This window comes from Streptomyces smaragdinus (genome assembly GCF_009604385.1).
Lineage (GTDB): Bacteria > Actinomycetota > Actinomycetes > Streptomycetales > Streptomycetaceae > Streptomyces > Streptomyces smaragdinus.
In genome coordinates, this window is the sequence record NZ_WEGJ01000014.1 from 1 (window position 1) to 113,405 (window position 113,405).

At 71.5% G+C, this 113,405-nt stretch carries 101 protein-coding genes, 2 tRNA genes, 2 pseudogenes and 1 riboswitch (1 of these 106 running past the window's edge); of the genes and pseudogenes, 61 read left to right on the forward strand and 44 right to left on the reverse strand.

The genetic code is table 11. The features are described from left to right. Positions 1 to 53: 53 nt before the first annotated feature. From SRB5_RS18665 to SRB5_RS18675, 3 genes and pseudogenes are all read left to right on the forward strand, one after another. Positions 54 to 1,051: pseudogene (locus SRB5_RS18665) on the forward strand (AIM24 family protein); the annotation flags it as partial. An 11-nt stretch (positions 1,052 to 1,062) separates the two neighbouring features. Continuing rightward, positions 1,063 to 1,749 (forward strand): AIM24 family protein, encoded by a 687-nt coding sequence (locus SRB5_RS18670; RefSeq protein WP_323378130.1) that lies wholly within the window; start codon positions 1,063 to 1,065, stop codon positions 1,747 to 1,749. Between the two features lie 16 nt (positions 1,750 to 1,765). Next, positions 1,766 to 2,527 carry an AIM24 family protein gene (locus SRB5_RS18675; RefSeq protein WP_153453460.1) on the forward strand — a complete coding sequence of 254 codons (762 nt, stop codon included), beginning with the start codon at positions 1,766 to 1,768 and terminating at the stop codon, positions 2,525 to 2,527. Positions 2,528 to 2,582: 55 nt separating this feature from the next. Here the strand turns inward: SRB5_RS18675 and SRB5_RS18680 are convergent, their stop codons facing one another. Further along, complete coding sequence (locus tag SRB5_RS18680) at positions 2,583 to 3,110, reverse strand: NUDIX hydrolase (RefSeq protein WP_323378131.1); 528 nt, start codon at positions 3,108 to 3,110, stop codon at positions 2,583 to 2,585. Further along, on the reverse strand, positions 3,107 to 4,531 hold the full coding sequence (locus SRB5_RS18685; protein ID WP_323378132.1) for a zinc-dependent metalloprotease: 1,425 nt from the start codon (positions 4,529 to 4,531) through the stop codon (positions 3,107 to 3,109). Before SRB5_RS18685 ends, SRB5_RS18680 begins: the two co-directional genes overlap by 4 nt. Before the next feature lie 142 nt (positions 4,532 to 4,673). Between SRB5_RS18685 and SRB5_RS18690 the strand changes: the two genes are divergently transcribed. From SRB5_RS18690 to SRB5_RS18705, 4 genes are all read left to right on the forward strand, one after another. After that, positions 4,674 to 5,789, forward strand: coding sequence for an SDR family oxidoreductase (locus SRB5_RS18690; RefSeq protein WP_323378133.1), 1,116 nt, complete (start codon positions 4,674 to 4,676; stop codon positions 5,787 to 5,789). Between the two features lie 55 nt (positions 5,790 to 5,844). Next, complete coding sequence (locus SRB5_RS18695; RefSeq protein ID WP_153453463.1) at positions 5,845 to 6,306, forward strand: molybdenum cofactor biosynthesis protein MoaE; 462 nt, start codon at positions 5,845 to 5,847, stop codon at positions 6,304 to 6,306. A gap of 123 nt (positions 6,307 to 6,429) precedes the next feature. Further along, on the forward strand, positions 6,430 to 6,612 hold the full coding sequence (locus SRB5_RS18700; RefSeq protein ID WP_153453465.1) for a hypothetical protein: 183 nt from the start codon (positions 6,430 to 6,432) through the stop codon (positions 6,610 to 6,612). A gap of 21 nt (positions 6,613 to 6,633) precedes the next feature. Then, on the forward strand, positions 6,634 to 7,728 hold the full coding sequence (locus SRB5_RS18705; protein ID WP_153453467.1) for a YlbL family protein: 1,095 nt from the start codon (positions 6,634 to 6,636) through the stop codon (positions 7,726 to 7,728). Positions 7,729 to 7,776: 48 nt separating this feature from the next. Here SRB5_RS18705 and SRB5_RS18710 read toward each other — a convergent pair whose 3' ends face one another. Continuing rightward, positions 7,777 to 8,340, reverse strand: a complete 564-nt coding sequence (locus SRB5_RS18710) for a PPA1309 family protein (protein ID WP_153453469.1) — start codon at positions 8,338 to 8,340, stop codon at positions 7,777 to 7,779. 177 nt (positions 8,341 to 8,517) lie between these two features. On the opposite strand from SRB5_RS18710, the gene SRB5_RS18715 reads away from it, so the two are divergent. After that, positions 8,518 to 11,394 (forward strand): UPF0182 family membrane protein, encoded by a 2,877-nt coding sequence (locus SRB5_RS18715; protein WP_153453680.1) that lies wholly within the window; start codon positions 8,518 to 8,520, stop codon positions 11,392 to 11,394. 174 nt (positions 11,395 to 11,568) lie between these two features. On the opposite strand, the gene SRB5_RS18720 is transcribed toward SRB5_RS18715, so the two are convergent. Continuing rightward, positions 11,569 to 11,642: transfer RNA gene (locus tag SRB5_RS18720), tRNA-Met, on the reverse strand. A 277-nt stretch (positions 11,643 to 11,919) separates the two neighbouring features. Here SRB5_RS18720 and SRB5_RS18725 point away from each other — a divergent pair. Together SRB5_RS18725 and SRB5_RS18730 are read left to right on the forward strand one after the other, a co-directional pair. Further along, on the forward strand, positions 11,920 to 13,746 hold the full coding sequence (locus SRB5_RS18725) for a tetratricopeptide repeat protein (RefSeq protein ID WP_153453471.1): 1,827 nt from the start codon (positions 11,920 to 11,922) through the stop codon (positions 13,744 to 13,746). 94 nt (positions 13,747 to 13,840) lie between these two features. After that, positions 13,841 to 13,917 (forward strand) — tRNA-Met (locus SRB5_RS18730). A 104-nt stretch (positions 13,918 to 14,021) separates the two neighbouring features. Here the strand turns inward: SRB5_RS18730 and SRB5_RS18735 are convergent. Beyond that, the gene (locus SRB5_RS18735) at positions 14,022 to 14,432 is read right to left on the reverse strand and encodes a Fur family transcriptional regulator (RefSeq protein ID WP_153453473.1); all 411 of its coding nucleotides are present in this window, start codon (positions 14,430 to 14,432) and stop codon (positions 14,022 to 14,024) included. Positions 14,433 to 14,555: 123 nt separating this feature from the next. Here SRB5_RS18735 and SRB5_RS18740 point away from each other — a divergent pair, with 123 nt between their 5' ends. Then, positions 14,556 to 15,998: a catalase gene (locus tag SRB5_RS18740; protein WP_194292957.1), complete on the forward strand. Its 1,443-nt coding sequence runs from the start codon at positions 14,556 to 14,558 to the stop codon at positions 15,996 to 15,998. A gap of 64 nt (positions 15,999 to 16,062) precedes the next feature. Here the strand turns inward: SRB5_RS18740 and SRB5_RS18745 are convergent, their stop codons facing one another. Together SRB5_RS18745 and hisN are read right to left on the reverse strand one after the other, a co-directional pair. Continuing rightward, positions 16,063 to 16,461: a CBS domain-containing protein gene (locus SRB5_RS18745; protein ID WP_153453477.1), complete on the reverse strand. Its 399-nt coding sequence runs from the start codon at positions 16,459 to 16,461 to the stop codon at positions 16,063 to 16,065. Positions 16,462 to 16,623: 162 nt separating this feature from the next. Further along, positions 16,624 to 17,418 (reverse strand): histidinol-phosphatase, encoded by a 795-nt coding sequence (gene hisN, locus SRB5_RS18750; protein WP_153453479.1) that lies wholly within the window; start codon positions 17,416 to 17,418, stop codon positions 16,624 to 16,626. A gap of 140 nt (positions 17,419 to 17,558) precedes the next feature. Here hisN and SRB5_RS18755 point away from each other — a divergent pair, with 140 nt between their 5' ends. Beyond that, positions 17,559 to 18,212, forward strand: a complete 654-nt coding sequence (locus tag SRB5_RS18755) for a TetR/AcrR family transcriptional regulator (RefSeq protein ID WP_153453481.1) — start codon at positions 17,559 to 17,561, stop codon at positions 18,210 to 18,212. Here the strand turns inward: SRB5_RS18755 and SRB5_RS18760 are convergent. The 4 genes from SRB5_RS18760 to SRB5_RS18775 all read right to left on the reverse strand — a co-directional run bounded on the left by SRB5_RS18760 (position 18,156) and on the right by SRB5_RS18775 (position 21,751). Further along, positions 18,156 to 18,488, reverse strand: coding sequence for a DMT family transporter (locus SRB5_RS18760; RefSeq protein ID WP_153453483.1), 333 nt, complete (start codon positions 18,486 to 18,488; stop codon positions 18,156 to 18,158). The two genes, SRB5_RS18755 and SRB5_RS18760, sit on opposite strands and share 57 nt — an antisense overlap. A 209-nt stretch (positions 18,489 to 18,697) precedes the next feature. After that, positions 18,698 to 19,705: a ribosome small subunit-dependent GTPase A gene (rsgA, locus tag SRB5_RS18765; RefSeq protein ID WP_153453485.1), complete on the reverse strand. Its 1,008-nt coding sequence runs from the start codon at positions 19,703 to 19,705 to the stop codon at positions 18,698 to 18,700. Between the two features lie 8 nt (positions 19,706 to 19,713). Further along, positions 19,714 to 21,027, reverse strand: a complete 1,314-nt coding sequence (aroA, locus tag SRB5_RS18770) for a 3-phosphoshikimate 1-carboxyvinyltransferase (RefSeq protein WP_153453487.1) — start codon at positions 21,025 to 21,027, stop codon at positions 19,714 to 19,716. Between the two features lie 10 nt (positions 21,028 to 21,037). Then, positions 21,038 to 21,751, reverse strand: coding sequence for a M50 family metallopeptidase (locus SRB5_RS18775; protein ID WP_153453489.1), 714 nt, complete (start codon positions 21,749 to 21,751; stop codon positions 21,038 to 21,040). Between the two features lie 104 nt (positions 21,752 to 21,855). On the opposite strand from SRB5_RS18775, the gene SRB5_RS18780 reads away from it, so the two are divergent. From SRB5_RS18780 to SRB5_RS18825, 10 genes are all read left to right on the forward strand, one after another. Further along, entirely contained in the window at positions 21,856 to 22,677 is an 822-nt protein-coding gene (locus SRB5_RS18780) for an SOS response-associated peptidase (RefSeq protein ID WP_153453491.1), read from the forward strand. Positions 22,678 to 22,704: 27 nt separating this feature from the next. Then, positions 22,705 to 23,328 carry an alpha/beta hydrolase family protein gene (locus tag SRB5_RS18785; protein ID WP_323378134.1) on the forward strand — a complete coding sequence of 208 codons (624 nt, stop codon included), beginning with the start codon at positions 22,705 to 22,707 and terminating at the stop codon, positions 23,326 to 23,328. A 281-nt stretch (positions 23,329 to 23,609) separates the two neighbouring features. Next, positions 23,610 to 24,272: a sigma-70 family RNA polymerase sigma factor gene (locus SRB5_RS18790; protein ID WP_407703939.1), complete on the forward strand. Its 663-nt coding sequence runs from the start codon at positions 23,610 to 23,612 to the stop codon at positions 24,270 to 24,272. Continuing rightward, positions 24,269 to 24,574, forward strand: a complete 306-nt coding sequence (gene rsrA, locus SRB5_RS18795) for a mycothiol system anti-sigma-R factor (protein ID WP_153453496.1) — start codon at positions 24,269 to 24,271, stop codon at positions 24,572 to 24,574. Before SRB5_RS18790 ends, rsrA begins: the two co-directional genes overlap by 4 nt. Before the next feature lie 139 nt (positions 24,575 to 24,713). After that, positions 24,714 to 26,057: an HD-GYP domain-containing protein gene (locus tag SRB5_RS18800; RefSeq protein WP_153453682.1), complete on the forward strand. Its 1,344-nt coding sequence runs from the start codon at positions 24,714 to 24,716 to the stop codon at positions 26,055 to 26,057. Beyond that, entirely contained in the window at positions 26,054 to 27,388 is a 1,335-nt protein-coding gene (locus tag SRB5_RS18805) for an HD-GYP domain-containing protein (RefSeq protein ID WP_153453498.1), read from the forward strand. The genes SRB5_RS18800 and SRB5_RS18805 overlap by 4 nt, the downstream gene beginning before the upstream one ends. Positions 27,389 to 27,426: 38 nt before the next feature. Further along, complete coding sequence (locus tag SRB5_RS18810) at positions 27,427 to 28,437, forward strand: tetratricopeptide repeat protein (protein WP_323378135.1); 1,011 nt, start codon at positions 27,427 to 27,429, stop codon at positions 28,435 to 28,437. A gap of 75 nt (positions 28,438 to 28,512) precedes the next feature. Continuing rightward, positions 28,513 to 29,148: a peptide deformylase gene (def, locus tag SRB5_RS18815; protein WP_153453502.1), complete on the forward strand. Its 636-nt coding sequence runs from the start codon at positions 28,513 to 28,515 to the stop codon at positions 29,146 to 29,148. Between the two features lie 137 nt (positions 29,149 to 29,285). Continuing rightward, on the forward strand, positions 29,286 to 30,023 hold the full coding sequence (locus tag SRB5_RS18820; RefSeq protein ID WP_153453504.1) for a D-Ala-D-Ala carboxypeptidase family metallohydrolase: 738 nt from the start codon (positions 29,286 to 29,288) through the stop codon (positions 30,021 to 30,023). A 101-nt stretch (positions 30,024 to 30,124) separates the two neighbouring features. After that, complete coding sequence (locus SRB5_RS18825) at positions 30,125 to 31,096, forward strand: hypothetical protein (RefSeq protein ID WP_153453506.1); 972 nt, start codon at positions 30,125 to 30,127, stop codon at positions 31,094 to 31,096. An 11-nt stretch (positions 31,097 to 31,107) separates the two neighbouring features. On the opposite strand, the gene SRB5_RS18830 is transcribed toward SRB5_RS18825, so the two are convergent. From SRB5_RS18830 to SRB5_RS18855, 6 genes are all read right to left on the reverse strand, one after another. Further along, positions 31,108 to 32,064 carry a ribonucleotide-diphosphate reductase subunit beta gene (locus SRB5_RS18830; protein WP_228390198.1) on the reverse strand — a complete coding sequence of 319 codons (957 nt, stop codon included), beginning with the start codon at positions 32,062 to 32,064 and terminating at the stop codon, positions 31,108 to 31,110. Between the two features lie 59 nt (positions 32,065 to 32,123). Beyond that, positions 32,124 to 34,478 (reverse strand): ribonucleoside-diphosphate reductase subunit alpha, encoded by a 2,355-nt coding sequence (locus tag SRB5_RS18835; protein ID WP_153453510.1) that lies wholly within the window; start codon positions 34,476 to 34,478, stop codon positions 32,124 to 32,126. A gap of 128 nt (positions 34,479 to 34,606) precedes the next feature. Next, positions 34,607 to 34,768: riboswitch (cobalamin riboswitch) on the reverse strand. Positions 34,769 to 34,789: 21 nt separating this feature from the next. After that, on the reverse strand, positions 34,790 to 35,296 hold the full coding sequence (locus SRB5_RS18840; protein ID WP_153453512.1) for a GNAT family N-acetyltransferase: 507 nt from the start codon (positions 35,294 to 35,296) through the stop codon (positions 34,790 to 34,792). 137 nt (positions 35,297 to 35,433) lie between these two features. After that, positions 35,434 to 35,628, reverse strand: a complete 195-nt coding sequence (locus SRB5_RS18845) for a YbdD/YjiX family protein (RefSeq protein WP_153453514.1) — start codon at positions 35,626 to 35,628, stop codon at positions 35,434 to 35,436. Then, positions 35,625 to 37,838: a carbon starvation CstA family protein gene (locus tag SRB5_RS18850; protein WP_153453515.1), complete on the reverse strand. Its 2,214-nt coding sequence runs from the start codon at positions 37,836 to 37,838 to the stop codon at positions 35,625 to 35,627. The genes SRB5_RS18845 and SRB5_RS18850 overlap by 4 nt, the downstream gene beginning before the upstream one ends. A 142-nt stretch (positions 37,839 to 37,980) precedes the next feature. Continuing rightward, entirely contained in the window at positions 37,981 to 38,799 is an 819-nt protein-coding gene (locus SRB5_RS18855) for a GntR family transcriptional regulator (RefSeq protein WP_153453517.1), read from the reverse strand. Between the two features lie 338 nt (positions 38,800 to 39,137). On the opposite strand from SRB5_RS18855, the gene SRB5_RS18860 reads away from it, so the two are divergent. The 5 genes from SRB5_RS18860 to nagB all read left to right on the forward strand — a co-directional run bounded on the left by SRB5_RS18860 (position 39,138) and on the right by nagB (position 45,189). After that, positions 39,138 to 40,424, forward strand: a complete 1,287-nt coding sequence (locus SRB5_RS18860) for an extracellular solute-binding protein (RefSeq protein WP_323378136.1) — start codon at positions 39,138 to 39,140, stop codon at positions 40,422 to 40,424. A 228-nt stretch (positions 40,425 to 40,652) separates the two neighbouring features. Continuing rightward, complete coding sequence (locus SRB5_RS18865) at positions 40,653 to 41,663, forward strand: carbohydrate ABC transporter permease (protein ID WP_153453521.1); 1,011 nt, start codon at positions 40,653 to 40,655, stop codon at positions 41,661 to 41,663. Continuing rightward, positions 41,660 to 42,490 carry a carbohydrate ABC transporter permease gene (locus SRB5_RS18870; RefSeq protein WP_323378137.1) on the forward strand — a complete coding sequence of 277 codons (831 nt, stop codon included), beginning with the start codon at positions 41,660 to 41,662 and terminating at the stop codon, positions 42,488 to 42,490. The genes SRB5_RS18865 and SRB5_RS18870 overlap by 4 nt, the downstream gene beginning before the upstream one ends. A gap of 8 nt (positions 42,491 to 42,498) precedes the next feature. Continuing rightward, positions 42,499 to 44,022, forward strand: coding sequence for a glycoside hydrolase family 3 protein (locus SRB5_RS18875; protein WP_153453523.1), 1,524 nt, complete (start codon positions 42,499 to 42,501; stop codon positions 44,020 to 44,022). 381 nt (positions 44,023 to 44,403) lie between these two features. Next, on the forward strand, positions 44,404 to 45,189 hold the full coding sequence (gene nagB, locus SRB5_RS18880) for a glucosamine-6-phosphate deaminase (RefSeq protein ID WP_323378138.1): 786 nt from the start codon (positions 44,404 to 44,406) through the stop codon (positions 45,187 to 45,189). Between the two features lie 70 nt (positions 45,190 to 45,259). Here the strand turns inward: nagB and SRB5_RS18885 are convergent, their stop codons facing one another. Continuing rightward, positions 45,260 to 46,015, reverse strand: coding sequence for an SDR family oxidoreductase (locus tag SRB5_RS18885; protein WP_153453524.1), 756 nt, complete (start codon positions 46,013 to 46,015; stop codon positions 45,260 to 45,262). Between the two features lie 79 nt (positions 46,016 to 46,094). On the opposite strand from SRB5_RS18885, the gene SRB5_RS18890 reads away from it, so the two are divergent. Both SRB5_RS18890 and SRB5_RS18895 read left to right on the forward strand, forming a co-directional pair. After that, on the forward strand, positions 46,095 to 46,688 hold the full coding sequence (locus SRB5_RS18890) for a TetR/AcrR family transcriptional regulator (RefSeq protein WP_153453525.1): 594 nt from the start codon (positions 46,095 to 46,097) through the stop codon (positions 46,686 to 46,688). A gap of 286 nt (positions 46,689 to 46,974) precedes the next feature. Next, positions 46,975 to 48,459, forward strand: a complete 1,485-nt coding sequence (locus SRB5_RS18895) for a sensor histidine kinase (RefSeq protein ID WP_153453689.1) — start codon at positions 46,975 to 46,977, stop codon at positions 48,457 to 48,459. 199 nt (positions 48,460 to 48,658) lie between these two features. On the opposite strand, the gene SRB5_RS18900 is transcribed toward SRB5_RS18895, so the two are convergent. Together SRB5_RS18900 and SRB5_RS18905 are read right to left on the reverse strand one after the other, a co-directional pair. Then, positions 48,659 to 48,916 (reverse strand): WhiB family transcriptional regulator, encoded by a 258-nt coding sequence (locus tag SRB5_RS18900; RefSeq protein ID WP_153453527.1) that lies wholly within the window; start codon positions 48,914 to 48,916, stop codon positions 48,659 to 48,661. Between the two features lie 319 nt (positions 48,917 to 49,235). Beyond that, positions 49,236 to 50,201 (reverse strand): diacylglycerol/lipid kinase family protein, encoded by a 966-nt coding sequence (locus SRB5_RS18905; RefSeq protein ID WP_153453529.1) that lies wholly within the window; start codon positions 50,199 to 50,201, stop codon positions 49,236 to 49,238. A gap of 70 nt (positions 50,202 to 50,271) precedes the next feature. Between SRB5_RS18905 and SRB5_RS18910 the strand changes: the two genes are divergently transcribed. Then, complete coding sequence (locus tag SRB5_RS18910; protein ID WP_153453531.1) at positions 50,272 to 50,715, forward strand: hypothetical protein; 444 nt, start codon at positions 50,272 to 50,274, stop codon at positions 50,713 to 50,715. Positions 50,716 to 50,718: 3 nt separating this feature from the next. Here the strand turns inward: SRB5_RS18910 and SRB5_RS18915 are convergent, their stop codons facing one another. The 4 genes from SRB5_RS18915 to SRB5_RS18930 form a co-directional block, all read right to left on the reverse strand. Beyond that, the gene (locus SRB5_RS18915; RefSeq protein WP_228390192.1) at positions 50,719 to 51,738 is read right to left on the reverse strand and encodes an RNA polymerase sigma factor SigF; all 1,020 of its coding nucleotides are present in this window, start codon (positions 51,736 to 51,738) and stop codon (positions 50,719 to 50,721) included. A gap of 22 nt (positions 51,739 to 51,760) precedes the next feature. Continuing rightward, positions 51,761 to 52,195 (reverse strand): ATP-binding protein, encoded by a 435-nt coding sequence (locus SRB5_RS18920; protein ID WP_323378139.1) that lies wholly within the window; start codon positions 52,193 to 52,195, stop codon positions 51,761 to 51,763. Positions 52,196 to 52,456: 261 nt separating this feature from the next. After that, a complete protein-coding gene (locus tag SRB5_RS18925) occupies positions 52,457 to 52,948 on the reverse strand; it encodes a GNAT family N-acetyltransferase (RefSeq protein WP_153453533.1) in 492 nt (163 codons plus the stop codon). Between the two features lie 98 nt (positions 52,949 to 53,046). Next, on the reverse strand, positions 53,047 to 53,307 hold the full coding sequence (locus tag SRB5_RS18930; protein ID WP_153453535.1) for a UBP-type zinc finger domain-containing protein: 261 nt from the start codon (positions 53,305 to 53,307) through the stop codon (positions 53,047 to 53,049). A gap of 23 nt (positions 53,308 to 53,330) precedes the next feature. On the opposite strand from SRB5_RS18930, the gene SRB5_RS18935 reads away from it, so the two are divergent. Next, the gene (locus SRB5_RS18935) at positions 53,331 to 54,917 is read left to right on the forward strand and encodes a Na+/H+ antiporter (protein ID WP_153453537.1); all 1,587 of its coding nucleotides are present in this window, start codon (positions 53,331 to 53,333) and stop codon (positions 54,915 to 54,917) included. Position 54,918: 1 nt separating this feature from the next. On the opposite strand, the gene SRB5_RS18940 is transcribed toward SRB5_RS18935, so the two are convergent. From SRB5_RS18940 to SRB5_RS18960, 5 genes are all read right to left on the reverse strand, one after another. Continuing rightward, a complete protein-coding gene (locus SRB5_RS18940) occupies positions 54,919 to 55,800 on the reverse strand; it encodes a 1-aminocyclopropane-1-carboxylate deaminase/D-cysteine desulfhydrase (protein ID WP_153453539.1) in 882 nt (293 codons plus the stop codon). Between the two features lie 18 nt (positions 55,801 to 55,818). Next, on the reverse strand, positions 55,819 to 56,106 hold the full coding sequence (locus SRB5_RS18945) for a hypothetical protein (protein ID WP_153453541.1): 288 nt from the start codon (positions 56,104 to 56,106) through the stop codon (positions 55,819 to 55,821). A 95-nt stretch (positions 56,107 to 56,201) separates the two neighbouring features. Further along, a complete protein-coding gene (locus SRB5_RS18950; protein ID WP_153453543.1) occupies positions 56,202 to 57,296 on the reverse strand; it encodes a magnesium and cobalt transport protein CorA in 1,095 nt (364 codons plus the stop codon). Between the two features lie 43 nt (positions 57,297 to 57,339). Further along, on the reverse strand, positions 57,340 to 57,480 hold the full coding sequence (locus SRB5_RS18955; RefSeq protein ID WP_153453545.1) for a hypothetical protein: 141 nt from the start codon (positions 57,478 to 57,480) through the stop codon (positions 57,340 to 57,342). Between the two features lie 10 nt (positions 57,481 to 57,490). Beyond that, entirely contained in the window at positions 57,491 to 58,243 is a 753-nt protein-coding gene (locus tag SRB5_RS18960; RefSeq protein ID WP_153453547.1) for an SDR family oxidoreductase, read from the reverse strand. A gap of 119 nt (positions 58,244 to 58,362) precedes the next feature. Here SRB5_RS18960 and SRB5_RS18965 point away from each other — a divergent pair, with 119 nt between their 5' ends. Genes SRB5_RS18965 through SRB5_RS18975 form a run of 3 tightly spaced genes read left to right on the forward strand, consistent with a single transcriptional unit; the run spans position 58,363 to position 60,183 of the window. After that, complete coding sequence (locus tag SRB5_RS18965) at positions 58,363 to 59,187, forward strand: helix-turn-helix transcriptional regulator (RefSeq protein WP_153453549.1); 825 nt, start codon at positions 58,363 to 58,365, stop codon at positions 59,185 to 59,187. Between the two features lie 10 nt (positions 59,188 to 59,197). Continuing rightward, a complete protein-coding gene (locus SRB5_RS18970; protein ID WP_153453551.1) occupies positions 59,198 to 59,719 on the forward strand; it encodes a hypothetical protein in 522 nt (173 codons plus the stop codon). Next, positions 59,716 to 60,183 (forward strand): group II truncated hemoglobin, encoded by a 468-nt coding sequence (locus SRB5_RS18975; RefSeq protein ID WP_153453553.1) that lies wholly within the window; start codon positions 59,716 to 59,718, stop codon positions 60,181 to 60,183. The genes SRB5_RS18970 and SRB5_RS18975 overlap by 4 nt, the downstream gene beginning before the upstream one ends. Positions 60,184 to 60,186: 3 nt before the next feature. Here the strand turns inward: SRB5_RS18975 and SRB5_RS18980 are convergent, their stop codons facing one another. After that, positions 60,187 to 61,266: an NAD(P)/FAD-dependent oxidoreductase gene (locus SRB5_RS18980; RefSeq protein ID WP_153453555.1), complete on the reverse strand. Its 1,080-nt coding sequence runs from the start codon at positions 61,264 to 61,266 to the stop codon at positions 60,187 to 60,189. Between the two features lie 39 nt (positions 61,267 to 61,305). Next, positions 61,306 to 61,911 (reverse strand): DUF4291 domain-containing protein, encoded by a 606-nt coding sequence (locus tag SRB5_RS18985; RefSeq protein WP_153453557.1) that lies wholly within the window; start codon positions 61,909 to 61,911, stop codon positions 61,306 to 61,308. Positions 61,912 to 62,225: 314 nt separating this feature from the next. On the opposite strand from SRB5_RS18985, the gene SRB5_RS18990 reads away from it, so the two are divergent. Next, positions 62,226 to 63,512 carry a peptidoglycan recognition protein family protein gene (locus SRB5_RS18990; protein WP_153453559.1) on the forward strand — a complete coding sequence of 429 codons (1,287 nt, stop codon included), beginning with the start codon at positions 62,226 to 62,228 and terminating at the stop codon, positions 63,510 to 63,512. 25 nt (positions 63,513 to 63,537) lie between these two features. Here the strand turns inward: SRB5_RS18990 and SRB5_RS18995 are convergent, their stop codons facing one another. Then, positions 63,538 to 64,641: a winged helix DNA-binding domain-containing protein gene (locus SRB5_RS18995; protein ID WP_153453561.1), complete on the reverse strand. Its 1,104-nt coding sequence runs from the start codon at positions 64,639 to 64,641 to the stop codon at positions 63,538 to 63,540. Positions 64,642 to 64,764: 123 nt separating this feature from the next. Beyond that, positions 64,765 to 65,160: a superoxide dismutase, Ni gene (sodN, locus tag SRB5_RS19000; protein WP_153453563.1), complete on the reverse strand. Its 396-nt coding sequence runs from the start codon at positions 65,158 to 65,160 to the stop codon at positions 64,765 to 64,767. Between the two features lie 143 nt (positions 65,161 to 65,303). Here sodN and sodX point away from each other — a divergent pair, with 143 nt between their 5' ends. After that, positions 65,304 to 65,741: a nickel-type superoxide dismutase maturation protease gene (gene sodX, locus SRB5_RS19005; RefSeq protein WP_153453565.1), complete on the forward strand. Its 438-nt coding sequence runs from the start codon at positions 65,304 to 65,306 to the stop codon at positions 65,739 to 65,741. Here sodX and SRB5_RS19010 read toward each other — a convergent pair. Further along, positions 65,663 to 66,274: a CGNR zinc finger domain-containing protein gene (locus tag SRB5_RS19010; RefSeq protein WP_323378140.1), complete on the reverse strand. Its 612-nt coding sequence runs from the start codon at positions 66,272 to 66,274 to the stop codon at positions 65,663 to 65,665. The two genes, sodX and SRB5_RS19010, sit on opposite strands and share 79 nt — an antisense overlap. 178 nt (positions 66,275 to 66,452) lie before the next feature. On the opposite strand from SRB5_RS19010, the gene SRB5_RS19015 reads away from it, so the two are divergent. Continuing rightward, positions 66,453 to 67,220, forward strand: coding sequence for a class I SAM-dependent methyltransferase (locus tag SRB5_RS19015; protein WP_153453569.1), 768 nt, complete (start codon positions 66,453 to 66,455; stop codon positions 67,218 to 67,220). Positions 67,221 to 67,285: 65 nt separating this feature from the next. On the opposite strand, the gene SRB5_RS19020 is transcribed toward SRB5_RS19015, so the two are convergent. Next, on the reverse strand, positions 67,286 to 68,491 hold the full coding sequence (locus SRB5_RS19020) for an NAD(P)-dependent malic enzyme (protein ID WP_323378141.1): 1,206 nt from the start codon (positions 68,489 to 68,491) through the stop codon (positions 67,286 to 67,288). 562 nt (positions 68,492 to 69,053) lie between these two features. On the opposite strand from SRB5_RS19020, the gene SRB5_RS19025 reads away from it, so the two are divergent. The 3 genes from SRB5_RS19025 to SRB5_RS19035 are packed head-to-tail and all read left to right on the forward strand — an operon-like array spanning position 69,054 to position 71,731. Then, positions 69,054 to 69,977, forward strand: a complete 924-nt coding sequence (locus SRB5_RS19025) for an ABC transporter substrate-binding protein (protein ID WP_153453571.1) — start codon at positions 69,054 to 69,056, stop codon at positions 69,975 to 69,977. A 21-nt stretch (positions 69,978 to 69,998) separates the two neighbouring features. Then, the gene (locus SRB5_RS19030; protein ID WP_407703940.1) at positions 69,999 to 70,973 is read left to right on the forward strand and encodes an amino acid ABC transporter permease; all 975 of its coding nucleotides are present in this window, start codon (positions 69,999 to 70,001) and stop codon (positions 70,971 to 70,973) included. Beyond that, positions 70,970 to 71,731 (forward strand): amino acid ABC transporter ATP-binding protein, encoded by a 762-nt coding sequence (locus tag SRB5_RS19035; protein ID WP_153453573.1) that lies wholly within the window; start codon positions 70,970 to 70,972, stop codon positions 71,729 to 71,731. Before SRB5_RS19030 ends, SRB5_RS19035 begins: the two co-directional genes overlap by 4 nt. Before the next feature lie 6 nt (positions 71,732 to 71,737). Here the strand turns inward: SRB5_RS19035 and SRB5_RS19040 are convergent, their stop codons facing one another. After that, the gene (locus SRB5_RS19040; protein ID WP_194292958.1) at positions 71,738 to 72,223 is read right to left on the reverse strand and encodes a GtrA domain-containing protein; all 486 of its coding nucleotides are present in this window, start codon (positions 72,221 to 72,223) and stop codon (positions 71,738 to 71,740) included. Positions 72,224 to 72,429: 206 nt separating this feature from the next. Here SRB5_RS19040 and SRB5_RS19045 point away from each other — a divergent pair, with 206 nt between their 5' ends. From SRB5_RS19045 to SRB5_RS19055, 3 genes are all read left to right on the forward strand, one after another. Beyond that, positions 72,430 to 73,392, forward strand: a complete 963-nt coding sequence (locus SRB5_RS19045) for a zinc-binding dehydrogenase (protein WP_153453575.1) — start codon at positions 72,430 to 72,432, stop codon at positions 73,390 to 73,392. An 81-nt stretch (positions 73,393 to 73,473) separates the two neighbouring features. Then, a complete protein-coding gene (locus SRB5_RS19050) occupies positions 73,474 to 73,683 on the forward strand; it encodes a helix-turn-helix domain-containing protein (protein WP_153453577.1) in 210 nt (69 codons plus the stop codon). Further along, a complete protein-coding gene (locus SRB5_RS19055) occupies positions 73,683 to 74,201 on the forward strand; it encodes a Clp protease N-terminal domain-containing protein (RefSeq protein ID WP_153453579.1) in 519 nt (172 codons plus the stop codon). The genes SRB5_RS19050 and SRB5_RS19055 overlap by 1 nt, the downstream gene beginning before the upstream one ends. A 287-nt stretch (positions 74,202 to 74,488) precedes the next feature. Here the strand turns inward: SRB5_RS19055 and SRB5_RS19060 are convergent, their stop codons facing one another. The 3 genes from SRB5_RS19060 to SRB5_RS19070 form a co-directional block, all read right to left on the reverse strand. After that, positions 74,489 to 75,454, reverse strand: a complete 966-nt coding sequence (locus SRB5_RS19060; protein WP_153453581.1) for a helix-turn-helix transcriptional regulator — start codon at positions 75,452 to 75,454, stop codon at positions 74,489 to 74,491. A gap of 3 nt (positions 75,455 to 75,457) precedes the next feature. Continuing rightward, positions 75,458 to 76,312 (reverse strand): DUF4097 family beta strand repeat-containing protein, encoded by an 855-nt coding sequence (locus SRB5_RS19065; protein WP_153453583.1) that lies wholly within the window; start codon positions 76,310 to 76,312, stop codon positions 75,458 to 75,460. 125 nt (positions 76,313 to 76,437) lie between these two features. Then, complete coding sequence (locus tag SRB5_RS19070; RefSeq protein ID WP_153453585.1) at positions 76,438 to 76,620, reverse strand: DUF6104 family protein; 183 nt, start codon at positions 76,618 to 76,620, stop codon at positions 76,438 to 76,440. Between the two features lie 171 nt (positions 76,621 to 76,791). On the opposite strand from SRB5_RS19070, the gene SRB5_RS19075 reads away from it, so the two are divergent. The 15 genes from SRB5_RS19075 (at position 76,792) to fxsT (SRB5_RS19150) (ending at position 103,598) form a co-directional block, all read left to right on the forward strand. Further along, positions 76,792 to 77,259 carry a CU044_2847 family protein gene (locus tag SRB5_RS19075; RefSeq protein ID WP_194292959.1) on the forward strand — a complete coding sequence of 156 codons (468 nt, stop codon included), beginning with the start codon at positions 76,792 to 76,794 and terminating at the stop codon, positions 77,257 to 77,259. Beyond that, on the forward strand, positions 77,256 to 79,241 hold the full coding sequence (locus SRB5_RS19080; protein WP_153453587.1) for a VMAP-C domain-containing protein: 1,986 nt from the start codon (positions 77,256 to 77,258) through the stop codon (positions 79,239 to 79,241). Before SRB5_RS19075 ends, SRB5_RS19080 begins: the two co-directional genes overlap by 4 nt. A gap of 31 nt (positions 79,242 to 79,272) precedes the next feature. Then, positions 79,273 to 80,277 carry an AAA family ATPase gene (locus tag SRB5_RS19085; protein ID WP_323378154.1) on the forward strand — a complete coding sequence of 335 codons (1,005 nt, stop codon included), beginning with the start codon at positions 79,273 to 79,275 and terminating at the stop codon, positions 80,275 to 80,277. Positions 80,278 to 80,283: 6 nt separating this feature from the next. Then, a complete protein-coding gene (locus SRB5_RS19090) occupies positions 80,284 to 83,229 on the forward strand; it encodes an SAV_2336 N-terminal domain-related protein (protein ID WP_153453591.1) in 2,946 nt (981 codons plus the stop codon). Positions 83,230 to 83,367: 138 nt separating this feature from the next. Next, entirely contained in the window at positions 83,368 to 83,604 is a 237-nt protein-coding gene (locus SRB5_RS19095) for a hypothetical protein (RefSeq protein WP_153453593.1), read from the forward strand. A gap of 535 nt (positions 83,605 to 84,139) precedes the next feature. After that, the gene (locus SRB5_RS19105; RefSeq protein ID WP_228390200.1) at positions 84,140 to 84,712 is read left to right on the forward strand and encodes an aKG-HExxH-type peptide beta-hydroxylase; all 573 of its coding nucleotides are present in this window, start codon (positions 84,140 to 84,142) and stop codon (positions 84,710 to 84,712) included. Positions 84,713 to 84,729: 17 nt separating this feature from the next. Then, positions 84,730 to 87,732, forward strand: a complete 3,003-nt coding sequence (fxsT, locus tag SRB5_RS19110; RefSeq protein WP_153453596.1) for an FxSxx-COOH system tetratricopeptide repeat protein — start codon at positions 84,730 to 84,732, stop codon at positions 87,730 to 87,732. A 389-nt stretch (positions 87,733 to 88,121) separates the two neighbouring features. Beyond that, complete coding sequence (locus SRB5_RS19115; protein ID WP_323378142.1) at positions 88,122 to 89,384, forward strand: FxsB family cyclophane-forming radical SAM/SPASM peptide maturase; 1,263 nt, start codon at positions 88,122 to 88,124, stop codon at positions 89,382 to 89,384. Positions 89,385 to 89,430: 46 nt separating this feature from the next. Further along, the gene (locus tag SRB5_RS19120) at positions 89,431 to 90,318 is read left to right on the forward strand and encodes a DUF4231 domain-containing protein (protein ID WP_323378143.1); all 888 of its coding nucleotides are present in this window, start codon (positions 89,431 to 89,433) and stop codon (positions 90,316 to 90,318) included. 13 nt (positions 90,319 to 90,331) lie between these two features. Next, positions 90,332 to 91,606, forward strand: coding sequence for a toll/interleukin-1 receptor domain-containing protein (locus tag SRB5_RS19125; RefSeq protein ID WP_153453600.1), 1,275 nt, complete (start codon positions 90,332 to 90,334; stop codon positions 91,604 to 91,606). Next, positions 91,603 to 92,640: a MoxR family ATPase gene (locus SRB5_RS19130; RefSeq protein ID WP_323378144.1), complete on the forward strand. Its 1,038-nt coding sequence runs from the start codon at positions 91,603 to 91,605 to the stop codon at positions 92,638 to 92,640. Before SRB5_RS19125 ends, SRB5_RS19130 begins: the two co-directional genes overlap by 4 nt. After that, entirely contained in the window at positions 92,637 to 93,605 is a 969-nt protein-coding gene (locus SRB5_RS19135; RefSeq protein WP_153453602.1) for a hypothetical protein, read from the forward strand. Before SRB5_RS19130 ends, SRB5_RS19135 begins: the two co-directional genes overlap by 4 nt. Then, positions 93,602 to 97,501: an FxSxx-COOH system tetratricopeptide repeat protein gene (gene fxsT, locus SRB5_RS19140; protein ID WP_323378145.1), complete on the forward strand. Its 3,900-nt coding sequence runs from the start codon at positions 93,602 to 93,604 to the stop codon at positions 97,499 to 97,501. The genes SRB5_RS19135 and fxsT (SRB5_RS19140) overlap by 4 nt, the downstream gene beginning before the upstream one ends. Before the next feature lie 52 nt (positions 97,502 to 97,553). Beyond that, positions 97,554 to 100,526 (forward strand): FxSxx-COOH system tetratricopeptide repeat protein, encoded by a 2,973-nt coding sequence (gene fxsT, locus SRB5_RS19145; protein WP_153453604.1) that lies wholly within the window; start codon positions 97,554 to 97,556, stop codon positions 100,524 to 100,526. A gap of 87 nt (positions 100,527 to 100,613) precedes the next feature. Then, the gene (gene fxsT / locus SRB5_RS19150; protein ID WP_153453606.1) at positions 100,614 to 103,598 is read left to right on the forward strand and encodes an FxSxx-COOH system tetratricopeptide repeat protein; all 2,985 of its coding nucleotides are present in this window, start codon (positions 100,614 to 100,616) and stop codon (positions 103,596 to 103,598) included. An 89-nt stretch (positions 103,599 to 103,687) separates the two neighbouring features. Here fxsT (SRB5_RS19150) and SRB5_RS19155 read toward each other — a convergent pair whose 3' ends face one another. The 3 genes from SRB5_RS19155 to SRB5_RS19165 all read right to left on the reverse strand — a co-directional run bounded on the left by SRB5_RS19155 (position 103,688) and on the right by SRB5_RS19165 (position 109,595). Then, entirely contained in the window at positions 103,688 to 107,458 is a 3,771-nt protein-coding gene (locus SRB5_RS19155) for a multifunctional oxoglutarate decarboxylase/oxoglutarate dehydrogenase thiamine pyrophosphate-binding subunit/dihydrolipoyllysine-residue succinyltransferase subunit (RefSeq protein ID WP_407703941.1), read from the reverse strand. Positions 107,459 to 107,741: 283 nt separating this feature from the next. After that, the gene (locus SRB5_RS19160) at positions 107,742 to 108,842 is read right to left on the reverse strand and encodes a sensor histidine kinase (protein ID WP_153453610.1); all 1,101 of its coding nucleotides are present in this window, start codon (positions 108,840 to 108,842) and stop codon (positions 107,742 to 107,744) included. Between the two features lie 21 nt (positions 108,843 to 108,863). Next, positions 108,864 to 109,595: a response regulator transcription factor gene (locus tag SRB5_RS19165; RefSeq protein ID WP_153453612.1), complete on the reverse strand. Its 732-nt coding sequence runs from the start codon at positions 109,593 to 109,595 to the stop codon at positions 108,864 to 108,866. A 139-nt stretch (positions 109,596 to 109,734) separates the two neighbouring features. Between SRB5_RS19165 and SRB5_RS37150 the strand changes: the two are divergent. Together SRB5_RS37150 and SRB5_RS19175 are read left to right on the forward strand one after the other, a co-directional pair. Beyond that, positions 109,735 to 110,124, forward strand: a pseudogene (locus SRB5_RS37150) (RNA polymerase sigma factor); the annotation flags it as partial. Between the two features lie 383 nt (positions 110,125 to 110,507). Beyond that, complete coding sequence (locus tag SRB5_RS19175; RefSeq protein WP_153453614.1) at positions 110,508 to 111,107, forward strand: hypothetical protein; 600 nt, start codon at positions 110,508 to 110,510, stop codon at positions 111,105 to 111,107. Here SRB5_RS19175 and SRB5_RS19180 read toward each other — a convergent pair. After that, positions 111,093 to 111,776, reverse strand: a complete 684-nt coding sequence (locus SRB5_RS19180; RefSeq protein WP_153453616.1) for a spermidine synthase family protein — start codon at positions 111,774 to 111,776, stop codon at positions 111,093 to 111,095. The genes SRB5_RS19175 and SRB5_RS19180 overlap by 15 nt on opposite strands. Positions 111,777 to 111,815: 39 nt before the next feature. Beyond that, positions 111,816 to 112,313: a hypothetical protein gene (locus SRB5_RS19185; protein ID WP_153453618.1), complete on the reverse strand. Its 498-nt coding sequence runs from the start codon at positions 112,311 to 112,313 to the stop codon at positions 111,816 to 111,818. 203 nt (positions 112,314 to 112,516) lie between these two features. Here SRB5_RS19185 and lon point away from each other — a divergent pair, with 203 nt between their 5' ends. Further along, positions 112,517 to 113,405, forward strand: the beginning of a protein-coding gene (gene lon / locus SRB5_RS19190; RefSeq protein ID WP_153453620.1) for an endopeptidase La. 1,523 nt of this gene lie beyond the right edge of the window; the window shows 889 of its 2,412 coding nt (coding positions 1-889); it begins with the start codon at positions 112,517 to 112,519; the stop codon falls past the right edge of the window.

The following is a 113,405-nucleotide window of genomic DNA, read 5'->3' on the forward strand; positions in this document are numbered from 1 at the left end:
CACCCGGTCGTACGCGCTGAACCTCGTCGGCATGGCCACCGTGCATCTGCTGGAGCGCGAGCCCGAGCAGTGCGCCGAGCGCACCGGCGAGGCCATCGCCGTCGCCCGCAGCATGCGCTCCGAGCGCCCGGGCCAGGCCCCGCCGCCCCCCGGCGGCTTCGCGCCGCCCGGCGCCCCGGCTCCCGGCCAGTACGCCCCGCCCGGCGCCCCCATGGCGCCCCCGGGCCAGTTCGCGCCCCCCGGCGCGCCCGCGCCCGGCCAGTACGCGCCCCCCGGTGCCCCGACCCAGCCCGCCGTGGCCGGGGCCCTGCCCAACCCGTTCGGCGCTCCCGGCGGCGCTCCCGCCCCGGGCCAGCCCGGCGCGTACGCGGTCCCGCAGCAGGCCCCCCTCGGCATCGCCAAGGCCATGGAGGCGTACCGCGAGACCCCGACCGGCCAGCGCTGGATGCTGCAGAACCCCAAGCTGATCCGCGCCGACATCGGCCTCGGACAGAACCAGGGCGTGCTGGCCCGCCAGGGCAGCATGGTGCTCTACCAGGGCAAGGTCGACTTCAGCTACAAGTCGTCCGGCGTCATGGGCCGCGTCACGCAGAACATGACCGGCCAGGAGATGCAGCTGATGCGCTGCAAGGGCCGCGGCCAGATCTTCTTCGCCGACGACGCCTCGTACCTCCACCCGATCGAGCTCCAGGGCGACGCGATCTGCGTCTCCGCGGAGAACGTCCTCGCCTTCGACGAGACCCTGCAGTACGAGGTCAAGCGGATCGAGGGCCACGGCATCCCCGGCGGCGCGCTGTTCACCATGCAGTTCACGGGGACGGGCACGGTCGTCGTGAAGACGCACGGCACCCCCGTCGTCCTCCCGGTGACCCCGACCACGTACAGCGACAGCCAGGCCATCGTCGCCTGGTCGGCCGCTGCCCAGGTCGTGCTCTCCAGCCAGGTCCGGCTGCGCCGCACGGCCTACCCCGGTCACAGCGGGGAGACTGTCAATCTCCAGTTCCGGGGCGCGCCCGGCAACTTCATCGTCGTCCAGCCCTACGAGGTCTAAGGGAGCCCGCAGTGGACCAGCAACTCATGGCGGGCTACGCCCCGACCCCGATCACCGCCCGGATGGAGAACCACGGCAGCGCCATGCTGAAGTCCGTGCTCCAGACCGGCGCGGACCTCTACGCGCGCGCCGGCTCGATGGTCGCGTACGAGGGGTTCATCCAGTACGAGCCGAACCCGCCGGCGCTGCGCCAGGCCGCCGCCCAGTGGCTGACCGGCGAGGGCGCGCCGCTGATGAAGTGCAGCGGCGACGGCATCCTCTATCTCGCCGACTACGGGGCGGACGTCGTCTGCGTCAACCTCAACAACGAGGCGATCTCCGTCAACGGCACCAATCTGCTGGCCTTCGACGCCCATCTCGAGTTCGGGGTGGAGAAGGTCAAGGGCCTGGCCCGGTTCGCCGGCCAGGGCCTGTGGAACGTACGGATCGCCGGCACCGGCTGGGTGGCGATCACCTCGCGCGGCACGCCGATCGTGGTGGACTGCTCCAGCCGCGGCGACGACGAGACGTACGTCGACCCGGACGCGCTGGTCGCCTGGTCCACGGACCTGAAGGTGAAGGCCAAGCGCACGGTCAAGATGGGCGCCCTCGTCGGGCGCGGCAGCGGTGAGGCGTTCCAGATCGGCTTCTCGGGCCGCGGCTTCGTCGTCGTGCAGCCGAGTGAGGACTCGACCGACCGCCTGCGGATCCGGGGCTGAGGGGGAGGGACACAACATGCAGAGTCCGCTTTTCGCATTCACCGAGAACCAGTCGCAGGAGCGCTACGCCCTGCAGAACGCGCAGATGCTGCGCTGCTATCTGGACGGGCAGAACGACCTGCTGGCCCGCAAGGGCTCCATGGTCGCCTACCAGGGCATGGTCGACTTCGACGGCGAGTACCAGGGCCAGGCCCGCCGCAACCGGCAGCGCCGGGCCGGCGAGGGCCTGGAGCTGATGCGCTGCTCCGGGCAGGGCACGGTCTATCTGGCCAATCTCGCGCAGTACCTGCACGTGGTGGAGGTCGACCAGGGCGGGATGACGGTCGACAGCTCGTACGTGCTGGCGCTGGACTCGACCCTGAACTGGGACGTGATCGCCGTCGACAGCCAGTACGGGATCTCCGGCTCCGGGAAGTTCAATCTGGAGATCACCGGCCGGGGCAAGGTCGTGCTGATGACGTCCGGGAAGCCGCTGATGCTGTCGGTGACGCCCGACCGCTACGTCAACGTGGACGCCGACGCGATCGTCGCCTGGTCGAGCGCCCTGCGGGTGCAGATGCAGTCGCAGACCTCCTCCTCGGGGGTCTGGCGGCGGCGCGGCAACACCGGCGAGGGCTGGGAGCTGGCCTTCCAGGGCAACGGCTTCGCCCTGGTGCAGCCCAGCGAGCAGCTGCCGCCGCAGAACGCGCTGCTGGGCCAGGGCGCCGCCGCGCAGTTCGGCATGGGGCAGCGCGGGTCGCACGGGCAGAACCAGAACAACATCTTCAGCAATCGCTGAGAGGTCATGACGAAGGGGGCGGCGTCCGCGGACGCCGCCCCCTTCGCCGTACGTGTCAGCTGCCCAGCCGCTGCCGCGTCGCGCGCACCAGCGCCGCCACCGACGAGTCGCCGAGCCGCTCGGCCTCGTCGTACGTGAACCACCTGAGGTCCAGCGACTCGTCGCTGATCTCCGGCACCGCCCCCGCCGGGGCCAGCGCCGCGTACTGCACGTCGAAGTGCCGGACGCACGGCCCCGGGATGGGGTGCAGGTCCAGCCGTACGGGGCCGCCGCCGAGCAGCACCAGGCCCGTGATCCCCGACTCCTCCCAGGACTCGCGCAGCGCGGCTTCCTCCAGCGTGTCGTCCTCCGGCTCGCAGTGACCGCCCATCTGCAGCCACAGCCCCAGCTTGCGGTGCAGCGTGAGCAGCACCCGCTCCCCGGCCGGGTCGACGACCAGCGCGCTGGCCGTCAGATGACCCGTCCCGCAGGACTTCCACATGGCGTCCGGGTGGGCGGCCAGCTGCTCCAGATACGCGTCGCGCAGCTCCGGCTGGTCGCCGTATTCCTTCAGTACGAGCACGGCGTCGTCGTGAAGACTCACTTCCCGGAGCCGCCCTCGTCCTCGGAACCGCCCTCGTCGGAGCCGGAGCCGTCCGCCGCGTCGCCCAGCATCTTGTCCAGCTCGGAGAAGTCCAGCTGCTCGCGGTGCACGAACCCGTCCGGGTCGTCCAGGTCCTCGGCCGTGGGCAGCATGTCCGGGTGCTCCCACAGCGCGTCGCGGCCGTCGGAGCCGCGGGCGTCGGCGAGGGAGGCCCACAGCCGGGCGGCGTCGCGCAGCCGGCGCGGGCGCAGCTCCATGCCGATCAGCGTGGCGAACGTCTGCTCCGCCGGACCGCCCGTCGCCCGGCGCCGGCGCAGCGCCTCGCGCAGCGCGTCGGCGGACGGCAGCCGCGAGGAGGCGGCGGCGTGCACCACCGCGTCCACCCAGCCCTCGACGAGCGCCAGGGCCGTCTCCAGCCGGGCCAGGGCGGCCTTCTGCTGGGGGGTGTCCTCCGGCTGGAACATGCCCTGCTGGAGCGCCTGCTGCAGCTCCTCCGGGTTCTGCGGGTCGAACTGGCCGACCAGGTCCTCCAGCTTGGAGGTGTCCACCTTGATGCCCGCCGCGTAGCCCTCGACCGCGCCGAACAGATGCGCCCGCAGCCACGGCACGTGCTGGAAGAGCCGCTGGTGGGCGGCCTCCCGCAGCGCCAGATAGAGCCGTACGTCGCCCTCCGGCAGATCCAGGCCCGCGCCGAAGGCGCGCACGTTCACCGGGAGCAGCGCGGCCTTCCCCGCCGGGCCCAGGGGCAGGCCGATGTCCGTCGAGCCGAAGACCTCGCCGGCGAGCACGCCCACGGCCTGGCCGATCTGCTGGCCGAACATGGCGCCGCCCATGGAGCGCATCATCCCGATCAGCGGGCCCGCCATGGCCTGCATCTCCTCGGGGAGCACATTGCCCATCGCCGTGCCGACCCGCTCGGCGACCGGGTCGACCAGCTCCTGCCACACCGGCAGCGTGGCCTCCACCCACTCCGCGCGGCTCCACGCCACGGTGGCGTTCGCGCCGGAGGGCAGCGCCGTCACGCCGTCCAGCCACAGGTCGGCCAGCCGCAGCGCCTCCTCGACGGCCTGGCGCTCCGAGGCACCGACGGACGCGTCCTTCGAGCCGTCCGCGGCGCCCTGGGAGACGGTCTGGCGGGCGATCTGCTTGGCCATGTCCCAGTTGACGGGACCGCCCTCGTAGCTCAGCATCTGGCCCAGCTGCTGGAACGCGGCGCCGAGGTCGGCCGGGTCGAACCCGCCGGGTCCGCCGCCGCCGGGCAGCCCGCCCATGCCGAAGAGCGCCGCGAAGGGGTTGTCCCCCGCGCCGCCGCCGCTGCCGAACCCGAAGGGGCCCGGGCCGCCCTGGCCGGGCTCCTTCTTGCCCTTGTCGTCGTCCCCGGGCTCCTGGGGGAGTCCGAATCCGAATGGGGTGTCACTCACGGTGTCCTCGGCTCGTCGTGCCGCCTGTGATCCGGGCCGGCAGCTGGTGCCCTCCAACACATCCAGCCTAGGCCCCGGCGCTGACCTCGCGCCTGGGGCAGGATGGGATGGAACTACTGCACACAACAGCTGGAGCCGCCCGGTGAGTTCCCCGGAACCAAACGTTCGCGGAGCGCGAACCCCGCACGACGCCGTGCCGGCGCACCGTCCTGTGATCGCCGTCACGGGCGCCGCGACCGGTGTCGGAGCCCTGCTCACGGCGCGGCTGGCGGACTCCGCCGAGGTCAGGGAGGTGCTGGCGTTCGACGAACGGCGCGGCTCCGCGGCCGAGGCCGTCTGGCACGTGATGGACGTACGGGACCCCGCCATCGCCGAGAAACTGCGCGGCGCCGACGTCGTCGTACACCTGGCCGTGGACCTCGATCTGGAGACCGACCCCGCCGCCCGGACGGCGTACAACGTACGGGGAACGCAGACGGTCCTTACCGCCGCCGCCGCGGCCGGCGTGCACCGGGTGGTCCTCCTCACCTCCGCGATGGTCTACGGAGCGTTGCCGGACAATCCCGTGCCGCTGTCGGAGGACGCCGAGCTGCGCGCCACGGAGGAGGCGACCGGTGTCGCCGACCTGCTGGAGATCGAGCGGCTCGCCCGCCGCGCGCCGCGCGCCCACCCCGGACTCAATGTGACGGTGGTCCGCCCCGCGGCCCTCGTGGGCGGCGTCGACACCCCGCTGACCAGGTACTTCGAGTCCCCCCGGCTGCTCGTCGTGAAGGGCTCGCGGCCGTGCTGGCAGTTCTGCCACGTGACGGACCTGGCGTCCGCGCTGGAGTTCGCCGCCCTCGGCAAGGCGGAGGGTGAGCTGGCCGTCGGCTGCGAGGGCTGGCTGGAGCAGGAGGAGGTGGAGCAGCTCACCGGGATCCGGCGGATGGAGCTCCCCTCCGCCGTCGCCCTGGGCGCCGCCGCCCGGCTGCACCGGCTGGGGCTCACGCCCTCGCCGGCCGGGGACCTCGCGTACACGATGCACTCCTGGGTCGTCAGCGGCTCGCGGCTGCACGACGCGGGATGGCGGCCCCGGTGGACCAACGAGGAGGCGCTCGCCGCGCTGCTCCAGGAGGTCGCGGGCCATCACACGGTCGCCGGCCGCCGGCTCGGCCGCAAGGACGCCACGGTCGCGGGGGCCGCGGGCGCCACGGTCGCGCTGCTCGGCACGGCCGCCGCGGTCCGCCAGATCCGGCGGGCGCGGCGGGGGAAGATCTGACGCGGCGACGGAATCCGCGTTCCGCGTTCCCGGACCATAGGGCAGGATGATCGCCATGGCACACACGTACGACCACCCCGGCGAGCAGGGCGTGGCCGACCCGATCCGGCTGCTCGGCATCCGGGACACGCCCCTGTCCCTGGACGAGGTGTACGCGGCCGTCGGCGACGACGCCGCGGGCGGCACGACGCTCTTTGTGGGCACCGTCCGCAACCACGACGGCGGCACCGACGTGGACACCCTCGGCTACTCCTGCCACCCCAGCGCGGAGGCGGAGCTGCGGCGCGTCGCGGAGAAGGTCGCCGCCGGCTATCCCGTCCGCGCGCTGGTCGCCGTGCACCGGGTGGGCGACCTGCGGGTCGGCGACATCGCGGTGATCGCCGCCGTCTCCTGCGCGCACCGCGGCGAGGCGTTCGAAGCGTGCCGCGAGCTGATCGATACCCTGAAGCACGAGGTGCCGATCTGGAAGCACCAGCGGTTCTCCGACGGCACCGAGGAGTGGGTCGGGGCCTGCTGACCCCGGCCCGTCCCGGGGAGCGGACGCCCCCGAGTTGCGTAACCCTCGCCGGGGCCGGAGCGTTGGCTTGACGGGCAGGTGAGCAGTTCACCGGATCAGCGCACAACACAAGGAGCACACCGGATGGCCGCGATCGCATGGCTGGTGATCCCCGTGGTGTCCGCCGGTGCCGCCGCGATATGGGCGGGCTGGGCGACCCGGGACAAGACGCAGGGAGACAACGCGGAGCTCCAGGGATACGAGAAGTTCCGCGAGGCCATGGAGCGTACGCACTCCGGATCGCACTCCCGTTCCGGAGCCGCGTAGGCGTCCCGTACTGTCTCCCCCATGCCACGCCGCACCGCGACGCTGCTCGCCGCCACGCTGACCCTCATGGTCTCCGTCTTCGCCCTGGCTCTGATCCCCTCGCCGTACGCCGAGATGTCCCCGGGCCCCACCGTCAATACCCTGGGCGAGCACGGCGGTGAGCCGGTCCTGCGGATCGACGGCCGCAAGACCTACCCGACCACGGGCAACCTCAACATGACGACGGTCCGCGTCACCGGCTCCGACTACCGGATGAGCTTCGTCGAGGCGTTCATGGGCTGGGTCTCCGGCAGCGACGCGGTCGTCCCGCACGACACCCTCTACCCCACGGACCAGTCCGCCGAGGAAGTCGACCAGGAGAACGCCGAGGAGTTCACCGCCTCGCAGGAGAGCGCCAAGGTCGCCGCGCTGAAGGAGCTGGACATCCCCGTCACGTCCTGGGTGATCGTGCAGTCCGTCGTCAAGGACAGCCCCGCCGAGGGCGCGCTGCACGCCGGCGACGTGATCGTGTCCGTCGACGGTACGCCGGTCAGGGCGACGGAGGACGTGGCGAAGCTCGTCACGAAGCACCAGCCGGGCGAGGAGACGACCTTCACGGTCATCCCCGCCAAGCGTGCCGCGGCGGCGAAGAAGGCCGGGAAGCGGCCGTCCGGCGGCGAGCAGGACGTCACCATCACCACGATGAAGGCCCCCGACGACCCCAAGCGGGCGATGGTCGGCATCCAGGCGGGGTCCGACCACGCCTTCCCGTTCGCGATCGACATCAAGCTCGCCGACGTCGGCGGCCCGAGCGCCGGCCTGATGTTCGCCCTCGGCATCGTCGACAAGCTGACGCCCGGATACCTCACCGGCGGGAAGTTCGTCGCCGGTACGGGCACCATCGACGACACCGGCAAGGTCGGCCCCATCGGCGGTGTGGAGCTGAAGACGATCGGCGCCCGCCGGCAGGGCGCGGAGTTCTTCCTCACCCCGAAGGAGAACTGCGCCTCCGCCGTCCGCGACACCCCCGACGGGCTGACGCTGGTCGAGGTCGCCACGATCGACGACGCGATAGCCGCCCTGGACGACATCCGCCGGGGCGACACGGACCGGCTGAAGACCTGCCGCGCGAGCTGACCGGGCGGCGGACCGCCCGGCGCCCGGCACCGGCAGCAGGCACAGCACTCAGTCGTCGAACGTGGCGGCCAGCGCCTCCGCGAGCCCCGGCACCAGCTCCGCGCCGGTCAGGACCTCCTGCGCCGAGTCCTTCTCGCGCAGCCGAAGCGCGCACTCCCGCGTCCCGTCCCGCAGCACGGCGACGGTCATCCGCACCTCCTGCCGGTCGGGGTGCTCACCCACCCACTTCGCCAGCGCCGCCTCGTCCAGGTCGGTGGGGATCGCGCTCTCCGCGGCCGGCGGCAGCATCAGCCGCTCGACGGTCACCGCGCACCCCGTGACGGCGCCGGGCCAGGCCAGTGTGGCGAGGAACTCGTCCAGGGGCTGCCCCGCGGGCAGCTCCTGCTGCTCGACGGGGGTCAGCGGGGCGGCATCGGGGTCACCCGGCTGATCCAGCCCCAGCTGGGCCGCGAGCTGCGGCTCCTGTACGCGCAGCTTCGCGGTGTCTACCAGGGCGAACAGCCGTACCGGCTGGTCCCAGCCGAAGCCCGCCGTGTACTCGTCGATCTCGAGGACGGCGCGGGTGAGGGGGGCTGCCGCGAATGCCGTGCCGTCGGTGGGAAGGTTGGACATGCCGCCATCCTCCCCCATCGGAGGTTGCGCCCCCCGTTCGGGAACTAGGTAAAGCGCGAGTAAGTTGCACCAGTGAGCCATCCGTGTCCCGGCATGGCCCAGCGCAACACCGACAACCGCACGGACCGACCCGCCGATATTCATCACTCGCAGAGGTGCGCACCCTTGGCTTTCCAGATGCCGGACCGCGGCTCAGGCCCCTCGGGGCCACGGATCAATCTAGGCCGGCCGTCCCGGCGTATGCGGACCCTGCTGATGACGCTGGGCGCGCTGGCGGTGCTGGCCATCATCTTCGTCATGTTCGCCGGCTTCTGGACCGACTGGCTCTGGTACCGCTCGGTGAACTACTCCTCCGTGTTCACCACCCAGCTGTGGACGAAGATCGGACTGTTCTTCGTCTTCGGCGGTCTGATGGCGCTGGCCGTGGGCCTGAACATCTGGCTCGCCCACCGGCTGCGCCCCCCGCTCTCCGCGATGTCGCTGGAGCAGGAGAGCCTCGACCGGTACCGGATGAACATCGCCCCGTACAAGAAGTGGCTGCTCATCGGCATCGCGCTGCTGATCGGCCTGATCTCCGGGGCCTCCGCCGCCGGCCAGTGGCGCACCTGGCTGATGTGGGTCAACGGGGTGTCGTTCCACCAGAGCGACCCGCAGTTCCACAAGGACATCTCCTTCTACGCCTTCGACCTGCCCTGGTACCGCTTCCTGCTCGGCTTCGGCTTCGCCGCCGTGGTGCTCTCGCTGATCGCCGCCGCCCTGGTGCACTACCTGTACGGCGGGCTGCGCGTCTCCAGCCCCGGCGCCCGCGCGACCTCGCAGGCCACCGGGCACCTCGCGGTGCTGCTCGGCGTCTTCGTCGGGCTGAAGGCCGTGGCGTACTGGCTCGACCGTTACGGACTGGCGGTCAAGTCCAGCGGGCTGCGCTCCGCGCACGACTGGACGGGCCTGCGGTACGTCGACGCCAACGCGTACCTCCCGGCGAAGACCATCCTCTTCGCCATCGCGATCATCTGCTCGTTGCTCTTCTTCGCCACCCTGTGGCGGCGGACCTGGCAGCTGCCCCTGATCGGCCTCGGCCTGATGGCGCTGTCCGCGATCCTGATCGGCGGGCTCTACCCGGCGATCGTGCAGAACTTCCAGGTCAAGCCGAACGAGCAGGCCAAGGAAGCGCCGTTCATCGCGAAGAACCTGAAGGCCACCAAGGCGGCCTACGGCATCGACGAGGCCCAGGTCGAGGACTACAGCGGGGAGGGTGACAAGCCCGACGACGCGCTGCGCCAGGACGTCGACCGCACGGCCAGCATCCGGCTGCTCGACCCGAACATCGTCTCCGGCACGTTCCAGCAGCAGCAGCAGGTCCGCAGCTACTACCAGTTCCCCGGCACCCTGGACGTCGACCGGTACGGCGAGCAGGACACCGTGGTCGGTCTGCGCGAGCTGAACGTCAGCGGCATCGAGGCGCAGAAGAGCTGGATCAACACCCACTTCCGCTACACCCACGGCTTCGGCGTGGTGGCCGCCAAGGGCACCGAGGTGACGTCGATCGGCGCGCCCTCGTACACCGAGTCCGAGCTGCCGCCCGTCGGACAGCTCGGCGACTACGAGCCGCGGGTCTACTACGGCGAGAAGACCAGCCAGTACTCGATCGTCGGCGGTCCCCAGACAGAGATCGACTACATCGACAAGGGCGGCAACGAGAAGGAGTACAGCTACGCGGGCACGAGCGGCGTCAGCCTCTCCAACCCGGTCAACCGGCTGGCGTACGCGCTGTCCTTCAGCGAGCCGCAGATCATGTACTCGGGCGCCATCGGCGACGGCTCGCGGATCCTCTACAACCGCACGCCCAAGCAGCGCGTCGAGGCCGTCGCGCCCTGGCTGACCATCGACGGCGACCCGTATCCGGCGGTCGTCGACGGACGGATCCAGTGGATCGTCGACGCGTACACGACGATCAACAACTATCCGTACGCCTCCCGTACGACCCTCGGCGACACCACGTCCGACTCGCTGACCAACGTCGACGACCAGCGGTCGCTGATCGCCCAGCAGAACAAGGTCAACTACATCCGCAACTCGGTGAAGGCGACCGTCGACGCGTACTCCGGCGACGTCAAGCTCTACGAGTGGGACACCGAGGACCCGGTGCTCAAGACGTGGAAGAAGGCGTTCCCGGGCACCGTGGAGCCGCGGTCGGCCATCAGCGACGATCTGATGAACCATCTGCGCTACCCGCAGGACCTGTTCAAGGTGCAGCGGGAGCTGCTCACGCAGTACCACGTGAAGACGGCGAACCAGTTCTACTCCGGCAGCGAGCGCTGGGCCGTGCCCAACGACCCGACGCGCGACCGGAGCGAGGCGCCGAGCGCCGTCCCGCCGTACTACCTGAGCATGCGGATGCCCGGGCAGGAGGACCGGGAGTTCTCGCTGACGACGACGTTCACACCCAACGGGCGGGACAACCTGGGCGCGTTCATGGCGGTCAACGCGGACGCCACCAGCAGCGGGTACGGCACGATCAGAGTGCTCAAACTGCCGTCCACCAATCCCGTCGACGGTCCCAAACAGGTGCAGTCGAAGTTCAACGCCGACCAGCAGATCGCCGAGACGATCCGATTGCTCAGGGGCGGTGACTCGGAGGTCGAGTACGGCAATCTGCTCACCGTGCCGCTGGGCGGCGGGCTGATGTACATCGAGCCCGTGTACGTCCGGGGCAAGCAGGTCGACCTGCCCCTGCTGAAGAAGGTCCTCGTCCGCTACGGCGACGACATGGCGTTCGAGGACAATCTCGACGAGGCGCTGGACGTGATCTTCGGGGCGAAGGAACCGACCACGGGCGGCCCCGAGGAGCCGGAGAAGCCCGAGAAGCCTGCCGAGGAGCCACCGGCGAACCAGTCGCTGGAGGACGCCGTCCAGGACGCCGTCGACGCGATGGCGGCGAGCGACGACGCGCTGGCGAAGAAGGACCTCAAGGGCTTCGCGGACGCCCAGGAGGACCTCAGGAAGGCCCTGGAGCGGGCGGAGGCGGCCCGAGAGAAGGCGGGCGGCCGGCAGTGACGGTTCCCGTGGTCCCCGGGAAACCCCGGGGACCACGGGGGAGGCCTCGAACTCGGGCCACGCCCATGGGGGTGCGGGTGGCGAAGCCCCCGCCCGCGGCGCGGAGCGCCGCAACAAATGCGAAGGCCCTCCTGGGAGGATGCGAAGCATCCGACCAGGAGGGCCTTCGGGCCGTAGCGGGGACAGGATTTGAACCTGCGACCTCTGGGTTATGAGCCCAGCGAGCTACCGAGCTGCTCCACCCCGCGTCGTTGTGTTCACAACCCTAGCACGGTCCGGGGGAGGGTCTGACCACCCAGCCGTCGGGGCCCGCCCCACCGGGCGTTCCCTGTCGTACGGCCGGAAGTCGATGATCGGAAGAGGTCGCTGTGCCAACGTCAAGTCGGCGGGCGTGAATTCGCTGCTTCGAGGTAAAGGGGCGCGAAGGGGTTTGGGGACCCTTGTTGTCGGGAAGTCGACAAAACGCTGAAGTGACCTTCCTGGCTGAGGTATACCAGGTGTACGGCGGTTGCGGGTGATGCGACGATGGAGCTCATGGGGGATGAGACAAGGGTGTTGGACGCCCGAAGAGTGGCCGGTGACGCCGGCGAGCAAGTGGTGACGGCCCGAGATATGGCCGGAATCAGTCCTACCGCCGGCGCCGCGGGGACGCCGGCGCACAGCGCCCTGGGCGCGGAACTGCTGCGCAGGGGCGATCTCGACGGTGCCGAACCGTATCTGCGGTCGGCCGTCGCGGACGGGGACCGGGCCGCCGCCAACAACCTCGGGGTGCTGCTGCACCAGCGGGGACAGACCGACGAGGCGGGGCACTGGTGGCGGATCGCCGCCGTCGCGGGTTCCGCCGCCGCGGCGCACGCGCTGGGGCGGCACTACCGCGAGCGGGGGGACGAGCCGGCCGCCGAGTACTGGCTGCGCCAGTCCGCGGACGGCGGCCACGCGCTGGGCGCGTACGCCCTGGCGGACCTGCTGGAGCACCGGGGGGATCCGGCCGCCGAGCGCTGGTTCCGCGCCGCCGCCGAGCAGGGGCACCGCGAGGGCGCGTACCGGCTGGCCCGGATCCTCGACCGGCGTTCGCGCGGCGCGGGCCCGGCGAGCGGGCTGCTGCCGCGTCAGCGCGGTGCCGCGGCGCCCGATCCGGACACCCTCGCCGGGGTCCGCGAGCCGGAGGTGGCCGGCGAGGCCGAGCAGTTCTACGTCCAGGCCGCCGCCCGCGGCCACCGGCGCGCCGCCCTGCATCTGGGCACGCTGCTGGAGGAGCGCGGGGACACCGAGCAGGCGCGGCGCTGGTATCTGGCGTCCGCCAAGGACGGCGAGCCCCGGGCCGCCTGCGCGCTGGGCTTCCTGCTGCGCGACGCCGGTGACGACGCGGGCGCGGCCCAGTGGTGGCGGCGCGCCGCCCAGGACGGCGACGGCAACGCCGCCAACGCGCTGGGGGCGCTGCACGCCGACCGGGGCGACGCCGCCCTGGCCGAGCGGTGGTACCGGGAGGCGCTGGACGCCGGCGACGTGAACGGCGCGTACAACCTGGCGCTGCTGTGTGCCGGGCAGCGCCGGCCCGAGCAGGCCGAGCAGTGGTACCGGCGCGCCGCGTACGCGGGGCACCGGGAGGCCGCCAACGCGCTCGCCGTGCTGCTGCTGCAGCGCGGGGACTCGGACGGGGCGGAGCCCTGGTTCTCCAAGGCCGCCGAGGCCGGCAGCGTCGACGCCGCGTTCAATCTGGGCATCCTCTTCTCCGGCCGGGGCGACGAGCGGGCCGCGCGGACCTGGTACGAGCAGGCCGCGGGGGCCGGGCACCGGGAGGCGGCGCTGCAGGTGGCGATCGCCGAGCTGCGGGCCGGCGGGTCCGAGGAGGTGGCCGGGCGGATGCTGCGGCTGGCGGCGGAGGGCGGCAGCGCGGAGGGCGCCTTCCGGCTGGCGGCGCTGCTGGAGGGCGGTGACGGTACGCCCGCGGAGTGCGAGCGGTGGTACCGCGCGGCGGCCGAGCAGGGGCACCGGCGGGCGCAGGTGCGGGTCGGGATGTGCGCCGCCGACCGGGGCGACGTGGCGGACGCCGCGCGCTGGTACCGGGCGGCGGCCGAGGCGGGCAGCCGCAATGGCGCGTTCAACCTGGGGCTGCTGCTGGCCCGGGAGGGCAGTGAGGCGGAGGCGGCGCTGTGGTGGCGGCGCGCGGCGGAGGCGGGTCACGGGCGGGCGGCGCTGCGGCTGGCGCTGATCGCGGCCCGGCGCGGGGAGCTGCCCGACGCCCGGGAGTGGGCGGCGCGGGCCGCGGAGCTGGGCCCGGAGGAGGTCGCCACGCGGGCGGCACGGCTGCGTGACGCGCTGACGGAGGAGCTGTCGGCGCAGACGGCGTAGGAGGTGCGACCGGCCCTTCCGGCGGAGGAGGGGCCCGGTCCCGTTAACGAATTTGCACTGGTCGGGGCCGCGGGTTATGGTTGAGACACAACGACGCGGGGTGGAGCAGCTCGGTAGCTCGCTGGGCTCATAACCCAGAGGTCGCAGGTTCAAATCCTGTCCCCGCTACCAGATCGAAGGGCCGGAACCGAATGGTTCCGGCCCTTCGTGCATGCGTGGCCGCGGGCGTACGAAAAGCGGGGGCCGAAGCCCCCGCCCGTAAAAGAACCTGGCCGCTACGAGCAGGCCGGACACAGCCCCCGGTACGTCACGTCCGCCGACGACACCGTGAACCCGAAGCGCTCCGCGTCCGGGAGATCCGCCAGGGGGTTCCCCGTGGGGTGGACGTCGCGGATCGCGCCGCAGCCCGAGCAGACCAGATGCTGGTGCGCGTGGTGCGCGTTCGGGTCGTACCGCTTGGCGCGGCCGTCCGTCGAGACCTCGATCACCTCACCGAGCGTGACCATCTCGCCGAGCGTGTTGTAGACCGTCGCCCGGGAGATCTCGGGCAGCCGCGCCACGGCACGCGCGTGCACCTCGTCCGCCGTGTAGTGGACGTGGTCGCCGTCGAGCACCTCGGCGACGACGCGCCGCTGCGCGGTCAGTCGCCAGCCACGGCTGCGCAGTCGTTCCAGGAGGTCGCTCATAGGCATCAGGGTAGCAGTGCGCGCAACCAAAGCCAGATCTCGTACGGCTCTGATTCTCTTCTTGACTTGGACATAGTCCAATGTAGGATCGGATCAGAAAGATCGACGATCACGGAGGCGCACGTGTCGCTCACCACTGAGGCCGGTGCTCCGGTCGCGGACAACCAGAACAGCGAGACCGCCGGTGTGGGTGGCCCCGTCCTGGTCCAGGACCAGCATCTGATCGAGAAGCTCGCCCACTTCAACCGCGAGCGCGTCCCCGAGCGGGTCGTGCACGCCCGCGGCGCGGGGGCGTACGGCACCTTCACCCTGACCGCCGACGTCACCCGGTGGACCCGGGCGGCGTTCCTCTCGGAGGCCGGCAAGCAGACGGAGACCTTCCTGCGGTTCTCGACCGTGGCCGGCAACCTCGGCTCCGCCGACGCCGTCCGCGACCCCCGGGGCTTCGCGCTCAGGTTCTACACCGAGGACGGCAACTACGACCTCGTCGGGAACAACACCCCCGTGTTCTTCATCAAGGACGCGATCAAGTTCCCCGACTTCATCCACACGCAGAAGCGCGACCCGTACACGGGCAGCCAGGAGGCGGACAACGTCTGGGACTTCTGGGGGCTGAGCCCCGAGTCGACGCACCAGGTGACCTGGCTCTTCGGCGATCGCGGCATCCCCGCCTCGTACCGGCACATGAACGGCTACGGCTCGCACACCTACCAGTGGAGCAACGAGGCTGGCGAGGTCTTCTGGGTCAAGTACCACTTCAAGACCGACCAGGGGATCAGGAACCTCACGGCCGCCGAGGCCGAGACGCTGGCCGGGAAGGACCCCGACTCGCACCAGCGCGATCTGCGCGAGGCCATCGAGCGCGGCGAGTTCCCCCGCTGGACGGTGCAGGTCCAGATCATGCCGGCGGCGGACGCGGCCACGTACCGCTTCAACCCGTTCGACCTGACCAAGGTCTGGCCGCACGAGGACTACCCGCCGGTCGAGATCGGCACCCTGGAGCTGAACCGCAATCCGGAGAACGTCTTCGCCGAGGTGGAGCAGGCGGCGTTCTCCCCGGCGAACTTCGTGCCCGGCATCGGCCCTTCCCCGGACAAGATGCTCCAGGGCCGGCTGTTCGCGTACGGCGACGCCCACCGCTACCGCGTCGGGATCAACGCCGGTCAGCTGCCGGTGAACCGCCCGCACGCCGCGACGGCCCGCACCTACGGCCGGGACGGCGTGCTGTACGACGGCCGGCACGGCGGGGCGAAGAACTACGAGCCCAACTCCTTCGACGGGCCGAAGGAGACCGGCCGCCCGCTCTGGCAGCCGGTGACCGTGACCGGTCCGACCGGCGACCATCCCGCCCCCGCGCACGCCGAGGACGACGACTTCGTCCAGGCGGGCAACCTCTACCGGCTGATGTCGGAGGAGGAACGCGAGCGCCTGATCACCAATCTCGCCGGAAATCTCGCGGGCGTGACACGCGAGGACATCGCGGCCCGCGCGATCGGGAACTTCCGCCGGGCCGACGAGGACTACGGCAAGCGGCTGGAGGCCGCCGTCCAGGCCCTGCGCGGCTGACGGGCGCCTGCCGTACCGAAGGCGGAGAGGCCGGACGCCGCGGGGCTCCGGCCTCTCCGCGCGCTCACGGGGCCGGCGCGGCCGCCATCTTGGCCGGGGCCCAGCAGCGGATGATGTCGCGCACCGAGACGACGCCCACCGGCTCGCCGTGCTCCAGCACGATGAGATGGCGGAAGCCGCCGTGTGTCATGGCCTGTGCGGCCTCTTCCAGGGTCCACTCGGGGGCCGCGAAGACGACGTCGGTCGTGGTGTGACCTTCGGCCGTCTCGCGGTCGGGGCTCTGGCCCGCTCCCACGGAGTTGAGTACGTCGCGCTCGGTGAGGATGCCGAGCCCGTAGTCGTCGGGGTCGAGGACCACCGCCGCGCCCACCCGGCGGGCGGACATCAGGGCGGCGGCCTGGCGGAGGGTGTGAGCCGGGCCGATGGTGAGGACGACCGTGCTCATGGCGTCGCTGACGAGCATGGTTGCGGAGCCCCTCTCTCTCGGTCGTCACCGGTGCCGGCGTCCGCCGGTACCGGACTCTGAGAAACATTTCACAATCGCACAAGCGACCTGATAGTCAGAGTCCCATGCGGGGGCGATGTCAACAAGGGGCGCTCGAAGCCCGTTTCGGGGGTGCGCGGCTCAGTCGCCGAGGTACCCCAGCAGCTGGTCGTGCAGATGTCCGTTGGACGCCGCGGCGTTGCCGCTGTGCGGGCCCGGCACACCGTTCAGACCGGTGAACCGCCCGCCGGCCTCCTGGACGACGATCGCCGGCGCCGCCATGTCCCAGATGGACAGCTCCGGTTCGGCGCACGCGTCGACCGTGCCCTCGGCGACCATCATGTACGGCCAGAAGTCCCCGTACGCCCGGGTGCGCCACACCGCCCGGCTCAGGTGCAGGAAGCTGTCCAGCCGCCCGAGCTCGTCCCAGCCGGTGAGCGAGGAGTACGCGAACGACGCGTCGCCGAGCTCCGACACCGACGACACCTTCAGCCGGGTCGCCTGGGAGAGGCTGCGCCCCATGTACGCGCCGCCGCCCTTCGCCGCCCACCAGCGCCGGCCCAGCGCGGGCGCGGACACCACGCCGACGACCGGTTCGTAACCGCCCTCGGCCGGCGTCATCAGGGAGATCAGGGTGGCCCAGACGGGCACCCCGCGGACGTAGTTCTTCGTCCCGTCGATGGGGTCGACCACCCAGCGGCGGGGGCCGACGCCCTCCAGGCCGTACTCCTCGCCCATCACCGCGTCGCGCGGGCGCGAGCGGCGCAGGGCGGAGCGGATCAGCTCCTCGGCCGCCTTGTCCGCCTCGGACACCGGCGTCATGTCCGGCTTCGTCTCGACCTTCAGGTCGAGTGCCTTGAAGCGGGCCATGGTCGCCGCGTCCGCCTGGTCGGCGAGGACATGGGCCAGGCGCAGATCATCGTGAAAATCGGCCATGGGCGAACAGTATCCCGAGACCAGCCGGAGTAGTTGTGCACGGCGGGCGCGTCCGGCCGTGGGGCGCTCCGTGCCGGGAGCCTTGACAGCCTCCGGACGCGCGTCAATTCTGGGCCCACCGCGTGTGGTCGGAGGCAAGGATGCCTACAGCACGAGACGTACTGCTGGACGCCGCCTTCACGGCGCTCCGTAACCGGCCCTGGGCCGGTGTGCGGATGGTCGACGTGGCCGTCTCCGCCGGGGTGTCGAGGCAGACGCTCTACAACGAGTTCGGCAGCAAGGAGGGCCTCGCCCAGGCGCTCGTCAGACGTGAGGTCGACGGGTTCCTCAGGGGCGCGGAGCAGTCGCTGGACGCCGGCGGGTCCGGTGCCGGCGTGCCCGCGCGGCTCGCGGCGCTGGGCGCCTGGACGGTGCGCGCCGCCCGCGCCAATCCGCTGGTACGGGCGGTCCTGACCGGCTGCTGGGGGGTGGAGCTGCCCCTGATGGCCCGGCCGGGGCGGGGGCCCGGTGTCCCCGGGCAGCGCGGGCCGGACGGGACGCGGCCGGTGGAGACGCCGACGGAGCTGGTGGACAAGGTGTGCGACCGGGCGGTCGCGGCGCTGGCGGCGGACTGGGACGGGGGGCCGGGACTGGCCGCCGCGTGCGAGGAGTTCACCCGGATCACGGTCAGCTATGTGATCGCGCCCGCGGCCAAGGGGGAGCCGGATCCGCTGGAGCGGATCGCGGCGGAGCTGCTGTCAGTGCCCGCCGGAGCCCGACAGCTGCAGGCCGATGACCCCGACAATCACCAGTGAGATCGACACGAGCTTGAGCGTCGAGACCACGTCGCCGAGGAACGCCATGCCGTAGATCGCCGTACCGGCCGCGCCGATGCCGGTCCACACCGCGTACGCGGGGCCGACGTCGAGCTTCTTCAGGGAGAGCGTCAGCAGTCCGAAGCTGCCGAGGGCGAACGAGCAGAAGGCGATGGTCGGCCACAGCCGGGTGAAGCCGTGGCTGAGCTTCAGACAGACGGCGAACCCGGTCTCCAGGAAGCCGGCGACCACGACGAGGAGCCATGCGAGTGCCATTGCTCCGTACGACCTCCTCGTCGACTGCACTTTCCCGGGGGACAACCCCCGGACCCCCGGCCGGAAAGCGGGTCGGCCGGGTGACCCCGTGGAATTCGCGAGGCCGTCTTTGAGTAATGAAGTATGCATTGCCCGAGGCACGGCAGTGGGCAAACATCGCCGATCAGTTCGGTTCCGTGACCTGGGGTCCCGTACGGTCGGCGGCGGCGTCAGTCGCCCTCGCGGCGCTCCCGCGTCGCCAGCAGCCGGCGCAGCGAGTGCAGCCGGGCCGGGTCGGCGTGGCCCTCGGCCACGTACGCGTCCAGGGCGCAGTCCGGCTCGTCGTGGCTGCACGCGCGCGGGCAGTTCTCCGTGCCCGGCTCCAGGTCGGGGAAGGCGTGGATGACGCGGGACGGGTCGACGTGGTTGAGACCGAAGGACCGTACGCCCGGGGTGTCGATCACCCAGCCGTCGGAGTCCGGCAGGGGGAGCGCGAGCGCCGACGTCGTGGTGTGCCGGCCGCGGCCCGTCACCGCGTTGACGTCGCCCGTGGCCCGCTGGCGGTCCGGGACGAGGGCGTTGACCAGGGTCGTCTTGCCGACGCCGCTGTGGCCGACGAACGCCGTGACCCGGCCGTCGATCTCCGCGCGGACGAGGTCGACGCCGCTGCCGTCGGCCAGTTGGTCCTTGCGGGTGGCGACCGCCCGTACGCCCAGCGGGGCGTAGGTGTCCAGGAGGGTCTCCGCCGGCGCGAGGTCGGCCTTGGTGAGGATCAGCAGCGGCTCCAGGCCCGCGTCGTACGCGGCGACCAGACAGCGGTCGATCAGCCGGGGGCGGGGCTCGGGGTCGGCCAGCGCGGTGACGATCGCCAGCTGGTCGGCGTTGGCGACGACGACGCGCTCGTACGGGTCGTCGTCGTCCGCCGTGCGACGCAGCACGGAGGAGCGCTCCTCGACCCGCACCACCCGGGCCAGGGTGCCCTCGTCGCCGGAGAGATCGCCGATCACCGCGACCCGGTCGCCCACGACGATGCCCTTGCGGCCCAGCTCGCGGGCCTTGACCGCGGTGACCTTGCGGCCGTCGACCAGGCAGGTGATCCGGCCCCGGTCGATGGTGAGGACGAAGCCGGGCACGGCGTCCTCGTGCTTGGGCCGGTTCCGGCTGCGCGGCCGGCTGCCGCGCCGGTCGGGCCGGATCCGGACGTCGTCCTCGTCGGTGTGCTTGCCGTAGCGCCGCATCCGGGCGGTCAGTCCCGCTCGCCCAGCAGGGCGGCCCACATCGCCGGGAAGTCCGGCAGGGTCTTCGCCGTCGTCGCCACGTTCTCCACCTCTACACCTTCCACCGCCAGGCCGATCACCGCGCCCGCAGTGGCCATCCGGTGGTCGTCGTACGTGTGGAAGACGCCGCCGCGCAGCGGGCGGGGGCGGATGCGCAGACCGTCCGCCGTCTCGGTGACGTCGCCGCCGAGGGCGTTGATCTCCTTGGTGAGGGCGGCGAGGCGGTCCGTCTCGTGCAGCCGCAGATGGGCGACGCCCCGCAGGGTGGAGGGGGAGTCGGCGAGGGCGGCGACCGCGGCGATGCCGGGGGTGAGCTCGCCGACCTCGGACAGGTCGATGTCGATGCCGTGCACCGTGCCGGTGCCGGTGAACGTGAGGCCCTTGGGCGTCAGCTCGTACGAACCGCCCATCGCGGTGAAGATCTCCCGCAGCGCGTCACCCGGCTGGGTGGTGCGCGCCGGCCAGTCCGCGACCGTGACCCGGCCGCCGGTGATCAGCGCGGCGGCGAGGAACGGCTGGGCGTTGGACAGGTCGGGCTCGATCACCAGGTCCCGGCCGAGGAGGGCGCCGGGGGCAACCCGCCAGACGTTCGGCTCGCCGCTGTCGTCCGGGGTGGTGACCTGGGCGCCGGCGGCGCGCAGCATGTCGACGGTCATCCGGATGTGCGGCATCGAGGGCAGGGTGCGGCCGGTGTGGCGCAGCTCCAGGCCCTGGTTGAAGCGGGGGGCGGAGAGCAGCAGGGCGCTGATGAACTGGGAGGACGACGAGGCGTCCACCTCGACCCGGCCGCCGTCCAGCGCGCCCCCGCCGTGCACGGTGAGCGGCAGGGCGCCGCGTCCCGCGTCGTCGATGCGGGCGCCGAGGGCGCGCAGGGCGCCGATCACGCCGTGCAGGGGGCGCTCGTGGCTGCGGGGGTCGCCGTCGAAGCGGACGTCGCCGGACGCCAGCGCGGCGACGGGGGGCAGGAAGCGCATCACGGTGCCGGCGTTGCCGACGTCCACCGTCGCCGGGCCGCGCAGCGCGGCGGGGATCACGCGCCAGGCCTCGCCGGTGCCGTCGGGGCCGACCCCTTCCTCGATGCCGGCGCCGAGGGCGCGCAGACCCTGGGCCATCAGCGCCGAGTCGCGTGAGCGCAGCGGCCGGCGCAGCCACCCGGGCTCGGCCGCCAGCGCGGCGAGGACCAGGGCGCGGTTGGTGACCGACTTGGACCCGGGCACGGTCACGTCCGCCGCCACGGGCGCGGAGGCGGTGGGTGCGGGCCAGGGGTCTGGGTGGGCGGACATGGCGTCCACCTTAGTCAACGAGGAGCGTCGCTCCGCCCGCGAGTGCGCCGAGGGAGACGGCGTAGAAGAGGAACACCCACAGGGTCGCGGGGGCGTGCGTGAGGCGGGCGAGCTGGTCGGCGTCGGAGGAGGGGGCGCGGCCGCGGGCCCGTTTGCGCTGCAGCTCCTGGACCGGTCGTACGCCGCCTATCAGCAGGAACCACACCGACCAGTACGCGAACGCCGCCTGGACGTCCGGCCCGGCGAACCACGAGACCAGGAAGAACGCCGCGCCCGTGAGGACGACGCTGAGCACTCCGTACGCGTTCCGGATCATGATCAGCATCGCGGCGAGCAGCAGCACCGCGCCCCAGAGCAGGGCGGTGATGTGGTTCGACGCGAGCAGCCAGGCGCCGGCCAGGCCCAGGAGGGAGGGCGCGGTGTAGCCGGCGGCGGCCGTCAGGACCATCCCGGGGCCGTGCGGTTTGCCGCGGCTGACGGTGAGGCCCGAGGTGTCGGAGTGCAGCCGGATCGCGGTGAGCTGCCGTCCGGTGAGCAGGGCGACGAGGGCGTGGCCGCCCTCGTGCGCGATGGTGACGGCGTTACGGAGCAGCCGCCACGGGGTGCCGGTGAGCACCGCGAGCAGGGCGACCGCCGCGGTGGCGCCGATCAGCCACTGCTCGGGGTCGGGCTGGGTGCCGGTGACCTCGTGCCAGAGCGCGGAGAGGCTGACGTCGTCGGTCATCGGGTCCTCCGGGTCGGGGTTGCAGGGGAGTCTGGCACGGGCTCCCTCCGAGCGGAATCGCGGTCCCGCCCTCGGCCGGATTCCGGCGTGAGATCGTGGAACACATGTGTGGACGCTACGCATCCAGCCGTAAGCCCGAGGACCTCGTGAAGATCTTCGACGTGGAGAAGTGGGACCCCGTCGAAACCCTCGAGGCGGACTACAACGTCGCCCCCACCAAGGACGTGTACGCCGTCCTGGAGCGCCCCGTGCGGGGCAGCGACGACCCGCGGCCGGTCCGCCAGCTCCGCACCCTGCGCTGGGGGCTCGTCCCGTCCTGGGCGAAGAGCCCGGACACCGGCGTCAAGATGATCAACGCCCGGGCGGAGACCGTGGTCGAGAAGCCCGCGTACCGCCGGGCCTTCGCCTCCCGGCGGTGTCTGCTGCCCGCCGACGGCTATTTCGAGTGGATGACCGCCAAGGGCGAGCTGCAGCTCGAGCAGGAGGGGAAGAAGAAGCGCCCGCGCAAGCAGCCGTACTTCATCACCCCGGCCGACGGCTCGGTGTTCGCGATGGCCGGGCTGTTCGAGTTCTGGCGCGACAAGACCCTCCCCGACGACGACCCCCGCGCCTGGTGGGTCACCTGCACCGTGATCACGACCGACGCCGAGACCACCCCCCTGGCCGGCGGCCCCGCCCACGAGGGCGGCCCCGGCGCCCTGGCCGAGATCCACCCCCGGATGCCGCTGATGCTCCCCGCCGACCGCTGGGACGCCTGGCTCGACCCGGCGAACGCGGACCTCGACGAGATCAAGGGCCTGCTCGCCCCGCCCCCGCACGGCCTGCTCAAGGCGTACCCGGTGTCCACGGCCGTCAGCAACGTCCGCAACAACGGCGCCGACCTGGTGAAGGAGATCGACGCGCCGGAGGAGGGCACCCTCTTCTGACGGCCGGCCCCGTCCGACAATGGCCCGGTGACCACCCGACTCGTCCCCACCCCCGCCGGCGACGCCCGTATCACCTGGCACCCGGCGAAGAAGCCCCGCCTCGTCCTCGCCCTCGGCCACGGCGCCGGCGGCACCGGCCCCTCCCGCGACCTGACCGCGCTGGCCGCCGCCCTGCCCGCCCGCGGGGTGACCGTCGCCCTCGTGGACCAGCCCTGGCGGGTCGCCGGAAAGAAGCTGGCGCCGGCCCCCAGGACGCTGGACGCCGCATGGACCGCGCTCTGGCCGGCGCTGGAGAAGCCCGGACCGCCGGTGGTGGCCGGCGGCCGCAGCGCCGGGGCGCGGGTGGCCTGCCGCACGGCGCGGGAGCTGGGCGCACACGCCGTGCTCGCGCTGGCCTTCCCGCTGCACCCGCCGGGCCGGCCGGAGAAGACCCGGGCGGACGAGCTGACGGGCGCCGGCGCGCCCACCCTCGTCGTCCAGGGGGAGCGCGACACCTTCGGGCGGCCGGAGGAATTTCCGGCGGGGACGCGGATCGTCCCGGTGCCGTGGGGCGACCATTCCTTCGCCGTGCCGAAGTCCGCGGACATCGGTCAGGACGACGCCCTCGCGGTGCTGACGGAGGGGGTGGCCGCCTGGCTCAAGGAGCTGTGAGCCGGGGGAATGCGCCGGGCGCAACGGGTGTTGTAGCGGACGTCCGACTGGACGCGTACTCGAACACGGACGTGAGAAGGAGGGCCCGCCGAATGGGTGGAGCCATGTGCCTGTCCCGGTCCCGGACCGCTGACAAGGGCGCCCCGCCCGACTGGAGCGGCGGTGACCCGATTGCGCCCACGAAGAACCGGGCGGCGGATTCGGGCGAAGGTCGTCTATTCTCCGAACCGAGCAGGGAATCCGCGGCCGCCGCCCCGGGTTCCGTCCTGGTTCTGGAGGAGGTGGGTCTCGTACCTGGGACCGAAGCGGACGGTCAGCCCACGGAGCGTCCCGAGGAGAGCGCCGCCGAGCGCAGCGCGCGCTTCGAGCGGGACGCCATGGAGTTCCTCGACCAGATGTACTCCGCGGCCCTGCGGATGACGCGCAACGCCGCGGACGCGGAGGACCTGGTCCAGGAGACGTACGCCAAGGCGTACGCGTCCTTCCACCAGTTCCGCGAGGGGACGAACCTCAAGGCGTGGCTGTACCGCATCCTGACCAACACCTTCATCAACTCCTACCGCAAGAAGCAGCGCGAGCCGCAGCGCAGCGCCGCGGAGGAGATCGAGGACTGGCAGCTCGCGCGCGCCGAGTCGCACATGTCGACCGGGCTGCGCTCGGCCGAGGCGCAGGCGCTCGACCATCTGCCGGACTCGGACGTGAAGGAAGCGCTCCAGGCGATTCCCGAGGAGTTCCGGATCGCCGTGTATCTCGCCGACGTAGAGGGCTTTGCGTACAAGGAGATCGCGGACATCATGGGGACACCCATCGGCACGGTCATGTCCCGGCTGCACCGGGGCCGCAGGCAGCTCCGCGAGCTGCTCGAGGACTACGCACGCGAGCGCGGCCTGGTGCCGGCGGGTGACGCGGGCGGCACCATCGGAAAGAAGGGCGCGGGATCATGAGCTGCGGAGAGCCGCACGAGACCGACTGCTCAGAGGTCCTCGACCATCTGTACGAGTATCTCGACCACGAGATGCCGGCGAGCGACTGCGCGAAGTTCGAGACGCACTTCGACGAGTGTTCGCCGTGCCTCGAGAAGTACGGCCTGGAAGAGGCCGTGAAGAAGCTCGTCAAGCGCTGCTGCGGCCAGGACGACGTCCCGTCCGACCTGCGGGCCAAGGTGATGGGCCGGATCGAGCTCATCCAGTCCGGCGAGCAGGTGCCCGAGGCGCCCCTCGTCGGCAGGGACGCGCCCCAGACATGAGCGGCGGGTCACGCCTCGTATGACCCGATGGAGGTAATCCCCGGCAAACTCCGCCGGGGGCCTTCGCCACCCTCCTATTCTCCTCGGTCTGAGCTCCGCGGTGGGGCTCCGGAGGACGAGGAGTGTGGCGTTCGTGCGTATGCCAGCCGTCGGCCACGCGCTGATCGCGGGCGCCGCGGTCTGTGCCCTCTGCTGCGCCGCCCCCGCCGTCGTCGGCTGGTCGCGTACGCCGTGGGGCACCGTGCTGCTGCTGGCGGGGCTGTACGCGCTGTGCGAGCCGGTGTGGCGGGTGATCCAGGGGGGATCCGAGGGGCTCGCCGGCTTCTACCCGGTGCTGCTCGCCGCGGCCTTCCTGCTGGAGCCCGCGCAGGCGGCCCTGGTGGCCGTGCCGGGTGCCCTCCTCGCGCCGGTGCGGGGCGAGCCCGTCGCCGCCCGGCGGATCTGGCGCGCCGCCCAGCTCTCCCTGGGCACCGCCGCCGCGGCCGGCGCCGCCTGGCGGCTGCTGGGGGACGGGAGGCTCGACCGCCCGGCGTTCCCCTCGCTGCTGCTGCCGGGGCTCGCGGTCGCCCTGGTGTTCTGCCTGGCCGTCGGGCTGCTCGAGGCCGCCGTGCTGGCCGCCGCCGAGCGCCGTCCGCCGCGCGCCGCGCTGCGCGCCCTGCCGGGCAGCGTGCCGCCGTATCTGGTGCACGGGCTGGCGGGGCTGATGATGGCGGTGCTCTGGCACAGCCGGTACGGGCCGGTCAGCGCGCTGTTCGTGCTGCTGCCGATGCACATCTCCTGCTGGGTCTTCGACCGGTACCACCGCGAGCGCGCCGCCCACCAGGCGACGATCCGCGCGCTGGTGCACGCGGTGGACATCAAGGACCGCTACACCCGCGGCCACAGCGAGCGCGTCGGCCGCGCCTCGGTGCTCATCGGCCGCGAGCTCGGGCTGGCGGAGGACCGCCAGGAGGTGCTGCGCTTCGCCGGCATCCTGCACGACGTCGGCAAGCTCGGGGTGCCCACGCGCATCCTGCGCAAGGACGGGCCGCTCACGGACGACGAGCGCCGGATCATCCAGCTGCATCCCGAGTACGGGCACGAGATGGTGCGCGGCATCGGCTTCCTGGAGGACGCCCGCGCCGCGATCCTGCACCACCACGAGCGGCTGGACGGGCGCGGCTACCCGTACGGGCTGGCCGGGACGCAGATCCCGGAGTTCGCGCGGGTGGTGGCCGTGGCGGACGCCTTCGACGCGATGACGTCGACGCGCAGCTACAGCCGGGCGCGGGCGGTGCCGGCGGCGCTGGCGGAGCTGCAGGCCTGCGCGGGGCGGCAGTTCGACCCGAGGATGGTGCGCGCGCTGGTCCGGGCCGTCGGGCGGCACGGGTGGCACGCGGCGGTCACCTCCGACGAGACGGCGCTCCCCGCCGCGACCGTCTGCAAAAACGCTTCCGCTACGGAAAGTGACGATCGTCCGACCCGGAGCGAGGGCGCCCGATGACCGCCGTCCCCGCCCCGGCCGCCCCCGCCCCCCTCGTTCCCGAGTACGCCCGCACCCGCATCCCCACCGCCGCGGGCCTGGCCGGTGCCGCCGCCGGCGCGCTCACCCTCCTGGGCCTCGGCTGGACGTTCTGGCACGGCCTGCGCCAGCCACACCTGGCCGCCGCCTTCGCCGCGCTGATCGTCGCCGGCGAGCTCGCCGCGTCCCGCACCGGCGAACGCCACACCGCCCCCCTGGCCACCGCCGGCGCCCTGGCGTACGCGCTGCTCGGGGAGTGCGCCGGAACGCCGGCCGCCCACGGGGTCCCGCAGATCGTCGCCGTCGTCTCCACGGCTACCCTCGCCGGCGCCGTCCCCCGCGTCGCCCGCGTCCGCGGCCCGTTCGTCGCCGACCAGCTGACCCGCCGGGTGCTGGCCACGGCGTTCGCCGCCACCTGCTTCCAGCCCCTGTTCACCACCGGCGCCCTCGGCCGTCTCACCGGCGGCAGCGGCCCCGCGTACGCCCTCTGCCTGGTGCTCGTCCTGGCCCTGACCGCCCTGTGCGACGCGGTGCTCGGCGCCGCCCTGGCCCGGTCCCGCAACGGCTGGCCCTTCGTCCCCCTGCTGCGCGACGAGCTGCGGGCGCTGCGGGGGATCGGCTCCGCGATGGTGGCCACCGGCGCGGTGATGGCCCTGGCGGTGGCCGTGGCGGGCGCGTGGGCGCTGCCCGTGTTCAGCCTGCCGCTGCTGCTCACCCAGCTGCAGTTCCGCCGGTATGCGGCCGTACGCCGCACCTACCGCCAGACCATCGCCTCCCTGGCCCGCGCCACCGAGATCGCCGGCTACACCCCGGCCGGCCACGCCCGCCGGGTCGCCGCCCTCAGCCGGGCCGTGGGGCGTGAGCTGGGGCTGGCCGAGGCGGAGCTGGACGTGCTGGAGCAGGCGGCGCTCATGCACGACATCGGCCAGCTGTCCCTCGTCGACCCCGTGCCCGAGGGCGCCACCCAGCCCCTCGCGGCCACCGACCGGCGGCGCATCGCGCTCCTCGGGTCCGCCGTGGTGCGCCGGACCGGCGTCGGGACGGCCGTCGCGCGGATCGTGGAGCGGCAGGCCGATCCGTATCGTGACCAGCCGCTGGCCGCGCGTATCGTACGGGCGGCCAACGACTACGACGACCTCGCCGCGGGCAGCCGTCTCCTGCGGCCGCTGCACGCCCTGGAGCGGCTGCGGCTGGACACGGCGAGCACCTACGACCCGAGGGTGGTGGGGGCGCTGCACGGGGTAGTGACCCGGGTAGCCGGGGGGCCCGCGGACGGTGCGGGGCGGGCGGTCGACCGGGGAACCGATCGGTAAGGAGCGGGGGTCAGGCGCGGCATGGTTGGATGCGAATCGTGAGGATATTCGGCAAAGGACGGCATCGGCCCTCCGCCTCGTGGCGGCAGGCGACCGACCGGGCCTTCACGCTGATCGGCGACGGGCGGTACGAGGACGCCGGCGCCCTGCTCACCCGGGCCGCGGATCTGGAGCCGTGGCTCTCCGAGTCCTGGTTCAACCTCGCGCTGCTGCACAAGTTCCGGCACGACTGGGAGCAGGCCAGGGCCGCCGGTCTGCGTGCCGTCGCGCTGCTGGACCGGGCCACCGGGGCGCCCGACTGGTGGAACGTCGGCATCGCGGCCACCGCGCTGCAGGACTGGCCGCTGGCCCGCCGCGCCTGGCAGGCGTTCGGGCTGCGCGTGCCCGGGACCGGGACCCCCGGCGGCGACCCCGACCGGCCGGAGTCGCTGGAGCCGCTCGGCATGGACCTGGGCAGCGCTGCCGTACGGCTGTCGCCGGAGGGCGAGGCGGAGGTCGTCTGGGGGCGGCGGCTGGACCCGGCGCGCATCGAGGTGCACAGCATCCCGCTGCCCTCCTCCGGACGGCGCTGGGGCGAGGTCGTGCTGCATGATGGGGTGCCGCACGGCGAGCGGGCCACCGCCGCCGGGCACACGTACCCCGTGTTCGACGAGATAGAGCTCTGGGCGCCTTCCCCGACGCCCACCTGGGTCGTCCTGCTGGAGGCCGCCACCGAGGCCGACCGCGACGCGCTGGAGGACCTCGCCGCCGACGCCGGGTACGCGGCGGAGGACTGGTCGTCGTCCGTCCGGCTGCTGTGCCGCACCTGCTCCGAGAGCCGGATGCCGGCCGCGGAGGGCGGCACCTCGCAGGCCGGCCTGCTCGACCCGCACGACCACAGCGAGCCCGGCCACCCCGGACCGCTGCTGCACCGCACGGAGAGCCTGTGGGTCCCGGAGCGCGAGTGCGGCATAGCCGCGCCCGCCGGACTGGTGCGGGGGCTGCTGGACAGCTGGGCGGCCGACAGCCCGGACAGCAGGGACTGGCGGGATCTGGAGGAGGTCGGCTGACGATCCGGGACCGGGCTGTCCGTGGGGCCGCGTACTCTTGTTCCTCAACCAGGATGGACCCGGAAGGCGTAACGGATGACTCAGCACGCTCAGGTGGAGGACCCCTCGTCCGAGGAGGTGTACGTCGACGACGTCACGGACGCCGAGGCCCGGGAGGCGGCCTTCCGCGAGCGCGGCACGGTCCGGCCGATCACGGTCGTCGGCAACCCGGTGCTGCACCGTGAGTGCCGTGACGTCACGGACTTCGGCGACGAGCTGGCGACGCTGGTCGACGACATGTTCGCCAGCCAGCGGGCCGCGGAGGGCGTGGGCCTGGCGGCCAACCAGATCGGCGTGGACCTGAAGGTCTTCGTCTACGACTGCCCGGACGACGACGGCGTGCGCCACGTCGGCGCGGTGTGCAATCCGGTCCTGGACGAGCTGCCCGCGGAGCTCCGCCGGCTCGACGACTCCAACGAGGGCTGTCTGTCCGTCCCCGGCGCCTACGCCGAGCTGCCCCGCCCCGACTACGCGGTGGTGCGCGGCCAGGACATGCGCGGCGAGCCGGTCGTCGTGCGCGGCACGGGCTATCTCGCCCGCTGCCTGCAGCACGAGACGGACCATCTGTACGGGCGGCTCTACATCGACCGGCTGTCCAAGCGGGACCGCAAGGACGCGCTGAAGCAGATGGCGGAGCGCACCCCGCGGTACGAGACGGTGCCCAACGACTGACGGTTGACCCCGGGTTGCCGCGCGGTTGCGCGGGCGGACCAGACCTCTGACCGGTTCTACGATCTGTTGACGTGGCCCTGCCGGACCGACACGCTCGAACGCGCCCCCTATCCCTCCCGTATTCACGGAGGTGCGTTTTGATACAACGTACCGTCAGACTTCTGATCTCCGCGGTGCTCCTTGCCGTCGCGGCCATCGGCGGCACCGTCGTCACGGCCGGCACGGCGCACGCGGACGAGTGCTACACCTGGAGCAGGACCCTGCGCGAGGGCACGTCCGGTGCGGACGTGACCCAGCTGCAGATCCGGGTGGCCGGCCATGTCGCCTACGGCGAGGTCCTCGCCCTCGACGGCTCCTTCGGTCCCGCGACGAAGGCGGCCGTCACCCGGTTCCAGGCGGCCTACGGGCTCGCCGCGGACGGGATCGCCGGTCCGAACACGTACGCCGCCCTGTACTCGCTGCAGGACGCGGACTGTACGCCGGCGCACTTCACGTACGCCGAGATGAACAGGTGCAACAGCACATGGAGCGGCGGATCCGTGTCCGCCGCGACGGCCAAGGAGAATTCCAAGCGCACCATGTGGAAGCTCGAGGCCATGCGCAGGGCGCTCGGCAGTGTGCCGATCACCATCTCCAGCGGCTTCCGTTCCCTCAGCTGCAACAGCGCTGTCGGCGGCTCCGCCGGCAGCCGGCACACCTACGGCGACGCGGCCGACATGACCGGTTCGCCGTCGTTCTGCACGCTGGCCCAGCGGGCCCGCTACCACGGCTTCAACACGATCCTCGGCCCGGGCTACCCGGACCACGGGGACCACGTGCACGTGGACAGCAAGGGCAGCCGGACCTGGGCGGCGCCCAACTGCGGCGTCGGCTGAGCGGCACCCCGATCCACCGGTGCGCCCGCCCGTGACCGCGGGCGGGCGCACCACCCCCTCTCCCCGTACAGCCCGATCCCGTACCGACTGGGAGACACCCGGTGCGCCACATACCCCCCGCCGTCGCCACGGCCGCCGTCCTCGTCCTGACCCTGCTGACCGCCTGCACCGGTGAGGACCCCGCCGCCGCCCCCGTGCCCACGGGCGGCCCCGCGCAGAATCCCGCGAAGGCGGTCGCCGTCGAGCACAGCCTGTCCGAGGGCCTGAGCTTCCCCGTGGAGCGCTACGAGATCTCCGACGCGGACCAGCGGATCCTGGAGCGGGCGCTGGACACCCTCGCCCGCCGGTGCATGGACCGCTACGGCCTGGACTACGTCCCCGCCCACGTCGCGAAGGCCACCAACGCCGGCCCGTACACGTACCTCTACGGCGTGGACGACCCGGTGGTCGCCGCCGAGTACGGCTATATGGACCCCCGCGGTCTGGACCCTGCCGCGTACCGGCCGGCCCGCGCCCGGGAGCTGACCGAGGACGAGCAGCTGGTCATGTACGGGATCCAGGAGGAGCTCGACACCGGGGAACTGCCCACCACCCTGGAGGAGTCCGAGGCCATGAAGGGCCCCGTCTTCCACGGGAAGCAGGTCCCGGTGACGGGCTGCATGGGCGACTCGCAGCTGCGTATCAACCGGCCGGACAAGGGCTGGATCGACCCGACCTCCCTGGGCAGCCTCCAGGAGGACGCCGCCCAGGAGGCGGACGACGACCCCCGGGTGAAGGCGCTGCTCGGCGAGTGGTCGGCGTGCATGGCCGGGCACGGGTACCGGGTGAAGAGCCCGCTCACCGCACGCGACGAGCTGAAGGTGAACGGCGACAGGAAGCTGAAGCAGGCGATCAGGGCGGCCGTGCAGGACGTGGCCTGCAAGACGGAGACGGACCTGGTGAAGCGCTGGGCCGCGGTGGACGCCGAGTACCAGAAGAAGGTCATCGGCGAACACCGCGACTACCTGCGCAAGCTCACCGAGCAGCAGCGGGAGACCGTGCAGCGGGCCCGTGAAGTGCTCGGTCCGCAGTAGCCGTACGGACCTCAGAAGTCGTCGTCGAAGGCCACCGAGCCCTCGACGGCGACCTGGTAGGCCGAGGGGCGGCGCTCGAAGAAGTTCGTCAGCTCCTGGACGTCCTGCAGCTCCATGAACGCGAACGGGTTCTGCGAGCCGTACACCGGCGCCAGCCCCAGCCGGACCAGCCGCTGGTCGGCGACGCACCGCAGATACTCGCGCATCGACTCCGTGTTCATCCCCGGCAGCCCCTCGCCGCACAGGTCGCGGGCGAACTGCAGCTCCGCCTCGACGGCCTCGTCCAGCATGGCCGTGACCCGCTCGCCCAGCTCCTCGTCGAACAGGTCGGGCTCCTCGGCGCGGACCGTGTCCACGACGTGGAAGGCGAAGTCCATGTGGCAGGACTCGTCGCGGAACACCCAGTTGGTGCCGGTGGCCAGCCCGTGCAGCAGACCGCGGCTGCGCAGCCAGTAGACGTAGGCGAAGGCGCCGTAGAAGAACAGGCCCTCGATGCAGGCGGCGAAGCAGATGAGGTTGAGCAGGAAGCGGCGGCGGTCCTCCTTGGTCTCCAGCCGCCGGATGTCCTCCACGGAGTCCATCCACCGGAAGCAGAACCGGGCCTTCTCGCGGATGGACGGGATGTTCTCGACCGCCGCGAAGGCCGCCGCGCGCTCGTCCGGGTCGGGCAGATAGGTGTCCAGCAGGGTCAGATAGAACTGGACGTGCACGGCCTCCTCGAACAGCTGGCGGCTCAGATACAGGCGCGCCTCGGGGGAGTTGATGTGCTTGTACAGGGTGAGGACGAGATTGTTCGCGACGATCGAGTCGCCGGTCGCGAAGAACGCCACCAGCCGGCCGATCAGATGCTGCTCGCCCGGGGACAGCTTCGCCAGGTCGGCGACGTCCGAGTGGAGGTCCACCTCCTCGACGGTCCAGGTGTTCTTGATGGCGTCCCGGTAGCGCTCGTAGAACTCCGGGTAGCGCATGGGGCGCAGGGTGAGCTCGAAGCCCGGGTCGAGGAGGTTCTTGGTTGCGGCGGGGGCGGTCACTGGCAGGCCTCACACGATTCGGGGTTCTCGAGGGAGCAGGCGAGCGCCTCGGCGTCCGTCTGCTGTACGGGTACGGGTACGGGCGCGGCGGTCCCGCGCGCCGACCGCGCGATGCGGGTGGCGGGGCGCGAGCGCAGGTAGTACGTCGTCTTCAGCCCGGACTTCCACGCGTACGCGTACATCGAGCTGAGCTTGCCGATGGTCGGCGCGGCCATGAAGAGGTTCAGCGACTGCGCCTGGTCGAGATACGGCGTACGGGCCGCCGCCAGATCGATCAGCGCGCGCTGCGGCAGCTCCCACGCCGTGCGGTAGAGGGCGCGCAGCTCCGCCGGGATCCACGGCAGGTCCTGCACCGAGCCGCCCTGTTCGCGCAGCGCCTCGCGGGTCTGCGCGTCCCAGACGCCCAGGCGCTTGAGGTCGGCCACCAGATAGGCGTTGACCTGGAGGAACTCGCCGCTGAGGGTTTCGCGCTTGAAGAGGTTGGAGACCTGCGGCTCGATGCACTCGTAGACGCCGGCGATGGAGGCGATCGTGGCGGTCGGGGCGATCGCCAGCAGCAGCGAGTTGCGCAGGCCCGTCGCTGCGATCCGCTCGCGCAGCGCCGTCCACTTCTTTGGCCAGGTGACCGCGGCGTCCGGGTAGTGGTCGGGGTGCAGGACGCCGCGGGCGGCGCGGGTCCCGGCGTACGACGGGTGGGCGCCGTGGGCCTCGGCGAGGTCGGCGGAGGCGGCGTACGCGGTGAGCATGATGCGCTCGGAGATCCGGGTGGACAGCGCCTTCGCCTCGGCGGAGTCGAAGGGCAGCCGGAGCCGGAAGAACACGTCCTGCAGGCCCATCACGCCCAGGCCCACCGGGCGCCAGCGCTGATTGGAGGCGGCGGCCTGGGGGGTCGGGTAGAAGTTGATGTCCACGACCCGGTCCAGGAACACCACGGCCGTACGGACGGTCTCGTCCAGCCGCTCCCAGTCCACGGCGCCGTCCCTGATGTGCTCGGCGAGGTTGACCGAGCCCAGGTTGCACACGGCCGTCTCGCCGTCGTCCGAGACCTCCAGGATCTCCGTGCACAGGTTGGAGGAGTGGATGACGCGGCCCGGCTCCGCCGTCTGGTTGGAGACCCGGTTGGCGGCGTCCTTGAACGTCATCCAGCCGTTGCCGGTCTGCGCCAGGGTGCGCATCATCCGCCCGTACAGCTGGCGCGCCGGCACCTGCCGGACGTACCGGCCCTCCTCCTCGGCCCGCCGGTACGCCTCGTCGAACTCACCCCCGTAGAGATCGACCAGCTCCGGCACCTCCCCCGGGGAGAACAGCGACCACGGCTCGTCGGCCTCGACGCGGCGCATGAACTCGTCGGGGATCCAGTGCGCGAGGTTCAGGTTGTGCGTGCGGCGGGCCTCCTCGCCGGTGTTGTCGCGCAGCTCCAGGAACTCCTCGACGTCCGCGTGCCACGGCTCGAGGTAGACACAGGCGGCGCCCTTGCGCTTGCCGCCCTGGTTCACGGCGGCGACCGAGGAGTCCAGGGTGCGCAGGAACGGGACGATGCCGTTGGAGTGCCCGTTGGTGCCGCGGATCAGCGAGCCGCGGGAGCGGACGCGGGTGAAGGGGACGCCGATGCCGCCGGAGTGCTTCGAGAGGCGGGCGACCTGGTGGTAGCGCTCGTAGATCGAGTCGAGCTCGTCGAGCGGGGAGTCCAGCAGATAGCAGGACGACATCTGCGGGTGGCGGGTGCCGGAGTTGAACAGGGTGGGGGAGGAGGGGAGGTACGACAGCGTGCTCATCAGCCGGTACAGCTCCGCGACCTCCGCCACCGCCGCGTCGTCCGAGCCGGCGGCCAGTCCGCAGGCGACGCGCAGGAAGAAGTGCTGCGGGGTCTCGATGACCTGCCGGTTGACCGGGTGACGCAGCAGATAGCGGGTGTAGACCGTACGCAGGCCGAAGTAGCCGAAGAGGTCGTCGCGCCCCTCGGCCAGGGACCGCCCGACGAGCGCGTCCAGCGTCGCGGCGTGCTCGCGGACGAACGCGGCGGTGGCGTCGGCGATCAGGCCCTCGCGGTGGCCCACGGCGATCGACGCGCCGAACGAGACGGCTCCCTGGGCGCCGGCCTCCTCGCGGATCGCGCGGGTGAGCAGCCGGGCGGCGAGCGTGGAGTACTGCGGCTCCTCGCCGATCAGCCCGGCGGCGGCCTCCGTGGCCAGGGCGCGCAGCCCGGCCTCGTCGGTGCCGGGATGGCGGCCGGCCAGCGCGGCGGCGGTGACCCGGCCGGGGTCGGCGGCGGGCAGATCGGCGGTGAGCTCCGTCAGCAGCTGCGGCAGCGAAGCCGTTACGGGCTCCGGTGCCGGCGGTGCGATGGTCAAGGTGATGCACTCCCTCGCTCGGCTGGGGCCGCGAGGGGAGGGTCCGGCGCCGCGCGGGCAGGCTCGCGCGCACCCCCGTGGCGTCCGTGAGGCCCAACCCGCGAGACCCGGACGAATACAGACGCCCCGTGCGGGGCGTGCCGTCGGCAGGTCCTCGGACTCACGGGTATCAGGGCATACGCCGATACCGCACACCGTTGCGGGACAGTTCCGGACTCACACCGGATTCCCCTGCGTCGACAGCGGAGTCGAGCATACATGTGGGGGCGGCCGATGGTGGCCGCCCCCACATGTTGTGTCCGGAGTTCCCGTCAGAGGTCGAGCACGTACACCAGGAGCAGCAGCGTGGGGTTGGGCTCGGGGTGCCAGTCCCGCTCGGGGAGACGGACGAAGCCCAGCCGCTCGTACAGCCGGTGGGCGGCGTGCATGATCTGCTGGGTCGACAGCAGGATCCGGCTGCGCCCGCGCTCCTTCGCCAGCTCCAGACAGCGGCGTACGAGCGCCTCCCCGACGCCGCGCCCGCGCGCGTCCGGGTCGACGACGAGCATCCGGAACTCCGCCTCACCGGGCCCGGCGAGGTCCGCGTACCGCCCGCCGTCCCCGACGAACGCCACGGCGCCCAGCAGCGCCCCGTCCCCGGGGTCCACGGCCACCAGCAGCTCCGCGTGCTCGGCGCGGCCGCGGGCGTCCTTGAGATGCGTCAGATACGGGTCGTCCGCGCCGCCCCCCAGCAGCCCGCCGTCCAGATAGACGCGAGCGGTCAGCTCGCCGACGGCATCGGTCTCCCCGGGGCGCACGGGCCTGATCACGAAGTCCATGCAGCCAAGTGTGCAGGGCGGCTCCGCGGACGCGTCACCCGGGCGCCGGTACGCCGACGGGCCGCCGCCCGGTGAGGGCGACGGCCCGTCGGCCGCCTGTGCAGAGACGTTTCGGCGCTGTCTCCGCGGCGTAGGCGTCAGCAGCAGCGGAAACCGTTCTTCGGGTCCGCCTCGCGCTGGTCCATCCGGCAGCGTTCGAACTCCCGGCGGTCCATGACCTCGGCGGCGGCATCGTGCTTACGGGCGTGTTCCACATACCGCTCGTACGCCGTCTCGTCCGTCAGCTCCTGGATGAAGCGCCAGACCTTCTTGCCCACCGTCGTGATCGTCATGCCGGCTGACCCTCCCGGTCCTCGGAGATCCGGCCGCCGCCCGAGCCGAGGCCGGCCGCCTCCAGCTCAGCCTTCTCCTCCTTGGTGGCGAAGAGCTGCGCGGGAGCGACGAACTTGGACTCGACGTACGGGTCCTCGTGGCTGACGACCGCCTCGGGGTTGCGCAGCGCCTTCACGCACACCCGGGTGGCGTCGATGATCACGATGATCACCAGCAGGGCGAAGACCGCGGACAGCGTGCCCTGGACGGTGGCGTTGGTGACCGCGGTCTCGGTCTCCCCGATCGTCTTGGCCGGCGGGAACGGCTTGCCGGCGTCGATCGCGGCCTGGGCCTGCGAGCGCAGCTCGAAGAAGCCGACCTTGACGTCCGTGGAGAACACCTTCTGCCAGCTCGCGGTGAGCGTGACGACGGCCAGCCACAGCGTCGGCAGACCGGTGACCCAGGCGAACTTGAGCCGGCCGGACTTGATCAGCAGCGTGGTGCAGACCGTCAGCGCGATGGCCGCCAGCAGCTGGTTGGAGATACCGAACAGCGGGAAGAGCTGGTTGATGCCGCCCAGCGGGTCCTTCACGCCGGTCCACAGGAAGTAGCCCCACAGGGCGGTGGTGATCGCGGAGGTGACGATCAGGCCCGGCCACCAGCTGACCTTCTTCAGCGGCTTGTAGATGTTGCCCAGGGAGTCCTGGAGCATGAAGCGGCCCACCCGGGTGCCCGCGTCCAGCGCCGTGAGGATGAACAGCGCCTCGAACATGATCGCGAAGTGGTACCAGAAGGCCTTCAGGCCGTCGCCGGTCACCGCGGAGAAGATCTCCGAGACGCCGAGCGCGAAGGTCGGCGCGCCACCCGTACGGGACAGCAGGGACGCCTCCTCGACGGACTTGGCGGCGGCGGTGAGCGCCTCGGGGGTGATCACGTAGCCCATGTTGTTGATGGCCTCGGAGGCCGACTGGACCGTGGTGCCGATCACACCCGGCGCCGAGTTCATCCCGAAGAACAGACCCGGGTCGAGCACACAGGCGGCGATCATCGCCATGATCGCCACGGAGGACTCCATCAGCATGGAGCCGTAGCCGATCATGCGGATCTGGGTCTCCTTCTGCAGCATCTTCGGGGTGGTGCCCGAGGAGATGAGCGCGTGGAACCCGGAGACGGCGCCGCAGGCGATGGTGATGAAGACGAACGGGAAGAGCGAACCGGCGAACACCGGACCCGTACCGGCGCCGGCGAAGTCGGTGACACCGTCCATCTTCAGGGCCGGGGAGGCCACCAGCACACCGACGAAGAGCAGGCCGATGGTGCCGAACTTCATGAACGTCGACAGGTAGTCGCGCGGCGCGAGCAGCATCCACACCGGGAGCACGGACGCGATGAAGGAGTAGACCACGATCCAGATGACCAGGGCCTCCTTGCTCAGCGTGAACGTGTCCGCGAGCGAGGAGTCGGCGATGTACTTGCCGCCGACCAGGGCGAGCAGCAGCAGGACGATACCGACGACGGAGACCTCGGCGACCCGGCCCGGGCGGATGACCCGCAGGTAGAAGCCCATGAACAGGGCGATCGGGATGGTCATGCCGATGGAGAAGGTGCCCCACGGCGAGCCGGCCAGGGCGTTCACGACGACCAGGGCCAGCACCGCGAGCAGAATGATCATGATGGCGAACACGCCGACCAGCGCCGCGGCACCGCCCACCGGGCCGATCTCCTCACGCGCCATCTGGCCGAGCGAGCGGCCCCCGCGGCGGGTGGAGAAGAAGAGCACCACCATGTCCTGGACGGCACCGGCGAAGATCACGCCGGCCACGATCCAGATGGTCCCGGGCAGGTAGCCCATCTGCGCGGCGAGCACCGGGCCGACCAGCGGGCCGGCGCCGGAGATCGCGGCGAAGTGGTGACCGAGGAGCACCCGGCGGTCCGTCGGGTGGAAGTCGACACCGTTGTCGTTCAGCTCGGCCGGCGTCGCCCGGTTCCTGTCGACCTTCAGCACCCGCCAGGCGATGAACTTCGAGTAGAACCGGTAGGCGATGGCGTACGAGCCGAGCGCCGCCGCGACCATCCAGGCCGCGGAGATCTCCTCGCCCTGGGCCAGGGCGAGGACGGACCATCCGATGGCGCCGATGACGGCGACCAGGACCCAGATGGCTATGGACTTCGGAGTCAGCGGCTTCCTGGCTCTGTCTTCCGGTGGTGCTGTTGCGTGCGTCGTCGACATATCGGCTCCGTCCCCTGCGCAGATGCGTCTGGCCAGTGATTGCGGACGAAATCTAAAACAACCGTACGGTCCGCGTCACTACCTGTTCGGATAGCGGATCGGTCACGAAGGCGATACGCATCAGCAAAGCGGAGCGACGGATTCAGTCGTTCGGACGCTGCAGCCTCGCGACGAACTTGTAGCGGTCGCCCCGATAGACGGACCGTACCCACTCCACGGGTTCCCCATCCGCGTCGACGGAATGCCGGGAGAGCATCAGCATCGGCAGTCCCACGTCCGTGCCGAGCAGGCCGGCCTCGCGCGGGGTGGCCAGGGAGGTCTCGATGGTCTCCTCGGCCTGGGCGAGGTGGACGTCGTAGACCTCGGCGAGCGCCGTATAGAGAGAGGAGTACTTCACCAGGCTGCGGCGCAGGGCGGGGAACCGTTTCGCCGACAGATGGGTGGTCTCGATGGCCATCGGCTCGCCGCTGGCCAGCCGCAGCCGCTCGATCCGCAGCACCCGGCCGCCGGCGGTGATCTCCAGCAGCTCGGCGAGCCGGTCGTCGGCCGTGACGTAGCCGATGTCCAGCAGCTGGGAGGTCGGCTCCAGACCCTGGGCGCGCATGTCCTCGGTGTACGAGGTGAGCTGCAGGGCCTGGGAGACCTTGGGCTTCGCGACGAAGGTGCCCTTGCCCTGGATGCGCTCCAGCCGGCCCTCGACCACCAGCTCCTGCAGGGCCTGGCGGACCGTGGTGCGGGAGGTGTCGAACTCCGCCGCGAGCGTGCGCTCGGGCGGCACCGGGGTGCCTGGCGGGAGGGTCTCGGTGATCTCCAGCAGATGCCGCTTCAGCCGGTAGTACTTGGGCACGCGGGCGGTGCGCGGGGCGGTGCCCGGCCCCTCGGTCTCGTCCGCGGCCGTGCCCCGCTGGGGCTGGCCGGCGGCCGTCTGACCCGCGCGCGCCGAACCGGCGTTCGTCCTCATAGCTCCTCCGTTGACTGCGGCTCACATCCTGGCACGCCCCCGCCGTCCTGGGGCGGGGGCGCCGATGACGGGATGGTCACGGGCCACTGGTATCCGGCCGGTCCCGGGCGGTCACAGGTCCACCCGGCATCGGTCCGGTAACGACAGGTGACAAGGGTTCACCAGACCCTTGACACCCCCAATGGTCTAGGCCAAGCTGCCGTCAACTTAATTGGTCTGGACCATGACACCCCTGGCAGGTCTAAACCATTAAAGACCACACTCAGCCCCACGGGCAGTGCCCGGAAGCCTGGATTTTCCGTCGGGTGGGGGAGTAATTGGCATCCGAGGAGGATGGCGTGAAGCGCAAGATCATTGCGGCGGTGGGCGCCGCGGCCCTGATAGCGGGGCTGGCGGCATGTGGCTCGGACGACGACGGGGACAAGGGCTCCGGCAAGAAGGCCGGTCCCGAGAGCTTCAAGGGCCAGACGCTCACCTTCTGGGCGATGGACGGCTCGACGCCGGACCCGTGGCTGAAGGACCTGACCGCCGAGTTCGAGAAGAAGACCGGCGCGAAGCTGAAGTTCGAGGTCCAGCAGTGGAACGGGATCCAGCAGAAGATCACCACCGCTCTCTCCGAGTCCAACCCGCCGGACGTGCTGGAGGTCGGTAACACCCAGACCCCGGCGTACGCGGCCACGGGCGGTCTGTCCGACCTGTCCGACCTGAAGTCCGAGGTGGGCGCCGACTGGACCGAGGCCCTCAACGAGTCCTCGATCTACGACGGCAAGCAGTACGCCGCCCCGTGGTACTTCGCCAACCGCGTCGTCATCTACAACAAGAAGATCTGGGCCGACGCCGGCATCGCCGCCCCGCCGAAGACCCGCCAGGAGTTCCTGGACGACCTGAAGCTGATCGGCGACAAGACCGACGCCGAGCCGATCTACCTGCCCGGCCAGAACTGGTACTTCTTCGACGGTCTGCTCATCGGCAAGGACGCCCAGCTCGTCAAGCAGGACGGCGACAAGTGGGTGTCCAACCTCTCCGACCCGAAGGTCGGCGAGGCGATGGCGCTCTACAAGCAGTACGCGGACTACTCCAAGGCCCCCAAGGACAAGGACGAGGCCACCCCGCAGCAGGCCGAGGTCTTCGCCAAGGGCAAGACCGGCGCGATCATCGGCATGGGCTGGGAGGCCGGCACCGCCATCGCCGCCAACAAGAAGATCGAGTCGGACATCGGCTACTTCACCATCCCGGGTGAGACCGCCGACAAGCCCGAGGGCGTCTTCCTCGGTGGCTCGAACCTCGCCATCGCGGCGGGCAGCGAGAAGCAGGAGCTCGCGAAGGAGTTCCTGAAGCTGGCGCTGTCCGACAAGTACGAGGGTGCCCTGGCCAAGGCGAACGGCGTCATCCCGAACAAGGAGTCGCTGCTCACCAACCTGACGGGCAACGCCCCGGCCGAGGCCGCCGCCCCGTCCGCGAAGTTCGGTGGCACCACCCCGCTGATCCCCGAGTGGGCCGCGGTGGAGAACGTGCCGAACCCGATCAAGACCTACATGACGCTCGTGCTGCAGGGCAAGTCGCACGCGGACGCCGCCAAGCAGGTCGAGAGCGAGCTCAACAAGAGGCTCGCGCAGGATCAGTGATCGTGCGCTAGCCGCCCGGGGCGGGGTGTCTCCTTCCGGCACCCCGCCCCGTACCGGCGCCCGCACAACCCACCCCGCGGCGGCACCCGCCGCGGGGTGTTCCCACCCGTGGCCGCCCGTGGCAGGTGCGGTGGCACCGTCGCCGGCGGGCGTTCACGAGACTTGCCCCTCGCCGGCGCGGGGCGTGGACAGGAGTGCGGCCCCCGTGGCCGTAAGGAGGAGCAGTACATGTCCGTATCGTCCCAAGTGGCTCCGTCAGGAGCCGGCACGCCGCGCAAGGACGGCGGCGGAGGACAGCCTCCGGGGGAGGCGGCCGGCCGGCGCAGGGAGGGACGGCCCGCGCGCCGTGTGAGTACGGGCGCGGTGCCGTATCTGCTGCTCCTCCCGGCGCTCGTGGCCACCGTGGTGCTGCTGGGCTGGCCCCTGGTGAAGAACGGCATGCTGTCGTTCCAGAACCTCAACATGCGCCAGCTGATCCAGCACCTCACCGAGTGGAACGGCGTCGAGAACTACCGGGAACTGCTCTCCGACGCGGAGTTCTGGCACGTCGCCCAGCGGTCGCTGATCTTCACGGTGGTCAACGTCACCCTGGTCATGGTGCTGGGCACGCTGACGGGCCTGCTGCTCGCCCGGCTCGGCAAGCGGATGCGGCTCACGCTCTCCATCGCGCTGACCCTCGCCTGGGCGATGCCCATGATCGGCGCCACCACCGTCTACCAGTGGCTCTTCGCCTCCCGCTTCGGCGTGGTCAACTGGGTGCTGGACGCCCTGGGCTGGCACTCGATGGCCGAGTACAACTGGACCGGCCACCAGTTCTCCACCTTCTTCGTGGTGACCCTGCTCATCGTCTGGCAGTCGATCCCGTTCGTGGCGTTCAACCTCTACGCCGCCACCACCACGATCCCCGCCGAGCTGTACGAGGCCGCGCGGATGGACGGCGCCGGGGCGCTCAAGCTCTGGTCCACCGTGACCTACCCGTTCCTGCGGCCGTTCCTGCTGGCCACGACGTTCCTGCAGATCATCTGGATCTTCAAGTCGTTCGCCCAGATCTTCGCGGTCAACGGCGGCGGCCCGGAGCGGCTCACCGAGACGCTCCCCGTGTACGCCTTCGTCGAAGGTGTCGGCAACCAGCACTACGGCATGGGCGCGGCGATCTCCATCCTGACGATCCTGATCCTGCTCGCGCTCACCTCGTACTACCTCCGTCTGACCCTCAAGCACGAGGAGGAGCAGCTGTGAGGCGCTCACTCGCCGGCCGTATCTGGCCCAACGCCACCGCCGTGATCCTCACGGTCGTCTTTGTCTTCCCCGTGTACTGGATGTTCAGCACGGCGTTCAAGGTGCGCGGCGACATCCTGTCGGACACCCCCGTGTGGTTCCCGACGTCGCCCACGCTGGAGAACTTCCGTACCGCGATCAACGCGGACCACTTCTGGACGCTGGTGCGCAACTCGTTCGTCGTCACGGTCGGGGCGGTGCTGCTCTCCCTGTTCGTGGCGATGCTGGCCGCCTTCGCGCTGGCGCGGATCAAGTTCAAGGGGCGGCGCGGGTTCGTCCTGCTGTTCATGATCGCGCAGATGGCGCCGTGGGAGGTCATGGTCATCGCGATCTATCTGATCGCGCGTGACTCGGACATGCTCAACCAGCTGCTCCCGCTGACGCTCTTCTACACCATGATGGTGCTGCCGCTGACCGTCCTGACGCTGCGCGGCTTCATCGCCGCCGTGCCCAAGGACCTGGAGGAGGCGGCGATGGTGGACGGGGCCTCGCGGATGCAGGCGTTCATCAAGGTGATCTTCCCGCTGCTGGCCCCGGGCCTGATGTCCACCTCGCTCTTCGGTTTCATCACGGCCTGGAACGAGTTCCCGCTGGTGCTGATCCTCAACAAGGACGCCGAGGCCCAGACCCTGCCGCTGTGGCTGTCGAGCTTCCAGACGGCCTTCGGTGACGACTGGGGCGCCACCATGGCCGCGGCCAGCCTCTTCGCGATCCCCGTGCTCGTGGTCTTCCTGGTGCTGCAACGTAAGGTCACCGGAGGACTGACGGCCGGAGCGGTGAAGGGGTAACAGCACATATGTCCACTGTCATCCAGGGGCACGACACGATCACCCGGGACGCGCTCACCGTCCTGCACCCCGGCTTCGACGGGCTCGAGCCGCCCCAGTGGGTGCTGCGGCGGCTCGACGACGGGCTGACGTGCGTGGCGCTCTTCGGGCGCAACGTGCGTGACGCCGAGCAGGTCGCGGCGCTCACCGCGCGGCTGCGGTCGGTACGGCCCGAGGTGATCGTCGCGACGGACGAGGAAGGCGGTGACGTCACCCGGCTCGAGGTGCGTACCGGCTCGTCCTTCCCCGGCAACCTCGCCCTGGGCGCGGTGGACGACGTGGACCTCACCCGGGCGGTCGCCCGGGAGCTGGGGCGGATGCTGGCGGAGTGCGGCGTCACGATGGACTGGGCGCCGTCCGCCGACGTCAACTCCGACCCGGACAACCCGGTGATCGGGGTGCGCTCCTTCGGCTCCGGCCAGGAGCTGGTGGCGCGGCACACCGCGGCGTACGTCCGCGGGCTGCACGACTCCGGCGTGATCGCCTGCGTCAAGCACTTCCCCGGGCACGGCGACACCGCCACCGACTCCCACCACGCGCTGCCGCACATCGGCGTGCCGCTCGAGGTGCTGCGGGCACGGGAGCTGGTGCCGTTCCGGGCGGCGATCGACGCGGGGGCGAAGGTCGTGATGAGCGCGCACATCGTGCTCTCGGCGCTCGACCCGACGCTGCCGGCCACCCTCAGCCGTCCGGTGCTCACCGGGCTGCTGCGGGGGCCGGTCGCCGACGGCGGGCTGGGCTTCGACGGCGTCGTCACCACCGACGCGCTGGAGATGCGGGCCATCGCCGAGACGTACGGCATGGCCCGGGGCGCGGTCATGGCCCTGTCAGCCGGCGCGGACGCGCTGTGCCTGGGCTTCAACGCCGACGACGAGCTCGTCGTCGGGCTCCGGGACGCGATCGCCGCGGCGGTACGGTCCGGGGAACTCGCCGAGGAGCGGCTGGCCGAGGCGGCCTCACGGGTGCGGGGGCTCGCCGCTTGGGCGTCCTCGCGGGCGAGTGCGGTGGAGGGGGCCGCACTCGCCGACCCGTCGGCCGGGGCCGGTTCGCCGGTCGGGCTGGTCGCGGCGCGGCGGGCGCTCACCGTTACCGGGGCTTCGGGGGTCACCCCTTTTTCCGCTCCGGTGTATGTGGCGTCCTTTACGCCGGTCGCCAATATGGCGGCGGGGGACGAGACGCCGTGGGGGCTCGTGCCGGAGCTGGCCCGGCTTCTGCCGGGGACCGTGGGCGGGTACTTCGGGCCCTCCTCGTCCGGGGCGGAGGCTGTGGCCGCGGCGGGGGAGCGGCCGTTGGTCGCCGTGGTGCGGGACGTGCATCGGCATCCCTGGATGGGGGAGGCGCTGGCGGCGGTGCTTTCGGCTCGGCCGGATGCGGTCGTGGTGGAGATGGGGGTGCCTCAGGCTTCGCCTCTTGGGGCGCTGCACATCGCTACGCGGGGGGCTTCGCGGGTGTGCGGGGTCGCTGCCGCGGAGGTCATCGCGGGGGTTCGGTAGGCGTTTTGGCTGCGGTGCCGCGCCGGCCCCGCGCCTCCGGCGCGGGAATGTTCCCACCCACAGCCACCCGTTGCCGTGCATCGAGGTCACCGTGCCGGCGCTTCGTGGGGGGTAAAGGGCGGGGTCAGCGTGCCGGCGCTTCGTGCGGGGCAAGACGGGGCCAGCGTGCCGGTGCTGCGGGGGAGCGTCGGCAGGGTGACCCATCCGCACGGTAACGGGCGGCCGCGGGTGGGCATTCGCTCCGCGCCGAAGGCGCGGAGGCCGACGCGGCACTCCCGCGGACGCGAACGCGGCGCAGGCGCAGGCGGGAAGCTGGGCCTCCGCCGCCCCCTCTGCTAGATTGGTCTAAACCACTCCCACCCCGCATAAAGGCAGGCCAGCGTGGAAGTTGTCATCGTCCCGGACGCCGAGGCAGGCGGCGAGCTGATCGCGGAGGCCATCGCCGCCCTCCTGCGCCGCAAGCCCGAGGCCCTGCTCGGTGTGGCCACCGGATCCACCCCGCTGCCGATATACCAGGCCCTCACCGCGAAGGTCCGCGAAGGCGCCGTGGACGCGTCGAAGGCCCGTATCGCCCAGCTCGACGAGTACGTCGGACTGCCCCAGGGGCACCCCGAGTCCTACCGCTCCGTGGTGCTGCGCGAGGTCGTGGAGCCGCTCGGGCTCACCGAGGAGTCCTTCCTGGGCCCCGACGGCACCGCCGAGGACGTCCAGGCCGCCTGCGACGAGTACGACAAGGCGCTGGCCTGGGCCGGCGGCGTCGACCTCCAGCTGCTGGGGATCGGCACGGACGGCCACATCGGCTTCAACGAGCCCTGCTCGTCCCTGGCCTCGCGCACCCGGATCAAGACGCTCACCCAGCAGACCCGGGTCGACAACGCCCGCTTCTTCGCCGGGGACATCACCCAGGTCCCGCACCATGTGATTACCCAAGGCATCGGGACCATCCTCGACGCCCGCCATCTGGTCCTGCTCGCGACCGGCGAGGGCAAGGCCGACGCCGTCGCCGCGACGGTCGAGGGACCGGTCGCCTCCGTTGTACCGGCGTCCGCGCTGCAGCTGCACCGGCACGCGACCGTCGTGGTGGACGAGGCGGCGGCGTCGAAGCTGAAGCTGGCCGACTACTTCCGCCACGCCTACGACAACAAGCCCGACTGGCAGGGCATCTAGGGCCTGCCAGGAGTCCCCGGCCCGTACGGGGCGGGCCCGAGCCGCGTCGGCCCCGCCCCGTACGTACACCTCAGAGCAGCGCGCCGCCCGTCACGTCGATCCACTGTCCCGTGACCCACCGGCTGTCGTCCGAGGCGAGGAACGCCACGACGTCCGCCACCTCCGCCGGCCGCGCCAGCCGGTTCAGCGGGGACCAGCCCGCGACCTCCGTCCGCGTCCGCGAACCCTCGTCCCCGAGCCACGGCGCGTTCATGTCCGTGTCGATGACTCCCGGCGCCACCGCGTTCACCGTGATCCCCCGCTCGCCCACCGTCGCCGCCAGCTTCGCCGTGAAGACGTCGATCGCCCCCTTCGTCATCGAGTACGCGATGATCCCGGGCATCCCCGCTCCCCGGGTCAGGCCCGTCGACACGTTGACGATCCTGCCCCCGTCGCGCAGCCGGTCCAGACCGAGCCGGGTGACGAAGAACGGCGCCTTGGTGTTGACGGCGAAGACCCGGTCGTAGTCCTCCTCGGAGACCTCCGAGACCGTCCCCGGGGCCACCACCCCCGCGTTGTTCACCAGGACATCCACCCCGTCCGCGTGCGCGTCGTACGCCTCCCACAGCGCCTCGGCGGCCCCCGGCGCGCCCAGCTCCGCCCGGATCGCGAACGCCGAGCCGCCGGCCTCCTCGATCGCGGCGACCGTCTCCTTCGCCGCCGCCCCGTCGCTGCCGTAATGCACCCCCACCCTGGCCCCGTCCCGGCCCAGCCGCTCGGCGATGCCCCGCCCGATGCCGCGGCTGCCGCCCGTCACCAGAGCCGTCTTGCCCCTGAGCGCGCCCATGGCCGCGCCCCCCTTCTTTAGTGGTCGCTACAGAAAGGACCGTACCACGTTTCCTAACGCCCGCTATAGAATTGGCCGCATGACCGCCAAGCAGCGCGGACGCCCCCGGTCCTTCGACCGGGAGGCGGCCCTGAAGCAGGCCGTGTTCACGTTCTGGGAGCACGGCTACGAGGCGACGTCCGTCGCCGACCTGACGGCGGCGATGGGTATCGCCGCCCCGAGCCTGTACGCGGCGTTCGGCGACAAGCGGGCCCTGTTCGAGGAGGCGGTGCAGGTCTACGCGCACGCCTACGGCGGCTTCAGTGCCCTCGCCCTGACCGAGCCCACGGCGCGCGGGGCGATGGAGCGGCTGCTGCGCGACGCCGCGGTGGAGCACACGACGCCCGGCCGCCCGCGCGGCTGTCTGATCATGAGCGCGGGGACGAACACCAACACGGCGGAGGTCCGCGAATATCTGCGCGACCTGCGGATACGTAACATCGGCTCGTACGAGGAGCGCATCCGCCGCGGCATCGACGAAGGCGAGCTGCCGCCCGGCACGGACGCGGGGGCGCTGGCGCACTATGTCGCCGCCGTCTTCCAGGGGATGGAGCAGCAGGCCCGGGACGGGGCCACGCGCGAGGAGCTGGAGGCCGTGGCCGAGCGGGCGATGCAGGCCTGGCCCGGGACATGACTTCGGGCCGCGGCGCCTGGAGCGGGACCCTCAACCCGCCCCGGCACCGCAGCCCGGAGCTGAGCCGGCGGTGTCGCGGGGTGTGCGGCCCCGCGGGAACGGCCGGCGGGAGGCCGGGACGCAGTCAGGGCAGAGAGCGCCACGATCCTCGTTCCGCCCTCCTGTGCGGGGAGGCCGGAAGCAACTGCAAGCCATTGTGGACTAGACCACTTGTCTCCGTCTAGAGGTCTGCACCACCGGAACCGGCCCCGTACGCCCGCCCGGGTACGCTCGAGGCGTGCCCTCCATGAACGACCTCGTGCGCCAGCACACCGCGCTGACCGAAACCGACCTCGAGTGGCTCCATCTGCTCGTGTCGGAGTGGCAGCTGCTCGCCGACCTCTCCTTCGCGGACCTCGTGCTGTGGATCCCCACCCTCGAGGGCTCGCGCTATGTCTCCGTGGCGCAGATGCGGCCCAACACCGGGCCCACCTCCTACCAGGACGACATGGTCGGCCACCTCGTCCCGCGCGGCCGGCGCCCGATGCTGGACGTCGCGTACGACGAGGGCCGCATCGTCCGCGAGGGCGACCCGGAGTGGCGCGAGGAGGTCCCGGTCCGGGTCGAGTCGATCCCCGTGCGCCGGGAGGGCCGGGTGCTGGGCGTGATCGCCCGCAACACCAATCTGCTGACGGTACGCACCCCCAGCCGGCTGGAGCTGACGTATCTGCAGAGCGCCTCCGACCTGGCGCAGATGATCGCCGCCGGCGCCTTCCCGTACCCGGGCCAGTCGATGGAGTCCGAGGCCTCGCCGCGCGTCGGCGACGGTCTGCTGCGGCTCGACGCCGACGGCGTCGTCCAGTACGCCTCGCCCAACGCCCTGTCCGCGTTCCACCGCCTGGGCCACGCCGCCGACCTCGTCGGACTGCATCTGGGCAAGGCCACCGCCGAACTGGCCCTGCACCAGGGGCCGGTGGACGAGGCCCTGGTCAAGCTGGCCAGCGGCTGGGCGCCGCGCGAGACGGAGGTCGAGGGCAGCGGCGGCGTGATCCAGCTGCGCGCCATCCCGCTCAAGCCCAAGGGCGCGCGGATCGGTTCGCTCGTCCTGCTGCGCGACGTCACCGAGCTGCGCCGCCGCGAGCGCGAGCTGATCACCAAGGACGCCACCATCCGGGAGATCCACCACCGGGTGAAGAACAACCTGCAGACCGTCGCCGCCCTGCTGCGTCTGCAGTCCCGGCGGCTGGCCGCGCACGACCCGGACGGCCGGGCGCGCGAGGCGCTGGACGAGGCGGTGCGCCGGGTCGGCTCGATCGCCATCGTGCACGAGACGCTGTCGCAGACGCTGGACGAGCGGGTGGAGTTCGACGAGATCGCCGACCGGGTGCTGGCGATGGTCGCGGAGATCTCCCCGGGCCGGGTCACCGGCCGGCGCACGGGACGCTTCGGCGTCCTGGACGCCGAGGTGGCCACCCCGCTGGCGATGGTCCTCACGGAGCTGCTGCAGAACGCCCTGGAGCACGGCTTCGGCCCCGGCGACACCGGCACGGTCGAGGTCGGCGCGCTGCGCTCGGGAAACCGCGACAAGGCCAGGCTGCTGGTCACCGTCCAGGACGACGGCCGCGGACTGCCGCCGGGCTTCGACGCGGCCACGGCGGGCAATCTGGGGCTGCAGATCGTACGGACCCTCGTCGAGGGCGAGCTCGGCGGCACGTTCACCATGGAACCGGCGCCGGAGGGCGGTACGCGGGTGGCGCTGGATCTCCCGGTGCAGGGCGAGAAGAAACGCTGACGCCCATTCACTTCCCGTCCCGGAACGGATCCGGGAATGTAACGGTTTTGTCCCACCGGGGAATTGCAGGACCCCTGGAAAATGCCCGAGCCCCGGAACCGGAAAGGTCCCAGGGCTCAAAGGATCCGCGCGCTGCGGCTCGGAGGAGAGTTGCCGCGGCCCCCGTCGCCGGGGGGCCGGACAGCTGCGTTCAGGCGGGTCAGGCGGTGGCCTTGCGGGCCCGGTTGCGGGCGGCGCGGCGCTTCATCGCGCGGCGCTCGTCCTCGCTCATGCCACCCCAGACGCCGGAGTCCTGACCGGACTCGAGCGCCCACTGCAGGCACTGCTCCTGGACGGGGCAGCGGCGGCAGACAGCCTTGGCTTCCTCGATCTGCAGCAGCGCAGGACCGGTGTTGCCGATGGGGAAGAACAGCTCGGGGTCTTCCTCGCGGCAAACGGCGTTGTGACGCCAGTCCATGACTGCTCCATCTCATAGTGTTGCGGGCGAGTTGCTTGTGAATGTGAACGCTTTCACGAATCCCCCCACGAGTGAAGAGGCCGGACCGGGGGAACCCGTGTGACCTTCAACATGTGGAGTGAGATCCGGCGAGGAACTGGAGGGCCCGACGGTGGGTGCCGTTCCGATCGCCAAGAGAAGGTTCGCAAACCTCAGCTTCGGATACAACCCCTTCCGGGAAGTTTCTTTGGATTCCTTGGTGTCGATTGGCTCACAGCACTGGATCAAGGGGTCAGATGCAGTCCGTACGTTCGAGATAAAGGCCCGCAGGCCTTTCTACTCACACAATCACACGCAGTGCGCGCCGTACGCCTGTGAAGGACACACTCGTACGCAGTCCAAGGTGGTCACCGTCGACCTGAAAGGGCAGTGGGGCCTGTGATTCCAAGGTGAACGAGGTCTGGTCGTGCAGTGACACAGCGTGCTTGCCGTGCGGTCCGCGCTGCGGAGAGGAGACGAGCAGCTGCGTTCCGTAACGGGCCGCCGCGCCCGGTCCCAGGCGCGACAGTCCGAGGACGTCGAGCGCCGTGTCGAAGGACGCCTTGGGCGCGGCGTACAGCGGCTTGTTGCCGAGATACGACCACGGCGCCGTATTGCAGACGAACGTGGCGACCAGACCCCGCACCGGGTCCGCGCCGGGCCGGGCGAGCGTTATCGTGCCCTGCCGCCGCGGCTCCGACATCAGCTGGCGCACCAGCTGGCGGACGTACAGCGCGTGCGTCGACCGCTTCCCGCGCGCCCGCTGCTGCTCCACCCGGCCCACCACGCCGGCGTCGAAGCCCAGCCCCGCGCAGAACGTGAACCAGCGCTCCGGCGCCCCCTCGTCCGCCGTCCCCGGGGTGCCCGAGGCCAGGCCCAGGCCCACCGTGCGCTCCGAGCCGGTGCGCAGGGCGTCCAGCAGGGCGCCGGTGGCCTCCACCGGGTCGTTGGGCAGGCCCAGCGCGCGGGCGAAGACGTTCGTGGAGCCGCCGGGGACCACCGCGAGGCCGGGGAGGGCGTCCGGGTCGGGGCCGTGGTGCAGCAGGCCGTTGACGACCTCGTTGACGGTGCCGTCGCCGCCCAGGGCCAGGACGAGGCGCACCTCGCCGGTCTCCGCCGCCGCGCGGGCCACGTCGCGGGCGTGGCCGCGGTACTCCGTGGTCACCACGTCCAGCTTCAGATCGCTGGCGAGGGCGTGGATCAGGACGTCACGGGTCCGCGCACTCGTGGTGGTGGCGGCGGGGTTGACCACAAGAAGGGCGCGCATGGAGTGCAGGGTACCTACCGCCGCGTACGGGCGCGAAGCCGGAGCGGGGGCGGCCGATACCCTGGGGCCCATGAGCTCTGCATCCTCCCGGGGGGCGACCCCGACCCCCGAAGACCCCGCCGGCCCGCGTCCCGCACGGGTGACGGTCGCCGCCGTGCTGACCGCCGCCGAGGGCGTCGTGGTGGCCGGGCTGGGCGTCGCCCTGCTCGTCGCGCTGGCCGCCGGGGAGAGCGGGAGCCGGCGCTCGGCGCTGTTCGGCGGGCTGACCGTGCTGGCGCTGGCCGTGCTGCCGCTGGCCGCGGCGCGCGGGCTGTGGCTGCTGCGCCGCTGGAGCCGGGGGCCGGCCGTGATGACGCAGCTGATGACCGTCCCCGTGGTGTGGACGATGGTCGCCACCGGCGGGGTGCTGCTGCCGCTCGGCGCGCTGCTGGGCGCCGTGGCGCTGACGGCGCTGGTCATGCTGCTGAGCCCGAGCACCGTCGAGGCGCTCGGCGTCGGGCCCAGGGAGGCCTGAGCCCTACTCCTCCACCAGCAGCCGCTCGCGCAGCTGCGCCAGCGTGCGGGCCAGCAGCCGCGAGACGTGCATCTGCGAGATGCCGACCTCCTGCGCGATCTGCGACTGCGTCATGTTCCCGAAGAAGCGCAGCAGCAGGATCTTCTTCTCCCGCGGCGGCAGCTCCTCCAGCAGCGGCTTGAGCGACTCGCGGTACTCCACGCCCTCCAGGGCGTCGTCCTCGGCGCCCAGGGTGTCCGCGACCGCCGGGGACTCGTCGTCCGTGTCCGGGACGTCCAGGGACAGCGTGGAGTACGCGTTGGCCGACTCCAGGCCCTCCAGGACCTCCTCCTCGGAGATGCCCAGCTGCTCCGCGAGCTCGTGCACCGTCGGCGCCCGGCCGTGCCGCTGCGAGAGCTCCGCCGTCGCCGACGTCAGCGACAGCCGCAGCTCCTGCAGCCGGCGCGGCACGCGCACCGCCCAGCCCTTGTCCCGAAAGTGCCGCTTGATCTCGCCGACCACGGTCGGGGTGGCGTACGTGGAGAACTCCACCCCGCGGTCCGGGTCGAACCGGTCCACCGACTTGATCAGCCCGATCGTGGCGACCTGCGTCAGATCGTCCAGCGGCTCCCCGCGGTTGCGGAAGCGCCGGGCCAGATGCTCGACCAGCGGCAGATGCATACGGACCAGGGCGTTGCGCAGCTCCGCGTACTCCGCCGTGCCCTCGGGGAGTTTGCGCAGCTCGTGGAACATCTCCCGGGCCGCGCCGCGGTCCGCCGGATAGCCCCTGCCCGAGGGCGTGGGGTACGCCCTGCCCGTGGGGCCCGGGGAGGGATCACGCCGGCTGGTGTGCCGGCCGTGCTCGTGTCCGTCCATCTGCTCAGCCCGCCCGTCTGTCGCCCCTGCCGAAGGCGCCGCCTCCGGTGCCCCTTCGGCGCGTCCCCGCGGTTCCCGCTCGTGCTCCACAGCCGCCAACAAGCCCCTTCGTACGGCATCACCCCGGGACTGCTGTCCCGGGGCCGGCGCCTCGTGCCCCTCGTTCATCAGGCCGCCCTCCTCGCGCAGTTCATGTCTGGCCGGGGCCGGCGCCGCGCTCTTTGTGCAGGCTGATGGTGACCGTACGGTCCTCCGACACGGTCGAGTCGACCCGGCCGGCGAGAGCCGAGAGCACCGTCCAGGCGAAGGTGTCGCGCTCGGGCGCCCTGCCGTCCGTGGTCGGCGCCGAGACCGTCACCAGCAGGGCGGGCCGGTCGGGCTTCTCCGCCTGGCTGTCGAGCTGGAACACACAGGTGAGCACCGAGCCCGGTACGGCCTGCTGGAGCAGGATCGCGCAGGCCTCGTCGACCGCGATCCGCAGGTCCTCGATCTCGTCGAGGGTGAAGTCCAAGCGGGCCGCCAGCCCTGCCGTGGCCGTTCGCAGGACCGACAGATAGGCCCCCGCGGCCGGCAGCCGGACTTCCACGAAGTCCTTCGGCCTGGGCTCGCCTTCGTTCTGGGACACCCTCACCTCCAAGGTGGCGCGCGCTGCGTCTTTCAACGAGCGTGAGTACAGCGAGTTTCCATGGTGCCGGAACCCGGCGGTCATCCCTCACAAGGGGTGACCGGCCGGACCGGCGCACGGTTCGCATGCGACGCTACCGCGAGTGGTCGGCTGCTGTCCCCCTGGTACGGGGAAGGACCCGCCATCCCGCCAGTGTCACTAATGGTAAGCCTTCGGGTACGGACAGTGGCTAGAGCTGTGCAGGGCCAATTCCCGGGGCGATCACGGAGTGTTGACGCTCTGTGACGAAGCGAGATCAAGGAGGGCCCGGCCCTCCAGCCGGTAGCCGGTCCACACCGGCTGCGGGACGGCGCCCAGGGCCTCGTAGATCGCCGCCGCCTTCTCGTTGTCCTCGTGGACGGACCATTCGAAATGGTCCCAGCCCCGCTCCACGCAGAGCGCCGCCAGCCGCGCCATCAGCGCCTTTCCGTGACCGGAGCCGCGGTACGGCGGGCGGACGAACAGGTCCTCGAGATACACGCCGTGGTTGCCGGACCAGGTGGAGAAGCTGCGGAACCACAGCGCGAAGCCCGCCGGGGCCGGGTCGCCCGGCGCCTCGGCGATCAGGGCGAAGACCGCGGGGTGCGGACCGAAGAGCGCCTCGTGCAGCTTCTCGTCGGTGGCCTCGGTCTGCGTGACATCGTGGTGTTCGGCCAGGTCACGCACCATGGCGTGGATGGCCGGCACATCGCCGGGCCGGGCTTCGCGGATCATGGTCCCAGCGTAGGCCCCGGGCGGCCGAGTGGCTTGTTCGGACCCGTCGACTGATCGATGTGTCGACTTGCCGCAGGTCAGCGCGTACGTATCGGACCTCAGACCAGCAACTGGTCGACGAAGCACCAGCGCCAGTCCTCGCCCGCCTCGAAGCTGCGCATCACCGCGTGCCCGGACTCGTGGAAGTGGGCGGTGGCGTGCCGCAGCGGGGAGGAGTCGCAGCAGCCGACATGACCGCAGACCAGGCACAGCCGCAGATGCACGGGCTGGGTGCCGGCCGCCAGACATTCCAGACAGGTCTCGCTCAACGGCGACACTTCCACGGCCGGAAGTTCGGACACATGTAGGCATTCGGTCATGCGGCCAGGTTAGATCGTTGGCGATGAACGCGTTCCCCATGCTCATGCTGGTGGCCGGCAGCGCCGTGGTGGCGGGCCTCGCCCGGCGCACCCCCGTGCCCGCGCCGCTGCTGCTCGTCACGGCGGGACTGGCCGCCTCCTACGTACCGGGGATTCCCGGGTACGGACTCGACCCGCACGTCGTGCTGCCGCTCGTGCTGCCGCCGCTGCTGCACACCGCGGCGCTCGACAGCTCGTACCTCGATCTGCGGGCGAACATGCGTGCGGTGATGGCGCTCAGCGTCGGCTACGTGCTGTTCGCGACGGCCGCCGTCGGGCTGATCGCGTACGCCGTGGTCCCCGGGCTGCCGCTGACGGCCGCGCTGGTGCTCGGCGCGGTGGTCGCGCCGCCGGACGCCGTGGCGGCGACCGCGATCGCCCGGCGGGTCGGGCTGCCGTCGCGGATCACGACCATCCTGCAGGGCGAGTCGCTGGTCAACGACGCCACCGCGATCACCGCGTACAAGGTGGCGCTGGCCGCCGCGGTGGGGGAGGGCGCCAGCTGGGCCGGGGGGCTGGGGGAGTTCGCGCTCGCCGCGCTCGGCGGGGTCGGGGTGGGGCTGGCGCTGATGGTGCCGCTGCACTGGCTGCGGGTGCGGCTGACGGAGCCGCTGCTGCAGAACACCCTGTCGCTGCTCATCCCGTTCTTCGCGTACGCCCTGGCCGAGGAGCTGCACGCCTCCGGGGTGCTGGCCGTCGTCGTGGTCGGGCTGTATCTCGGGCACCGGTCGTGGCAGGTGGACTTCGCGACCCGGCTGCAGGAGGAGGCGGTGTGGAAGATGGTCGGCTTCGTGCTGGAGTCCGTCGTCTTCGCGCTGATCGGGCTGCAGCTGCGGGTCGTCGTGGAGGGCCTCGGTCCGTACGGGGTCGGGGAGGCGCTGTGGTACGCGGTCGCCGTGCTGGCCGCCGTGGTGGTGATGCGGTTCGTCTGGGTCTATCCGGCGACGTATCTGCCGGGGCTGGTGCGGCAGAAGATGCGCGAGGACATCCCCTGGCCGGTGCCGTTCGTCATCTCCTGGGCCGGGATGCGCGGGGTGGTGTCGCTGGCCGTCGCGTTCTCGATCCCGCTCACCGTGCGCGGCGGCGACTTCCCGGCCCGCAATCTGGTCCTCTTCCTCACCTTCACGACCGTCATCGGCACCCTCGTCGGCCAGGGACTGACGCTGCCGCCGCTGATCCGGCTGCTGAAGCTGCCCGGGCGCGACGCGCAGGCCGAGACCCTCGCCGAGGCGCAGGCGCAGAACGACGCCTCGCGGGCCGCGCTGAACCGGCTGGAGCATCTGCTCCACGATCCCGTCAACCGGCTGCCGGGGCCCCTGGAGGACCGGCTGCGCGCCGTGCTGGAGCGGCGGCGCAACGCCGTGTGGGAGCGTCTCGGCGGGGTCAACGAGGCCACCGGGGAGAGCGCGGACGAGACGTACCGGCGGCTCGCCGGGGAGGTCATCGACGCCGAGCGGGCGGTGTTCGTGGAGCTGCGGGACGCGCGGCGGATCGACGACGAGATGCTGCGGACGCTGCTGCGGCGGCTGGATCTGGAGGAGGCGGCGGCGTACCGGGAGGCGGCGGAGTGAGTCAGCCGGTGACGACGGCCGCGAGGGTCGTGCCCGGGGGGAACGCGCCCTCCTGGGCCAGGGTTGTCAGGCCCAGGAGCATCTTGGCGACGTAGATCCGGTCGGGCGCGAGCCCGTGGCGTGCCCCGAAGTCCGCGGCGAAGTCGTCGAGCTCCGGGGTCGTACGGGCGTATCCCCCGCAGTGGAAGCGGTCGTCGGTCGTCCAGTCGCCCCTGCGCGCGCCGAACGCCTCGCGCTGGAGCCGTTCGGCCTCCCCGCCCAGGAACCCGCCGCGCAGCACCGGGAAGCCGATCGCCCGCTGCCCCGGCCCCAGGCCCGCCGCCAGCCCGGCCAGGGTGCCGCCCGTACCGCAGGCGACGGCCGCCACGCCGGCGGCGCCCCGCAGCTCGCGGCCCAGCCCGGCGCAGCCCCGTACCGCCGCGGCGTTGCTGCCGCCCTCGGGGACGGCGTAGAAGTCCCCGAAGCGGTCGTGGAGCTCCGCCAGGTACGCGGGCTCCGCGCGGCGGCGGTACGTGCCGCGTTCGACGAAGTGCAGCCGCATCCCGTCCGCCGCCGCCCGCGCGAGGGACGGGTTCAGCGGCCGGTCCGCGAGCTCGGCGCCGCGGACCACGCCGATGGTGTCCAGGCCGAGCAGCCGGCCGGCGGCGGCCGTGGCGCGCAGATGGTTGGAGTACGCGCCGCCGAACGTCAGCAGCGTGCGGTGGCCCGCGGCGCCGGCGGCCTCGAGGTTGGGGACGAGCTTGCGCCACTTGTTGCCCGGCAGCCGCGGGTGGATCAGGTCGTCGCGCTTGAGCAGCAGCCGCAGCCCGCGCCGGGTGAAGCGGTCGTCCGGGCACTCCACCAGCGGCGACGGCAGCCGGGGGTGCAGCGCGCCGAGGTCCATCCCGGCAGCGTACGACGGTCAGGCGGCGTGCTTGTGGCCGCCCCGGGAGGGGAAGCCGCCACTGGCCGACTCGGCCTTGGTGAGGAAGTCCTCGCCGTGCATCCGGACGTGGTCGCGGACGGCGTCCAGGGCTTCCTGGAGGGCCTGCTCGTTGCCGCGGCCGCGGGAGGAGTTGAAGTACGCGACGCCGAGCTTGCGGAGCTTGTCGCTGCCCTCACGGCTCGCCTGGACCTCGTCCAGCTTCTCCTTGCCCTGGTTCAGGGCGTTCTGGGCCTGCGCCTTGGCCTTGTCGAAAAAGCTGGACATGAGGTGCCTCCGGGGGTACTTAGTGGCGTAATGAGACTGATGTCCAGTATCCCGGGGGGTGGAGGAGGAGCAACGGGTCGGGGGCCGATCGGGCGTCAGAGCCAGCCGCGGCGGCGGAAGGCGCGGTGCAGGACGAAGCAGATCACCGCCGTGACGGCGACCACCGCCGGATAGCCGTACGTCCAGCGGAGCTCCGGCATGTGGTCGAAGTTCATGCCGTACATCCCGCACACCATCGTCGGCACCGCGAGGACGGCGACCCAGGCGGAGATCTTCCGCATGTCCTCGTTCTGGGCCATGGTCACCCGGGCGATATTGGCCTGGAGTATCGAGTTGAGCAGCTCGTCGAAGCCGTTGATCTGGTCGGTCACCCGCGCCTGGTGGTCGGCGACGTCGCGGAAGTACGGGCGGATCGCCGGGTCGACCGCCGGCAGCGGCCGCTCCGCGAGCAGCTGCAGCGGGCGGGCCAGCGGGGCGACGGAGCGCTTGAGCTCGAGCAGTTCGCGTTTGAGGTGGTAGACGCGGGCGGCGTCCGCGCGTCCGTTGCCCTCGCCGAAGACGTCCGCCTCCACCGTGTCGATGTCGGTGAGGATCGCGTCCGTGACGGTCAGGCAGTCGTTGACCACCTGGTCGGCGACGGCGTGCAGGACGGCGGACGGTCCGTGCGCCAGCTGCTCCGGTTGCCGCTCCAGGGACTCGCGGACGGGGCCGAGGGTGCCGTGCTGCCCGTGCCGGACGGTGATGATGTAGTCCGGCCCGGTCAGCACGGTGATCTCGCCGCTCTCGACCACCTCGCAGCTCGACGTCAGCACGTCGTGGTCGGCGTACGACACGGGCTTGAACACCGCCAGGGCCATGTCCCCGAACACGTCCAGCCGCGGCCGGGGGGCGCGGTGCAGGGCGGCCTCGACGGCCAGCGGGTGCAGGCCGAAGAGCTTGGCGACCGGGGCGATCTCGGCTGCGTCGGGCTCGTGCAGCCCGATCCAGACGAACCCCGCGCCCCTGGCCCGTACGAAATGCACCGCCTCCTGCGGGGTGGGGTCACCGGGCAGCCGGTGGCCGTCGAGGTACACGACGCAGTTCTCCACCGAGCTGCCCAGGGGCGAGCGCACGGGATGGCTGAGGTCCACGGGCCGGCGCCGGCCCGGCAGCCTGACGACGGTGCGGAACGTGCGGCGTACGACAAACAAGTGCGTCCCCCGGTCAGCTGTTGGCGTTGCGCCCAGTCTGGTGTCAGGCGGCGGGGCGGAGCAAGATCTTCCCGATCGCGGTGCGCGCCTCGATCACCGCGTGCGCCCGCGCGGCGACGGCGGCCGTCACCACCCCGGCCTCGCCGGGCCCCGGCCGCGGCTTCGGTACGTTCGGTGAGGTCAAGCGGCCGGCGTCAGGCCTGTCCCGTCGGCAGGATCACCGTCTGGCGCAGGTTCACCCGGCGGGGGCGGCTGGTGGTGTACGCGACGAGGTCCGCGACGTCCTCGGCGGTCAGGGCGTCGAGGGTCTCGAACATGCCGCCGAGCTGGGCGGTGAGGCCGTCGTTGTCGATGTGGTCGCCCAGCTCGGTGGCCGTCAGGCCCGGCTCGATGTTCGTGACGCGGACGTTGCGCGGGCCGAGTTCCGCGCGCAGGGAGGCGGAGAGCTGGGTGACGGCCGCCTTCGTCGCGCTGTAGACCGCGTACGCGGGGAAGACGGTGTGGGCGCCGATCGAGGAGATGTTGACCAGGTCCGCCGGGCCGCCGTCCGCCGCCGCGGACAGGAGGTCCGGGGTGACGGCGCGGACGACGCGCAGGGTGCCGGAGACGTTGGTGTCGAGCATGCGCGTCCATTCGTCCTGGCGGCCGTCCGTCACCGGGTTCGGCAGCATGACGCCGGCGCTGTTGACGGCCAGGTCGATCCGGCCGTACGTGTCGTGGATCCGGCGGACCGCGGCGGCGACGGACTCGTCGTCGGTGACGTCCGCCGTGACGGGCAGCGCCCGGCCGCCGATTCTCCCGGCGAGTTCGGTGAGCCGGTCCTCGCGGCGGGCCAGCAGGGCGACGCGGGCGCCGTGCGCTGCGAGCAGGGCGGCGGTGGCGGCGCCCATCCCGCTGGCGGCGCCGGTGACCAGGGCGGTGCGGGCGGAGAGGGTGTCGTACGTCATGCGGGGTGTGCTCCTCGGGCTCGTGGTGTCCGACGGGCCCAACACTGCGCCGGGTCGCTGGGCTTACCCAGGGCAGGGCTTTTCCTGGGTCCGGCGGTACCACCGTAGGCTCGGGCCGTATGAGCGACGATCTCGGCGGCTTCCTGCGCTCCCGGCGCGCCCGGATCCGGCCCGACGACGTGGGGCTGCCCGCATACGGCCGGCGGCGCGTGCCCGGGCTGCGGCGCGAGGAGGTGGCGCAGTTGGCGGGGGTCAGCGTCGACTACTACATCCGCCTCGAACAGGGGCGCGGGCCCAGCGTGTCGGACGCCGTGCTGGACGCGGTGGCGCGGGTGCTGCGGCTGGACGCCGTCGAGCGGGAGCACCTGTACGACCTGGCCCGGCCGGGGCGCGCCCGGCGGTTCCCGGCCGAGGGGCCGGACGTCCGGCCCGGGCTGCGGGCGCTGCTGGACTCCCTGGGGACACCCGCGTTCGTGCTGGGGCGGCGGATGGAGGTCGTGGCGTGGAACGGGGCGGGTGACGCCGTCAACGGGTTCGCCTCCTGGGTGCCGGTGTACGGGACCGTCGTCCGGCACACGTTCCGGGCGCCCGGGGCCCGGGAGCTGTACCCCGAGTGGGAGACCGTGGCGCGGGAGGCGGTGGGGTATCTGCGGCTGGACGCGGGGCGGCATCCGGGGGACGCGGAGACGGAGGCGCTGGTCGGGGAGCTGTCCGCGGCGGACGCGGACTTCCGGCGACTGTGGGCGGCGCACGACGTGCGGGAGAAGGCGCACGGGCGCAAGCTGCTGCGGCATCCGGTGCTGGGCGAGCTGGAGTTCGGGTACGAGACGCTGACGCTGCCCGGGGACCCCGACCTGCTGCTGGTCGCGTACACGGCGGCGCGGGGGTCGGCGACGGAGGGGAAGCTCGCCGAAGTGCTTCCCCCCGCGACCGTGGCGACGTAATCTCGATTACATGCTTACAGCCGAAGAGCACGAAGAACTCCGCGGCTGGTTCGCCGGGCGGCTGCCCGACGGGCTCTACGAGCCGCCGCTGGACATCACCGTGGACCGCGAGGAGATCACGGTCGTCGGCCGGATCCCCGAGCCGCAGCTCGCCGGGGAGGTGTCCGACGCGGAGCGCGAGGCCGCCCTCGGGGCGCGCATCGACGAGTTCCGCGAGCGGACCCGGGGCGAGCGGATGGACGTGGCCCGACGGGCCGAGGAGCGCTACGGCCGCACGGTGTCGTGGGGCGTGGAGTGCGGGCCGGCGCGGGTGGTGTTCACCAACGTCGCCGCGCCGGTGATGACGCGGCTGCGGCAGCCGCAGCGCCAGGTGCTGGACACGCTCATCGCGGGCGGTGTCGCCCGCAGCCGCAGTGAGGCGCTGGCCTGGTGCGTACGGCTGGTGGAGCGGAACGCCGACAGCTGGCTGACGGAGCTGCAGGACTCGCTGGAGCAGGTCCGGCGGGTACGGGAGAGGGGACCGGACGCTTGACGACGCCGAGCATCTACGACTGGGCCGGGGGCGCGGAGGCCTTCGACCGCCTCACGACGGCCTTCTACCGCGAGGTCCACAAGGACCCCCTCCTGGCCCCGGTCTTCGCCGCGGCCCCCGCCGAACACCCCCACCACGTCGCCCTGTTCCTCGCGGAGGTCTTCGGCGGCCCCCGTACGTACTCGGCGGACCACGGCGGCCACGACGGCATGGCCCGCCACCACCTCGGCCGGCACATCACCCAGGAGCAGCGCCGCCGCTGGGTGTCCCTGCTGATGGACGCGGCGGACGAGGTGGGCCTGGCGGCGGACCCGGAGTTCCGCGCGGTGTTCGCGTACTACATCGAGTGGGGCACCCGGATGGCGATCGTCTACTCGGGCGACGACGCCCCGCCCACGGAGGGCCCGATGCCGGCGTGGGACTGGGGGCAGACACCGCCCTGGGTGCCGCCGCCGGGGGCGTGAGGGTCAGCGGGCGGAGGCCGTGAACCGCTCCGGGCGGAAGTCTCCCAGCAGGTCCGCCCGCGTGCCGTCCAGGATCTCCTCGGCGAGCAGCCGGCCGAGTACGGGGCCGAGGGTGATGCCGCTGTGGGTGACCGCCTCGTAGTAGCCGGGGACCGTGGGCATGGCTCCCACGGACGGGAAGCCGTCGGACGGGATGGGGCGGTTGGATGTGCGGGATCCGGTGATGCGGGCGTCCGCCAGGGGCGGGACGACGGCGCGGGCCAGCTCGTGGAGGTGGCGGGGGAGGTCTGCCGGGTCCTCGCGGTCGAGGCGGGCGTCGATCTCGCGGCTGTGGAGGGCCACCGATGCGTCGCCGTCGGGGCGGATCTCGATACGGGGGGCGTGCAGGGCGCGGTTGACCGGGACCCGGGTGCACGTGAGCCGGGTGACGAGGCCCGGCTCGCGGCGCATCGGGAGGCCGCGGGCGACGAGGGCGGCGATACGGGAGGCGTGGGGGCCCGCGGCGTTCACGATCGCGTCGGCGGTCAGACGGGTGCCGTCCGACAGGGTCAGGGTCCTGCCGTCGATGCCGTCGACCGCGGTGTCCCAGCGGTGCTCGGCGCCGGCGGCCGACTCGACCAGACGCCCGACGAGCCGCCGCCCGTGCACCCACGCCTCGTCGGGGTAGTAAAGCACCCGCGCCCCGTCCGGCACCGCGACGGCGGGCTCGAGCCGGCGGCGCACCTCGGCGCCCGTGAACTCCTCGACCCGGTATCCCCACCGGACCAGCAGCTCACCCGTCCCCAGCAGCTTCGCCTCCGCGTCAGGATCCCCGGCCCACCGCAGATGGCCGTCGGGATACCACCACCCGTCCGGCCCCACGGCCTCCGCCAGCGCGCGGTACGCCGCCATGCCCGCGACGTTCAGGTCGAAGTACGACCTGCGCACGGTCTTGTTACTGGCGTTGACCCACGCGAACGACCAGTCCGTGACCCCCTCACCCGGCCGCCCCGCGTCAAGGAACACGACCCCGGCCCCACGCCGCGCCAGATTCCACCCCACGCAGGCCCCGAGAATCCCCGCACCGATCACAGCGACCCGCATGAACGCCCCCTCCCGGACTCGCCCTCCAGCATGGATCCGTCACACCCCGTCGGCAACGCCCAGCCGCTCCCCGGCCTCCGCCGGCATCGGATACGGCCGCTCCACCGGCAACAGCGCCCCGGCCCCCGCGAGATCGCCCCGGCCCACGGCGTCGTGCACGCGCCGGACCAGCGGGGTGACGTCCTCGATGGCCACCGTCCATTCGTCCACGTACCGCCGCACCGCCTCCCCGCTCAGGCCGAGTTGCAGTGACCGGTGCGGCAGCGGGCGCAGCCGCAGATCGCGTTCCGGGTCCCACTGGACACGGGTGCAGGAGCGGCGCAGGTCCCTCTTCCAGGCGTCACGGGACTCGTGCAGCCCGCGGCTGTAGCTGCTCAACGCCGCCTGCGACAGCGCCCAGTCGAACCCCTCCCGGGTGAGCGTCACCGCCAGGACCGTCTCCTGACCCTCCGCCCGGGCCCAGTCCGACCGGTACGCCATCCACAGGAACGAGGGCTTGATCCACGTCATCCGGTCCCGCTTGAATCCCGCGCCGAAGCGGCCGGAGGCCGCGGCGGGGACGCCGATCTCCGGGCGGTACGCCTGATGGACCGTCACCGTCGACGCGGTCCACACGGCTCGTATCTGTCTCTCCGGTATTTCCATCAGGCCGGGATCATCCCCCTGGCCGGTACCGGAACACCACCGGATTAGGCCTGCGACGCAAGCGGACCAGCGCGGCGCGGCGGTCCCGCGCCGACCGTATCCGGCGCGAAACACCGTGCCAAGAACTGCGGCATCCCGCTGACCAGTACCGGAGCGCCACTGGATTAGTCCTGCGGCGTATCGCCAACCTCGCCCGGAACTCTGGACTTTGAGCCGATCGCTGGGTTAGAAGAGAACGCCTGCGGCGTACGAAAAGCAGTGTGACGCGGCGGGTGAGGCACGCATGGTCAGGTCAGCCGCGGAGAGGAACACCCATGTCCTTCGAGCCCATTTACATCACCCGACGCAATGCCGTGCGCGCCGGAGCCGGCGCCGCCGCCGCTCTCGGTCTGGGGGCGGGGGAGCTGGTCACCGCGACCGGTGCCGCGGCCGCGCCGTACGATCCGTCCGACACCTCGGAGATCATCAGCTGCGACGGGTGGGGCGCGCGGCCGCCGGCCGGGTCGCTGGACCGGCGGGTGGGGACGACGCGGCGGATCGTCGTGCACCACATGGCGTTCGAGAACACCATGGACTTCTCCCTCGCCGCCGCCATCGCCTGCGCCGAGCGCGTCCAGTACATCCACATGGACATCAACGGCTGGTCCGACACCGGTAACCACTTCAGCATCAGCCGCGGCGGCCATGTGCTGGAGGGCCGCCACGGCAGCCTGGACGCGCTGCGCGACGGCGGCTACCAGATCGTCAGCGCCCACGCGACCGGCCAGAACACCCAGTCGATCGGCATCGAGAACGAGGGCACGTACATCGACGAGCTGCCCACGGGCAAGCTCTGGCAGTCGCTCGTCGACCTGTGCACCACGATCTGCACCCAGTACAAATTCGGCGCGCAGCACATCACCGGCCACTGGGACTGGAACAACACCCAGTGCCCCGGCGCCGCGTTCTACTCGACCTTCCCCAACCTGCGGCTGCACGTCGCCAAGTCCCTCGGCCAGGACCCGCGGACGATCGCCGCCCGCACCTGGCCGGACACCTTCACCTCCTGCGCCGGCGCCACCGTCCGGACGATGCAATACCTCTTCCGGGCGCAGGGCTTCAACATCGCGGCGGACGGCGCCTTCGGCCCGATGACGCTGAACACCGTGCTCACCTTCCAGCGCGCGCACGGCTTCCCCACCGCCTCCGACGGCACGATGAACGGCCTCACCTGGGAGGCCATCGCCCCCGAGATCGGCATGGGCGACACCGGTGACACGGTCCTCGCGCTGCAGTCGATGCTGGCGAGCAAGCTGTACGACGTGACGGCGAGCGGCACCTACGACCGCCGCACCTGGGTCGCCGTCGCCAAGATGCAGGCCCTGCACGGGATCCGGGTCACCGGGACGATGGACCTCAGCACCTGGTGCGCCGTCCTCGGCGGCGTCGTGGAGGAGAACTTCCGCGGGCTGAAGGGCCAGGCCGGGCTGGAGGCCGAGCTTCCGGACGCCTCGGTGCTGCCGGAGCCCGTGGTGCCCGCGGAGGGTGTCGTCGCGGCCGACGCGCCGGCGACGCAGTTCGAGGAGGTCCCGGTGGACCAGGCGGTCACCACCGCCCCGTAAGCGGTACGGGGAGGGCCGGCCCCGGTCAGCCCTCCCCGAAGACCACCTCGCGGTGCCCGGCACCGGGCGCCGCGAAGGCCAGCAGCTCCTCGCCGCGCTCCTCCAGCCCCGCCTTCTCCCGCCGGGTCAGGCTCCGCAGCGGCGTGCACTCGAGGACGGCCCGGCGGCGGGTGAGCGCCGGTTTCCACACGCCGGCGACGAAGCCGTCGAGGACGAGGGTGCCGCGGACGATGCCGTTCTTGGTGAAGACCGCCTTGACGTCGTCCTTTGCGATGATCCGGGTGCGGTCGGCGTACGACAGCAGGATGTTGTCGAACGGGCCGAGCAGCAGCGGCGGGACCTCCAGATCCGCGTCGGGCAGCTCCGTACCGGCGACGTCGAACAGCTCGCGTCCGTCCTCGCCGCGGTACGTCACCAGCTTCGGCCGCAGCCGCTCGAACGCCTCCCGCAGCCCCTTGACGGCCAGCGACGACCACTTCTGCGCGTCCACGACCGTCGCGGGCCCGAAGGCGGCCAGATAACGCAGCACGAGCTCGTCCAGACCGTCCGTGCCGGGCGGCACGTCCAGCCACTGCTCCGCCAGCGCGTACACCAGCCCGCCCCCCTCGCCCCACACCCCGCGCGGCGGCACCTGCACCAGCGGCAGCACGCACCGCGCCAGATACACCAGCGCCCCCGCCGTGTACTGCGGCCACCGCTCCGCCAGCCGCGCCCCCAGCTCGTCGCCGGGCAGCGGCCCGTCCGCCAGCAGGTCCCGCGCGGCGGCGGCGACGGCCCCGGTGTCGATGCCGACCAGGGTCTGCCCGGCGGTGCTGTTGAACAGCACGGTGTTCAGGAACGGCTGCACCACCGCCCGCATCGGCACCGCGTCCCGCGCCGCGACCAGATGGATCGTCCCGCGCATCAGCACCAGCCGCGCGACCTCGCGGGAGGTGAGCGCCGCCGACAGATCCCCCGTCGTGAAACCGGCGAGGCGGCTGTGCAGCTGGTAGTACGGCGCGTCCCCGGACTGCGCCTGCAGCCCCACCAGATGGGCCGCCGCCTCGACCGGCCCGGCGGCGTGCCGCTCCGTCAGCCACTGCCGGTGCAGCGTCGCCCGGTTCAGCGCCCGCGTGCTCAGTACGTCCATGCCTCACCCTTCCGGATCTTCGACGGACCCATCCTGGCCGCTTTGCCGGGCGCGGACCGTACGAATGCCGAAGGGCCCGCCGCTACCTGGCCGGCGGGCCCTTCGGAGAAGACGGCGAGGGGGTCAGCCCTGCTTGGTCTCCCAGAAGATCTTGTCGATCTGCGCGATGTAGTCCAGCGCCTTCTGGCCCGTCGCCGGGTCCGTCGACGCCTTCGCGGCGCTGAGCGCCTTCAGGGCGTCGTTCACCAGCTGGTGCAGCTCCGGGTACTTCTCGAAGTGCGGGGGCTTGAAGTAGTCGCTCCACAGGACCGACACGTGGTGCTTGGCGAGCTCGGCCCGCTGCTCCTTGATGACCGTGGCACGGGCCTGGAAGTGCGGGTCGTCGTTCGCGGCCATCTTCTCCTGGACGGCCTTGACCGACTCGGCCTCGATACGGGCCTGCGCCGGGTCGTACACGCCGCAGGGGAGATCGCAGTGGGCGCTGGCCTTCACCTTCGGGCCGAACAGTCGAGAGAACATACACGTCCTTCCTCGTGATCCTTATTAAGACGGGACACTACTCCGTGGGGATGCCAATGCGCCGGGTGCCCCCGGCGGCTTACGCCAAAAGTCCGGTGCGACGCTTGTACTGGGTGGAGGATTGACCGGGGAGGTCGAGGACGATGCCGCAGCCGACGGGCGAGCGTGAGCGGGAGCTGGAGCGGCGTGGGCTGCGCAGGCTCGCGCTGTGCGAGGTGACCGGTCCCTCCATGGCGCCGACCGTGAACTCCGGGGACACCCTGGTGGTCCGTTACGGGGCGCGGGTCCGTCCGGGTGACGTCGTGCTGCTGCGCCATCCCCTGCAGCAGGATCTGCTCATCGTGAAGCGCGCGGTGGGGCGGCGGGACGGCGGCTGGTGGGTGCTGAGCGACAACACCCTGGCGGCCTTCGCCAACGACAGCCGGGACTTCGGCGCCGTACCGGAGGAGTTCGTGCTGGCCCGGGCGCTGCTGCGGCTGCGGCCGCCGGCGGACGTCGCGGCTCAGCGCACGCTGCGCTCGGCCGTGTCCTGGGCGGCGGTGGCGGTGCGGCCGCTCTCCAGACGCTTGCGGGCGCGGTAGGCCGCCACGTTGGCGCGGGTGGCGCAGCGGTCGGAGCAGTAGCGGCGGGAGCGGTTCGTCGAGGTGTCCAGGTAGGCGTTCTGGCAGGGCGCCGCCTGGCAGATGCCCAGGCGCTCCACGCCGTGGTCGGTGAGATGGACGGCCAGGCCCATACAGGCGCTGGCGGTGTAGCCGGAGGCGGCGTTGGCCGGGGTCTCCGCGAGGTGCAGGTGCCACTGGGGCCGGCCGTCCTCGTCGCGGAAGTCGTGTCCGGAGATCTGGGGGCTGGCCGGATACTCCATCAGCAGCGCGTTGAGCAGGTCCACCGCGCGGAACTCGTCCCCCTCGCTCGCCGCCTCGAAGACGGCGCGCAGCCGGGCCCGTACGGCGCGCAGGCGCCCGATGTCGGCGTCCGTGGCACGGCGGGCGGCGAGCAGGCTGGGGCCGAAGAGCTCGCGGACCGCGTCGAGCGTGGTGAGGGTGTCGGTGCCCCGGGCCGGCTCCTCCGTGTTGACCAGGCGCACGGCGAGATCCGAGTAATAGGCCAGTTCCACTTGCAGTCCTTACGAAGGGCGGTCTAGGGTCGGCGTACGAGCAGTAATGACCGATCTTCGACCCAGGGTATTACTTCCGGCCGCTTCGCGATATCTGCGGGGTCACCCCGGCCTGCCTGTCCGGCTGGGGTCCGGGGGTCGTCCCCCGGGAAAAGCAGCACGCGGGAGAGGGTTCGCAATGGGTGAGACCAGAACGTGGACACGGTGGCAGGAGAGCTGGGACCGGCAGCAGGAGGGTTACCTCCCGGACCGTGAGGAGCGGTTCCGGGTGATGCTCGATCTGGTCGAGGCCGTCGTGGGCCCCGCGCCCCGGGTGCTGGACCTGGCGTGCGGGACCGGGTCCATCACCGGGCGGACGCTCGCGCGGCTGCCGTCGGCGCGGGTCACCGGCGTCGATCTGGACCCGGCGCTGCTGACGATCGCGCGCGGGACGTACGAGGGGGACGAGCGGGTCCGCTTCGTCGCCGCGGACCTGCGGGACCCCGGGTGGCGGGAGAAGCTGCCGTTCGCCGAGTACGACGCGGTGCTGACGGCGACCGCGCTGCACTGGCTGCGGACGGAGGACCTGGCCGCGCTGTACGGGCGGCTGGCGGAGGTCGTACGGCCCGGGGGCGTGTTCATGAACGCCGATCACATGCCGGACCCCGCCACGCCCCGGCTGAACGCCGCCGAGCGGGCGTACCGGGAGGGGCGGGGGTCCGAGGGCGCGCAGACCTGGGCCCAGTGGTGGGCGGACGTCGCCGCCGATCCGGTGCTGGGGGAGGCGGCGCGGGAGCGGTTCGCGATCTTCGGGGACCCGAACGACCCCTCCGGGGGCAAGGACCACTTCTCCGACCGGTTCCAGACGGCCGTCTGGCACGCGGAGACCCTGCGGGCCGTGGGCTTCGCCGAGGCGCGGCAGGTGTGGGCCTCGCCCACGGACGGCATGGTGCTGGGGCTGCGCTGAGGCCCGTACACGCGAAGCGACCGCCGCGGGGACCCCACGGCGGTCGCTGCTGCTCGCGGGACGCGTCAGCGCCGGGCGACGCCCTCGGCGCGGGCCGCCGCCGCCACGGCCGCCGTCACGGCGGGCGCGACGCGCTCGTCGAACGGGGACGGGATGACCTTGTCCGCCGCCAGCTCGTCCGCGACGACGTCCGCCAGGGCCGTCGCCGCCGCCAGCTTCATGCCCTCCGTGATCCGCGACGCGCGGACCTGGAGCGCGCCGGCGAAGATGCCGGGGAAGGCCAGCACGTTGTTGATCTGGTTCGGGTAGTCCGAGCGACCGGTGGCCACCACGGCGGCGTACCGGTGCGCGACGTCCGGGTGGATCTCCGGGGTCGGGTTGGCCATCGCGAAGACGAACGCGCCCGGCGCCATCGACGCCACGGCCTGCTCCGGCACGGTGCCGCCCGAGACGCCGATGAAGACGTCCGCGCCGGCCATCGCCGACTCCAGGGAGCCGGTCAGCCCCGCCTTGTTCGTCAGCCCGGCCAGCTCCCGCTTCGCCGGGTTCAGGTCCTCGCGGTCCGCCGAGACGATGCCCTTGCGGTCCGACAGCGCGACGTCGCCGATACCGGCCGACAGCAGGATCTTCGCGATCGCCGCGCCGGCCGCGCCCGCGCCCGAGATCACCGCGCGCAGCTCGGACAGCCCGCGGCCGGTGAGCTTCGCCGCGTTGCGCAGGGCGGCCAGGGTGACCACGGCCGTACCGTGCTGGTCGTCGTGGAAGACCGGCATGTCGAGGCGCTCCTGCAGCTTGCGCTCGATCTCGAAGCAGCGCGGCGCGGAGATGTCCTCCAGGTTCACCCCGCCGAACGACGGGGCCAGCCGCACCACCGTCTCCACGATCTCGTCGACCTCGCGGCAGTCGAGCGCGATCGGCACCGCGTCGACCCCGCCGAACTGCTTGAACAGGATGGCCTTGCCCTCCATCACCGGGAGGGACGCCTCGGGTCCGATGTCCCCGAGGCCGAGGACCGCGCTGCCGTCGGTGACCACGGCCACGACCTGCGACTTCCAGGTGTAGTCGTGCACCAGCTCGGGCTGCTCCGCGATCGCGCTGCAGACCTTGGCGACGCCCGGCGTGTACGCGAGGGACAGGTCGTCCGCGTCCCGCACGGGGACCGTGGACTGGACGGCCATCTTGCCGCCGCGGTGGAGGGCGAACGCCGGATCGAAGAACTCGTCCTGCGCCGCGTCGGTATCACTGGGAGGGTTGACGATCTCCGCTGCCACTGTGTTGACCCCTTAGTCACAATTCTGTCGAGAGTGTCCACCTCCTGGTTGCGGAGGTGGGGCGGGCACAGCGTCCGCTCGGGCCTTGGGGTTCGGCTTGAAGCCCGGTCTGGTCGGACGCGCGGGCGCGCCGCACACGCGCCCTGCCCCGGATGCGGGGTGTAAGGGTCTGTTCTACCGCAAGATCAGTACAGAGGCGACCCGGATCCGACTACGGGTCCGTCACACACCCCCTGCCCCGCTGGGAAGGGGTAACGGTCGCGGTTTGAATCACATCAGAAGAATCTACCCATAAAGCGTCGAATGTCGTAATGTTACGAACACGCGGACAACGTCCGTGATCTAGGTCTCACGTGCCCGTCCGTGGTGGCCGTACCGCCCCGCAACGAAGCGGGAGTGGAGCATTCCGCGTATCACCCGTTATCGGATTTTGATACGGGGGCGAGGCTGAAGTGGCCGCTCCGGATGCGAGGATGCCGTCCATCAGACTGGGGCCCGACCACTCACTCGTGTGGTGGGCGTCGCAAGGGGCACCCCCCTCATTTCCGCAGGAGGAACCAGCATGACCGCAAGCACCACCCGTCGCACGACCGCCGCCAGGGGACGTCTGGCAGCCGTCGGGGCAATCGCGGCTGCGGGCGCACTCGTCCTGTCGGCCTGCGGGGACCAGACGGACGACGCGCAGAGCGAGGACACCGGCAAGAAGGACTCCGCCGCGGCCTCCAAGTACGACCTGCCGGCGAACGTCAAGAAGGCGGGCGTCATCAAGGTCGGCTCCGACATCGCGTACGCGCCGATGGAGTTCGACGAGGCCGGCAAGCCGGTCGGCGTCGACGTCGACGTGGCCGCGGCCCTCGGCAAGGAGCTGGGCGTCTCGTTCAAGTTCGAGAACGGTGTCTTCGACAACCTGATCCCGTCGCTGGAGACCGGCCGGCACGACGTGATCATGTCGGCGATGAGCGACACCAAGGAGCGCCAGGCGAAGGTCGACTTCGTCGACTACTTCAGCGCCGGTGTCTCGATCCTGGCCAAGAAGGGCAACCCCGAGGGCATCAAGTCCGTCGAGGACCTCTGCGGCAAGACGATCGCCTTCCAGCGCGGCACCGTGTCCGCCGACGTGGCCAAGGCCGCGAACGAGAAGTGCCCGGCCGGCAAGAAGATCAAGACCCTGACCTTCGACACCGACCCCGAGGCGCTGCTCCAGGTCAAGCAGGGCCGCGCGGTCGCCGACCTGAACGACTTCCCGGTCGCCGCGTACAACGCGCAGAAGTCCGGCGACGGCAAGGACTTTGAGGTCGTCGGCGACCAGGTCGGCGAGGGCCCGTACGGCATCGCCGTGACGAAGGACAACACGCAGCTGCGTGACGCGATAGCCAAGGCCATGGACGCGATCATCGCCAACGGCGAGTACGCCAAGGTCCTCGAGAAGTGGAACGTCGCCCAGGGTGCCGTCGAGAAGGCTGTCGTCAACGGCGGCGCCGAGTAACACGTCCGGAAAGTATTTCCTGTGACCGAAAAGAACTCACCGGGCCCGGCCGACGACAACTCGGCCGGGCCCCGGCTCTCCAAGACCGACACCGCTCCGGTCCGCCCGGAGGCCATCAAGGCGATCCCGGTCCGGCACCCCGGACGCTGGGTCAGCGGTCTGCTGGTGATCGCCCTGCTGGTGCTGCTCGGCATGGCGTTCGCGGACGCGCAGGTGGAGTGGGGTGACATCCCCGAGTACCTGTTCAACGACCGCATCATGAAGGGTGTCGGGAACACCCTGCTGATCACCGTGCTGTCCATGGTGATCGGCGTGCTGCTCGGTGTGCTGCTCGCCGTGATGAAGCTGTCGAAGAACCCGGTCACCTCGGTCTTCGCGAACCTCTACATCTGGCTCTTCCGCGGCACCCCGGTGCTGCTGCAGCTGCTGCTCTGGTACAACCTCGCCCTGATCTTCCCCATCCTGAACCTCGGTCCGTTCTACAAGAACGAGATGACCGAGTTCATGACGCCGTTCATGGCGGCGCTGCTGGGTCTGGCGCTGAACGAGGCCGCGTACATGGCGGAGATCGTCCGCGGCGGTGTCCAGTCCGTGGACGAGGGGCAGACCGAGGCCGCGCACGCCCTGGGCATGAGCCCGGGCAGGACGATGCGCCGCGTCATCCTGCCGCAGGCCATGCGGGTGATCGTGCCGCCGACCGGCAACGAGTTCATCAACATGCTGAAGACCTCGTCGCTCGCCTCGGTGATCACGTTCGCCGAGGTCACGTACGTCGGCCGGCAGATCTCGGCGACCGAGCTGAACGTGATGGAGATGCTCTTCGTCGCCGCGATCTGGTACCTCTTCCTGACCAGCGTGTTCAGCGTGATCCAGTTCTACATCGAGCGCCATTACGCGAAGGGCTCGGTACGGAACCTGCCGCCCACCCCGTGGCAGAAGGTCCGGGCGGCCCTGAGCCGCGGGCCGCGTCTGGCCGGAACGAGGGAGACGTCATGACGGCGATGGTGAAGGCCGAGGGCGTCCACAAGTCCTTCGGCGCCGTGGAGGTGCTCAAGGGCATCGACCTCGAGGTCGCCCCCCGTGAGGTGTTCTGTCTGGTCGGCCCGTCCGGCTCCGGCAAGTCCACCTTCCTGCGGTGCATCAACCACCTGGAGCAGATCAACGCCGGCCGGCTCTACGTCGACGGTCATCTGGTCGGCTACCGGCAGAAGGGCGACAAGCTCTACGAGCTGAAGGAGAAGGAGGTCGCGGCGCAGCGCAAGGACATCGGCATGGTGTTCCAGCGCTTCAACCTCTTCCCCCACATGACGGCCCTCGGGAACGTCATGGAGGCGCCCGTCCAGGTCAAGGGCGAGAGCAGGTCCGCCGCCCGGGACCGGGCGATGACCCTGCTGGAGCGGGTGGGGCTGGCCGACAAGGCCAAGAACTACCCCACCCAGCTCTCCGGCGGCCAGCAGCAGCGCGTCGCCATCGCCCGGGCGCTGGCGATGGAGCCCAAGCTGATGCTCTTCGACGAGCCCACCTCGGCGCTCGACCCGGAGCTCGTCGGCGAGGTGCTGGACGTGATGCGGGACCTCGCGGAGTCCGGGATGACGATGATCGTCGTCACGCACGAGATGGGCTTCGCCCGTGAGGTCGGCGATTCGCTGGTCTTCATGGACGGTGGCGTGGTCGTCGAGTCCGGTCATCCGCGGGAGGTGCTGACGAACCCGCAGCACGCCCGTACGCAGGCGTTCCTGTCGAAGGTCCTCTGAGGTTTCTCAGGCCGCGGGGCGGTACGAGTCGCAACGGCTCGCGCCGCCCCGCGGTGCGTTCAGGGCCACCGGCCCGGCGGCGGGGCGGTGCTCGGTGAACACCGCCAGCCGCAGGAACACGTACCGGCCCAGACCCACCAGGCCGGTCGCCGACAGATAGACGGTCTGCTCCAGGACCACCCCCGCGTCCGCGCGCAGGGCGTGCAGGGCCGCGACGGCCGCGGTGGTCGCCAGCCAGCCGATACCGCAGCCCGCCCCGCTCTGCAGATGCTGCCTGAGGTCCGGGCGGCCGTGGCCGAAGGTGAGGCGGGCGTGCAGCTCGGTGGTCGCCGCGGTGGAGACCAGGGCGATCAGCGCGTTGGCCGCCGCGAACGGCAGCCATCCGCCCAGGACCGCGAGCGCCGCGGAGGACACCAGGGTGACCCCGCCGCCCAGTCCGACGAAGCGGGCGAAGGCCGCCGCGTGCTGCCGGATGCCGTTGGTGCGAGTCATCGTGATCTCCTCCCCGTGAACCGTCGCGATGTACGGATCCTGCGCCCGGCCGCTTTCAACGCCGCCTCGACGGGGTTTCAGCGGGACAGGGCCCGCTGAAAAGACCGGAAATCGGGGCTCCGGCGTGACATGGTCCGGCCGTGACGTGGGTCGCTTCCGGGGCGCGCTCACTGGTGGGCCGCCGGGCGTCGGCGTAGCTTCGGGACATGATCGCTGCATACGCCGCCCGTATTGACCGTGACCAGCCGCTCAACGGCCTTGAGCTGGGAGAACGCCCCGAACCGGAGGCGCCCGCCGGCTGGCAGGTGATCAACGTCAAGGCCGCCTCCCTCAACCACCACGACCTGTGGACGCTGCGCGGCGTCGGCATCACCGAGGACCGGCTGCCGATGATCCTCGGCTGCGACGCCGCCGGGACGGACGCCGACGGCAACGAGGTCGTCCTGCACTCCGTGATCGGCGAGTCCGGCCACGGCGTCGGCCCGCGCGAGCCCCGGTCGATCCTCACCGAGCGGTATCAGGGGACGTTCGCCGAGCGGGTCGCCGTACCGTCGTGGAACGTGCTGCCCAAGCCCAAGGAGCTCAGCTTCGAGGAGGCGGCCTGTCTGCCGACGGCGTGGCTGACCGCGTACCGGATGCTGTTCACCAACGCCGGTGTACGGCCGGGGGACAGCGTGCTGGTGCAGGGCGCCGGGGGCGGGGTGGCCACCGCGGCGATCGTGCTGGGGGCGGCGGCGGGGCTGCGGATGTTCGCGACCAGCCGGGACGAGGCCAAGCGGGAGCGGGCCGTGGCGCTGGGCGCCGAGGGGGCGTTCGAGACGGGGGCGCGGCTGCCGCACCGGGTGGACGCGGTGCTGGAGACCGTGGGGGCGGCCACCTGGTCGCACTCGGTCAAGTCGCTGAAGCCGGGCGGGACCATGGTGATCTCGGGGGCGACCAGCGGGTTCACGCCGCCGTCCGGGGAGCTGCAGCGGATCTTCTTCCTGGAGCTGAGGATCGTGGGGTCGACGATGGGGAGCCGGGACGAGCTGTCGTCGCTGCTCTCCTTCTGTGCGGCGAAGGGGGTGCGGCCGGTGGTGGACAGCGTGCTGCCGTTGGAGCGGGCGCGGGAGGGCTTCGGGAAGATGGCGTCGGGGTCGCTCTTCGGGAAGGTCGTGCTGACTCCCTGATTCTTCTTCCTGTGCGCCGTTGCCGGGTCGGTCTGTCAACTTCGGTTGACAGGCTGGTTTTGTCAATCTAGATTGACAGGTATGACCGAGGCAACCGATCTCGCGGAACGCGCCGGTGACCGTGACCCCCGGGTGGGGCTGCGGGCCGTGGTCGCGCTGCGGCAGCTGCTGGAACGCCTCGAGGCCGTGCAGGTGCGCAGTGCGCGGGCGCAGGGCTGGTCCTGGCAGGAGATCGCCGCGGAGCTCGGCGTGAGCCGGCAGGCGGTGCACAAGAAGCATGGGAGGCAGTGATGTTCGAGCGTTTTACGGCGACGGCCCGGGACGCCGTCCGGGATGCCCTCGTTGCCGCCGAGGAGGCGGGGGACCGGGAGGTGACGGGGGAGCATCTGCTGCGGGCGCTGCTCGCTCCGGGTTCGTCCCTGCCTCTGCTCGCCGGGCGGCGGGCGGATCTGGAGCGTGATCTCGACGCCGTACGGCGGCGGGGCGGGGTGTCCCGGGCGGACGCGGAGGCGCTGGCGTCCATCGGCGTGGACGTCGAGGAGATCGTGGGGAGGATCGAGGGGGCGCACGGGGCGGGGGCCCTGTCCGGTGCCCGGCGGGGGCGCCGGGTGCGGTTCGGGCGTGAGGGCAAGAAGACGCTGGAGGCCGCACTGCGGACGGCGCTGCGGCGGGGGGACCGGTGGATCGGGGCCGAGCATCTGCTGCTCGGGCTGCTGGCGGGGGCGGGCGTCGCGGGGGAGGTCCTCGCGTCGAACGGGGTCACCGTCGCGGCGGTGGAGTCCGCGTTCCCGCCTCGGGCGGCGTCTTGAGGCGGGGGGTGCCCCCCCTGCGTGGGCTTCGTGTTCGGCGCCGGCCGCCCGGGCGTGGGCTTCGCGCCCGGCGCCGGCCGCCCGCGCCTTCGGCGCGGGATGATTCCCACCCGCAGCCGCCCGTGACCGACCCTGGGGGTCGCCCCCGGCCGGCTCGGGTCACCGCGGTGACGTCCGCCGGCCGACGGTGACCCCGGGAACCGGCAACGGGCGGCCGTGGGTGGGCAACTCCCCCGCGCCGAAGGCGCGGGGCGGCCGGCGGCAGGGGCGCCGACGGCGCGAGGCGCCTACGCCCCCGGCGTCTTCAGCAAGGACGTCACATGCGCCGCAGCCGTAGAGAGGTGGCGCCGCGCCTCACGGAGCTGCTCCGGGGAAACCCCATGGTCCCGCGCCGTGTCGCGGATGTCGTCGCGGAAGCGGTCGAGCAGCCGCTCGAGGTCCCGTACCGGATCCGTCAGGACCTCTTCCTCCTCCGCCCACGACGGCAGGTCCGCGGGATCCGGCTTCACGTACGACGGCCACGGCGTGGCACCGGAGCCCTTCAGCCGGCCCGCGAAGTCCCCCATCTCGCGGGTGAACTCCGCCATCCCCTCCCGGAACGCCCCCTGCCAGTCGCCGGCCCTGGCCCGCCCCTGCACCTGCTCCTGGATCTGACGGGCGATCCGCTGCATCTCGTCCCGCGACTGCGTCCGCGCCTCCCTGGCCGCGTGCCGGGCCTCGTCGGCCTCCGTCCGCGCCCGCCGGGCCTCGTCCTTGGCCCGCCGGACCTGCTCCTTCCACTCCTGCTTGGCCTTGCGCAGCTCCTCCTTGGCCTGCTGCCAGGCCTCCTTCTCCACCCGCTCCCGGTGCCCGTCGTGGGCACCGGCCTGCGCCTCCTTCGCGGCCTGGCGCATCTCGCGGCGCAGATCGCGCGCGGAGCCGCTCACGTCGGCGCGGATGTCGGCGGCGAGCTCGGCGACCGACTCGCGGATCTCCAGCTCCAGCTCCGCCAGCTCGTCGTGCCGGGCGGCGAGCTCGGCGCGGCCGGCGTCGGTGATCGCGTACACCTTGCGCCCGCCCTCCGACGTATGGGTGACGAGCCCCTCGGCCTCCAGCTTGGCCAGCCGGGGGTAGACGGTGCCGGCCGAGGGCGCGTACAGGCCCTGGAAGCGTTCCTCGAGCCGGCGGATCACCTCGTAGCCGTGGTGGGGGGCCTCGTCGAGGAGCTTGAGCAGATAGAGCCGGAGCCGGCCATGGGCAAAGACGGGAGGCATCGCTTACAGCACCTTCTCGTGTCCGGGAACAGTGGGTTCGGGCCCGTCCTGCGGCGGGCGGCGCAGCAGGGCGACCGCGCCGGAGACGGTGTTCATCCGCACCCGGCCCTTGCCCTGCCCGATCCGGCCGCTGACGCGCTTGGCCCCCCACTGCCCGGCGATCCGCAGGCTCTCGAACGCGCAGGACACGGCGCCGCTCGCGGTGTGCGCCTCGACCTCCAGGTCCGCGGCCTCGGGCAGCCGCAGCGCCGCGTCGCCCGATACGGACGTCAGCGTGACCTCCGCGGAGCGCGCGGCCGGGACCAGGTCGACGACCATGTCGCCGGACACCGAGTCCGCCCGTACCCGCGGACTGCCGCCGTCGACGACCGTCAGCTCGCCGGAGACCGAGTTGAACCGCAGCTCGCCGCTGACCGCCTGCGCCTCCAGCCGCCCGGAGACGGTGTCGGCGCGGACCGGGCCGGAGATCCCGACCACGGTCGTGTCCCCCGAGACGCCCTGGACCGCGATCGGCGCCGCGATCCCGGAGACGACGGCCGTCGCGTCCACCACGCCGAGCTCGACCCGGGTGCCGGCCGGCACCACCAGGCTGACGACGGCGTGCCGCTTCCACCCCTTGCGGTCCAGCCACTTCAGGAAGCCCTGCCAGGGCAGGTCCTCGTACGCGACGGTGAGGGTGCCGTCCGCCAGCGCGACGCGCAGCGGCGGTCCCTCGAGCGCGGTGACCTCCAGCCGGGCGCCGGGGTCGGGGCTGCCCACGACGTTCACGTTGCCGCTGACCAGGCGGACCTTCAGCGCGTCGACCGGTGGGTCGAAGGTGAGCGTGGTCGGCTCCGCGAGGAGCTGCTCGCTGGGCATCCGCCGGCCTCCCTGAGGACGGGGAACGCGCTGTATCGCGTCCCGGTGCTACTCACGATATATCGTGGAGTCGCGAGAGGGAAGCGGGGGACGGCGCACGGGGGGCTCGGGGGCGCCCCACGGGATCAGTCCTCGTCGTCCTCGTCGTCCAGCCGGGCCAGCCAGGTCGCCAGCCGTTCGACGGGGATCTCGAAATCGGGGTTGAGGTCCACGAAGGTGCGCAGCTGCTCGGACAGCTCGGCGAAGGTGATCTCCTCCTCGCCGCGGCGCTTCTCGAGCTCTTCGATACCTCGGTCGGTGAAATACAAGGGTGACGCTCCGTCTGACTCGTCGTGACGCCTCCAGAGTAGGCCCCGTCCGGCGGGTTCGGCCGCGCGCGTGAACAGCGCAACAGGGCCGGTGGACCCTCTTGAACCGCACCCCGCCGACCATGAATGCTGGGGGCCGCAGCAGCAGCCGGCCGTCGACGGGGGGCGCACGTGGAGTACGAGATCCGGGAGTTAGAACTCCCCGGCGGCGAGGTCGTCCTCGCCCGCGTGAGCATGGCGAGCGAGGAGGAGTTCACCGCCGCCGGCGAGGACGGCGGGGCGTTCACCGACGTCGGCGCCCGCGACCGCCTCGCCGCCTGGTCCCGCCAGCTCGACCGGCTGATCACCGGCGTCGGCCGCGCCGTCCACGAGGCCGCCCGGCGCACCGCCCCGCACGAGGTCAGCGCCACCTTCGGCGTCGAGCTGGTCGCCAAGCCCGGCCGGGCCGTCGCCGCGGTGATCGCCGACGCCGAGACCAGGGCCAGCATCTCCGTCACCCTCACCTGGCGCCCCGGCGAGACCCGCGGCGCCCCGCCCGAGGACCGCACCGCCGCCCGCGACACGTCACCCGACCGTGCCCCGGCCGTGAGCCCGCCCGTCCCGCCCATCCCCGCGCAGCCCCCGCAGGCCGCCCCGTGACCGACGGCATGCGCCTGCTCGACGACCCCGTGCGCCGCGCCGTCGTGCGTATCGGAGCCCCGGCCGACGGGTATGACGCTCCCGGCGGCTCCTTCTGGGGCACCGGCTTCTTCATCGCGCCCAGGCTCGTGCTGACCTGCGCGCATGTCGTGGCCAAGGGGCTGGGCGCGGTGTGGGAGGGGGCGAGGGCCATCGGTGTCGTGACCGACGGGGGACGCCGGCTCGCCGGCACCCTGCTGTACGGGCTGCCGCGGCCCCGCGACCCCGGCCGCCCCCCGCTGACCAGCTGGCCGATGCCGGACCTGGCGCTGATCTCCGTACCGGCCGCCACCGACGACGACGGCTGTCTGTGGCTCGCCGACCGCTACAGCGGCCCCGACGACCGCATCCGCTGGTACGGCTGGAGCGGCGACGCCGTCAGCCAGGGCCCCGTCTTCCTCTCCGGCAGCGGCACCCTCACGGGCTCGCGCGACATGCCGCACGTCCTGCGCGTCACCAGCGGCAGCTCGCTCTACCACGGGGTCTCCGGCGGCCCCGTCCTCGACGAGCGCACGGGCGCCGTGATAGCGGTCGTCAAGGCCACCGGCAAGGACAGCAGCGGCCTCGCGACCCCCGTCACCGGACTGCGCGCCCTGTGCGACCAGGGCCCGCGCGCCGCCGCGCAGTGGCACGGCGCCGTCGCCGCCCACGACCGGTACCACTACCGGCGCTACGCCAGGGGCGGCGACAGCTGGCCGCGCCTGCAGCGCAGGCTGGCGGAGGAGCGGGCGGAGACCGTCACCGGACTCGGCCCGCACGAACGCGCCCAGCTGTACGCCCTCTTCGCCGAGCTGCCGCCGCCCGGCTGCGCCGGTGACGTGCTGGAGCTCGTCCGGCTGGCCCGCGGCGAGGTGCTGCGGCCCCCGTACGACATCAACGACCACAACCCGCGCTCCTGGCGCGACGGCGCCGCCCTGCTGCGCACCCCGCGCGACTCCAGCGCCGAGGCCGCCCGGTTCGCCCTGGAGGCGGTCACGGTGTACGCGGCGCTCGTGTACGACTGGGTGCGCGCCACCACGGCCGACCCCTCGGCGCGGGTGCTCACCGGGCTGCGCGCGTGGACCGAGCGGTTTGTGCCGCGGTTGGACAACGAGGTCATCCAGGAGCGGATTCCGGCCATTCTCGACGGCGCCCGCCGCCCCGCGGGCGCGCACGCCGACGTCCTGGTGGAGATCGAGGCCGAGCCCGGGGACAACGCGTACGGCTGGCGCGTCAAGCTGCTCGACCCCCGGGGCAAGGTCGTCAGCACCCAGATGTCCGCCCGCCCCGCCCCCCGCGAGCGGCTGGAGGACGAGCTGCGGGCCGCCCTGCGCCTCCAGCTCAGCAAGGGCGACCTCGGACCCGCCCGCGCCTGCGTGGACTTCATGCTCCCCCGCGAGCTCTTCGGCGAACCCGTCGACCGCTGGACGCCCCGCCACCCCGACCCCGGCGAGCCCCCCGGCCCGCAGACCGGCCCCCTGGGCCGGCACCGCCTGGTCGCCCTGCGGGACTTCGAACGCCGCGCCCACGGCCCGTACGAGCAGTGGCGCAGCCGCTGGGACCGGATCACGGCGGGCCCGCTGCTGCCGTTCGTCCCGCCGGATCCCGTCGCCGAGCAGTCCAACGGCGCCGGCGCCCCCGTCCCCGTCGACGCCGGCGGTGTGAGTGGCGGCGAGGGCGCCCGGCGGCTGGCGGAGCTGCTGGACGGCGGCCATCCCGCGGCGCTGTGCGTGCGCGCCGAACTGCCGGGCGGCGCGGGGGAGGAGTTCCACCGCGAGGCGAGGGCCCTGGTGTCCGCTTCGGGGGACGGGGCGGGCCTGCGCGCGGGGGCGTGCGCGGCGCGTGGCGCGGAGCATCCTGCGGCGTGGGCCAGGGATCTGGTTCTCCTCTATGATCCGCCGGACAGGCCCCCACTCCCGTCCGACGACCTGTTCGAACCACTTCTCCCGTGGAACGAGTCCTGACCGGCTCAGCCGGAGGCTGGAGGAGGCAATGGTGAGCGACTGGCGCATCTACCGGGGAGCGGGCCGCCCCCACGACGGGCTCGGCGAACTGCCGGCGCCCCCGCCGTGGCGGGATTTCTCCCGTTCCCGCACGGACGCCGGCACGGCCGGCGACGCCGCCCGCCGGCTCGGCGTGCAGCGGCAGCTGGTGGAGAGCCTGCACCCGCGCCCGCAGGAGGTCGAGGCCGTCAACGCGGCCCTCTATCTGCGCCGCCCCCTGCTGGTCACCGGCGATCCGGGCACCGGCAAGTCGACGCTGGCCCACGCCGTCGCGTACGAGCTGGGCCTGGGCAAGGTGCTGCGCTGGCCCATCGTCAGCCGCTCCGCGCTGCAGGACGGCCTCTACCACTACGACGCCATCGGCCGCCTCCAGGACGTCCAGCTCGACCGCGCCCAGAGCGGCGGCGAGCCCGCCGAACGCCCCTCCATCGGCGACTACATCCGCCTCGGCCCCCTCGGTACGGCCCTGCTGCCCGTCCCCGAGGGCGAACAGCGGGTGCTCCTCGTCGACGAACTCGACAAGGGCGACACCGACCTCCCCAACGACCTGCTGAACGTCCTGGAGGAGGGCGAGTTCACCATCCCCGAACTCGAACGCGCCCCCGAGGAGCGGGTCCGGGTCCGCACCGACGACGGCGGCACGGCCGTCGTCGAACGCGGCCGGGTGCGCTGCCAGGCGTTCCCGTTCATAGTCCTCACCTCCAACGGCGAACGCACCTTCCCCGCCGCCCTGCTGCGCCGCTGCATCCCCCTCGAACTCGCCCCGCCCGACCCCCAGCAGCTCGCCGCGATGGTCACCGCGCATCTCGGCCCCGACGCGCTGGCCGACGGCGCCGAGCTGATCGAGGAGTTCCTGCGCCGCGAACCGGGCGAGGTCATCGCCAACGACCAGCTGTTCAACGCCCTGTTCTTCACCGCGCGTGCCCAGGGCGCGGAGCCGGCCACCCGGCGCCGGATCGCCGAGATGCTGCTGCACCGACTCGACCGTTCGAGGTGACGGACCATGCCCACGCGCGCGGACGGGGGGCCCGACCAGTGGCTGACGGCGTTCCTCGCGGCCCTGCGCGGCTCCGGCGCCACCCCGGCGGCCTGGGAGGTGGCGGACTTCCTGTGGCTGGCCCGGCATGTACGGGCGGACACGCCGGTGTCCGCGGCACCCGCCGACAGTCCTGACAACCAGTCGCCTTCCGACGTCTTGCCGCCCGGACCGGACACCCCGGCCCCCGCCCCCGCGCCCACCGGGCCCGACGCCGCCGCGGCCTTCGGCCTGTACGTCGCCGGCCCCGGCGCCCGTGACGGCGCGGCCCTGCCCGTACGCGCCCCCACGGCCCCGCCCGAGACGGCGCTGCCCGGCGTCCGGGGCCTGGAGCGGGCGCTGCACGCGCTGCGCGGCTACCACCCGCCGCTGCCGCCCGTCCCCGGCGAGCTGGACGAACCCGCGACGGCCGAGCAGAGCGCCCGCACCGGCACCGTGCTGCCCGTCCACCGGCCCGTACGCGGCCGGCGCACCGAACTGCTGCTCCTCATGGACGCGTCCGCCACCAACACCATCTGGCAGGACGCCTTCGACGCCCTGCGCCTGAGCTGCGAACGCCTCGGCGTCTTCCGCGACGTCCAGGCCCTCTACCTGTACGACCGCCCCGACGGCGGCCTCCTCGTCGGCACCGGCCCCGCCACCGAACCCGGCCGGCTGCGTCCCGTCGAGCAGTACCGCGACCCCGCCGGACGGCGCGTCACCCTGCTGCTCAGCGACTGCGTCGGCCCCCTGTGGCGCTCCGGGCGGGGACACCGGCTGCTGCGCGAGTGGCTGTACGACGCGCCGCTCGCCGTCGTCCAGCCGCTGCCGTTCCGGATGTGGCGCCGCGCCTCGCTGCCGGCGCAGCCCGGCGTGCTGCGCAGGCGTGGCACCCGGCCGGTGCTCGACTTCACGTCCGCCGGGCCCGCCGCCTTCGCCACGCCGCCGGCGGGGGCCCTGGCGGTGCCGGTGCTGGCCCCGGACGCCGGGCAGCTCGGGGGGTGGGCCCGGCTGGTGGGCGGTCTCGGGCCGGAGACGCTCAGTGCGGCGGCGGCGTGGCTGCCGCCGGGGGATGTGTCCGGTGCGCGGGCCCGTACCGCCACCGCCGCCGCGCGCGCCGAGGCGGGGGCGGAGGAGCTGCTCGACGCCTTCCGGGCGGTCGCCTCCCCGGTGGCGCTGGAGCTCGCCGGCTGTCTGGCCGCCGCCCCGCTCGTCCTGCCGGTGATCCGCCTCGTCCAGGCCGCGATGCTGCCGGCCAGCGGCTCCGCCCCGCTCGCCGAGGTGCTGCTGGGCGGCCTGCTGCACCGGCTCCCCGACCGCGACGGCCTCCCCGGCCCGCGCTACGAGTTCCGCCCCGGCGTCCGCCGGCTGCTGCTGCAGTCCCTGGACCGGGGCGCGGCCACGCTGGTCAACAAATACGTCTCCGACTACGTCGCCCGCCGCTTCGGCAAGGGCACCCGCAATTTCCCGGCCCTCGCCGTCGCCCGCCTCGAACGCACCACCCCGCCCGCCCCCGACGACCCCGCCGAGGCCGAGCCGGACCCGGCGGCCGAGGACGAGCTGTTCGCCGTCGTCGCCGCCGAGGTCGTCCGCTCGTACGAGCCCCCCGGCGACCCGGCCCCCGGCATCGAGGAGGCGGAACGCCTGCTGGAGCTCTGGTGGACCCAGCGCGACCGCCCCTCCCTGGAACGCGCCCGCCGGCGTGCCGAGGCCGCCGTCCGCACCGGCGGCGGCGAACGCGCCCGGCTGGTCCTGGCCCGCGTGCTGCGGGCGCTCAGCCGTACGGGACCGCGTACGCCCGAGGAGGCGGGGGCCCTGCTGGAGCGGGCCGAGGGGCTGCTGGAGGAAGGGACGGCGGCGTCGATGCTGGAACGGGCCGCCGTCCAGCACGAACTGTGGGAGCTCGACCGCGACCCCCGGCACCTGCTGGACGCGGTGGAGACGCTGACCCGGGGCCCCGCCGGCCCCTCCCGCCTCGACACCCGCGACGAGGCCGAGCGCCGCACCCGCCTCGGCCGCGCCCTGCTGGCCCTCGCCCGCACCGAACCGGACCCCGCCCCCCGCGCCCGGCAGGCGGCCGCCGAACTGCGCGCCGCCGAGGACGCGTACACCGGCCGCCCCGGCCGCGAACGCCGCCTGTGCTCCGTCCTGCGCGACCTGACCGCCGCGCTGCGCCTGCTCGACGCGCCGCCCGCGCAGACCGCGCCGATACTGCAGCGCGCCCTCACCGCCGCCGGCGACGACACCCGGCTGCGCCTCGCGTGCCTGACGGACATGGCCCAGGTGTACCGCGACGCCGGGGACTACGCCGCCGCCGACCGTACGTACGAGCGCGCCGAACCGCTCGCCCCCGCCGACGGCTGGCGGCGCAGCGAACTCCTCGCCGAATGGGGGGAGATGCGCCTGGTGGCCGACGGCGTCACCCCCGGGCCCGAGGGCGTGCTGCGCGAGGCCCTGGCCACCGCGCCCGGCGTCGGACCGGTCGTCGCCCGGCTCGGGCTGCTCCTCGGCCGCGCCCTGCTGCGCCGCTGGCAGGAGGAACGCTTCCTGCCCGACCTGTACGAGAGCTGCCACCAGCTGGAGCGCGCCGCCCGCCTCGCCCCCGACGCCCCCGCCCGCGCCGAGGCCTGGCGCCGCCTGGGCCGGGCCCGCGCCGCGTTCCCCGAACGCGAACGGTCCGTCGACGAGGCCCGCGACGCCTACCGCGCGGCGATCGAGGCCGCCCGTGAGGCCGGCCCGTCCTCCGTCGAGGGGGCGCGGGCGCTGCACGGCCTGGGCGAACTGTGGCAGGAGGCGGGCCGCCGGGGCGAGGCGCTGGAGGCCTTCCGCTCCGCCGCCGCCGAGTGGGGCCGGCTCGGCGCGGAGCACGGTGACCTGCCGTGGGCGGAAGTGACGGCGACGCGGCGGCGGGTGGCGGGGCTGGAGGGGGGATAGGCGCTCCGCCGGCGGGCGCGGGCGGAGGCCGGATACGCCTCACCCGGCGTACCGGCGGGTTTCCGGACCTGGGCGTTCGGGAAGGAGTCAACAGGCCGTGGGGGGCCCGTTGCCGGGTGGCTCGGAGGGAGAACGATCGTGCGGATTCAGACGGTCACCGGACACGCGGGTACGGAGGGCGCCGCGGCGCCACCGCTTCCGGACCTCTCCGGTGTCGACCTTCGGACGCTGCGGGGGCTGCGCACACCACAGTTGGACGCCGCCGTGGAGTTTCTGCTGACGTGCGGGGCGGGGGCCGAGGAGGGCTACGCGCAGCCGGACGACGACGACAAGGAAGACAAGACCCTGCCGGCGGGCGGCGGTCCCCCTGCTTGAGCGCCTGGGGAGCACCCGGCCGTTCCCCGAGGGCGACGCACAGCTCGACCGGTGGCTGCACCACCGCAGACTGCTGCTGGTCAGGGCGCTGGACGAACGGGTACGACGGGCCGGCGTCCCCGCCCCCGCCCGGGCCGTCCTCGCCGCCGACTGGGACCTCCTCGTACAGGCCGAACGCCGGGCTCCCGCGGCCGTACGCGACGTCCTCGGCTACCCCGCCACGGGCAACCGGCTGAGCCGGCTGCTCGGGCTCGACGCCCCGGCGCTCGGGCGTGAGCTGCACGAGTTCACCGCCGTCGCCGCCGCGGCCGCCGTCGCGGCGGGCCTGCCGTGCCCGGACCGGGCCGGGCCGACGCTCCCCGGCACCGGCCGCACCGGGGGGCCGGAGCTGCCCCGGCTGCCCGGCGGCAGCGGCCGGCTGGACTGCACCGACCCGCACCGCGTCCCCCGGGACACCGCGGGCCGCCCGCTGTGGCGCGTCGCCGACGCCGCCGCGGCCGGCCGCCATCCCTGGCCGGAGCTGTGGACCGAGGCCCTGGCGTGGCTCCGGGCGGCCGACGCCGAACGGGCCGCGGAGGTCGCCGCCCGCACCCGCAGCCTCGTCCCCCTGGAGCGCGCGCCCCGCGTCCCGGGCCCGCGCGGACCGCACACGCCCAACAGCGTCACCGGCCGCGCCGCCCCCGGCGCCGTGCTGTGCGTCCCGCCGGAGGACGTACCGGCGTTCGCCGCCCTGCTCGTCCACGAGATCCAGCACAGCAAGCTCGCCGTCCTCTTCGACGCGATGCCGCTGTACCGCCGCGGCGGCACCGCCCGCCACCGGGTCGCCTGGCGCGCCGACCCCCGGCCCGTACACGCCGTCCTCCAGGGCACGTACGCCCATCTCGGCCTCGCCGACCTGTGGCACCGGGTGGCGCTGCGCGACGACCTCGCCCCGTCGGCGCGAAACACCGCACGCGCCCGCCGCGAGGGCTACCGTGAGCAGGTCGGGGCCGCTCTGGCGCTCCTACGGGAGACGGGTGAACTTACGCCTGAGGGGACGGCGTTCAGCCGTGGCATGGCACATCACCACGCCGCCCTCGGGAATGGTGTCCGCAAGGTCTACTACTGAGGTCAGGGGAGCCGCCGATGAGCCCGCAGCAGGCGCCGTCAGGCGAGGAGACCAGGGACTACCTGGTGGTGTTCCCCGGATTCCAGCGCCACTGGGCCACCTGGGTCCTGCGCATACTGGAGAGCCACGGCCACCGGGCCACCATGTACCGCTGGGACCCGCCCCGGGAGAAGCCCCTGCAGGGCGCGCTCAGCGATCTGCTGCTCGCCGAGGCCCAGGTGGTGCTGGTGCTCAGCCAGTGGTTCTTCCAGCTCGGCCCGCGTCCCGAGGGCGACTGGGACGACGTGCTGCGCGGCTTCGTCCGCGAGCACAAGGACCGCTTCGCCGCCGTCAACGTCTCCAGCGGAGCCCTGCCCCCCGCCGCCGGCGTGGTGCGTCCCGCCGAGCTGTGGGGCATCGACGCGGGGGAGGCCGAACGCCGGCTGCTCACCCGGCTGGAGCTGCCCACCGAGGCGCAGCGCGCGCTCGCCGGCCGCCGCCCCTTCCGCTACCCGAGCGACCCGCCCGAGGTCTGGGGCGACGTGCCCCGCCGCAACCCTGCCTTCACCGGCCGCGACGAACTCCTCGGCGACCTCGGCAAGCGGCTCACCGACGCCCAGGCCGGCGCCGCCGTCTGCGCGCTCGTCGGGATGCCCGGCATCGGCAAGACGCAGATCGTCGCCGAGTACGCCCACCGCTACAGCGCGGAGTACGACGTCGTCTGGTGGGTCAACGCGGAGAGCCCCGCCCAGCGCCGGGAACGCTTCGGCCAGCTCGCCACCCGCCTCGATCTGCCCACCGACACCTCCGGCCCCGGCGAGCGGATCCGTGCCGTCCGCGAGGCGCTGCGGATCGGCGCCCCCTATCTGCACTGGCTGATCATCTTCGACGGCTGGGACGATTTACGTGACCTCGACACCCTGGTGCCCGTCGGCTCGGGACACGTCCTGGTGACGGCCCGCAACCGGCAGTGGGGGCAGCACGCCGACATGATCGAGGTGTCCGGCTTCAACCGGGCGGAGTCCACCGGCTTCCTGATGCGCCGCGCCCGGCGCATCACCTCGATCGAGGCCGAGCGGGTCGCCGACCGGCTCGAGCACGTACCCCTGGCCCTCAGCCAGGCCGCCGCCTATCTGGACGGGGCCGACATCGCCGTCGAGGACTATCTGCGCCAGACCGAGTCCGGCTACGGCGCCCCCGAGCTCGCCGAGGAGGAGGCCACGTCCTATCCGGCGTCCTCGCTGATGTCCTGGTCCCTGCTGATCAACCAGCTCCGCCAGGAGAACCCGCGGGCCGTCGACCTGCTGGCCCTGTGCACCGGCTTCGCCTCGGGCCGTATCCCGCTGGGCCTCGTACGACAGCTGCCCGACCGCGATCTGCCCGAGGGCCTGCGCTGGCTGGGCCGCGATCCCGCCGCCTGGTCCAAGGCGCTGGAGGCGCTGGCCAACTTCTCGGTGGTGACGCTGGAGCCCATGGACCGGACGGCCGCGGAGGAACCGGACTCGGTGGAGATCGCCGTCCGGATGCACCGCCTGGTGCACAGCATCGTCAACCGGCTCCTCGCCCCCGAGGGCCGCGAGGTCCACCGCCGGGTCGTCCGCCGGGCGCTCGCCGAGGCCGACCCGGGCCATCCGCAGAACGTCGCCGACTGGCCGCGCTACGCCGACCTGATGCTCCATCTGGAGCCGAGCGGCGCCCTGCGGAGCACCAACCGCCGGATCCAGCACCTGGTCGTCAACTGCCTGGGCTACTGCATGCACAGCGGCGAGTACGCCCTGGGCGCCGCCCTCGCCGCCCAGGTCAGAGAGGCCTGGCACGGGATGCTGGACCCCGGCGACCCGCTGTGGTTCAAGCTCACCCAGCGCCAGAGCCGGATGCTGCGCGACGGCGGACGACTCTCCGAGTCGTACGCGCTGGACGAGGCGCAACTGGCCCGGCTGCAGGCCGAGGAGACGCCCAACGAGGCGGAACTGGCCAGCACCCACAGCGCCCTGGCCGCCGACCTGCGCCGCCTGGGCCGCTACACCGAGGCGCTGGAGCACCAGGAGCGGGCGCTGGCGTACGCCGAGCGGCTGTACGGCCCCGACGACCAGTTCACCCTGAGCATGCGGGGCAACCGGGCCGTGACGCTGCGGCTGCTCGGACGGTACGCCGAGGCGTACGAGACCGACGTCCAGGAGCTGCGGGTGCTCGAGGTCGTGCTGCCACCCCGGGACCGCAAGACGCTGCTGGTGAGCAACAACGTGGCCTTCGACCTCAGACTGCTGGGCCGGTTCCAGGAGGCGCTGACGCGTCAGCAGCAGGGCACCAAGCTGCAGGTGCAGACGCTGGGCCGGGACCATGTGCAGACGCTGCTCGCCAGCCGGCAGCTCGCCCTGTGCCAGTACCGCGCCGGTGGCGCCCGGGACGAGACCGGCGCCGTTCTCGGTTCGCTGCTGGACCGCTTCCGCCGGGCGCACGGGCGCCGGGCCTGGCAGACGCTGATCCTCACCAACGACTACAGCTGCTACCTGCGCGAACAGGGCCAGCTCGACGACGCCCTCGCCCTGGCCAAGGAGGCCGAGGAGGGTTTCCGTGCCCTGCTCGGCACCACCCACCCCGTGTCCACCGGCCTGCCCAGCAACATCGGCCTGATCCTGCGCCTGATGGGCGACCGCTCCGGCGCCCTCAACCTCTTCGAGCAGTCCCTCGCCGGTATGCGCGCCCTCCTCGGCGAGCGCCATCCGTGGACCCTGGGCTGCGCCCTCAACGCCACCATGGGCCGCAACGCCAGCGGCCGGCTGCGAGAGGCTGCCGACCTGTCCCGCCGGACGATGACCCTGGCCCGCGAGGTCCTGGGCGAGGACCACCCCCTCACCCTGTCCGCCACGACCGCGGTGGCGGCCGACCTGCGGGCGCTGCAGGAGCTGGAGGAGGCCACGACGTACGAGGAGGAGGCCCTGCAGCGCCTCAACCGCACCATGGGCGCCCAGCACCCGCACACGGTCGACGCCCGCAAGCGCGTCCGCCCGTACTGGGACTTCGAGGCGAACCTGGGCTGAGGCCCCGCCTGGGGTGGGGTGGGTCCAGACACCCTTGGTCTCCTTCCGTCAGGGCGTCCATCCGGCGGTGAGCACTTGCTTGGGCTGTTCCGGTGATCCGACCACCGTCGGCATCCCACCGGCTTTCGGCAAAGTGGCGCTCAGCCACTGAGGCATGATTAGCATGTGACGTGTGCCTCATCGCGGAGGGAATGCCGTGTCGAACCCTCGGCCCGGGGAGTCGCTCGTAGCGGGCGGTTCAGTTCAGGCTGTCCAGCCCTGCCCTGGCGCGGAGAGCCAGCTGGAGAGGTTCCGGCGCGATGTAGAGCATCCGGTGCTGGCCGGGGTGCTGTGTTATTTACAGGAGCGGGCCGTCGGATCGATCGGGTATTACGAGGACAGTCCCTGAGGTGAGCGAAGGTCCACGGAGGGGAGCAGCGGCCGACCCGAACGTCCACGAGTCCGCCCCCTGGCCACATCGGCTGCTGGACGTGCCTGGTCTGCGGCGTGCGGGTGTGCCGCCGGTTCCCTTCCATCAATTCGTACTCAAGGTGCACAGCCGCTGTAATTTGTTGTGCACCTATTGCTATGTCTACACGGCGGCCGACAACAGTTGGCGCCACCGCCCCGTGCGTGTGCCCGACCGCGTGCTCACGCGCAGCGCGGAGCGGATCGGTGAGCATGTGGCGACTCACGGCCTGCGCCACATCAGAGTCGACCTGCATGGTGGGGAGCCCTTGCTGGGCGGCGGAACGGCAGTGCTCAGGCAGGCGGCCGAGGTCCGCAAGGCGGTGGAGGCGACCGGCGTGAGCTGCGAGGTACAGGTCAGTGTGCAGACGAACGGCACACTGCTGACGGACGACGTGATCCGGCGTCTCGCCGATGCCCGGATCAGAGTCGGCGTCAGCCTCGACGGCGGCTACTCCCACCACAACAAGCGGCGTGTCGATCACTCCGGTCGTCCCTCCTGGGACGCTGCTGTCCGTGGACTGTTGGTGCTCGCCGAATATCCGGAGACGTACGCCGGCATTCTCTGCGCCGTGGATCTCGACCGGGATCCGGTGGAGATCTACAACTCGCTGCTGGAGTTCCGGCCCGCCGCGATCGACCTGCTGCTACCGCATGCCAACTGGTCGTCGCCGCCGTACGGCAAAGGTCCGTCCACGGCAGGCGAAGCACCGTACGGGGAGTGGCTGACCCGTGCCTTCGACCGCTGGTTCGACGGCGACCGCTACCAGACCCGGATCCGGCTCTTTGCCGAGATCATTGGCTTGCTGCTCGGCTGGGACAGCAGTGCGGAAGCCGTTGGGCTGTCGCCCGTCGCCGCCGTGCTGGTCGAGACGGACGGCGTCATTCAGCAGGTTGACAGCCTCAAGACAGCGTACGAGGGTGCACCGGAGACCGGTCTGGACATCTTCCGCAACAGCTTCGACGAGGCGCTGGAGCATCCCGGCATTGCTGCCCGGCAACTGGGGTTTGCCGCACTGTCCGACACCTGCGGCCGGTGCCCGGTGGTGGCGGTCTGTGGCGGCGGACATTACGCCCATCGTTACGAACGTGGGAGCGGCTTCCGGAACCCCTCGGTTTACTGCGCCGACCTGAAACTACTGATCAGGCACATCGCCCGCCGACTGGAGCGGGTGCTGGGCGCTGTTCCGGTCCCGGTTCACTGAACGACAGCTCGTTGCAAGGTTGTTGAAGCCACGTCAGAATCGAGAGGTGACAGACGGGGGAAGGGCTGCGGCAGAGGATGTCTGGAGAGCCCAGAACATCTGGTCGCAGGCCGCGAATCGGCAGAAGACGGCGATCGGACGCGCGAGGCTCACGGCACTCTGTGCCACCCTCGCCGCAGGCGTGCTGGGCGCCGGATCCGCACAGCTGATGCCCGTGTCCCAGCCGACGGGACGCACGCTGGCCTTTCTCGCGTTCGTTGCCGCGGGGGTGGCTCCGCTTGCGGTAAGGGGAGCGGCCGCCGATCGGGTCCGGGACTGGACGCGAACGCGCGCGGTATCGGAGGAGCTGAAGAGTCAGACTTATCTGCGGCTTGCGCGCCTCACCCACTACGCGGCTGCCGCGGATGCCGATGCCGAGTTAGCCGACCGGGCCGGGCGGGTGCTGGCCGACGCGGCCGATCTGGAGCCCGGGATCTCCGCGATCCGCCCGGTGGACCGTCCGCTCCCGCCGGTCAGTGACGCCGCGACGTATGCCGCCGAACGGCTCCGGCGCCAACTCGAGGTCTACTACCGGCCCAAGGCCCGTGAGATGGCCCGGCGGGCACAGTCGATCGAGCGCTGGACGGTAGCACTCGCTGTACTCTCTGTCCTCCTCGGCGGGGTGGCCGGTGCCTTCGCGGTGGAGTCCGCGGCGGCCTGGATGCCCGTGGTCGCAGCCGTCGCGTCCGCCGTGGCAGCCCATGGGGCAACGGCGAAGTATGTGGTTCAGCAGGTGGAGTTCAGCCGGACCACCGGCGAGCTGGAGCGGCTGCTCCTGTGGTGGGAGCAACTCGATCCAGCCACCCCGGCGGACGGCGACCGTCTGGCGGAGCGGGGCGAGCACGTCATCTCGGTGCAGAACGAGGGCTGGATGGCCAAGTGGACGGCGGACTGAAAGCAGGTCGAGGGTGGTCAAGGTGTTCATCAGCCACAGCACCAGCCAGGACCCACAGACGGCACGGCTGCGGGACGAGCTGGCTGTGCGGTTGAAGGGCCGGAGTTACGACGTTCTGCTGGACGTCCAGGATCAGCGCCCGGGCCAGCCCTGGCGGAGGAAGCTGTACCAGTGGCTGGGGGAGTGCGACGCGGCCGTGGTGCTGCTGAACGAGGATGCGCTGGTGTCCGACTGGGTCCAGCGCGAGGTCGCTGTCCTGAACTGGCGGCAGAGTCTCGGGTCCGGGATCACAGTAGTTGGTGTGCGGGTGGGGGGCGTCAGTTCGAAAAAGCTTGCGGAGTCTGCACTGCGCGATCTGGGGAGGTCGGATCTGGGCCGGGCCAACGGGGAACCCGAGGCAGACGCGGACCGGATCGCCGCAGCGTTCCCGCAGCTTGCTCAGGTGACAGACGATGTGATCCAGCGCTGGATCAGGAAGATCGCCGCGCAGCTACGTGCTCTGGGCGACCGGCTGCCCCTGGTGGAGATCGCCAGGGAACTCCGGGTGCCGGAGGAGGAGCACGCGGCGCTGCAGCCCGACGGAATGAGCTGCCTGATGCTCGCCTCGCAGCTGCTCGACACCCACGACATCGAGACTCTAGCCCGGACGGTCGGCAGCGCACATGACGGAGGTCTGGAGATCAGCCGGACCCAGATGCTGGCAAGCCTGGTCGTCCCCGCCTGGATCGACCGGGACGAGGCCCGTCGCATCATCGGGGACACAGACGGTTCGGTCCACCGCATCGTCCTGCTCAACGTGCGCAGCGCCATGATCGGCGAGCAGTACTTGGACCGGGCCTTCTGCGTCGACTGGAACAGGTACTACATCGCCCGGGCGGCGGGTGACCCGCCCGGGGAGGAGGATCCCGAGGAGTACCTGCTGGAGCAGTGCCTGACGGTGCTCGGGAAGAGGTTTGGTGTCGAGCACGAAGACGACTGGCAGGAGCTCAGGAAGAAGCCTGTACTCAAGAGCCAGTTCTTCCTTGTACTCGATGCCCGCCAATGCGAACTGGACATGGTTCACCGGGTGGTGTCCCAGATACACGAACTGGTCCCCTGGATCCGGGTGCTGGTCATCCCCCGGACTCCGGTGGAGTCGCGCGAGCAATGGCCGGGAAGCCCCGATGATGTGCTGGTTCTGGCCCCGGAATTGGGGCGACGGCATGAGATGCTGGCAGTCAGCGTCGTGTCACGGTTGAAGGAGCGCGTGGGCCCGATCACCATCGGGGGAACAAGGGGGGCGCAGTGAGCGACAGCCCGAGTGAGACGCCGCAGCTGTTGGCCGGTGAGTCCGCAGCGAACTGGCTCGACACGCCGGACCGTAACGACGGCAGGGTGTATGTGATGCCGCCGGGGCTCGACTTCGCGGTGCGGGTCGCCCTGGCGACTGGTCGGCCGCTTCTCCTCCGGGGGAGGCCGGGATCCGGCAAGTCGTCCTTGGCGCCGTACATCGCCAGCACGGAGGGCTGGCGCTATTACGAACACGTCGTCACATACCGTACGCAGCCTCGTGATCTGCTGTGGAGTTTCGACAGCGTCCGCCGGCTGGGCGATGCGCAGGTGCGCCAGGAGCCGCAGCCGGACGACGCGAGCTATGTGGTGCCGGGAGTGCTGTGGTGGGCGCTGGCCCCGAAGTCCGCCCGCCGACGTGGGCGTCCGGAAGGAGAGCACGTACCCGATCCGTGTCCGGATCCGTTCGGCAAAGTGAATGACACTCGTCGGTCTCCTCGTGCAGTCGTGCTGATCGACGAGATCGACAAGGCAGATCCCGATGTTCCCAACAGCCTCCTCGTGCCTCTCGGCTCGCACCGGTTCAAGGTGGCTGAGACAGGCGCGGAGATTGTGTCCGAGCGTCTTGAACCCACCACGGAGGACGCCGATGCGACAGGCGACGAGGATGTGTACCGAACCCGCAACCTAATTGTGTTGACCACCAATGAGGAGCGCGAACTACCACAGGCGCTGTTACGCCGCTGCGTGGTGCACGAGTTACCGGAACACGACAAGGCGATGCTTGTGCAGATCGCCGAGAAACACATGGAGCTGTGGCCGGGCGGAACACGGCAGTCCGACCGGGAGCTCGCGGAGAAGGTTGCCGAGATGCTGATGGAGGTCCGCAAACAAGCGGACGCGCAGGATGTCCGCAGGCCGAGTACCGCGGAATATCTGGACGCCCTGGTGGCCTGTCGTAGTCTTGGTATCCGCCCGGGCGACGAACAGTGGCAGATGCTGACCCAGAACGTGCTGATCAAGCCTCAGCAGATGGCAGAGGACCGTAAGTGATCGGCGGCGCGTGGCTGGGGGACTTGGTCCGCGCCGCGCATGCGCTGGGCGCCGGGACACCTGAAGAACTCGCGCAGATCGCCGGACTCCTGGGACTGGGCGGTGAGCAGCCCGCGTCGGCGGAGTTACCGAACACCGAGGACCTCAGGGGCGATCCGGCGGGAAACCGGGAGGGCCTGGATCCAGGGCCGGAAATGCCCCCGCCCACGCGAACCCCCCGGGCCGAGGATCGCGTGGAGCAGCCGGGCAGCGTGGTGGTGCCACTGCTGGAGCCTGTCGAGCATACGCCGCCGCGGCGCATCCGCTGGACCCACGAGTCCCTGGAGCGGCCACGGGGCCGCGGCGAGCCCGCTGTCGTCCCCCCGCATCTGTCGCTTCTCGCCCCGCGCTCGACGGCTGCGCTGCTTACTGTGTTGCTCTCCCGGATAGTCCGAGACGGGGAACTCGATGTGGAACGGGCCACGGAGGAGCTGTCACAGGCCCGGCCGCTGGACGAGATTCCCCGTCTTCCGGTGCCCACGCTCCGGTACGGCGTGCAGATCCTGGCTGATGTGTCCGCGTCGATGGAGCCTTTTGCCCGGGACGTGCGTGATGTGATCAGAGAGGTCCGGGCGCTGGCTGGAGCGGCCGGCACGGAGGTCCTCTGGTTCTCCGACGCACCCGGGCGTGGTGCGGGTCCCGGGTCCCGGGCCACCTGGCGTCAGCCCTGCCGGCTGCCCCGGCCGGGTGCGCGCGTGTTGATTCTCTCCGATTTGGGCATGGGCGGGCCGCCCCTGAACCCGTGGCGGGCCGGGAGGCAGGAATGGCAGGCGGCGGTGGGAGCGATCCGGCAGCGGGGCTGTGAACCGGTGGCACTGGTGCCCCTGCCGGAGCAGTACTGGCCGAGGTGGGCGCGGATGCTGCTCCCGATGGTGGTGTGGGACCGGGGCACGATCGTCAGCAAGGCACTGGGGGCCCGGCCGTGAGGGGTGCCGAGCGGCCGGGCCGGACGCTCGCGGTGCTGCTCAGTGTTGCGGCCCGCATCGAGCCCGAACTCATGCGCGCCGTGCGGATCACGGCGGCGCCCGGCCTGGACGTGGCCGCGGAAGTGGATCTGTGGTTCGGCGACCTGGTCGAGCACCGCGGATACGGCTACGTTGAGTTGCGGGCCGACGTACTGGAACCCTTGCGCGACACTCTCAGGACCAGGCTGCGCGAGGCATCCGACGAGGATCCGATCCACCGGCTGTGGTCCGTTTATCAACGGGTTCGGTCCGGTCAGTCGCCCGCGCTCCGCGCCCAGGAGTACGCCACCTGGCTGGACGTCAGTGGTGGTCCGGAGGCATCCGAGCTCATCGAGGAGACGCTCCAGCCTGCCCTGCGTGCCTTGATGACGGAGGACCGGGAGGGTGTCGCCCGCTGGTTCACCACAGCCTGGGACCGGTTGCCGGATCGGGTAAGGCGCTCTACCGCTGCCTGGCAGCTGATGACGCTGTCCTCGCACCGGCTCGCCGGAGAACAGCCGCGCCTTCCCCGCCCAGCGCGGCTGGCTCTCGCCGATGTCGTGGCCATCGCAGGAAATCTACCGCTCGCTCGGCTGCATATCCGGTGGAGTGGAGACCGGCTGCTGATGGGGGACGCTTCGTTGGAGCCGGGTGAATTCGCGATCTCCGTGCCCGACACCGACCCCCGTGTCGTGGAGCTGATGACGGGTGACACTGTGCGTACGGTTCTCATCGGGCGGGACATGCTCGTACAGGAGTGGGTGGGTCCCGGACCACATCGGCTGGTCAGCGCCGACGGAGCGGTCTACATGCTGCCTCCACAGCCCGACGTGCAGCCCGACACACCGCCGGGAGTGGTGCTCCGGCTGCCGTCCGGTGATCTGAGTGTTGCAACCTCCGAGAAGGTGCCAACTGGCCCAAGTAGCGTACACATCAGCATCTGCTACTCGGGTGAGAGCCGTCCCTGGGCGATGTGGACGGCCCATCAACTGGAGGCGGCTGGCTGCGCTACTACCCTGCTGCGCTGGGACACGGCGTCCCGGACCCCCCAGGAGTCTCTCGGCTCCCTGCTTGCGGCCCCGGGCCAGGTGCTGCTGTTACTCAACGAACGTGCATTGCGGCCTGATCTGCATCAGGGGTCGGCCTGGTCGGCGGCCCTCCGGGCGATCGTGGACCCCAACCGGGAGCGGTTCGCGGCCCTTGTCCTGTCGCCCCGCTCGCTGCCCGAGGCGGTCACACTGCTCGAACCTGTCGACGTGGCGGGGCTGGAAGAGGAGGAAGCCCGCCGGTTGGTCCTCGAGCGGTTGGCTGTCCCGGTATGTGAACCGCCGGAGCAGCCCGACGGGCCACGATTCCCGAACGACCCCCCACAGGTACGCGAGGCGCCCCGGCGCAACACCCACTTCACCGGTCGGAAGGACGACCTCGAGGAACTCTCGGAACTGCTGGCGGAGCCCGGCCAGACCGGGGCCCGGGTAGTGCTCACCGGTATCTCCGGCGTGGGCAAGACCCAGATGGCGTCCGAGTACGCCTACCGGTACGGGGACAGCTACGACGTCGTCTGGTGGATCTACGCTGGCGAGCGCAGCACCGCTCGGGAACAGTTCGCCGCGCTAGCCGTCCATCTGGAACTAGCCGCAGGCCGCGACGTCGGCGAACGAATCCGGGCAGTTCACACGGCGCTGCGAGCCCGTACCACGCCCAGACAGCGCTGGCTGCTGATCTTCGACGGGGCGGACGACGTGGAGGAGATCCGGGATTTGCTGCCGGAAGGACGCGGCGATGTGCTCGTCACCAGCCTCACCCGGGACTGGGCTGGTGTGCTGGGGTTCCAGGAGTACACCCTGAGGGTGTACACCCGTGCCGAGAGCGTCGCGTTCATCCATCGCCGGGTTCCCCGGGCTACCTCGGTCGAAGCGGAGTACCTCGCGGAGTCGGTACAGGATCTGCCACTGGTGCTCGCACAGACCACGGCCTGGCTCGCCGCCAATCCGGAGCAGTCCATCAGCGAGTACGTCGACATGTTGCTGCGGCTCTCGCCGGAAGAGCTGGCGGTGCGTGTCGAGGATGATTATCCGCACGCGTTTGCGACATCGTGGGCCTTGTTGCTTGGGTCGCTGCGTGAACGCAATGCGGACGCAGCGGATCTCATTGAACTGATGACCATGTTCTCGCCAGACGCGATTCCCTTGCGCCTGATCGCCGCCGCCCCCGCGGCAGTCCTGCCACCGGGCAGTATCGCCCGTACCGTGGCCGACTCGGCCACCTGGCAGAAGGCGCTGGCGGAGCTCGCGAATCTGACGGCCATCGATCTGCGTTATTCCCAGGATCCCTCCCTGGAACACACCGTGGAGTCCGCACAGATGCATCGCCTGTACCACCGATTCATCCGTGGCAACCTCAGCCATGACACCCGTCTTTCCTTGTCCGCAGCGGCTTGCGGCGTCCTTGCCGCGGCCAATCCTGGACATCCCGCGGATCAGCGGGAGTGGCCCGTTTATCGGCAGATCATCCCGCACCTCTCCGTCGCGGGGGTGCTGGACCGCGATGAGCACGGAGTGCGCGAGCTACTACTGGACTGCGTCGACAACCTCCGACTGCGCGGTGAGTACGACACTGGGCTGCGTCTGTGCCAGCAGGCGGTCGCCCGCTGGCGACCCCGTTATCCGGGTACCGACGGCGATATGCTCGTGCTGGTGCACCAACACGCCAATCTGCTACGAAGGATGGGTCGTTACCGTGATGCGGAGGCCGTCGGAGTGGCCGTGGTGGACTTGCTGGCAGGCGCCCGGGACCCGGCGGATCCGGATCTGTTGCGAGCCAAGGACGGGCTGGGTGGCACGCTGATGGCACTCGGACAGTTCGCCCGGTCCCGCGAGCTGTTCCACGAGGTCTGGCGAGGGCATGCATCTAGAGCCGGGGATCACACACCCCGTGCCCTGAACGCCCGGAGTAACATGGCCGTGACCCTGGGTTTGCTGGGCCACTATCGAGAATCCCTCGACATCCACCGCGAGCTGTACGAACTGCGCGTCAGACAACTTGGGGACGACAACTTCCAGACCCTGTACTCCGGGCTGTGCGCGGCGTGGATGACGCGTTTGCTGGGCCGGTACGCCGAAGCGCTGGACCTGCAGCAGCGCAATGCCCGGCTGCACCGCCGGGCCCTGGGCCGCAACCATCCGCAGACGCTGAGCGCCGAGCACAATCTTGCCCAGTGCTTGCGTCGCGATGGCAGGGTCGAGGATGCCGCCGACCTGTTCAGAGGGGTGCTCAAGCGTTCCCGTCAGGTTCAGGGCCCCCTGCATCCGGATACGCTGATGATGGCGGCCGACCAGGCCACCCTGCTGCGAGCCGAGAGCCCGCGCGAGGCGTACAAGCTCGCCCGTGACGTGTCCGACGGCTATCTCCGACTTCTCGGACCCGACCACCCCTACGCGGCCGGATCCCTCGGCAACCTCGCACTCGCCCAGTGGGCGAGTGGGGTGGAGCGCGACGAGTCCGGAACCGCCGCTCGCACCGCCTGGCAACTGATGACCCGTGCGGTGGGTGAGGAACACCCGTGGACCCTCGGATGCCGGCTCAATCACGCGTCCATGCTCGCGCTGAACGGGGATGTGGGGGGAGCCGTAGACCACGACAAGGCGCTCCGTGAAGTGGCGTCGGAGCGGCTTGGCCCACAGCACCCGCTCGCTCTGGTGGCAGCCACCGCATACGCCTGGGACCTGCGCAGACTGGGACGCGCGCACGAGGCGGAGGAACTACATCAGCAGACTATGACAGACCTGCGGGATACGATCGGCGCCCAGCATCCGCACACACTCTCGGCCGGGCAGCAGGGGCGCCCGTACTGGGACTTCGAACCTCAGCCCATCTGAAACGACGCGACCTCGCCGCCAGAGGGACGAGGGCCGCTGAGGGGACCGTGGTATGGACGTGGAGAGCAGCAAGCACATCACCATCAGCTACGCGGGCTTCAACCGCCCGTGGGCGGTCTGGATCTCGCACCAGCTCCGGGCGCGTGGACTGACGACCGAGTTGAGGCGCTGGGACCCTCAGGTAGACGTTGCATTCGAGGACGAATTCGGTGCTCTGCTCAATGCCGCAGGTCGGATTCTGTTGGTGCTCGACAATTGGTACTTCCGACTGGGGCCCATCGCCACCGGTGACTGGGAGCGCGTCCTGCGAACCGTGGTGCCTCTCCACGCCGATCGTTTCGCCGCCGTCAGTTTGGCCACCCAGACGGTGCCTTCGGCGGTATCTCTTCTCGACCCCGTCGACCTCCACGACCTCGACGAACAGGAAAGCATCCGACGGCTCCTGCGTAGACTCTCCATCGAACCGGCCCAGACAGTGCGGCCGGCGCCCCCCGACGCGCCCCGATTTCCCAACGAGCCCCCGGAGGTGCTGGAGATACCTCGCCGAAATCGACGGTTCACGGGGCGGGACAATAAACTGGAGGAACTCCGTGAACTGCTGACGAGCCGGAATCAGGGGGACGGGACCGCGACCCGGGTTGTGCTGTTCGGCAGCTCCGGCACAGGTAAGAGCCAGATCGCCACCGAGTACGCACATCGCTTCGGCAACGACTACGACGCCGTTTGGTGGATCGATGCGACGCACCGGTCCGTGGCCCGTGAGCGCCTTGCTGTGCTGGCACCCCGGCTGGGGTTGCTTGTCGGTGAGCGCATTGGCGAGCGCATCCGGGCGGTACATGAGGCGTTGAACTCGGGTGAGCGGTACCGGCGTTGGTTGCTGATTTTCGACGGCGCCGACGAGGTTGATCAGCTGTCCGATCTGCTGCCCGAGCGGCATGGTCACATTCTGCTTACGTCCACGACACGGGAATGGGGCGACAGCGCCGACACCAGTGTCATCCACGTCGGCAGGTTCACCCGGCTGGAGAGCGTTGCCTATGTGCGCCGCCGCGCGGAGCGGGTTACCCAGGAGGAAGCCGACGAGCTGGCTGACGCAGTCCAGGATCTCCCTCTGTTGCTCGCGCAGACCGCGGCTTGGCTCAACGCCAACGACACCCCGGTTGCCGAGTATGTGGCCAAAGTGCGCCAGGGTGCCCTGCAAGCCGCGCAGATTCGTCCTGAGACGGAATATCCGCTGGGCTTCACGACCGCGTGGTCCGTGACGCTGAACACGCTGCGTGCGGATTATCCGGATGCAGCTGGTCTGCTGCACCTGCTCGCATTCTTTGCGCCCAACGAGATTCCCGTACGCTTGCTGACTGAAGCACGGCACGGCGATCTGCCTCAGCAACTCGCGAAGTTGGTCCAGGACCCCCGGGCCTGGCATCTGGCTCTGCGTGTTCTGTCCCAGTACACCGCTGTCCGGCTGGACTACCAGCAGGATCTGGCGGAGGACCCGGCCGTCGAGCAGGTCCGTATGCACCGCTTGTACCACCGGCTGTTGCGCGCGGAACTGGCGCCGGACGAGTGGCGGGCACACTCCCAGACGGCTTGCCAGGTACTGGTCAGTGGCGATCCGCGACGGCCCTCGGACACTCGTGACTGGGAGCGCTACGCCTCACTCATCCCGCATCTCGCGCCGGCCGGAGCTCTCGATTCTCCACGGCCGGCCGTGCAGGAAACCGTACTCAACTGCATCGAGTACCTGCGGGTCCGAGGGGAGTACCGCACTGCGCTGCGACTGTGCGGCAAGGTGCTGGAACACTGGCAGGACCTGGATCCATACGACAGTGCCTTGCTCAGCCTGCAGCACAAGCGCGGAAGTATCCTGCGTCAGACCGGTCGGTATGTCGAGGCCGAGCAACTCGGCAGATCCGTGGTGGGCCAGCTCTCCGGTCAAGGGGCCGATGATCCGCACCTGCTGCTTGCGAAGGACGGGTTGGGAAGCACGTTGCTGGCCCTCGGGCAGTTCACTCAGGCCCGGGACCTGTTCAAGGACGCTGCCGAGCGGTTTGCCGGACAGTTCGGATCCGAGGCCCCGCAGACTATGGCTGCCCGGCACAACCTCGGCCTGGCGCACATGCTGCTCGGCCGCTACGCCGTTGCCCGTGCCATCCACCGGGACGTGCTCCAGATCCGCCAGCGCCGGCTGCGCTCCCGGCATTACCTCACCCTGCTGTCAGGTGTCGTGTATGCCCGACTGATCCGCATCATGGGCGATTACTCCGAGGCCGCCTCGCGGCTGGAACAGATCCTCCGGACACTGCGCCAGATCTCTGACGAGCGACATCCGCAGTACATCATGGCCGAACATCAGCTGGGGCTCTCCCGTCGTCGCTCCGGCAACATTGCCGAGGCCGGGATGAGGCTGGCGGGCGCCGCGCGGCGGGCGGGCCAGGTGTTCGGCCCGCAGCACCCGGAGACGTTGGTGATGGAGGCGGACCATGCGTCGTACCTGAGGGAGCACGGGGAGCTGAACGTAGCTCTGGAGACGGCAAGTTCCGTTGCAGAGCGCTACGGAGAACTCCTGGGCCCGGACCACCCCTATGCGATCGGCACCCTCGGAAATCTGGGGCTGGCGTTCAACCAGGACGGCCAGCGGGAGACGGCGCTGGCGCATGCCGTGGTGGCAGTTGAGGGTATGACCAGGGCGGTTGGTCAGGAACACCCGTGGACTCTCGGCTGTGCCTTGAACCTGTCAGCGGCTTACAGCACCAACGGATACCCCGAGGAGGCCCTTCAGCTCAGTGCGGACACCCAGGAGCGAGCTGCTCGGGTCCTCGGGACCACGCACCCATTGGCTCTCTCGGCGATGGTGGCCCTAGCCGATGATCTGCGGGCCGCAGGGCGGGTGGCGGAGGCCGCGAAGGTTGAGCGCAGAGCGCTGGATCAACTGCGCCAGGTGTTGGGCCCGGAGCACTCGCACACTCGCAGTGCGCTGCGGCGGGTGCGGCCCTACTGGGATTTTGAGCCGCAGTCAATATGATCCCAGTGGACGTCGTCCAAGGCTGGAAAATTCATGCACAATCAGAAGCGAGCCGCAGCATCCGTTCCGCCCCCCAGGAGCCTGCTCATGGTTGTCGGGCATCCAGCGCAACATCTCCCCGTTTCTGTTGTCTTTGCCGGCATCAGCCACGGCTGGACTCAGTGGATCAGCTGGGCGCTGGCCCAGGAGGGGTGCCTCGTCACCGAGGTTCGTTGGTCACCACTGGACCGGCTGCCGGAAGTAGCCGCATTTGCGGCCTTCTTCAACAGACCGGGGCGGGTGCTACTGGTGCTGGACGACTGGTATCTGCGATTCGATACCGGGCGCACTGCCGGCTGGGCCCGGGTGCTGAACCAGGTGATGCCTCAGCTGAAGGAAACCATTGGAGCTGTCACCGTCACCACCCGTCCGCTGCCGCACGAAGCCGTCAGCCTCGGTGCCGTGACCCTGCGCGGTGTCGGTCCGGAGGAGGCGCGGCGCCGCGTTCTGTCCCAGGTAGGCATTACATCGGGCATACCCCATGCGAGCTCAGCCCTTGAGCCGCGCTTCCCCGAGGACCCTCCGGATGTGACAAACGCCCCGCGTTCGAATCCGCGGTTCACCGGCCGTGAAGACCTGCTCGACACCCTGCACGACATGCTGACCAGTGACGATGGGAGCGGTAGCCGGGTTGTGCTGCAGGGTCCCTCTGGAATCGGCAAGAGTCAGACTGCGGGAGAGTACGTCCGGCGATTTGCCGGAGAATACGACCTGATCTGGTGGGTGCCCTCCCCGACCAAGGCAGCCGCCCGAGAGGGTTTCGCCGCCCTCGCGCAGAAGGTGGGTCTCGGTACTGAAGGCCAGCTGACCGGACAGATCGAAGCGGTGCACCGAGCGTTGGCGCGGGACCCGCACGGTCGTTGGGTGATCGTCTTCGACGGCGCCGAGGATGTCGAGGGCCTTGCCCCACTTCTGCCACGGGGGCGGGGACAGGTACTGATCACCGCACAGTCATCGGCGTGGATCCGGCAGGGCGTCACTCCCTGCGAGGTGCCCTCGTTCGACCGTGCGGAGAGCGTCGCCTTCGCGTGCCGACGTGCGCCACGGCTGACCGAGGAACAGGCCGGACAGCTCGCCGACAGGCTTGATGACCTTCCGCTGCTGATGGATCAGAGCGCCGCCTGGATTGACGCGCATCCGACCGCTGATATCTCTGAATATGTGGCGGCCCTGGGGAACGAAAGTCTTGGGCCCGTCACAGTCGATGCGGATCAGGCGGACAAAGCCAAGATCGCACGCGAGACCGTCTGGGAAACCACGCTCGGCTCGCTGGCCACACGCTGGCCGAAGGTGCACGAATTGCTGACCCTACTCACCTTCTTCTCTCCGGACCTGCTTCCCGTCAGGCTGTTGCGTTCGGCTCGGACCAGTGACCTTTCGCCGGGAATCGCGGAGCTCGCACGGGATCCGGGCAACTGGAATGCCGCTTTGCGAACGATCGCCGAACTTACCTCCCTGAGGGTGGAATACGACGATGACCCGCGTCAGGACGCGGTCCTCAGCATCGTCTCGCTGCGTATGCACCGCAGTTTCCACCAGTTCGTGCGTCGTGGCCTCAGCTCGGCGGCTGCGCAGGGCCTGGCGGCGGCAACCGTCCGGGTGCTGGTTGCAGCGGATCCCGGTGAGCCGGGTTCCCCGCACAACTGGGCGCGCTACGCCGTGCTCCTTCCGCACCTTGAGACTTCAGATGTTCTGGTTGCGGAAGATGACGATGCCCGCCAGTTCCTTCTCAACTGTGTCGAGTATCTGAGGGTCCGCGGCGAGTACCAGGAGGGGCTCGCACTCAGCCGCCGGTTGCTGGAGCGCTGGCGGGCAGTACGCGGAGAGACCGACAAGGCGGTATTGGTCGCGGTCAACCAGGAGATACGCATGCTGCGTAGCCTTGGTCGCCACGTCGAGGCCGAGTCGTCCTGCCGGGATGTTCTGGCGCGCCTTGCTCTCGCGGAAATCGGTGGCATCGAGTTGCTGCGCGCGAAGGACGCGCTTGGCGGCACACTGATGTCCCGTGGTCGGTACGACGAGGCATACACACTCTATGCGGAGGCAGCTCGGCAGGCCGCCGACTGGCTGGGTGAGCGCTACGTACCACGAACCCTCCAGATTCGCAGCAATCTGGCTATGGCCCTCGGCCTGCAGGGCCACTATCGCCAATCCCATGCCCTGCACCGCGAGATATACGAGGCTCGTGTGGGACTTCTCGGGCTGCAGGAGCGGCGCACACTCCAGTCCGGAACCCATACAGCCCGTATGTTACGCATGCTCGGAGCGGTGCAGGAGGCACACAGCCTGCAGCGGCACAACGCGCAGCAACTCCGTAAGGCCCTTGGCGGAGATCACCGGGATACCCTGCTGGCCGAACACAATCTCGCTTTGTGCCTGCGTCGGAACGGTGAACTCGCCGAGGCGAATGAGCTGATGACTTCTGTACGCAGGCGGCTGACGAGGCGTAGCGGGGCACGGGATCCGGAAGTGCTGATGGTTACCTTGGACCACGCGATGTTGCTGCGTGCTCTCGGGGACCAAGGCATGGCTCGGCGATTGGTGAGCAGGACATCTGAACTGTATGCGGAGCAGTTGGGTACGTTGCACCCCTATGCCGTAGGAGCCCGTAATAACTTTGCCTTGATGCAGCTCGACGATGGCCAGGTGGACGACGCGTTGCGGCTGGCCACCCAGTCGATGGAGGAGCTGGAACAGGTGATCGGGCGTGATCACGTCTGGCTTGTGGGCTGTGCGATGAACTGTGCTTCGGCAATGGCAGCGGCCGGGGATGCGGAGGGCGCCGTGGAACAGGGACGGAGGGCGCTGGAACGGGCGATTACGTTGTTGGGAGCGGGCCATGTGCTGGCTCTCAACCTGCGGGCAGGGTTGGCTCAGGACCTGTACTCGTTGGGCCAGACCGACGAGGCGGAGGAAATGGAGAGGCTGGCGCTCTCGAAACTCTCCGAGAGTTATGGCCCGCACCACCATCAGACCATTTACATGCGTTCTCGCATGAGGCCGTACTGGGACTTCGAGCCCCAACCCATCTGACGTGCCCGCAAAACGGGAGGGGCCCCGCGCGATGCGAATCGCGCGGGGCCCCTCCCGTCATACGCCGTCGTACCGCCCGGCGGCCCGGCTCAGAGGTCGAAGACCTCCGCCACCAGCGCCGCCTGCTCCGCCTGGTGCCGCTTCGCCGAGCCCACCGCGGGGGAGGACGACGACGGGCGGGAGACCCGGTGGAGGCGGTCGCCGGACGGGGCCGGGCGGGAGCCCAGGAGCAGGTCGAGGTGGTCGATCAGGTTCAGGGCGATGAACGGCCAGCCGCCCTGGTTGGCCGGCTCCTCCTGCGCCCAGACGAACTTCTCGGCGTTCGAGTACTTCGCCAGCTTCGCCTGGATCTCCTCGCCCGGCAGCGGGTAGAGGCGCTCGAGGCGGATGATCGCCGTGTCCGTGACGCCGCGCTTGGTCCGCTCCGCGTCGAGGTCGTAGTAGACCTTGCCGGAGCAGAAGACGACCTTGCGCACGGCGGCCGGGTCGACCGACGCGTCACCGATGACCGGCTGGAACGAGCCCGTGGTGAACTCCTCCGCCTTGGACGCCGCCGCCTTCAGCCGGAGCATCGACTTCGGGGTGAAGACGATCAGCGGCTTGTGGTGCGGGTTGTGCACCTGCCAGCGCAGGAGGTGGAAGTAGCTCGACGGGAGCGAGGGCATCGCGACCGTCATGTTGTTCTGCGCGCACAGCTGCAGGAACCGCTCGATGCGGGCGGAGGAGTGGTCCGGGCCCTGGCCCTCGTAGCCGTGCGGCAGCAGCAGCGTGACGCCGGAGGTCTGGCCCCACTTCTGCTCGGCGGAGGAGATGAACTCGTCCACCACCGTCTGCGCGCCGTTGACGAAGTCGCCGAACTGCGCCTCCCACATCACCAACGACTCGGGACGGGCCAGCGAGTAGCCGTACTCGAAGCCCATCGCCGCGTACTCGGAGAGCAGCGAGTCGTAGACGTTGTAGCGGGCCTGGCCCTCGGCCAGGTAGTTGAGCGGGGTGTAGTCCTCGCCCGTGGTCTGGTCGACGAGCACCGCGTGGCGCTGGCCGAACGTGCCGCGCCGGGAGTCCTGGCCCGCGAGGCGGACCGGGGTGCCCTCGAGGAGCAGCGAGCCGATGGCGAGGGTCTCGCCCATGCCCCAGTCGATCGTGCCGTCCTCGACCATCGCGGCCCGGCGCTGCAGCTGCGGCTGCAGCCGGCGGTGCACGGTGACGGAGTCGGGGATGTTGACCTGGGACTCGGCGATGCGCTTGACGACCTCCTGGGAGATCGCGGTGCCCACGGCGACCGGGAACTCCGGCAGCGCCGGCAGGGCGGTCACCGGGGCGGGCGCGGCGGACACGTCGCGGACCTCGGTGAAGACCTTCTCCAGCTGGCCCTGGAAGTCCTGGAGCGCCTGCTCCGCCTCTTCCATGGTGATGTCGCCGCGGCCGATCAGGGACTCGGTGTAGAGCTTGCGCACCGAGCGCTTCTTGTCGATCAGCGAGTACATCTGCGGGTTGGTGAACTCCGGGTTGTCGGACTCGTTGTGTCCGCGGCGCCGGTAGCAGATGAGGTCGATGACGACGTCCTTGTTGAACGCCTGGCGGAACTCGAACGCGAGGCGCGCGACGCGCACCACGGCCTCCGGGTCGTCGCCGTTCACGTGGAAGATCGGCGCCTCGATCATGCGGGCCACGTCGGTGGCGTACATGGAGGAGCGGGCCGACTCCGGGGGAGCGGTGAAGCCCACCTGGTTGTTGATGACCACGTGCACGGTGCCGCCGGTGCGGTAGCCCCGCAGCTGCGACATGTTCAGCGTCTCGGCCACGACGCCCTGGCCGGCGAAGGCCGCGTCGCCGTGCAGGGCGATCGGCAGGACCGTGAAGTCCGTGCCGCCCTTGCCGATGATGTCCTGCTTGGCGCGGACGACGCCCTCGACGATCGGGTCGACGGCCTCGAGGTGCGAGGGGTTGGCGGTGAGCGAGACCTTGATCTGCTCGCCGTCCAGGCCGGTGAAGGTGCCCTCGGCGCCCAGGTGGTACTTGACGTCGCCGGAGCCGTGCATCGACCGGGGGTCGAGGTTGCCCTCGAACTCGCGGAAGATCTGCGCGTACGACTTGCCGACGATGTTGGCCAGGACGTTCAGCCGGCCGCGGTGGGCCATGCCGATGACGGCCTCGTCGAGGCGGGCCTCGGCGGCGGCGTCGATCACGGCGTCGAGCAGCGGGATGACGGACTCGCCGCCCTCCAGCGAGAAGCGCTTCTGGCCGACGTACTTCGTCTGCAGGAACGTCTCGAAGGCCTCGGCGGCGTTCAGCCGGCGCAGGATGCGCAGCTGCTCCTCGCGCTCGGGCTTGCTGTGCGGGCGCTCGATGCGCTCCTGCAGCCACTTGCGCTGCTTCGGGTCCTGGATGTGCATGTACTCCACACCCGTGGTGCGGCAGTACGAGTCGCGCAGCACGCCCAGGATGTCGCGGAGCTTCATCAGGGACTTGCCGGCGAAGCCGCCGACGGCGAAGTCGCGCTCCAGGTCCCACAGCGTCAGCCCGTGCTCGGTGATGTCGAGGTCGGGGTGCTTGCGCTGGCGGTACTCCAGCGGGTCGGTGTCGGCCATGACGTGGCCGCGGACCCGGTAGGAGTGGATCAGCTCGAAGACGCGGGCCGCCTTGGTGACGTCGTCGTCGTGCGACGCGTCGATGTCCTTGAGCCAGCGGACCGGCTCGTAGGGGATGCGCAGCGCCTGGAAGATCTCGTCGTAGAAGCCGTTCTCGCCGAGCAGCAGGTTCGCGACGATCCGCAGGAACTCGCCGGAGGCGGCGCCCTGGATGACCCGGTGGTCGTACGTCGAGGTCAGCGTCATGACCTTGGAGACGCCCAGCTTGTTCAGGGTGTCCTGGGAGGTGCCCTGGAACTCCGCCGGGTACTCCATCGCGCCGACGCCCATGATCACGGACTGGCCGGGCATCAGGCGGGGCACGGAGTGGACGGTGCCGATGCCGCCGGGGTTGGTGAGCGAGCACGTCACCCCGGTGAAGTCGTCCATCGTGAGCTTGTTGGTGCGGGCCTTGCGGACGATGTCCTCGTAGGCCTGCCAGAACTCGAAGAAGTCGAGGGTCTCGGACTTCTTGATCGCCGCCACCACGAGCTGGCGGTCGCCGTTCGGCTTCACCAGGTCGATGGCCAGGCCCAGGTTGACGTGCTCGGGCTTGACCAGGGTGGGCTTGCCGTCCTTCTCGGCGAAGGAGTGGTTCATCGACGGCATCAGCTTCATCGCCTGCACCATGGCGTAGCCGATGAGGTGGGTGAAGGAGACCTTCCCGCCCCGGGCGCGCTTGAGGTGGTTGTTGATGACGATGCGGTTGTCGAACAGCAGCTTCACCGGGACGGCGCGGACGGACGTGGCCGTCGGCATCTCCAGCGAGGCGTTCATGTTCTTCACCACGGCGGCGGCCGGGCCGCGCAGCGTGACGGTCTCGGGGCCGGCGGCCTGATCGGCGGCCGGGGCCTTCGCCGCCGGCGCGGGGCGCTCGGCGGGGGCCGCGGCGGGCGCCTTCGGCTGTGCGGCGGCCGGTGCGGGGGCGGGCTTCGCCGGAGCGGCGGCGGGGGCGGGCGCCGGTGCCGCGGGAGCGGCGGCCGGGGCGGCCTGCGCGGGGGCCGGGGCGGCGGCGGACGCGTCAGCCGCTGCGGCGGCGGCCTGGGCCGCCGCGTTCGGCTTGTAGTCCGCAAAGAAGTCCCACCAGGCACGGTCGACCGAGTTCGGGTCCTGGAGGTACTGCTGATAGATCTCGTCTACGAGCCACTCGTTCGGGCCGAACGTGGTGGCGGGGTCCCGGCCCTGGCTGGGTTCCTCGGTCGAGACGCTATTCGGGGACTGTGGCGACACGGCGGTATCCGCCCTCTTCCGCTTCACATAGGTGATGGACAGCGGAGAACAAGGCTACGCCCCCCGGAGGGTTCCTTGCAGGTCTCACCCGGTCCCAGTCGCGGAAGTCACAAAGAAAACCGGGTTTGGGCGGGAAGATTGGCGGGAAACACATGAGGTTTGCCTACGTCCGGCCACGCAGAGTAGGGGCCCGCTCGGCCCGTAGCCCCACGGGAGCCGCACGTCCTTGCTCGTCGACGGCCCCGACCAGGTCAGAGGGCCACCGCCGCGGCGCCACCCTACGTCAAATGATCGTTTTTGCCACGCCCGGAAGAGTGACGAGGATGCGGCAGCCGCGGGGGGATTCGGCCACGCCGATCCGTCCGCCGTGCAGATCCACCGCCCAGCGCGCGATCGCCAGCCCCAGCCCCGTACCTCCGTCGTGGCCCGGGCCGGACCGCGTCTGCTCGGTGGCGCCCCGGGTGAAGCGCTCGAAGACCCGGTGCCGCTGGGACTCGGGGATGCCGGGGCCCTCGTCGAGCACCTCGAGGACGAGGGACTCGGGACCCTCGCCGGAGCGGGCGCGGACCGTGACGCGGCCCTGCGGGGGGCTGTGCTTGACGGCGTTGTCGATGAGGTTCGCCACCACCTGGTGCAGCCGCTCGGTGTCGGCGTGCGCCACCAGGGTGGGCGGCTGGACGTCCAGCCGGAGGCTGACGTCGCCGCGGGCGGGGCCGCCGCGCGCGGTCATGTTCGCTTCGCGCAGAACCCCGGACAGATACGGCCAGACCTCGAAGCGCCGGGCCCGCAGCGGGACGGCGCCGCTGTCCAGCCGGGACAGGTCCAGCAGCTGCTCCACCAGCCGGCCCAGGCGCTCGGTCTGCTTCAGCGCGGTGCGCATGGTGTCCGGATCGGCCTCGGAGACCCCGTCCACCACGTTCTCCAGCACGGCCCGCAGGGCGGCGATGGGGGTGCGCAGCTCGTGCGAGACGTTCGCCACGAGCTCCTTGCGGTGGCGGTCCACGGCCTCGAGGTCGGCGGCCATCCGGTTGAAGCTGGTGGCCAGTTCGCCGTACTCGTCGCGGCGGCCCGCGGCCAGCCGGCGGCTGTAGTCGCCGTGCGCCATCGCCCGCGTCACCTCGGTCATCTCGCCGAGCGGGGCGGTCAGGCGCTGGGCGACGAACTGGGTGAGGAGCAGCGAGGCGACCAGGGAGAAGATCGTCGCGACGCGCAGCTCGGTGGACGACACGATCGACACGTACACCAGCAGCGTCGCGATGATCACCGAGAGGATGACCAGGCCGCTCAGGGCGGCGTTGACGGAGCGGAACGGGTCGACGGGACGCAGCGCCGCCCACAGCCGCGCCAGGGGGCGGCCGCGGGGGGCGGTGGGTGCGGGGTTCATGGTGCCTCGCTGCTGCTTCGGTTACGCGGCTTCCGGCTCCAGCGCGTAGCCGACGCCGTGCACGGTACGGATCCGCTCGGCGCCGATCTTCCGGCGCAGGGCCTTGATGTGGCTGTCGACGGTACGGGTGCCGGAGGCGTCCGCCCAGTCCCAGACCTCCACCAGCAGCTGCTCGCGGGAGAGCACGGCCCGCGGCCGGCACGCCAGACACACCAGCAGGTCGAACTCCGTCGGCGTCAGATGCACGTCCGCCCCCGCGACCCGGACCCGCCGCTGGGAGTGATCGATCTCCAGCTCGCCGAGCCGCAGCACCGCCCGGTCCCGGTGCGCGGCGGAGGCGGACGCGCGCTCCACCCGGCGCAGCAGGACGTGCGTCCGGGCGGCCAGCTCCCGCATGGAGAAGGGCTTCGTCATGTAGTCGTCGGCGCCCACGCCGAGGCCCACCAGCATGTCCGTCTCGTCGTCGCGCGCCGTCAGCATCAGCACCGGCACCGGGCGCCGCGCCTGCACCCGGCGGCACACCTCCAGCCCGTCGTACCCGGGCAGCATCACGTCCAGGACGAGCAGATCGGGCCCCCACTCCTCCGCGGCGGCGACGGCGGACGGCCCGTCCCCGGCGGTCCGTACCGCGAACCCCTCCGCCTTCAGCCGGGCGGCTATGGCGTCGCCGATGGTCGGATCGTCCTCGACCACGAGAATGCGCCGCGCGCTGGGGGAGGGTGGGTTCCCCGGCCGCGGCTGTACCTGTGCCATGTCGTGCCCCCGGCTTTCGTCGCTCCCCGTCGGTCCGTCGTGCTGCTCTGCAGGGTATGCGGGGGGATCCGCTCCGGGCTACGGGCGCCCCCGGCACCCCCGCGTGAACCGGGCGGGCCGGTGCGGTCGATAAGGGTGCGTGAGAGTGTTCCGGGCCGTGCCCTCCGAGTCCCCGCCCCCCGACGCGGTGCTGCTGCGTGCCGTGGCGCGCGGCGACACCGACGCGCTGGCCGCGCTGTACGACCGGCACGCCGGGTGGCTGCTGGTGCGGCTGGGGCGCCGGTGCGGGGACGGCGAGCTGGCCGGTGAGGTGACGCAGGACACGTTCCTGACGGTGTGGCGGACGGCCGCCGCCTTCGCCGACACCGGCGGGGGGTCCGCGGGCGGCTGGCTGTGGACGATCGCCGCGCGGCGGCTGGTCGACGCCCAGCGGTCGGCGGCCCGGGCGGCGCGGGGCCTTGCGGCGGCCGGTGCGCCGGTGCCGTCCGCCGCGTCCGCACCGTCCGCGGAGGAGCACGTGCTGGCGGGCGGGCTGGAGCCGGACGTGCTGCGGGAGCGGCTGGCGGGGGTCGGGGGGCTGCCCGAGCGGATCACCGAAGGCGGGCGGGAAGGGGGGTCGGCCGTGCCGGACGCGGCGATGTACAGCCGGCGGAACGAGATCACCGACCGGGACTTCTTCCTCCTCAACGCCTGGTCGGGGCTGGACGGGAGCACGTGCGGGAGGGGTACGGTCACCGAGACCGCCGTCGAAGTGTGGATGCTCCCCTTCATGCGGGACGTCTACCTCGGACCGGAGGACCGGCAGACGAAGGAGGTACGCGCCGCCCTCGCCCGTATCGAGGCCATGCCCCCGCCGGAGCGCGCCGCGTTCCTGACCCGGTACCTGGCGTGCGACAGAGGGGCGGAGCTCCGATGAGGCTCTACCTCCGCTCCCGCGCCCTCCCCGCCGCCCTCCTCGTCCTGATCGCCCTCACCCTCCTCACCTGGCGCTGCGCCGACTGGCTCGTCGACTCCCCCCGCTTCGGCACCACCGCCCGCGTCCCCGTCGTCGCCCTCGCGCCGCTGCTCGCCGGATCGGCCGCCGCCGCGAGCCTCTTCACCCACTCCGCCGAGCTCGAACGGACGGCGCCCCGCCCCCTCGCGGCGCTGCGCGGCGTACAACTGCTCCTCGTCACCGCCCTGTACGCCCTCGCCCTCGGCGCCACCGTCACCTCCGACGCCGCCCACTTCGGCGCCCAGGCCATGGTCCGCAACGTCCTCGGCACCGCCGGCCTCGCCGCGCTCTCCGCCGTGGCGTTCGGCGCACGGCTCGCGTGGGTGCTGCCCCTCGCCTGCACCGGCACGGCGTATCTGGCGGCGCCCCGCGTGCACGGCGGGGCGGTGTCCGTGTGGGCGTGGCCCGTGCAGCCGGGGGCCGAGGGCGGGGCGTGGGGTGCGGCGCTCGGGCTCCTCGCGGCGGGTGTGGCGGCGGGTGTGCGGTGGGGGCCGCGGGCCGGGTCAGGCAGGGCGTGAGGGTCGGGCCGGGCGCCGGGCCAGGTGCACGACGTCCGGCACCCCCCGCCGTACCGGGATCTCCTCGGTCACCACGTCCGTGAACCCCGCCGTGCGCAGCGCCTCCTCGAACGCGGGGGAGGGCTGCGCCGACCACACCGCCAGCACGCCGCCGGGGGTGAGGCGGGACAGGCAGGCGGCGAGGCCGCCGGGGGAGTAGAGGGAGGCGTTGTCGTCGGTCACGGTCCAGTCGGGGCCGTTGTCGATGTCCAGGCACAGGGCGTCGTACGACACGTCCGCCTCCCGGACGTACGCCACCAGATCGGCCTCGACGATCTCCGTACGGGCATCCGCCTGCGCCGCCCCCGAGATCGCGGCGAGCGGCCCGTCCACATGCCAGTCGATCACCGCCCGCTCCCGCTCGACCACGGCGATCCGCCCCCACCGGGTCTCCGCCGCGGCCTCGGCCAGGGAGAACCCGACCCCGAGCCCGCCGATGAGCACGGCCGGCGCCGGCCGCTCCCCGAGGGCGTCCAGCGCGGACCGCACCAGCAGCCGCTCGGAGCGGCCGTCGGAGGTGTCCATCAGGAAGCAGCCGTTGGCGATGATCTCGAAGTCGTCCCCGCGCCGGCGCAGGGTGACCTCGCCGAAGGGGCCTTCACGGTGGTCGAGGGTGACGGGTTGGTCCATGGCGGTCGAGCATAATTCCCGGCCGGCGGGCTCATCGGCTCACCGTCGCGGCGGCAGTGCGTCCAGGACCTCCCGCATACCGGGGATGTCCCAGCCCTCGCCGAGGACGACCGTGCGGTCCTGGTACTCGAGGAGGGTGTTGAGGGAGTCCGGGCCGGACTGAGGGGTGCCCTGGTCGGTGGCGTCGATCCGGTTGAACCGCACGGCGGCGAGAGCGTCCCGCAGCCGCTTCGCCTTCGCTTCCGGCAGCCGGCCCTCCTCGGTCCCGCGCCTCGTCCGCACCGTGTAGCGGCCGTCGACCCGCACGGTGAGGGTGTCGTCCCTGCCGTCGATGCCGCCCCGCTCGTGCAGGACGACCAGCTCCGCGCCGGGCGCGGTGGGCTGCTCGACGTCGGGGGAGGATTCGGCGGACGCGGACGCGGGCGCCGACGGTTTCGTACGAGGTCCGTCCGGCTCGTCCGACCCGCATCCCGTCACGAGCAGCGCGGGCAGCATGACCAGCCCGATTCCGGTACGAACCACACCCCGTCGTGTCATGGAGCAGTCATATCAAGGCAGGCCCGCGCAGGTCACCCCACAGACCGGGGAATGGCCGTACCGGCCCCGGCGGTTCTCCGAGCGGCAGCCGGTGCGGAGGTCCCGCTGATCGCTCACAGCGAACAACCCCGGGGCCGGGAACATCCCCGACCCCCCCGCGCATTGAGTCGATGTAACTCAACTTGCATGCCGAAGGGGAGATCATGACTACTGAGTCCATGCCGATCACACCGCACACGCTGCCCGTCCTCCCGCTCGACGACGAGGTCGTGCTCCCCGGCATGGTCGTGCCGCTGGACCTCACCGACTCCGAGGTGCGGGCCGCCGTCGAGGCCGCGCAGGCCGTCGCCCGGCAGACGGGACGGAAGCCGAAGGTGCTCCTGGTCCCCCGGGTCGTCGGCTCGTACGCCGGGATCGGCGTCCTCGGGCGGATCGAACAGGTGGGACGGCTGGCGGACGGTGACCCCGGCGCCCTCATCCGGGGCATCAGCCGGATCAGGATCGGCGCCGGTACGACGGGGCCCGGCGCGGCCCTGTGGGTGGAGGGCACGGACGTCGACGACAGCGCGCCCGAGCCGCTGCCCGGCTCCGTGACGGAGCTGATGAAGGAGTACAAGGCGGTCGCCGCCGAGTGGCTGCGCAAGCGCGGCGCCTGGCAGGTCATCGACCGCGTGCAGCAGATCGACGACCCCGGCCAGCTGGCCGACAACTCCGGCTACTCGCCGTTCCTCAGCACCGAGCAGCGCGTCGAGCTGCTGGAGACCACCGACCCGGTGGCCCGGCTCAAGCAGGCGACCGCCTGGCTGAAGGAGCACGTGGCGGAGCAGGACGTCGCCGAGTCCATCGCCAAGGACGTCCAGGAGGGCGTCGACAAGCAGCAGCGCGAGTTCCTGCTGCGCCGCCAGCTCGAGGCCGTACGCAAGGAGCTGCGCGAGCTGAACGGCGAGCCCGAGGGCGAGGAGAGCGACGACTACCGGGCCCGCGTCGAGGCCGCCGACCTCCCGGAGAAGGTCCGCGAGGCGGCCCTCAAGGAGGTCGACAAGCTGGAGCGCTCGTCCGACCAGTCCCCCGAGGGCGGCTGGATCCGCACCT

Excerpts from the sequence above, each read along its gene's own strand:
- SRB5_RS18675 (WP_153453460.1), top strand. The coding sequence starts at position 1,766 with ATGCAGAGTCCGCTTTTCGCATTCACCGAGAACCAGTCGCAGGAGCGC.
- SRB5_RS18695 (WP_153453463.1), top strand. The coding sequence starts at position 5,845 with ATGGCACACACGTACGACCACCCCGGCGAGCAGGGCGTGGCCGACCCG.
- SRB5_RS18700 (WP_153453465.1), top strand. The coding sequence starts at position 6,430 with ATGGCCGCGATCGCATGGCTGGTGATCCCCGTGGTGTCCGCCGGTGCC.
- SRB5_RS18705 (WP_153453467.1), top strand. The coding sequence starts at position 6,634 with ATGCCACGCCGCACCGCGACGCTGCTCGCCGCCACGCTGACCCTCATG.
- SRB5_RS18710 (WP_153453469.1), bottom strand. The coding sequence starts at position 8,340 with ATGTCCAACCTTCCCACCGACGGCACGGCATTCGCGGCAGCCCCCCTC.
- SRB5_RS18715 (WP_153453680.1), top strand. The coding sequence starts at position 8,518 with ATGCCGGACCGCGGCTCAGGCCCCTCGGGGCCACGGATCAATCTAGGC.
- SRB5_RS18725 (WP_153453471.1), top strand. The coding sequence starts at position 11,920 with ATGGAGCTCATGGGGGATGAGACAAGGGTGTTGGACGCCCGAAGAGTG.
- SRB5_RS18735 (WP_153453473.1), bottom strand. The coding sequence starts at position 14,432 with ATGAGCGACCTCCTGGAACGACTGCGCAGCCGTGGCTGGCGACTGACC.
- SRB5_RS18745 (WP_153453477.1), bottom strand. The coding sequence starts at position 16,461 with ATGCTCGTCAGCGACGCCATGAGCACGGTCGTCCTCACCATCGGCCCG.
- hisN (WP_153453479.1), bottom strand. The coding sequence starts at position 17,418 with ATGGCCGATTTTCACGATGATCTGCGCCTGGCCCATGTCCTCGCCGAC.
- SRB5_RS18755 (WP_153453481.1), top strand. The coding sequence starts at position 17,559 with ATGCCTACAGCACGAGACGTACTGCTGGACGCCGCCTTCACGGCGCTC.
- SRB5_RS18760 (WP_153453483.1), bottom strand. The coding sequence starts at position 18,488 with ATGGCACTCGCATGGCTCCTCGTCGTGGTCGCCGGCTTCCTGGAGACC.
- rsgA (WP_153453485.1), bottom strand. The coding sequence starts at position 19,705 with ATGCGGCGCTACGGCAAGCACACCGACGAGGACGACGTCCGGATCCGG.
- aroA (WP_153453487.1), bottom strand. The coding sequence starts at position 21,027 with ATGTCCGCCCACCCAGACCCCTGGCCCGCACCCACCGCCTCCGCGCCC.
- SRB5_RS18775 (WP_153453489.1), bottom strand. The coding sequence starts at position 21,751 with ATGACCGACGACGTCAGCCTCTCCGCGCTCTGGCACGAGGTCACCGGC.
- SRB5_RS18780 (WP_153453491.1), top strand. The coding sequence starts at position 21,856 with ATGTGTGGACGCTACGCATCCAGCCGTAAGCCCGAGGACCTCGTGAAG.
- rsrA (WP_153453496.1), top strand. The coding sequence starts at position 24,269 with ATGAGCTGCGGAGAGCCGCACGAGACCGACTGCTCAGAGGTCCTCGAC.
- SRB5_RS18800 (WP_153453682.1), top strand. The coding sequence starts at position 24,714 with ATGCCAGCCGTCGGCCACGCGCTGATCGCGGGCGCCGCGGTCTGTGCC.
- SRB5_RS18805 (WP_153453498.1), top strand. The coding sequence starts at position 26,054 with ATGACCGCCGTCCCCGCCCCGGCCGCCCCCGCCCCCCTCGTTCCCGAG.
- def (WP_153453502.1), top strand. The coding sequence starts at position 28,513 with ATGACTCAGCACGCTCAGGTGGAGGACCCCTCGTCCGAGGAGGTGTAC.
- SRB5_RS18830 (WP_228390198.1), bottom strand. The coding sequence starts at position 32,064 with ATGCGCTACCCGGAGTTCTACGAGCGCTACCGGGACGCCATCAAGAAC.
- SRB5_RS18840 (WP_153453512.1), bottom strand. The coding sequence starts at position 35,296 with ATGGACTTCGTGATCAGGCCCGTGCGCCCCGGGGAGACCGATGCCGTC.
- SRB5_RS18845 (WP_153453514.1), bottom strand. The coding sequence starts at position 35,628 with ATGACGATCACGACGGTGGGCAAGAAGGTCTGGCGCTTCATCCAGGAG.
- SRB5_RS18850 (WP_153453515.1), bottom strand. The coding sequence starts at position 37,838 with ATGTCGACGACGCACGCAACAGCACCACCGGAAGACAGAGCCAGGAAG.
- SRB5_RS18855 (WP_153453517.1), bottom strand. The coding sequence starts at position 38,799 with ATGAGGACGAACGCCGGTTCGGCGCGCGCGGGTCAGACGGCCGCCGGC.
- SRB5_RS18865 (WP_153453521.1), top strand. The coding sequence starts at position 40,653 with ATGTCCGTATCGTCCCAAGTGGCTCCGTCAGGAGCCGGCACGCCGCGC.
- SRB5_RS18875 (WP_153453523.1), top strand. The coding sequence starts at position 42,499 with ATGTCCACTGTCATCCAGGGGCACGACACGATCACCCGGGACGCGCTC.
- SRB5_RS18885 (WP_153453524.1), bottom strand. The coding sequence starts at position 46,015 with ATGGGCGCGCTCAGGGGCAAGACGGCTCTGGTGACGGGCGGCAGCCGC.
- SRB5_RS18890 (WP_153453525.1), top strand. The coding sequence starts at position 46,095 with ATGACCGCCAAGCAGCGCGGACGCCCCCGGTCCTTCGACCGGGAGGCG.
- SRB5_RS18895 (WP_153453689.1), top strand. The coding sequence starts at position 46,975 with ATGAACGACCTCGTGCGCCAGCACACCGCGCTGACCGAAACCGACCTC.
- SRB5_RS18900 (WP_153453527.1), bottom strand. The coding sequence starts at position 48,916 with ATGGACTGGCGTCACAACGCCGTTTGCCGCGAGGAAGACCCCGAGCTG.
- SRB5_RS18905 (WP_153453529.1), bottom strand. The coding sequence starts at position 50,201 with ATGCGCGCCCTTCTTGTGGTCAACCCCGCCGCCACCACCACGAGTGCG.
- SRB5_RS18910 (WP_153453531.1), top strand. The coding sequence starts at position 50,272 with ATGAGCTCTGCATCCTCCCGGGGGGCGACCCCGACCCCCGAAGACCCC.
- SRB5_RS18915 (WP_228390192.1), bottom strand. The coding sequence starts at position 51,738 with ATGAACGAGGGGCACGAGGCGCCGGCCCCGGGACAGCAGTCCCGGGGT.
- SRB5_RS18925 (WP_153453533.1), bottom strand. The coding sequence starts at position 52,948 with ATGATCCGCGAAGCCCGGCCCGGCGATGTGCCGGCCATCCACGCCATG.
- SRB5_RS18930 (WP_153453535.1), bottom strand. The coding sequence starts at position 53,307 with ATGACCGAATGCCTACATGTGTCCGAACTTCCGGCCGTGGAAGTGTCG.
- SRB5_RS18935 (WP_153453537.1), top strand. The coding sequence starts at position 53,331 with ATGAACGCGTTCCCCATGCTCATGCTGGTGGCCGGCAGCGCCGTGGTG.
- SRB5_RS18940 (WP_153453539.1), bottom strand. The coding sequence starts at position 55,800 with ATGGACCTCGGCGCGCTGCACCCCCGGCTGCCGTCGCCGCTGGTGGAG.
- SRB5_RS18945 (WP_153453541.1), bottom strand. The coding sequence starts at position 56,106 with ATGTCCAGCTTTTTCGACAAGGCCAAGGCGCAGGCCCAGAACGCCCTG.
- SRB5_RS18960 (WP_153453547.1), bottom strand. The coding sequence starts at position 58,243 with ATGACGTACGACACCCTCTCCGCCCGCACCGCCCTGGTCACCGGCGCC.
- SRB5_RS18965 (WP_153453549.1), top strand. The coding sequence starts at position 58,363 with ATGAGCGACGATCTCGGCGGCTTCCTGCGCTCCCGGCGCGCCCGGATC.
- SRB5_RS18970 (WP_153453551.1), top strand. The coding sequence starts at position 59,198 with ATGCTTACAGCCGAAGAGCACGAAGAACTCCGCGGCTGGTTCGCCGGG.
- SRB5_RS18980 (WP_153453555.1), bottom strand. The coding sequence starts at position 61,266 with ATGCGGGTCGCTGTGATCGGTGCGGGGATTCTCGGGGCCTGCGTGGGG.
- SRB5_RS18985 (WP_153453557.1), bottom strand. The coding sequence starts at position 61,911 with ATGGAAATACCGGAGAGACAGATACGAGCCGTGTGGACCGCGTCGACG.
- SRB5_RS18990 (WP_153453559.1), top strand. The coding sequence starts at position 62,226 with ATGTCCTTCGAGCCCATTTACATCACCCGACGCAATGCCGTGCGCGCC.
- SRB5_RS18995 (WP_153453561.1), bottom strand. The coding sequence starts at position 64,641 with ATGGACGTACTGAGCACGCGGGCGCTGAACCGGGCGACGCTGCACCGG.
- sodN (WP_153453563.1), bottom strand. The coding sequence starts at position 65,160 with ATGTTCTCTCGACTGTTCGGCCCGAAGGTGAAGGCCAGCGCCCACTGC.
- sodX (WP_153453565.1), top strand. The coding sequence starts at position 65,304 with ATGCCGCAGCCGACGGGCGAGCGTGAGCGGGAGCTGGAGCGGCGTGGG.
- SRB5_RS19015 (WP_153453569.1), top strand. The coding sequence starts at position 66,453 with ATGGGTGAGACCAGAACGTGGACACGGTGGCAGGAGAGCTGGGACCGG.
- SRB5_RS19025 (WP_153453571.1), top strand. The coding sequence starts at position 69,054 with ATGACCGCAAGCACCACCCGTCGCACGACCGCCGCCAGGGGACGTCTG.
- SRB5_RS19035 (WP_153453573.1), top strand. The coding sequence starts at position 70,970 with ATGACGGCGATGGTGAAGGCCGAGGGCGTCCACAAGTCCTTCGGCGCC.
- SRB5_RS19040 (WP_194292958.1), bottom strand. The coding sequence starts at position 72,223 with ATGACTCGCACCAACGGCATCCGGCAGCACGCGGCGGCCTTCGCCCGC.
- SRB5_RS19045 (WP_153453575.1), top strand. The coding sequence starts at position 72,430 with ATGATCGCTGCATACGCCGCCCGTATTGACCGTGACCAGCCGCTCAAC.
- SRB5_RS19050 (WP_153453577.1), top strand. The coding sequence starts at position 73,474 with ATGACCGAGGCAACCGATCTCGCGGAACGCGCCGGTGACCGTGACCCC.
- SRB5_RS19055 (WP_153453579.1), top strand. The coding sequence starts at position 73,683 with ATGTTCGAGCGTTTTACGGCGACGGCCCGGGACGCCGTCCGGGATGCC.
- SRB5_RS19060 (WP_153453581.1), bottom strand. The coding sequence starts at position 75,454 with ATGCCTCCCGTCTTTGCCCATGGCCGGCTCCGGCTCTATCTGCTCAAG.
- SRB5_RS19065 (WP_153453583.1), bottom strand. The coding sequence starts at position 76,312 with ATGCCCAGCGAGCAGCTCCTCGCGGAGCCGACCACGCTCACCTTCGAC.
- SRB5_RS19090 (WP_153453591.1), top strand. The coding sequence starts at position 80,284 with ATGCCCACGCGCGCGGACGGGGGGCCCGACCAGTGGCTGACGGCGTTC.
- fxsT (WP_153453596.1), top strand. The coding sequence starts at position 84,730 with ATGAGCCCGCAGCAGGCGCCGTCAGGCGAGGAGACCAGGGACTACCTG.
- fxsT (WP_153453604.1), top strand. The coding sequence starts at position 97,554 with ATGGACGTGGAGAGCAGCAAGCACATCACCATCAGCTACGCGGGCTTC.
- fxsT (WP_153453606.1), top strand. The coding sequence starts at position 100,614 with ATGGTTGTCGGGCATCCAGCGCAACATCTCCCCGTTTCTGTTGTCTTT.
- SRB5_RS19160 (WP_153453610.1), bottom strand. The coding sequence starts at position 108,842 with ATGAACCCCGCACCCACCGCCCCCCGCGGCCGCCCCCTGGCGCGGCTG.
- SRB5_RS19165 (WP_153453612.1), bottom strand. The coding sequence starts at position 109,595 with ATGGCACAGGTACAGCCGCGGCCGGGGAACCCACCCTCCCCCAGCGCG.
- SRB5_RS19175 (WP_153453614.1), top strand. The coding sequence starts at position 110,508 with ATGAGGCTCTACCTCCGCTCCCGCGCCCTCCCCGCCGCCCTCCTCGTC.
- SRB5_RS19180 (WP_153453616.1), bottom strand. The coding sequence starts at position 111,776 with ATGGACCAACCCGTCACCCTCGACCACCGTGAAGGCCCCTTCGGCGAG.
- SRB5_RS19185 (WP_153453618.1), bottom strand. The coding sequence starts at position 112,313 with ATGACACGACGGGGTGTGGTTCGTACCGGAATCGGGCTGGTCATGCTG.